The sequence below is a fragment of the Actinophytocola sediminis genome, assembly GCF_054779715.1.
In genome coordinates this window covers 54,117-151,855 of sequence record NZ_BAAGXS010000049.1, presented here as the reverse complement: position 1 = coordinate 151,855, position 97,739 = coordinate 54,117, and the positions used below count along the sequence as shown (strand labels likewise).

The following is a 97,739-nucleotide window of genomic DNA, read 5'->3' as shown; positions in this document are numbered from 1 at the left end:
CTGCACTCGACAGGGTGTGGGAGAGTAGGACACCGCCGAACATTTCTTGCGACAGGCCCCCGGGTTTACCCGGGGGCCTGTTGGCTTTTCTGGGGTTCTGCGGAAAGGTGTCCGGTGTGGCCACTTATGTACTACTTCACGGCGCTACGGACGCGTTCTACTGGCACCGGGTGATCCCGCAGCTGCGGGACCGCGGACACGAGGTGGTCGCGCCCGATCTGCCCATCACCGACGAGCAGGCGAACTTCGCCGACTACCTGGACGCCGCGGTCCGGGCCATCGGGAATCTGTCGGACGTGATCGTCGTCGGACATTCCATGGGCGCCTACACCGCGCCGTTGGTCTGCCAGCGGGTACAGGTCAAGCTCATGATCCTGCTGTCGCCGATGATCCCCACGCCGGGAGAGACGGCGGGCGACTGGTGGGAGAACACCGGCCAGCCGGCGGCCCAGCGCGAGTCCGACGAGCGCGCCGGCCGCGATCCGCAGGCCACCTACGACGTGCTGACCACCTTCTTCCATGACGTGCCGAAGGACGTCATCGCCGAGGTGGTCGCGCATGGCGTGCCGGATCAGGCGGAGGGCATCTTCACCCATCCCTGGCCGATGGAGGCCTGGCCGGACGTGCCGACCAGGGTGCTCGTCGGTCGCGACGACCGGTTGTTCCCGATCGACCTGGCCCGCCGGGTCGCCAAGGAGCGCCTCGGCATCGTCGTGGACGAGACCCCCGGCGGCCACCTGCTGGCGCTCGGCCACCCGGACGTCGTCGTCGACTGGTTGGAGTCCTATCGCGTCGACCACGAGCGTTCGGGCTAGGACACCCCGGCTCCCGTGACGAAGCACTAGCTTCTAGCCCATGGACGTCCAGGTCTACGACGAGCCAGCCAAGTTCCGGGCCGCGATCGGCGACCTCTACACCGCCGATCCCGTGCGGCACACGCTGGCGGTCACGGTGTCGCAACGTTTCCTGGACGACCCGGCCATCACCCCGGTCATGCTCACCGTGCACCGCGACGGCGTCCTGCACGGCGCCGCGTTCCGCACGGCGCCCTGGCCGCTGGTGATCAGCGGCCTGCCGCCAGACGCCGCCGACCCGGCGGCCGAGCTGCTGGCCGAGCACGACCCGACCCTGGCCGGCGTCAACGGCCCGCGTGCGTCGGCCACGGCCTTCGCCGACGCCTGGGTGCGCTACACCGGCGACGCCCAGCGGGAGGTCATCGGCGGCCTGCTATACCGGCTCGAGGAGTTACTACCGCCCGAGGTGCCCGGCGGCGCCCGCGTCGCGACCGAGGCCGACGTGCCGCTGCTCGTGCGCTGGCGGCGGGACTTCCAGGTCGAGTCCCGGGGCCACGACCGGCACCTCGAGCGGTCCGAGGAGCTGATTCGGCGCGGCCTGGCCATCGGCGACGGCGTCGTCATCTGGGAGCACGACGGCCAGCCGGTGTCCTGGGCCAACGTCAGCCGGCCGGTGGCCGACATGTGCCGCGTCGGCCCGGTCTACACCCCGCCCGCCCACCGCGGCCACGGCTTCGGCTCGGCGGCCACCTCGGCGGCCTCGCAGTGGGCGTTCGACGCCGGCGCGCGGCACGTGGTGCTGTTCACCGACCTGGCCAACCCGACGGTCAACTCCATCTACCCCAAGATCGGCTACCGCCCGGTGTCCGAGACCGCGGAGATCGAGTTCACCGCCACGGCGTGACCGGTTGGGCGCTGACTACCCTGGACTCGTGACCAGCCTGCTCGTGATCCAGCCCGATGTCACCGACCCGCTCGGTCCGCTCGGCGACTGGCTGACCGGCGCCGGTGCGGTGCCCACCGTGGTGGCGCCACACCGGTTGTCCACCGACCTGCCGGCCGACCTCGACGGCTATGCCGGCCTGGTCGTGCTCGGCGGCGGCATGGGCGCCACCGACGACCTGGACCACCCGTGGCTGGCCGACGTCCGACGCCTGCTGTCCAGCGCGGTCACCCGGCGCGTGCCGACGCTCGCGATCTGCCTCGGCGCCCAGCTGCTCGCGGTCGCCGCGGGCGGCGGCGTGCGCCTCGGCGAGGAGGGCCCGGAAGCCGGCCCGCACCTGGTCGCCAAGCGCGACCTCGGCTGGACCGACCCGCTGTTCGCCGACCTGCCGCTGATGCCGGACGTGCTGCACTTCCACAACGAGGTCGTCGACCCGCTGCCGCCCAACAGCGTGCTGTTGGCCTCCGCCACCCGGTACCCGAACCAGGCGTTCCGGGTCGGCCGGGTCGCCTACGGCCTCCAGTTCCACATCGAGACCACCACCGAGACCGTGCTGGCCTGGGCCGAGGAAAGCCAGGAGACCGCCGAGTTCGCCCGCCCGGGCACCATGACCGTCGAGTCGCTCGACCAGCTGCACGTCGACCTCGAGGAGACCTGGCGACCGGTGGTGGCCAAGTTCGTCCAGCTCGCGGCCGGTGCGCTGGATCCGGCGCCGCGACCGCAACTGCCACTGCTCGGCCACTGACGGGGTAGCGACGATGGCCGATCCCGTCCGCTCGACGCCCTCGATCGCCAGATACGGGCTCACCGACGACCGCGCCGCCGACTACCTGCGCGCGGCCGGCTGGTGGACCGACTCCGGCCCGGCGCCCGACCGCGAGGACAGCATGGTCGGGCTGTCCCGGGTGCCGGATCCGGACCTGGCGCTGCTCGCGATCGACCGGCTGCGCACGGCCGACCCGGACGGCTGGCGCGGTTTCGACCTCGCGCTGGCCACCGACCGGGGACTGCGTGGGCGGCTGCTGGCGGTGTTCGGCACCTCCAGCGCGCTGGCCGACTTCGTGATCGCCCGGCCGGGGGAGTGGCGGCGGCTGCTCACCGACCGCCGGCACTCGTTCGCCGAGTACGCCAGAGTGCTGCTCGAGGCCGTCGACGCGGATGAGTTCGGGGTCGCCGGGCTGACCGGCGCCGAGGCGGTGCGCGCGCTGCGCGCCGGCTACCGCGGCCTGCTCCTGGAGATCGCCGCCGACGACCTCGGCCACCTGGTCCAACCCGACCTGCCGGTGCCGACATTCGCGCAGACCACCGCGCGGTTGACCACGCTGGCCGAGGCCGCGATCCGGGCCGCGCTCGCGGTCGGCGAAGCCGAGGCCGGGCCCGCGCGGGAGCGGTGCCGGCTCGCGGTGATCGCCATGGGCAAGTGCGGCGGGCACGAGCTGAACTACGTCAGCGACGTGGACGTGCTGTTCGTCGGCGACGGGGACATCGACGTCGCCACCCGGCTGGCCAGCGCGGTGATCCGGGTGGCGAACCAGGCCTGCTTCGAGGTCGACGCGGCGCTGCGACCGGAGGGCAAGGCCGGGCCGCTGGTGCGCACGGTCGACGGGCACGTCGCCTACTACCAGCGCTGGGCGCGCACCTGGGAGTTCCAGGCGCTGCTCAAGGCCCGGCCGATCGCCGGGGACGACGAACTCGGCGCCGACTACCTGGACGTGGTGCGCTCGCTGGTCTGGGCGGCGGCCGACCGGGACAACTTCGTCGACGACGTGCGCGCGATGCGCCGCCGGGTCGAGGAGCACGTGCCGGCCGAGCTCGCCGGCCGTGAGCTGAAGCTCGGCCGCGGCGGGCTGCGGGATGTCGAGTTCGCCGTGCAGCTGCTGCAGCTGGTGCACGGCCGCAACGACGACGCGCTGCGCCGGCGGTCCACCGTGGACGCGCTGGCGGCGCTCGGCGAGGGCGGCTACGTCGGGCGGACCGACGCCGCGGAGCTCGGCGAGTCCTACCGGTTCCTGCGGCTGCTCGAACACCGGCTGCAGCTGTTCAAGCTGCGGCGGACGCACCTGTTCCCGGCCACCGACGACACCTCGGGGCTGCGCTGGCTCGCCCGCGCGTCCGGCATCCGGCCCGAGCGCGGCCGGGGTGAGGACAAGCGGCTGCTCGACGAGTACCGCCGGCACGCCCGCCGGGTCCGCCGGCTGCACGAGAAGCTGTTCTACCGTCCGCTGCTGGAGGCCGTGGCCAGGGTGCCGGGCGAGGCGCTGCGGCTGTCGGCGAAGTCCGCGCAGGCCAGGCTGGCCGCGCTCGGCTTCGCCGCGCCGGACGGCGCGCTGCGCCATATCGAGGCGCTGACCACCGGGGTGTCCCGGCGCGCGGCGATCCAGGGCGCGCTGCTGCCGGCGTTGCTGGAGATGCTGGCCGAGACCCCCGACCCCGACGGCGGCCTGCTGGCCTACCGCCGGGTGTCCGAGGCGCTGGCGAGCACCGAGTGGTACCTGCGGGTGCTGCGCGACGAGGCGGCGGTGGTGGAGCGGCTGGCGGCCCTGCTCGGCACGTCCAAGCTCGTGCCGGACCTGATCGTGCGGGCCCCGGAGGTGCTGCGCCTGCTCGGCGACCCGGACAAGCTCGCCGGCCGGGACACCGACGAGGTGGCGACCTCGCTGCGCCAGGCGGTGAACCGACAGGCCTACCTTGGCAACGCGGTCGCCGCGGCCCGGTCGCTGCGCCGGCACGAGCTGCTGCGGGTGGCCGCCGCGGACCTGCTCGGGTTCCTGGACGTGCTGAGCGTGTGCCACGCGCTGTCCAACGTCTGGCTGGCGGTGCTGCAGGCGACGCTGGCGGCGGTGGACCGCGCGGAGAGCGCGGCGTCGGGCCGCCGGGCGAACATCGCGGTGATCGGCATGGGCCGGCTCGGCGGGGCCGAGCTTGGCTATGGCTCCGACGCGGACGTGCTGTTCGTCTGCGAGCCGATCGCCGGCTCCTCGGACGCGGACGCGGTGAAGTACGCCAGCCGGGTGGCCCAGACCGTGCGCAAGCTGCTCGGCGCGCCCAGCCAGGACCCGCCGCTGCTGGTGGACGTCGACCTGCGCCCGGAGGGCCGGCAGGGCTCGATCGTGCGCACGCTGGAGTCCTACCGCTCCTACTACGGCCAGTGGGCCGAGATCTGGGAGGCGCAGGCGTTGCTGCGGGCCCGCCCGATCGCCGGCGACGAGGACCTCGGGGCGCGGTTCGTGGCGCTGATCGACCCGCTGCGGTACCCGGAGGGTGGCCTGGACGCCGACCGGATCAGGGAGATCCGCCGGATCAAGGCGCGGGTGGACACCGAGCGGCTGCCGCGCGGCGCCGACCCGGTGCTGCACACCAAGCTGGGTCGCGGCGGCCTGGCCGACGTCGAGTGGACCCTGCAGCTGCTGCAGCTGCGGCACGCCTTCGCGGTGCCGGAGCTGCGCACCACCTCGACCATCGACGGCCTCGGCGCGGCCGCGGCCGCCGAGCTGATCGACCAGGAGGACGCGACCGCGCTGCGGGCGGCGTGGCTGCTGGCGACCAGGACACGCAACGCGCTGACCCTCGTGCGCGGCAAGGTCACCGACCAGGTGCCGGCCTCCGGGCGTGACCTGGCCGCGGTGGCCGCGATCCTGCGCCAGACCACCGACCCCGACCCCGGCGAGTTCCTCGACTCCTACCTGCGGACGATGCGGCGCGCGCGGGCTGTGGTGGAGCAGCTGTTCTACGAGGACTGAGCCGTCCGTACGGTGGAGGCGTGACGTTTCGAATCCCCATCACCGTGCGGAGCTACGAGTGTGACTCGCTCGGCCACGTGAACCAGGCGGTGTACCACCAGTACGCCGAGGTGGCCAGGATGTCGGGCTTCGGCGCGGCCGGCTGCGAGTGGGAGGATCTGCGCGGGCGTGATCTCGGCCCGATCCTGCTGTCCTCGACGATCAACTACCGGCGGGAGCTGCGGGCCACGGAGTCCATCGAGGTCTCGTGTGCGGTGAAGTTCGGTACGGGCAAGACGTTCAGTGTGGACTCGATGATCACCAAGGCGGACGGCACCGTGTCCGCCGAGCTGTACTGCGTGGTCGGGCTGATGGACCTGCGGGCGCGCAAGCTGGTTGCCGACCCGAGGGCGGTGCTGATCGAGGCCGGCTACCGGCCCGAGATGCTCGAGACCCGGGACTAGCTCGCGGCCCTGGCCAGGGCGGCGTGGTCGTGGTAGTCGCGGGAGGCGACGATCCGGCCGGCGCGCACGCGCAGTACCTGGATGTTGTGCACGGTGCTCGTGTGCCCGGTCGTGGTGTTCTCGGCGAGGTAGTCGTACTCGACGATGACCACCTCCTGGTCAGCGGTCTCGTGCAGCACGACGTTGGTGGCGGTGACCCGCAGCGGCAGGTTGGCCGCGCCGGCGAAGTGGGCGGCGACCGCGGCGCGCCCAGCCAGCACGACGGGCTCCTGGCTGAAGGGCTGCTCGACCACCGCGTCCTCGGCGTAGAGGTCGGGCAGGTCCGACCAGCTCCCCCGGCTGATCGCGTCGAGCAGGCTGGTGGCGACCTTGCGCGGGTTCATCGGGACTCCGTCCACTAGGATTCGGAGTCGCTACTCCGTTTCGTCGCCGACGATACGGACTGTTCACTCCGCTTGTCAATTTCCGGGGAGGTGAACGCCATGCGCGCGGACGCGCGCCGCAACCGGGAACGGGTGCTCGAGGCGGCCGAGTCGGTGTTCGCCGAGCAGGGCGCGACCGGGTCGACCGAGGAGGTCGCCCGCCGGGCCGGCGTCGGCATCGGCACGGTCTTCCGGCACTTCCCGACCAAGGAGGCGCTCTACGAGGCGATCGTGGTGCGCCGGCTGTCGCGGGTGGTCGAGGAGGCCGGGCCGCTGACCTCGGCCGCCGACCCGGACCGGGCGCTGCGCGCGCTGTTCGACCGGCTGGTCGACGAGGCGGCGACGAAGAAGGCCTTTGCCGACACCATGGCCGTGGTCAGCCTGGACGTGAAGGCCGCGGCGCCGACCGTGGGCGACCAGATCCGCGACACGATCGGCACGCTGTTGGCGGCGGCCCAGGACGCGGGCACGATCCGCGCCGACATCGGCCTGGCGGAGGTCATGGTCCTGCTGGCGGGCGTCTGCCTGGTCGCCGAGCACACGCCCGACCCGGCGCTGCGCGCGGCCGCGCTGTCGGTGGTGTTCGCCGGGCTGGCCAGTACAAACGGGCCGGCGACCGGGTAAGTCCCAGGGTCGCCGGCCCGTGGCCGGTGCGGTTACCGATCAGACGGTCGCCGATCAGACGTCGTAGTACAGGGCGAACTCGTAGGGGTGCGGACGCAGGCGCAGCGGGTCGATCTCGTGCTCGCGCTTGAAGTCGATCCAGGTCTCGATCACGTCCGGGGTGAACACGCCACCCTCGAGCAGGAACTCGTGGTCGGCCTCGAGGCTGTCCAGCACCGCGTTCAGCGATCCCGGCACGGTGGCCACGTCCTTGGCCTCCTCGGGCGGCAGCTCGTAGAGGTCCTTGTCGATCGGCGTCGGCGGCTCGATCTTGTTCTTGATGCCGTCCAGGCCGGCCATCACCATCGCGGAGAACGCCAGGTACGGGTTGCCGGACGAGTCGGGGCAGCGGAACTCGATCCGCTTGGCCTTCGCGTTGTCGCCGGTGATCGGGATGCGCACACATGCCGACCGGTTGCGCTGGGAGTACACCAGGTTGATCGGCGCCTCGTAGCCCGGCACCAGCCGGTGGTAGGAGTTGACCGTCGGGTTGGTGAACGCCAGCAGGCTCGGCGCGTGGTGCAGCAGGCCGCCGATGTAGTGGCGCGCCGAGTCGGACAGGCCCGCGTAGCCGGACTCGTCGTAGAACAGCGGCTCGCCGTCCTTCCACAACGACTGGTGGCAGTGCATGCCGGAGCCGTTGTCCCCGAAGAGCGGCTTGGGCATGAACGTCGCGGTCTTGCCGGCGGCCCACGCGGTGTTCTTCACGATGTACTTGAACAGCTGCAGGTCGTCCGCCGCGTGCAGCAGCGTGTTGAACCGGTAGTTGATCTCGGCCTGGCCCGCGGTGCCGACCTCGTGGTGGGCGCGCTCCACGGTGAAGCCGGAGTCGATCAGCTGGTTGGAGATCTCGGCACGCAGGTCGGCGAAGTGGTCGACCGGCGGCACCGGGAAGTAGCCGCTCTTGTACTTGGTCTTGTAGCCGCGGTTGCCGCCCGGCTCGTCGGTGCCGGTGTTCCACCAGCCCTCGACCGAGTCGATCTCGTGGAACGAGCCGTTCTCCGCGGAGTCGAAGCGCACCGAGTCGAAGATGTAGAACTCCGCCTCCGGCCCGAAGTACGCGGTGTCGGCGACGCCGGACTCGGTCAGGTACTCCTCGGCCTTGCGCGCGATGTTGCGCGGATCCCGGCTGTAGGCCTCACGGGTCAGCGGGTCGTGCACGAAGAAGTTCATGTTGAGGGTCTTGTCCCGGCGGAACGGGTCCACTCGGGCGGTGGCCAGGTCCGGGAGCAGGAGCATGTCCGACTCGTGGATCTCCTGGAAGCCGCGTACCGAGGAGCCGTCGAAGGCGAGGCCCTCACTGATCGTGTCCTCGTCGAACGACTGCACCGGCACCGTGAAGTGCTGCATGATGCCCGGGAGGTCACAGAACCGGACGTCGACGAACTTCACCTCTTCGTCGGAGATGAAACTCAGGACCTCGTCGGAAGTGTTGAACACGCTCGTTGGCTCCTTACTCGCTGGACCGGCTACGCCGTCGCGGCCAAGCTATGAGGGCGGTGTTGCCCGACCATCACCTCAATGTTTCGCTGAGGTTAACGACGAGTCCGCGAACCTTTGAGCATGCCAGTCGGCACCCGTCAGCGCACCTGGTCCTACGCTGGTGGGGTGAGTGACAGGTGGACCGGGACGTGGTTGTCCGGGCTTGGTTCGGCCGGGGAGTCCGACGGCGAGCCGCCGCGGTGGCCGGGTGAGCGGCTCGGGCTGCCGAAGGAGGGACCGGGCGCGGTCGGCGGCCGGGGCGCGCGGTTCGCCGCGCTGTTCGTCGACCTGGTGCTCGCCGCGCTGGTGACGACCCTGTTCGTCGAGACCGACCTGGACCGGCCGGAGGTCATGCAGACCTTCAACTACTGGGCGATCCTGGTCTGGTTCGTGATCTCGGTGATGGCGGTGTCCCTGTTCGGGTTCACTCCCGGCAAGTTCGCGCTCGGGCTGCGGGTGGTGCGCCTCGACGGCGCGCCGATGGTCGGGCCGCTGCGCGCGATCCCCCGAGCGATGTTGACCGCGATCCTCGTGCCGGCCGCGCTCCAGGACCAGAACGGGCGCGGACTGCACGACCGGGTGATCGGCACGGTCGTCGTCCGCACCCGCTAGTACGCGCTTGGTTACCGGCGGCGCATGGCGCGCTGCACGCTGCGCATCTTGGCGCCCTGGGGCATCGGGCCCTTCGGCATCTGCGGGCCGGCGGCGCGCTGGGCCAGGGCGGCCATGCGCTTCTCCAGCACGTCGATCTGCACCGGCTTGAGGTTGTTCGGCAGCTTCATGATCCGCGACTGCAGCCGGCGCAGCGGGACCTGGTCGTCCTCGTTGCCGACGGTGAAGTCGTAGATCGGGGTGTCGCCGACGACGCGGGCCACCCGCTTCTTCTCCTGGGCCAGCAGGGACTTCACCCGGTGCGGCGAACCCTCGGCGACCAGCACGACGCCGGGCCGGCCGAGCACGCGGTGCACGAAGTCGCCCTGGGTGGTGCCGGCGACGGCCGAGGTGACCCGCCAGCGGCCGCGCATGTTGTCCAGCGCCCAGCCCGCCGCGCCCGGCTGGCCGTCGGCCTTGGCGTAGACGTTGCGCTGGACCCGGCGGCCGAACAGGATCACGGCCGCGAGCAGGCCGAAGGCGATGCCCACCGGCAGCAGGAACCATTCGATGCCCAGCAGCAGGCCGATGACGAACACCACGCCCGTCACCAGGACGAACGCCAGGGCCATCAGCGGGATGAGCGCCTTGTCTTCCTTGCGTTGCATGTTGAACGCCTGGAAGATCTGCTTCCGCTTGGCCTTGGACGCCGCTTTCCGAGTCTTCTTCGCCTCGGCGAGCGCCGCCTTGTCCTGCTTCTTCGCCATAAGTACAGGATACGGGCCGCGCCTACGCCCGAGTCGGGCCGCCACCGTGTCCGTCCCCGATCTGAGCGCGCCGGTCTGTCAGGATGCCGTGCATGGTTGGGCAGGTGGCGGCGGATGACACGGACAGTGATGGACCGCTTACCGGACTGGATCCCGAGCAGCATGCCGCGGTCGAGGCCCCCCGGGGACCGGTCTGTGTGCTGGCCGGAGCCGGGACCGGCAAGACCCGCACGATCGTGCACCGCATCGCGCGGCTGATCCAGTCCGGACACGTCGCCGCCGGGCAGGTGCTGGCGGTGACGTTCACCGCGCGGGCGGCCGGCCAGATGCGGACCCGGCTGCGGGCGCTGGGTGTGCACGGGGCGCAGGCCAGGACGTTTCACGCCGCCGCGCTGCGGCAGTTGCGGTACTTCTGGCCGAGGGTGGTCGGCGGGCCGCAGTGGGACCTGCTCGAAGGCAAGCTGCGGGTGGTCAGCCAGGCCGCGCACCGGGCGGGTGCCGGGACCGAGGCCGAGATGCTGCGCGACCTGGCCAGCGAGATCGAGTGGGCGAAGGCGTCGCTGATCACCCCGGACGACTACCCGGCGGAGGTGACCAGGGTCGGCCGCCAGGCGCCGGGGCCGGTCGAGCAGGTCGCGGGCGTGTACCGGTGGTACGAGGCGTTGAAGTCCAAGGCGAACCTGCTGGACTTCGACGACCTGTTGCTGCACACCGCCGCCGCGCTGGACGAGCACGCGGTGGTGGCCGAGGAGTTCCGGGATCGTTACCGGTGTTTCGTGGTCGACGAGTACCAGGACGTCACGCCGCTGCAACAGCGCGTGCTCGACGCGTGGCTCGGGGAGCGCGACGACCTGACCGTGGTCGGCGACGCGAACCAGACCATCTATTCGTTCGCCGGCGCCTCGCCACGGCCGCTGCTCGGGTTCACCCGGCGGTTCCCGCACGCGACCGTGGTGCGGCTGGAGCGGGACTACCGGTCGACGCCGCAGGTGGTGTCGCTGGCCAACCGGGTGATCGGGGCGGCGCGGGACCGGCCGGCGGGGTCGCGGTTGCGGCTGGTCGGCCAGCAGGCGCCTGGCCCGGAGCCGGCGTTCGCCGAGTACGAGGACGAGCAGGCCGAGGCGGCGGCGGTGGCCAGGCGGATCGTCGAGCTGATCGACGACGGCACCGCGGCGAGCGAGATCGCCGTGCTCTATCGGGTGAACGCGCAGTCGGAGGCCTACGAGCGGGCGCTGGCCGACGTGGACGTGCCGTACCTGGTGCGTGGCGGGGAGCGGTTCTTCGCGCGGGTCGAGGTGCGCCAGGCGACCGTGGCGCTGCGCACGGCGGCGGCGGGCGCGCCGACCGGGGAGCTGCCGAAGATCGTCCGGGAGCTGTTGGAGCCGCTCGGGCTGGCCGCCGAGCCGCCGGCGGGCGGTGCCGCACGGGAGCGGTGGGAGTCGTTGTTGGCGCTGGTCGAGCTGGCCGAGGAGTTGGCGAGCCAGGTCGAGGGGGCCGACCTGGCGCAGTACGTGACCGAGTTGGACATGCGGGCGCGGGCCCAGCATCCGCCGACGGTCGAGGGCGTCACGCTGGCGTCGTTGCACGCGGCGAAGGGCCTGGAGTGGGACGCGGTGTTCCTGGTCGGGCTGGTCGACGGCACGGTGCCGATCCAGCACGCGGACGGGAACGACGTGGCGGTCGAGGAGGAGCGGCGGCTGCTGTATGTGGGCGTGACCAGGGCGCGGCGGTATCTGTCGCTGTCGTGGGCGCTCGCGCGCGGTGACGGGGGCCGGCGCAACCGCAGGCGGAGCCGGTTTCTCTACGGGTTGATCCCCGAGGACCACGCGGCCGCGCGGGTGTCCAGGGCACGCCGTGAGGCGGTTGGCCCGGCGACGGCCGCCAGATGCCGGGTGTGCGGTGCCGCTCTGATCGACGCGGTGGCCACGAAGCTCCGCCGGTGCGCCGGTTGCCCGGCGGATCTGGATGAGGAGTTACTGGCCAGGCTCAAGGAGTGGCGCGCGAAGCGGGCGCGCGGGCTCAAGGTGCCGGCGTACGTGGTGTTCACCGACGCGACGCTGATGGCGATCGCCGAGCAGCGGCCGCTGGACGTGGCCGGGCTGGTGTCGATCGCCGGCATCGGAGCGAACAAACTGGACAAGTTCGGCACCGAGGTGCTTGCGTTGCTGCGTCCTTGAGAGTGACCCGTAACGCTTTGCGCGGAAGTCCCGAAAAACCTGTTGCATGCCTGTGGTGTGGGCTAATAGCCTGCAGAGGCAGGACAGAAGTGCCCCAAGATCCTCGGAGGGAGGTGGCCAGCGTGGAGAGCAAGCCGATGTACGTGTGCACCCCTGGCTACCCGATGGCCGAGGGCGGCGCTGTGCGCGCGATCAATGAGGCGTTCCTCGTGAAGGCGTCTCTCGTCGTCGATACGCACGCGATGAAGCCGCTGCAGCGCGAGCGGATCACCGCTGTTGCCGCTATCGCCCCTGCCCCGGTGCAGACCACTGCTCTGCCGTCCATTTCGTCCGCTTTGACTCGTGAGCGCAGAACTTGACCCGACGTCAAGTCGACAGGCTCACGAAGGCCGCGGACCCGTAATCGGATCCGCGGCCTTCGTGTTTTTCCAGGTAAGTGAGCAAAACCGCGATGAGAGAACTGGAGTTCCAGCTAATGAGTACCGCGACTGTCCCACTGCAGGGTGGGGTGCCTCCGGAACTGTTCGGCCCGGGGGCCGGCGTGAGCGAGTTGCTCGACGTCGCGCCGTCGGCCGGGCTTGACCTGCCGTGTCGGTCGGGTGACAACCCCGACCTGTGGTTCGCCGACACGCCAACTGACCTCGAGCAGGCGAAGCGGCTGTGCGTGGACTGCCCGGTCCGCAGCGAGTGCCTCGCCGGTGCGCTGGCCAGGCAGGAGCCGTGGGGTGTTTGGGGTGGCGAGATCTTCGAGCGGGGCGCGGTGATCGCCCGCAAGCGGCCTCGGGGGCGTCCGCGCAAGGTGGACGTCGCTCGTGAGGCGGCCGAGCGTGCCGCGCGTGCCGAGGAGGCAGCCGCATGAACACAGTGCTGGTCGACCAACTGAACGATCTTGTGAACGACAGCCACCAGAAGGGCTCGAAGACGATGTTGATCTATGAAAGCCTTGCCAGAGAACGAATGCGCGAGGCGGAACAGGTTGCGCGAAACCAGCGCCTGGTCCGCCGGTTGAACTCCGCCAAGCGCTGGCAGCGGTTCTCCCGCTGGGCAGCCAGGCGAGCCGAGCGGGCCACCGACCTGCTCTGAGCTTCGACCGACGCACTTCGCCGAGCCGCCCGTCACCACCGTTCGTGGTGACGGGCGGCTCGCTCTGTGGGGCCCGACATGGGTATGGAACGTGTCGGTAACACGTGCGTCACCGAACGTCCTGATCTCGCTCGTATGGTGTTGTGCTGGCCATACACCCTGCCAACAGGACGACGAAGTGAGCTCCCACGAAGATGCTCCTCGCAAGCAACCGACCACCGGCCGACGCCGCCTGGCCAAACGCACGAGAACGCGCGGCGTAGGCAGAACCGGCGCCCGCTTCCCCTCCGCGGCGATCCTCAACGAGACGGATCCGGCGGACTCAACGGATCCGGCGGATCCGGCGGAGTCTTCGGACAGTTCCGGGCCGCCGACCGGATGGTCGGCTGACGGGTCACCGGAAGTGCGGCCGGGGCCGTCACCCGCCTGGCCGGTCTCCGACCCCGGCCGCGTGGGTGCCGAGTGGTCGGCCGGCGGTGTCGAGAGTGGCCGCGAGGTCGGGTCAGCGGGCTGGCCCGACGACGGTGGCCGCGAGCTGGGGCCGGTGGACTGGTCGGCTGGTGGTGCTGGCGGCGGTTCGCACGCCGGTCCGGTGGGCTCGTCGGCTGGTGGTGTCGACGGTGGCCGGGAGGCCGGGCCGGCCGGTTGGTCGGCGGATGGTCGTCATGCCGGGCGGGTGGGGTGGCCGGCCGGCGACGGTTCGGGTGAACCCGGTGATCGATTAGCCGGCCGGCCGGGTGCCGGTTCGGGCTGGGGTGGCGAGGGTGGTGGGGATCCGGCGTGGACGGGTGGCGCCGGCGCTTATGGGGGTTCGGGTTGGGTGGCGGATGGGCAGGGTGGTGGATCCGCGGCAGAGCCTGGTCGGGGTGTGGTCGGTGGGCCTGGCGGTGAGCTGGAGGATTCGTCCTGGGCTGATCAGAGTGGGGTGTGGCCCTCCGTTGCGGAGCGTCCGGACGGGACGTGGGACAGCGTCGAGGACACGGTGGAGATCGCCGAGTTGGCTCCGGACGACGCGGGCGACGCGGAGTCCGTGGATGACGGGATCGGGCGGACCGGGGCGAGGTTCGGGCCGTACTCGGCTCGGCGGGGCAAGCGGGGCAAACGTTCGTCGGTGTCGTTGGCGTCGGGGGAGGAGCCGAGTACTGACGAGGTGGGCTTCGTCTACCAGTCCGGGGCGCGCGGATTCGGGGTGTCGGCGCCGGTCTCGGGTGCGGAGGAGGCACAGCCGCTGCCGTGGGCGTCGGCCATCGTTCGGCCCTATGCGCACACCGGCGGGCGGACGCGGTCCAGTCGTGACCTCGCACTGGAGGCGTTGGTCTCCGCCGACGCGTGGGGTGCGGCCGCGTCCTCGACACCGCAGCGGCGGGCGATCATGGAGCTGTGTGCGCAGCCTCGGTCGGTCGCCGAGATCGCCGCGTTGCTGTCCGTGCCACTCGGGGTCGCCCGGGTGCTGATCGGGGACCTCGCCACGGACGGGGCGGTGCTCGTGCACCCGACGGCGAGCGTTGACGGCGAGGCGCCCGAGCTCGACCTCATGCGACGCGTCCTGACTGGTCTGCGCAGACTCTGACCTACGCGACTAACGTCGCGCCCATGGCGCACACCCACGACGGCATCGACTGGAACGATCGGCTCACCGCCCTCCGACGTGCGGATGAGACGACAGCCGACACCGATCGGCAGGTCGCGCAGCGGTTGATCGGGATGCTCGCTCCTGGTGGGAAACCTCCAGTCGTGGTCGATATCGGATCCGGTGCCGGTGGCATGAGTGCCGCGTTCGCCGCCGTGCTCGCCGGGCGTGGTGGTGGCCGGGTGGTGCTCGCGGACGCGGTGGACGCGTTGCTGACCTCCGCGACCGAGCACGTCACCCGGGCGGCCGGCGATTCCGTGCTGGTGTCGGCCGTGTCGGTCGACGCCGCCGATGACGCGCTGGCCTCGGTGCTGCCGCAAGCCGATCTGGTGTGGGCGTCACGCGTGGTGCATCACCTGCCCGACCAGCAGCAGGCCATCAACCGGCTGGCCACGGTGGTGGCGCCGGGCGGATGGTTGGCACTGAGCGAGGGCGGGTTGCACACCCAGTGCCTGCCGTGGGACCTCGGCGTCGGCCGGCCAGGGCTCAGCGATCGGCTCATCGCGGCCCGTGCCAGGTGGTTCGTGCGCATGCGGGCCGAGATGGCGGGCTCGGTGCGGCTACCGGCTGGTTGGACCAGCGCGCTGGCCACCGCCGGTCTGACCGGGACGTTCTCGTTCAGCTGTCTGACCGACCACCCGGCACCGGCCAACGAGTTGGTTCGACTGTCTGTTGTGGACTGGTTGGGGTGGAACTCCTCGGTTGGCGACGAGTACCTCGATGAGTCGGATCGTGCGGCGGTGCAACGGTTGTTGGACCCGGACGACGACGCCTACGTCGGCAACCGCGATGACGTGTATCTTCTCGGCGCGACGACAGTCCATTTGGGACAGAAGAGCGGCTGACGTACGATTGCGCGTCATGGCAGACCGTTCCCAGGAACCCCCGATATGCGTGCGCTGTGACCGCTCGCGTGCCGACGCGACTCCGGCCGAGGCGCTGGCCTGGAGTATCGAGAACGACCGGAAGGGTCAGTCGTGGCTCTGTCCGGTGTGCGTGCGGGTGCACGTACGGGACATCGAGGGGAAGCTACCGGTGGAGTACTGGTGATCATCGGTCGCGCTGCTTCTTGTCGTTGAGCAGGCTCATAGTGATTCCCGTTCGACGTACGTGGGATGTCTGTGGTGGGGGTTGGTGGTGGCGTAGCTGAAGGCCGTGACCAGTTCGCGGATCACCACGGACGGGGCCTGGCGCAGGCGGGCCGGGTCGGTGTGCAGCAGGGTTATGCCGGCCGAGGTGAGCATGGGGCGGGCCTGTTCGGTGGTCGGGAGGGGATGTTGTTGGCTGTCGCCAAGGCGCCAGGCGAGGCCCGCTTCCGGCCACCAGGCGTCGGCGACGCCCAACGTGGTGCCCTGCGCGGTGTAGAGGGGGACCTGCCAGCTTGGCGGGGGCAGGGGAGCGTTGCGTAGTAAGCGTTTGGCCATGGCCAGGCTTACCGGGACCACCTGCCGCTCGGCGTCGGTGAGCAGGGCGCGGACCGCGGCGCTGCCGCGCTGGTTGCCGGTGTTGAGCTCGCGGCGGATCTCGGTGAGCGTGCACCTGCCGTGGTGAACCGGGCTGAACAGCAGCGTGCGGAGCCGGTCGCGGTTGCTCTCGTGGCGGGCGGCGTCGATCGTGGCGCGGGCCAACGGTGCTACGGGCAGGCCATGGCGGCGTTGGGGAGCGGGTAGGCGCGTGGTGCGTTCGATCGTCACGTAGGCGCGGCTGGGGACTCGACGGGTCGCGGGGATCAGGACCTGGACCTCGTCGGTGGGCGGCACGGGGATGCCGTGGGCGTGGATGGCGTCGGTGCCGGTCAGGATCGCCTGTCGGCCGGCGTAGATGAGGGCGGCGCGTTGGCGTTGACGGCGGCTCGGTTCGGCGTTCGACAGCAGGATGACGCCGGGGAGGACCCGCTGCCACGGGCCGGACGGGCGGCAGCGGGCGGCGATGGCGTGGGTGGTGAGGCCGGCGGTGCGGAGTTGGGCGCTGCCGATCACGTTGTCCTGGGGGCGGGGAGGCGCGGGGGTGGTCATGTCTTGATGGTCGGTGGGAACCGGGGTGGGGGCCAGGCGGGGCGGTCGCGCTGTGGACAAGTCGAGGAGCGAATGTCCGGAAACGGGCGTGCGGGGGCGGTCTACGTGGTGAAACCGGGTTGCCAGCGGGTGATGAGATCGCGCACCGGGAGTTCCGCGTCCAGCTGGCACAGGATGCCCGTCGAGCCGCCGAGCACCCGGTGCAGCATCAGGTACTGCGGCGGCAGGTTCAGCGACCGGCCGGTTCGGAAGTCCTGGCCGCGCATGTCACCGACCCGCATCGCCTGCTTCTGCATCCACCGCCGGGTGAAGTGGAACGTCTCCGTGCGCACCGGCTCCACGAACGGCGCCAGGTAGGTGAACACGTGCTCGGCCGCCAGCTCCTGCTGGTCGGCGCGGATGAACTGCTCGTCCTGCAGCAGTTTCAGCAGCGCGCAGCTGTCGCCGTCGAGCGCGAGGCGGACCATCCGGCCGTGTGCCTCGGGCAGCCCGGTCGGCAGGTGGGCCACCGCGCCGAAGTCGATCACGCACAGCCGGCCGTCGTCGGTCAGCATGAAGTTGCCGGGATGGGGATCGGAGTGCAGCATGCCGACCCGCGCCGGCGACGAGTAGTGGAACTCGGCCAGCAGGTAGCCGGCCAGGTCGCGCTCGGCCCGACTGCCGTCGCGAATGACCGACGCCAGCGGACGCCCCGTCACCCACTCGCTGACCAGCACCTTCGGTGCGCTGGCGACCACTCTCGGCACGATCACGTGCTCGTCGCCGGCGAACTCCTTGGCGAACGCGCGCTGGTTGGCCGCCTCCGAGCGGTAGTCCAGCTCCTCGCTCATCCGGTCGGTCAGCTCCTGGAGCAGCGGCTTGACCTCGGTGCCCGGCACCAGCATCTGGAACAGCCTGCTGAACCGCTGCAACTGCCGCAGATCGGACAGCAACGCCTGGTCGGCGCCCGGGTACTGCACCTTCACCGCGACCTCGCGGCCGTCGTGCCAGACCGCCCGATGCACCTGCCCGATGCTGGCCGCGGCCGCCGGCGTGTCCTCGAACGAGGAGAACCGGTCTCGCCAGGAGCGGCCAAGCTGCTCGGCCAGCACCCGGTGGGTGGCCTGGCGGCTCATCGGCGGCGCCGCGGACTGCAGCTTGGTCAACGCCTCGCGATAGGGCTCGGCGAACTCGCTCGGCACAGCCGCCTCGAACACCGACAGCGCCTGGCCGAACTTCATCGCGCCGCCCTTGAGCTGCCCGAGCACGGCGAACAACTGCTCCGCGGTCTTGGCCGACAGCTCGGCGCTCACCTGCTCGGCGTTCTGCCCGACCAGGCGTTTTCCCCAGCCGCCGACCGCTCGGCCGGCGACTCCGAGCGGGATGCTGGCGAGCCGGGCCGTCCTGGCCGCGGTCTTTCGAGGCATCTCCGTCACGTTCTCGATTCTCTCAATTCCGCGTTGGTGTTCGCAGCAACATTGGAGCAGCGCGACAGCACGCCACACGTGCACGCTACGTGGGCCGGCCACGCGCGGTGCCGGATTGTCGCTGAGCCGAGGTCGAGTTCCAGTGTGGCCTCGCAGGTCTTCGGCGGCCCGCCGAGATCGTTGACCCAGCGCAGCCCGTCCAGCGCCTCCCGCACGGCGAGCGCCGCGGTGGCCCGCGTGCTGGCCAGGTCGGCGAGCTGGACCTGCCCGGCCAGCTGCAGGGCCACCGCCGGCCAGTGTTCGTCGAGTTCACAGCGGTGCAGGTCGGCGCACCGCAGGCAGCTCGTCCGGCCGGGCAGCACCAGCGGCCCGACGACCCCGACCCCGTCGCGCATCCGCGCCGCCAGGTGCGGCACCCCGGCCGAGTTCAGCGCGGCCACCCTGGCCGGCTCGTGCACCAGCGAGTCGGCCAGGATCACCAGGTCAGGGCCGCGGTCGACGCGGAAGGCCCTGGTGGCCACGGCGGCGTCCACCCGCGCCAGCGCCTGCCTGGCCGCCGCGCGGCGCCTGCGGCCGACATCGGCCGGCAGGTAGCCGGTGCCGGTGTCCTCCGGTCGCACCGAGCCGGTGGCCTCGACGTGCACCCAGCCGACGCCGGCATCGGCCAGCAGACAGGCCACGGCCACCGCGAGCCGGCCGTCGCCCCGCACCGCGACCGCGAGGCCGCGTCTGGCGGCCACGTCATCTCGGTCACAGTCCAGCACGCCAGCCTCGGTCTCGGCCGCGGCGTGCATGGCCGAGGCGGCCACGTCCCCGGCGAGCCGCGCGGGCAGCGGCGGCGCCGGTCTGGACGCGTCCTCCAGCAGGCCGCGAGTGGCCAGGGCGACCAGCGCGGTGCGCATCGTCTGACCGTGCTCGCCAAGCCCGGCGATCAGCGCGTCGGCTTCCTGACGGCCGTTGAGCCGCTGCACCGCGGCGGCGACGGGCTCGGGCAGTCCGGTGACCACCGCGGCCAGCCGAGGATCGAGGCCGACCTGGATCTGGTCCGGTTGTCGGCGGAGTACCCGCAGGTCAGGGATTATTCGGGGGCGTTTTGGCAGGCTCTGGTCCATGGTGTGAGCCTGCCCGTGGCCGGGGGTGGCGACGAAATCGTTATCCACAGGTCGCCCAGGTGGCTTCCTTTTGTGTGGAACTCGTCCTCCCGCGATGTCGGTGCTTGGTCGTAACGTGGCTACCGTGTCCGAACCCCGCGTCGAGGTGCGCCGAAGCAAACGTCGCACCCGCACCGTCACCGCGTATCGCGAAGGCGACTCGCTGGTTGTGCTGATCCCCGCCCGGTTGTCGAAGGCGGAGGAAGCGCACTGGGTAGCTGAGATGCAGCGCAAGCTGTTACGTGGCGATACCAAGCGTCGTCCCCCGGCCAAGACCTCGGACGCGACCCTGTTGCGCCGATGTCAGGAGCTGTCCGCACGACATCTCAACGGCCGGGCGGAGCCCGCCAGCGTGCGCTGGGTCGCCCCGATGCGCACCCGGTGGGCCTCCTGCACACCCTCCGACCGGTCCATCCGCGTCAGCGAGCACCTGCGCGAGGTGCCGCCATGGGTGTTGGACTACGTACTGGTGCACGAACTCGCCCACCTGCTGGTACCCGCGCACAACGCGCGGTTCTGGGGCCTGGTGCGCGACTATCCGAAGACCGACCGGGCGATCGGCTACCTCGAAGGCCTGTCCGCCGCGGCCGGCTGGGGGATCACCGGCGAGGACTGAGTGGGTCGGGAGCTGAGGTTGGCCAACCTCAGCTACCGGCCGCTACCGCTCGTCGCCGTCGGTGTCCTTGTTCTCGTCCGTCGGCTCGTCGGCGCTCTCGTTCCTGCTGTCCCGCTCGGCCTGCTCGGTGCGCCTGATGGCGGCGATGGGGTCGTCGTCGATGGTCAGGTTGCCCAGCCGGTCGGCGAAGTCCATCGGCTCGTCCAGGTCCTCGGCCGTCGGCACCAGGTCGGGGTGGGCCCAGATGCCGTCCCGCACCTCGAGGCCGTGCCGGTCGCCGACCAGCCGCCACAGCGCGGCCGCCGCCCGCAGCCTGCGGGGGCGCAGCTCGAGGCCGACCAGCGTGGCGAAGGTCTGCTCCGCCGGCCCACCGCTTGCCCGGCGGCGGCGCAGCGTCTCCCGCATGGCGTCGGCACCGGGCAGCCGATCGGTCACCGCGTCGCCGACGACCACGTCGACCCAGCCCTCCACCAGGGCCAACAGCGTCTCCAACCGGGTCAGCGCCGCCTGCTGCTCGGGGGTGGTCTGCGGCTCGAGCATGCCCGAGCGCATGGCGTCCTCGATGGACTGCGGGTTGCTCGGGTCGACCTGGGTGGCCAGCTGCTCCAGCGCGGAGGTGTCCACCCGGATGCCGCTGGCGAACTCCTCGACGGTGGCCAACAGCCGCTGCCGCAGCCACGGGACGTGCGCGAACAGTCGCTGGTGGGCGGCCTCGCGGGTGGCGAGGAACACCATCACCTCGCTGCTCGGCCGCTCCAGGCCCTTGGTGAACTCCTCGATGTTGCCCGGGACCAGCGCCGCGGTGGCCGGCGGGCCGAGCGGCAGGCCGATGTCGGTGGAGGTCAGCACCTCCGAGGCGAGTTGGGCCAGCGCGTTGCCCAGCTGCGAGCCGAACGCCATGCCGCCCATCTGCCCGACCATCGACAGCAGCGGGCCCGCGGCCTGCTTGGCCTCGGCCGGCAGCGCCTCCACCCAGGCGCCCGACACGCGCCTGGCGACCGGGTCGCACAGCCGCTGCCAGGTCGGCAACGTGTGCTCGACCCAGTCGCGGGAGGTCCAGGAGCGGGAGCTGGTGGCCCCGGCCGGCAGGATCGTCACCGGGTCCAGCCACATCTCGGCCAGGTGCACCGCGTCCCGCACCGCGCTCACCGAGTCGGCCGGTGGGCCGAAGCCGGGCTGGCCGGCGAGCTTCTGCAGGGCGATCTGCTTGGCCAGGTCGTAGTTGACCGGCCCGCTGGACGTGCCGGTCTGGCTCAACATCTGGCCGAGCTGGCTGAGCATCTGGCCGAGCTGGTTGAACGCCTCGGCCGGGTTCTCCTGCCCGCCCTGGCCGGACGAGTCCTTCTTGTCGCGGTCCTCAGGGTTCGGCGGTCCGAAGCCGAAGGGAAACTCGGTCATAATGTCCACGGTACGCGGCACCGCCGCGCCGGTGACGCGCGGTGATTCGCTCATCGAGAACAAGCCGTACTCTTGCTGCTCGTGAGTGACGCACCGACTCAGCAGGTTCCGGCAGAACCCGAGCATAACCCCGGCACCCGGCTGACCAGACGCGGCTGGACGATCGTGCTGAGCTTCGTGATCGCGGCGGTGCTCGGGCTGGTCGGCGGGCTGGTGCGGGTGCCGTACGTGTCGATCGGACCCGGCCCGACCTACGACACGCTCGGTCGGGTGAACGAGCAGGTCGTGGTGCAGGTCGAGGGGGAGAAGACCTACGGGACCAGCGGCCAGCTGCGGATGACCACGGTCTCGGTCAGCGACGACATCACCCTGTTCGGCGCGCTCGGGATGTGGGTGAGCGGCCGGTACGCGCTGATGCCGCGCGACGAGTACTTCGGCCCCGGCCAGACCGAGCAGGACCTGGAGCGGGAGAACACGAAGATGTTCCAGGACTCGCAGAGCGACGCCGAGGTGGCGGCCCTGCGGTACCTGGACTACCCGGTGAAGGTCGTCGCGCAGGAGGTCACCCGGGACGCGCCCGCGGACAGTGTGCTCGAGCCGGGCGATCGGCTGCTCGCGGTCAACGGCCGGCGGATCACCGTGCAGGAGGACGTGCGCGAGGCGCTGAACAACACCAAGCCGGGTGACCGGGTCGCCATCACCTTCCAGCACGAGGACCAGCCGGAACAGACCGAGACGGTCGCGCTGGGCAAGGCGGCGGACTTCGGCTCGGACAACCGCGAGCAGGGCTTCCTCGGCCTGCTGCCGATCGACCGCGCCGACGTGGAGTTCGAGACCACGATCCACCTCGAGGATGTCGGCGGGCCGTCGGCCGGGCTGATCTTCGCGCTGGCCATCGTCGACAAGCTCACGCCGGGGGAGTTGGAGAACGGCCAGACCGTGGCGGGCACCGGCGAGATCGACGTCAAGGGCAACGTCGGGCTGATCGGCGGGATCTCGTTCAAGCTGGTGGCCGCGCGGGAGGCGGGGGCGGAGACGTTCCTGGTGCCGGCGGGCAACTGCGCGGAGGCGAAGGCCAACGCGCCGGACGGGTTACGCCTGGTGAAGATCGACACCCTGGCCTCGGCGGTCGAGGCGCTGGAGGACCTGGAAGCCGACCGCAACCCGCCGAGCTGCTAGCGCAGGGCCGACTGCCATGAATGCCCCATTCGGGACGTTGAGCGTCGCCAATGCCCCATTCAGGGCATGGCAGCCGGGGGTGCGCCGCCGGAGCTAGCGCAGGGTCGTGAGTAGGGCGTCGGTGAGGTTCGGGGCCAGTTCGGGGTGCTCGACGAGCTCGTCGCCGTCGGTGTCCCGGCTCTCGGGGGCCCGGCCCTCGGCGCGCAGCCGGATCACGCACGCGGTCGTGCCGTCCCGCAGCACCGCGGCGACCAGCCGGGCCTCGCGGCGGCGGGGGTGCTCGGCGGCGATGCGGCGCATGGCGGCGGACTCGGCGGTCGAGTCGCCGGTCGGCAGGGCCGCCTCGGCCTCCGGGGGCAGCACCACGATCTCCTGGGCCAGGGCGCACCCGTGCACCGTGTCCGGCCACATGATGCCGGCCAGCGCCTCGGCGAGGTCCTCGTTGGGCAGCGCGTCCTGGGCCACCGGGGTCAGCGGCGCCTCCTGGTCCACCTGGTCGACCAGCTCCGGCGTGCGCTCGACCAGCTCGGCTGTCGGCACCAGCGCGAACAGCTGAGGTGGCTGGTCCCACCCGCCAGTGGCGACGAACTGCTCGACCTCACGGGCGAGCGCGGACAGGTGTTTGGCATGGCTGGCGGACATGGCCACCATCCTCACCTATCCTCGCCTCACGAAAACGACATACCCAGGTGGGAACCTGACGGGGCCCGAATAGAGTTGGACATCTAGGACAGCTCCTTGCCCTCGGTTCGGAGCCCGCAGACGCGATCCAGGAGAGTGCATCGTGGCCACACGGCCCCCGATCGGGATGCCCAAGTTGTCCCGGCGCGCCAAAATACTACTCAGTATCGCGGGTGGGATCATCCTCCTGCTGCTGGTCGGCGCCCGGCTGCTCGACACCTATGTCGACTGGTTGTGGTTCGGCGAGGTGGGGTTCCGGTCGGTGTTCTCCACGATCCTGCTGACCAGGATCGTGCTGTTCTTCGCGATCGCGCTGCTGGTCGGCGGCCTGCTCGCGGTGACACTGACCATCGCCTACCGCAGCCGGCCGGTGTTCGTCCCGGTGTCCGGCGCGGACGACCCGCTGGCCAGGTACCGCTCGACGATCGTGCAGCGGGTGCGCCTGTTCGGCATCGGCATCCCGGTGGTCGTCGGGCTGATCGCCGGCGCGACCGGCCAGGCGGACTGGCAGCCGGTGCAGCTGATGCTCAACGGCACCGCCTTCGGCGAGGTCGACCCCGAGTTCGGCAAGGACATCGGCTTCTACGCGTTCACGCTGCCGTTCGTCACCTGGCTGATCACCTGGCTGTACGTGGCCGTGATCATCTCGCTGATCGGCGCGATCGTCACCCACTACATCTTCGGCGGCATCCGGCTTGGCACCAAGGGCGACAATTTCTCGGTGCCGGCGCGGGTCCAGCTGTCGGTGACCGCGGGTGTGTTCGTGGTGGTCCTCGCGGTCGACTACTTCTTCGATCGCTACGAACTACTGTTCTCCACCCGGAACGACCTGTTCGCCGGCGCGACCTACACCGACCTGAACGCGGTGCTACCGGCCAAGCTCATCCTGATGTTCATCGCCGGGTTCTGCGCGGTGGCGTTCTTCGTCGGTGCGTTCGTGCGCAACCTGCAGCTACCCGCGATCGCGATCGTGTTGTTGATCCTGTCCAGCATTCTGGTCGGCTGGGCGTGGCCCGCGGTGCTCGAGCAGTTCTCGGTGCGGCCGAACGCGGCGGAGAAGGAAGCCGAATCGATCGAACGCAACCTGACCGCGACCAAGGAAGCGTTCGGGTTGACCGACGACAAAGTCGAGTACATCGACTATCCGGGCAAGACCAACGCGGATCCGGCCGACATCCGCAACGACAAGGGCACCATCCCCAACATCCGGCTGCTCGACCCGAGCATCCTGTCCCGCACGTTCACCCAGCGCGAGGGCAACGAGAACTTCTACGGCTTCCCGGAGAAGCTGGACGTCGACCGGTACGAGGTCGACGGCAAGGTGCAGGACTACGTGGTCGCCGCGCGCGAGCTCGACCCGAACCGGCTGATCAACAACCAGACCTCGTGGATCAACCGGCACCTGGTCTACACCCACGGCAACGGTTTCGTCGCCGCCCCGGCCAACAAGATCAACCGGGCGTTGTCGGAGGACGACACCAGCGGTGAGGGCGGCTATCCGATCTTCACGGTGAGCGACCTGGACGCCATCCAGCAAGAGCGCGAGATGGACATTCCGGTCGAGGAGCCGCGGATCTACTACGGCGAGCTGGCCACCGACTACGCCATCGTGAACGCCAGAGGCGAGTTCGACACCTCCAACGACCAGAACTACAAGTACGACGGCAAGGGCGGCGTCTCGGTAGGCGGCTGGTTCAACAGGTTCGTCTTCTTCGCGCAGTACGGCGAGCGGAACATCCTGTTCAACGGCGACATCAACGAGAACTCGAAGATCATGTACAACCGTGATCCCCGAGACCGGGTGAGTGACGTCGCGCCGTGGCTGACCGTGGACGGCGATCCGTACCCGGCCGTGGTGGACGGTCGCATCCAGTGGATCATCGACGGCTATACCACCCTGGAGAACTACCCCTACGCGCAGCGCACCCCGCTCGGCGAGGCCACGCAGGACGCGCTGACCGGGGCCGGGGTGGCCCAGCAGGAGAACCGCACGATCAGCTACATCCGCAACTCGGTCAAGGCGACCGTCGACGCGTTCGACGGCACGGTGACCCTGCACGCGATCGACGAGACGGATCCGGTGCTCAAGGCGTGGGAGAGCGTGTTCCCCGGCACCGTCAAGCACGGACCGATCGCCGACAGCCTGCGCGAACACTTCCGGTACCCGGAGGATCTGTTCAAGGTGCAGCGTGAGCTGCTCGCCCAGTACCACGTGGACGAGGCAGGACAGTTCTACTCGACCCAGACCTTCTGGGACACGCCCCCGGACCCGACCGGCGAGAACAGCACGAACGCCAACTCGCCGAAACAGCCGCCGTACTACGTGTTGGCACAGGCGCCAGGGCAGACGCAACCGACGTTCCAGATCACCAGCGCGATGACGTTGCTCAACCGACAATTCCTGTCCGCCTGGGTGTCGGTGTCGTCTGATCCAGCGGACTACGGGCAGTTCAGGGTGCTTCGACTACCGACAGAGGAACAACCCCAGGGCCCGGTCCAGGTACAGAACGCGTTCCGAACCACCGACAAGGTGACTGAGAACAGAACCCTGTTCCAGAACCCCAGCGTCACCGTCAGATATGGAAACCTGCTGACGCTACCGGTCGCCGACGGGTTGTTGTACGTCGAGCCGATCTATATCGAGCAGCGAGACGAGAACGCCTTCCCGCAACTGGCAAGAGTGCTGGTGTACTTCGGTGGGCAGGTCGGGTTCCAACCGACGCTCGACCAGGCGTTGGACGACGTCTTCGGTGAGGGCAGCGGCGACGCGACCACACCACCGGACGCGGAGGATCCGGGGACAGATCCACCGACAACCACACCGCCACCGGACGCGGATCCCGGCCAGACACCGGAGCTGGCGCAGGCGGTGGCTGATCTGGCGGCCGCGTTGGGCCAGCTGAAGGACGCCAAGGCGAGCGGCGACTTCGCCGCTGAGGGCCAGGCGCTGGCCGACCTGGACAAGGCGGTACGGGCCTACGAGGCGGCGGAGGCCGCTGCCGGTGGCGGCGGCGAGACGACGCCACCGTCGACCCCGCCGGGTGAAGGCGGCGGCTGACCCGCGACACACAGCAGAACGGCCCCTCGATTCGTCGAGGGGCCGTTCTGCTGTGTGGCCTGCCGGCCTTGGTTGGCGAAAGGTCCGGTAAACGAAGAACGCCCCCTCGACTGTCGAGGGGGCGTTCTCACTTAAAGGTCCTCGCGCCCTGCGGCGACAGCGGGCAGGGAGCCTGTTCATCTACTGTGGACACTCAGCTGGGCGGCTGAGGTGCCACGGTGGGCCGCCGAGGGTGCGGACGATCGTGTCAGCCGCCGGTCTGGCCGCGTCAGGCCTTCTTCGCCCTCGGACGACGCTTGCTGGTGGACTTGGCCGCCGCTGCGGTCTTCACCTTCGGCTTGTCCTCGGCCTGGGCCGCCTTGTACGCCTCGACGACGTGCGAGGGGATTCGTCCCCGGCCGGCCAGCTCGAAACCGTTCTCCTGCGCCCATTCGCGGATCTGGCCCGCTTCGTTGGCGCTGGCGGCCTTGCTGCCGGTGGCGGGCTTGGTGCCCCGCTTGATCCGACCGCCAATTCGGCGCGCGGAATCGACGTACGACGCCAGGCTCTCCCGCAGCTGCTCGGCGTTGTCATCCGTCAAATCGATCTCGTAGCTGACGCCATCAAGACCGAACAGGACCGTGGTGACGTCCTGCGAACTCGTCCCATCAAGATCATCGACGAGCTGAACCAGTACCTTCTGAGCCATTCGGCTGCTCCCTACGACCGCCGCACACGAACATTCGTGCACACCCGTTGGTTTGTGACGGAACAGTAGCAAAGATGCCGTCTCAAGGTTGAAACGAACCTCTGAGGTGCGATGTTCGCAGCGCCGCAGAAGGGGGTGGTCTCAGCCGGCTGTTCCTAAGTGATAGGCCCCTGGGCGTCGCGCGGTCCGGCAAACGATAAGGCGGCACAGATGCCCAGGTAACGCTTTTGTTCGAGCCCTTTACACCCGTCCGGCGTAAGGGCTCGCCGATATCCTGCCCGGCCGCGCTGAGACCGTCCACACCGGATCTGCCCAAGGCCGGATTCAAGTAGTGTGACGCTGGTTACGCAGCGCCGTCGACCAGGTGAGCATCGGAGTCGCCGCAAGGAAAACGCCCCCTCGAGGATCTCGAGGGGGCGTTCGCCTATCTAGTAGCGGGGACAGGATTCGAACCTGCGACCTCTGGGTTATGAGCCCAGCGAGCTACCGAGCTGCTCCACCCCGCGGTGTTGTAAGGAGAACTATACAGCCGTTCGAAAGTGCCTGAACGGCACCCCCCGTTACGGATGAATGGCCTGGTGGCGGGCCGTGTGGCGCCATCGCGGGCGCTCGTGCCGCCGGCCGCCCGATGTGCGCAGGACCGGTGATCCCACCCGCGCCGAGGTCGTCGATCCGCTTCGGCGGGGAGCGCGGCCGGTCCGCTCGCGCGGCGGCGGCCCGGTCGCCGCCGCGCCACAGCTGTGGCGCGCGGGCACATCGTCGATTCGTTCAGGCGCTGAACGTGATAGTCCCAGTGGGACCATGCGGACCAGTGTCCTGTCCGCATCCGGCGCAGATCCTTCGCCCGGCCGGTTGTCCGGCGGTGCCGAAGGCGCGTTCGAGGTGAATTATTCAGGCCTGACGCCGATCCCGGTATTCGAGTCGGCGGACCACCCGGTGACCCCGAACTTGGCCGGGATGATGGAGATCGTCGCAGATCACCGGGGTTGTCCATGGCCCACGTCCACACAGGACAGCGGGCGCACACCGGTCGGATTGCGGCGAATGCCGTACATACGCGACTGTCTTGCCCGGGCATGGTGCGCGTGCATCCGCACGGGCGTTTCGGCGTCGGGAACGGAGATCCGCGGCGCGCAAGGGCGCGTGCGGACCACCCTGACACATGTTTACCCGGATGGAGTAGTGCCCTTTTTTCGCCGTGATCGCGCGGCTTGATCGCGGTCGAGAGGTGGCCATGATGGACGGGATCAGGGTTGAGGCAAGCGCGATCCCGGCCCGTTTTGCGGCCTTGACCTCCGGTCATCACACGATCGAGTGGGACCATCGTCGCTGGTACGACGGTCAGCGACCGGATTCTTCCTCCGATGTCCTTCGCCCGGCTAAGAATTCGCCGGCCCCTCGCTGGATCGCGAATCCCGGCGTACTGTTCGACTAGACACCCGCTCAACAGCCCCGAAAAGTCGCGATCAGCCACAGTGGACAGATCCCGGGCCACTGTGGACACCGACGCGTGTTCGTGGCACGGTGGAGAGGTGTCTGAACTGAATGCAACCGCCGCTGCCCTACTGGGTCTGCTGCACGAAGGCCCGGCCACCGGTGGACAGCTGGTTTCGGCCGCTCGCGACCGATTCGGCTCGTTCTTCAGTGTTACGCGCAGCCAGGTCTACCGCGAACTCCCGGCGCTGGCCGATGCCGGTCTGGTCCGGCTCGGAAAGCAGGGTCCCCGTTCCAGCCAGCAGTACGTGGTGACAGCCGCCGGTAAGAAGGCTTTCAAGAACTGGCTCGGCAGCGAACCCGGTCCGGATCATCTCCGTAGCCCATTGATCCTGCGGCTGGTCCACGCGAACGCGTTGACCGCGCGGCAGCGCTCCGGATTGATCGAGTCGGCCAAGAAGGTCTACGCCGAGGAGCAGGACGCGGCCAGGGCGGCGGTGAAGTCGGCGGACGATCCCTATGCCAAAGCGGTCGCCGAGTTCGGCGTCGCGCGGGCCCGTGCCGTGCTCAAACTGCTGGACTCGATCCCCACGTCCTGAATGGTCGGCGGCCGGGTTCACGCTTCGCCGAGTAGCCTCTTGAATCGTGAACCCGGACGTCGCAGCTGACCTCAATGATCTGTCCGACACCCTCGCCAGTATCGAGGCGGTGCTGGACCTGGCCGCACTGCGCTCGCAGATCGACGATCTTGAGCAGCAGGCGTCCCGGCCGGACCTGTGGGACGACCCGGAGTCGGCGCAGAAGGTGACCAGCCTGCTCTCGCACAAGCAGAGTGAGCTGCGTCGCGTTCAGGACCTGCGTTCGCGCCTCGACGACCTCAGCGTGCTCTACGAGCTCGCCGAGGAGGAGGGCTCGGCCGACGACACCGCCGACGCCGACGACGAGCGCGCCAAGCTCCGCCAGGAGATCTCCTCGCTGGAGGTCCGCACGCTGCTGTCCGGCGAGTACGACGAGCGGGACGCGCTGGTCACCATCCGCTCGGAGGCCGGCGGAGTCGACGCCGCCGACTGGGCGGAGATGCTCATGCGCATGTACCTGCGCTGGGCGGAGCGGCACGACTACCCGGTCGAGGTGTACGACACCTCCTACGCCGAGGAGGCCGGCATCAAGTCGGCCACCTTCCGGGTCTCGGCGTCCTACGCCTACGGCACGCTCTCGGTCGAGCAGGGCACCCACCGGCTCGTGCGCATCTCCCCGTTCGACAACCAGGGCCGCCGGCAGACCTCGTTCGCCGGCGTCGAGGTGCTGCCCTTCGTGGAGGCGGTCGACCACGTCGACATCCCGGAGAAGGACATCCGGATCGACGTGTTCCGCTCCTCGGGACCGGGTGGCCAGAGCGTGAACACCACCGACTCCGCGGTCCGCATCACCCACCTGCCGACCGGCATCGTGGTGTCCTGCCAGAACGAGAAGTCACAGATCCAGAACCGGGCCGCGGCCATGCGCGTCCTGCAGGCCAAGCTGCTCGAGCGCAAGCGCGTCGAGGAGCGGGCCGAGATGGACGCGCTCAAGGGCGACGGCGGCTCCAGCTGGGGCAACCAGATGCGCTCCTACGTGCTGCACCCGTACCAGATGGTCAAGGACCTGCGGACCGAGTTCGAGGTCGGCAACCCGAGCAGCGTGCTCGACGGCGAGATCGACGGGTTCGTCGAGGCGGGCATCCGCTGGCGGCGTACCCAGGCATAACCCGACATTCGGGACCAAGCGTGCCGGCTGACCGCTGGCCGCTGGATACCTGCCGTTGACCGCCAGAGCACGCCTTCACAACAGGTATATAACGGGCGGAGGTATAGTCGCGCCTCGTGATCCGGCTCGAGCACGTTTCCAAGGTGTACAAGACCTCCACGCGCCCCGCGTTGGAGGAAGTGTCCGTCGTCGTTGACAAGGGTGAATTCGTCTTCCTTATCGGCGCGTCCGGGTCCGGTAAGTCCACCTTCCTGCGCCTGTTGCTGCGCGAGGAGGTGCCCACCCGAGGCCGGGTGTACGTGGCGAACTTCGACGTCGCCAGGATGGCCCGACGCAGGGTCCCCCGCCTGCGTCAGTCCATCGGTTGCGTCTTCCAGGACTTCCGGTTGCTGAACAACAAGACGGTCGCGGAGAACGTGGCGTTCGCCCTCGAGGTCATCGGCAAGCCCCGCAACACCATCCGCAAGGTGGTGCCCGAGGTGCTGGAGCTGGTCGGCCTGGACGGCAAGGCGGCGCGCATGCCCCACGAGCTCTCCGGCGGTGAGCAGCAGCGGGTGGCGATCGCCAGGGCGTTCGTGAACCGGCCGCTGATGCTGCTGGCCGACGAGCCGACCGGAAACCTGGACCCGGACACCAGCCAGGACATCATGCTGCTGCTGGAGCGGATCAACCGCACCGGCACGACGGTGCTGATGGCCACCCATGACCACTCGATCGTCGACTCGATGCGTCGGCGTGTTGTCGAGCTCGACCTGGGTCAGGTCGTCCGCGACGACGCGCGTGGCGTCTACGGCGTCGGTCGCTAGGGCCCCGCCCCCAGGGCCCCGAACCCCCGACCGCTCAACCCAAGGACTGCTTCCCCCGATGCGTGCAAGTTTCGTGTTCAGTGAGGTCCTGACCGGCCTCCGGCGCAACGTGACGATGACCGTCGCGATGATCCTCACGACCATGATCTCGCTCGCCCTGCTCGGCGGCGGTCTCCTGCTCGTGCGAATGATCGACAACACCCAGGCGGTGTACCAGAGCGAGGTCGACGTCAACGTCAACCTCACCGCGGACATCAGCGCCAACGACAAGGAGTGCTCCTCGGAGCCGTGTGCCGGCCTGCGGGAGCGGCTGGAGGCCGACCCGGCGATCGAGTCGGTCACCTTCCGCAACCGTGACGAGGCTCTCGTGCGGTTCAAGGAGCTCTTCGAGGCCCAGCCCGAGATGCTCAAGCTGGTGCGGCCGGAGGCCCTCCCCGCGTCGTTCAACCTGCGGCTGGTCGACCCCGACCGGCCCCAGGTGATCACCCAGACCTACGCGGGCACCGTCGGCGTCGACACGATCGTCGACGAGAGCGAGTTCCTGGAGCGGCTGTTCGACGCGTTCAACGGCGTGCGGAACCTGACCTTCGCGGTCGCGCTGTTCCAGGCGATCGCGGCGTTGCTGCTGATCTCCAACACCGTGCAGGTCTCGGCGTTCACCAGACGTACCGAGGTCAACATCATGCGCCTGGTGGGCGCGACGCGGTGGTATACCCAGCTGCCCTTCCTCCTGGAGGCGGTGGTGGCCGGGTTGGTCGGCGCGGTGTTGGCCATCGGGTTGTTGGTGGCCCTCAAGCTGTGGTTCCTCGACACGGTTCTGGGCGGCGTGTTCGCCTCCGGTGTGCTGAGTCCCATCGACGGGTTGGACATCCTGTTGGTGACCCCGTGGCTGCTGCTCACCTCGATAGGTATCTCCGCGATCACCGGCTATGTGACGTTGCGCCTGTACGTGCGGCAATAACCGGGTGCGTGGGCACGTAGAGTTGTCGGCATGTCCAGGGAACGTGGCCAGAAGGTGATCGCGTCGAACCGCAAGGCTCGGCACGACTACATGATCCTGGACACCTACGAGGCCGGTGTCGCGCTTGTGGGCACCGAGGTGAAGTCGCTGCGGCTGGGTCGGGCGTCCCTTGTGGACGCCTTCGCCACCGTCGACGACGGCGAGGTGTGGCTGCGCAACCTGCACATCCCGGAGTACGTGCTCGGCACCTGGACCAACCACACGCCCCGGCGCACCCGCAAGCTGCTGCTGCACAAGAGCGAGATCCTGCGGCTGATCGGCAAGACCAAGGAGAGCGGGCTGTCGCTGGTCCCGCTGTCCATGTACTTCAAGGACGGCAAGGTCAAGATCGAGCTGGCGCTCGCGCGCGGCAAGAAGGCCTACGACAAGCGGCAGTCGCTGGCCAAGCGGGACGCCGAGCGGGAGATCTCCAAGGCGGTCGGCCGGGCACTGAAGGGCCGCCGCTGAGCCATGCGGGACGCCGAGGTGTCAGGGTTCGTCGCCGGGCTCGGCCTGCCCGGCCTGGTCGACCTGCACGTGCACTTCCTGCCGGAGTCCGTTGAGCGCAAGGTCTGGGCGTTCTTCGACCGGGCCGCCACGGAGTACGGCGGCGAGTGGCCGATCCGCTACAAGCTGCCGGTGCCCGAGCGGCTGGCGATCCTGCGTGCGCTGTCGGTGCGCACGTTCGCGCCGCTGGTCTACCCGCACAAGCCGGGTATGGCGGCCTGGCTGAACGAGTGGGTGCTCGACTTCGCCGCCAGCACGCCGGGCGCGGTGCCGACCGCCACGGTGTATCCGGAGCCCGGGGTCGCCGACTACCTGGCCAAGTCGCTCGCCGCCGGGGCCCGGTGTGTGAAGGCGCACGTGCAGGTCGGCGCGTACGACCCGCGCTCGGAGCTGCTCGATGAGGCCTGGGGGCTGCTGGCCGAGGCCGGGGTGCCGGTGGTGATCCACTGCGGGCACGGGCCGCTGCCGGGGGAGTTCACCGGGCTCGACGTGTTCGAACAGGTCCTGATCAGGCACCCGCGGTTGGTGGCGGTGCTCGCGCACGCCGGCGCGCCGGACTTCGTGGCCGCGCTCGACCTGGTCGAGCGGTACCCGAGGGTGCACCTGGACACCACCATGGTCGGGGTGCCGTTCAACGCCGACGCCGCCCCGCTGCCGCCCGACTGGGCCGCGCGCCTGGTCGGGGTCGCCGACCGGATCGCGCTGGGCACCGACTTCCCCAACATCCCCTACGAGGTCGGCGTGCAGGTGGGCGCGATCGCGTCCTGGGCCGAGGCCGACGACCGGCTGGGTGCCGACTTCCTGCGCGCGGTGCTCTACGACACCCCTCGACGGCTGCTCGCTGTGGGCGAACACGGTTCGGAAACATCCTGAGCTTCCCCCGGGTTGAGTAGGACAGACTCAACTTTGGAGGGTGTTCTCATGGCACAGTCGCTGACGCTCCCGGTGCTGCCACTGGACGACACGGTGCTGCTGCCGGGCATGGTCGTGCCGATCAGGCTGGCCGGCACCGAGGACGCGGAGGCCCGGTCCGCGGTGGAGGCCGCGCAGGCCGTGGCCGAGGCGGGAGACAAGCCGAGGGTCGTGATGGTCCCCCGGCTGGACGGCAAGTACGCCAGGGCCGGCGCGCTCGGCGTGATCGAGCAGGTCGGCCGGCTGCCGGGCGGCGAGCTCGCGGCCGTGATCCGCGGCACCGAACGGGTGCGCATCGGCGCCGGCACCACCGGGCCGGGCGCGGCGCTGTGGGTGCAGGTCGAGGTCTCGCCGGTGCCGCAGGCCGACGACCGGGCCAGGGAGCTGGCCAAGGAGTACAAGTCGCTGGTCATCACCATGCTCCAGCAGCGTGGCGCCTGGCAGGTGGTGGACTCGGTACAGCAGGAGGCCGACCCGTCGGCGCTGGCCGACCTCGCCGGCTACGCGCCCTATCTCACCGACGAGCAGAAGATCTGGCTGCTCGAGACGGCTGACGTGACCGAGCGGCTGGCCAAGCTGCTCGAATGGGGCCGCGAGCACCTGGCCGAGCTCGACGTCGCCGAGACGATCCGCAAGGACGTCCAGGACGGCATGGAGCGCCAGCAGCGCGAGTTCCTGCTGCGCCAGCAGCTCGCCGCGATCCGCAAGGAGCTGGCCGAGCTGGACGGCAAGCCGGAGTCGCAGGAGGAGGACTACCGGGCCAGGGTGGAGGCCGCCGAGCTGCCGGCGAAGGTGCACGAGGCCGCGATGTCCGAGGTGGACAAGCTGGAGCGGACCTCGGAGCAGTCCCCCGAGGTCGGCTGGATCCGCACCTGGCTGGACACGGTGTTGGAGATGCCGTGGCACACCAGGACCGAGGACGCCTACGACATCACCGGCGCGCGGGAGATCCTGGACGCCGACCACTCCGGCCTCGACGACGTGAAGGAACGGATCGTCGAGTACCTGGCGGTGCGCAAGCGGCGCGACGAGCGGGGTCTCGGCGTGGTCGGCGGGCGCCGCAGCGGCGCCGTGCTGGCGCTCGCCGGTCCGCCCGGGGTCGGCAAGACCTCGCTCGGCGAGTCGGTCGCGCGGGCGATGGGCCGCAAGTTCGTCCGGGTCGCGCTCGGCGGCGTGCGGGACGAGGCCGAGATCCGCGGCCACCGCCGCACCTACGTCGGCGCGCTGCCCGGCCGGATCGTGCGGGCCATCTCCGAGGCCGGCTCGATGAACCCGGTCGTGCTGCTCGACGAGATCGACAAGGTCGGCGCGGACTACCGGGGCGACCCGACCGCGGCGCTGCTCGAGGTGCTCGACCCCGCGCAGAACCACACCTTCCGCGACCACTACCTGGAGGTCGAACTGGACCTGTCGGACGTGGTGTTCCTGGCCACGGCCAACGTGGTGGAGTCGATCCCGGCGCCGCTGCTCGACCGGATGGAGCTGGTCACGCTCGACGGCTACACCGAGGAGGAGAAGGTCACCATCGCCGGCGACCACCTGCTCCCGCGCCAGCTCGAACGCGCCGGGCTGACCGCCGAGGAGGTCACGGTCACCGACGACGCGTTGGCGCTGATGGCCGGCGAGTACACCAGGGAGGCGGGCGTCCGGCAGTTGGAGCGGTCGATCGCACGGGTGTTGCGCAAGATCACCGCGCAGCTGGCGGTCGGCTCGGTGTCGCTGCCGCTGACCGTCGACCTGGGTGACCTGCGCGGATACCTCGGCCAGCCCCGGCACACGCCGGAGTCGGCGGAGCGCACGGCGGTGCCCGGGGTGGCCACCGGGCTCGCGGTCACCGGCGCCGGCGGGGACGTGCTGTTCGTCGAGGCCTCGGTGGCCTCGAAGGACTCCGGCGCGACCGGCGTCACGCTGACCGGCCAGCTCGGCGACGTGATGAAGGAGTCGGCGCAGATCGCGCTGTCGTACCTGCGCTCGCACGGTGCGGCGCTCGGGGTGCCGGTCGACCAGCTCGCCGAGCGCGGGGTGCACGTGCACGTGCCGGCCGGTGCGGTGCCCAAGGACGGCCCGTCGGCCGGGGTCACGATGACCACGGCGCTGGCCTCGCTGCTGTCGAACCGTCCGGTGCGCGCGGACGTGGCGATGACCGGTGAGGTGTCGCTGACCGGCCGGGTACTGCCGATCGGTGGGGTGAAGCAGAAGCTGCTCGCTGCCCACCGGGCCGGCATCACGACGATCGTGCTGCCCAAGCGCAACGAGGCCGACCTGGACGACGTGCCGGACGTGGTGCTCGACGAGCTGACCGTGCACCTGGCGACCGACGTCCGCGAGGTGCTGGACGTCGCGCTGGCGCCGGCGGCCGAGACGGCGGAGGCCGCGGCGACCATCGCCGCCTGAGCGCGAGGAGGGCCGGGACCTTGTCCCGGCCCTTCTTTGTTGCCGTGAACAGGTTCCGCGTCCGGGCGTGATCCTCGACGATGGTCCGGTGAGCAGACCGACCGCCGACACCACCGCCGCCGCGGAGTCCTGGCTGCGTTCCGAGCGGGACCTGCAGTCGCTGCTCGACGAGGCGCTGGAGTTCGACGAGATCGACGAGGTGCTGTCGGCGGAGGACATTCCGCGCGCCGAGGCCCGCGCGGTCATCCTGGAGGACCCGAACGTCCTGGCGGCGTTGCGCACCACCCGCGAGTGGTGGAAGGCGTTGCTGGAGCGGTCGGATCAGGAACCCGGTCTCGGCCTGCGGTCGCGACGGATGAGGCAGGCGCTGCCGGTCGCGCGCATGGCGGTGGCCGCTGTGGCGATCGTGGTCTATGTGCTGTTGTCGATCGCCGTCGCCGACGTCACGCCGCTGTGGGTGAAGGTGTTCACGGCGTTCGGTTTCCTCGGTACGGCGGGCTTCGCGGTCGGGCTGGTCGCCGAGGACCTGTGGCGGGCCGCGGGCACCGACACCAGGAACCGGTCGGCCTGGCGGTCCTACGCGCTCGACGAGGTCATCGTGCCTCGGCTGCTCCAGTTTCTCGACGAGCGTCGCGGCCCCGACTACGGCACGACACTGACGCTGGAGCGGGTGCACGATCTGTACCGGGACACCGACGACGCCCCGGTCATCATCACCGCCGCCGGCCGGCGACTATGGCGCGTCCTTGAGCGGTCCACTTCGGACGCGGTGGCCATCGCCGGGTACCGGGGCATGGGCAAGACGACGGCGATCCGCGCGGCGGGTGCCGGCATGTTCAGCGACCCGAGTGCGCCGCCGCCGATGCGGATCATCGCCTCGGCGCCGTCCCGGTATGACGCCCGGGACTTCCTGCTGCACCTGCACGCGATGCTCGCCAAACAGGTGATCGCGACCACCGACAGTCTGCTGTGGCTGCCGCGACTGGCGTGGCGGTGGACCGGGCGCGCGACGCTCGCCCTGGCTGTCGCGGCGGCGGGGTACCTGACGGGTTTGTTCTGGCTCGCGTTCCTGCTTGATGGCCGGCCGTTCGAGGAGTTCCTCACCCGCCTGTGGACGTTCCTCCATCCCGGTTTCGTCGGGGAGCTGATGAACGTCTTCGACGGCGGCGCACCGACGAACCTGCCACTGACCACGCCCGCCATAGCGGTCGTGATACTTGCGCTGAGTTCGGTGCTGGTGCTGGTCGCCGGACTGCTGAGGTGGCCGGTTGGCGTGGTCGTTCGGCGCCTGTTGGCAGCCGCGAATCCAGAGGTGGCCGGGTTACGTGCCGAGGCGCTGCGCCAGTTCGACCGGATCCGGTTCCTGCAGACCTACACCAGCGGCTGGTCGGGCAAGGTCGGCCTGCCCTTCGCCGGCTCCGATGTCGGCTGGACCCGAGGCAGCCAACGCGCGGAACAACAGCTCACCCACCCGGAGGTGGTCGAGGCGTTCCGGAAGTTCGCCGGGCAGGCGGCCAGTGTGCTCGTCAGTGCGGGCGCCATCGAGCGGATCGTGATCGCCGTCGACGAGTTGGACAAGATCGCCGAGCCGGACAGGGCGAACGAGTTCGTCAACGACATCAAGGGGATCTTCGGGGTCGATGGGTGCCTGTTCCTGGTCGCGGTGTCCGAGGACGCGATGTCGGCGTTCGAGCGGCGCGGGATCCCGGTCCGCGACGAGTTCGACAGCGCGTTCTCCGAGATGGTGCGGCTGGAGCCGTTCACGGTGGCGGAGAGCCGACGGTGGATGAGCAGGCGGCTGCTCGGGCTGCAGGTGCCGTTCAGCTGCCTGTGTCACTGCCTGTCCGGTGGCCTGCCGCGAGACCTCCGCCGCAGCACCATTCACCTGATCGACACCCTGCGGGAGACCGACGCGCGTGACCTGGAGTCGGTGGCCGCGCTGATGGTCCGCCGGGAGCTGGCCGGCAAGGCGCACGCGTTCGCCGCGGCCGTCCGCCGGCTCGACGACAGCCCCGAGGTCACCGCCCACCTCACCGACCTGGTGGGGATCGCGCACGCGCACACCCCGGCGGACCTGGTCGACCTGGCCGCCCGGCTCGCGCCCGACGAGAGTTCCGCGCTGCCGAGGACGCGGTGGCAGAGCGCGTGTTTCGTGCTGTTCTGCGCCACCGTGCTGGAGGTGTTCACCAACGACCTCACCGAGTCCGGCCTGGCGAGGGGGATCGAGCTGCTCGGCTCGGCCAGGGCCCAGCTGGCCGTGGACCCGCACGTCGCCTGGCGGATGGTCGGTGACGTGCGGGACCGGTATGCGGCTATCCCCGTTCCAGGAAGGTCAGCACCGCCCTGACGCGGCGGTGTTCCTCGGAGCTCGGTTCGAGGCCGAGCTTGGAGAAGATGTTGCCGACGTGCTTTTCCACGGCGCCGTCGGAGACGGTCAGCGACTTGGCGATCGCCACGTTCGTCAGGCCCTGGGCCATCAGGCCCAACACCTCGCGTTCGCGCGGGGTCAGCACGTCGATCGGGTTTCGTCGACCTCGTGCCATCAGCTGCGCGATCACCTCCTGGTCGATGCACGTGCCGCCGCCGGCGACCCGGTGCACCGCGTCCACGAACTCCGCGACGTCGGCCACCCGCTCCTTGAGCAGATAGCCGACCCCGCCCGCGCCGCCGGACAGCAGCTCGACGGCGTAGCGCTCCTCGACGTACTGGGACAGCACCAGCACCGGCAGGCCGGGCAGCTGCTCGCGGGCCCGCAGCGCGGCGCGCAGACCCTCGTCGGTGAACGTCGGCGGCATCCGCACGTCGACGATGGCCAGGTCGGGGCGGTGTTCACTGAGCGCGACCAGCAGCGCCTCACCGTCCTCGACCGCGGCGACGGTCTCGATGTTCTCGTCGGCCAGCAGACGCTGGATCCCGGCACGCAGCAGTACGGAGTCCTCCGCGATCACCACGTGCACGGCAGGTCCGCCCGGATAATTGTCGGCCCACCGACGGGGCTCACCACGGTCATCACGCCGTCAATCGTGGCAGCCCGGTCGGCGAGGCCGGCAAGGCCTCCACCCGACTGCAGCGACGCGCCGCCGATCCCGTTGTCGGTGATCTCCACGATCACCTGGTCGCCGCTCGGCCGCTCCTCCCGCCAGGCGTTGACCTTGGCCACGGTGGCGCCGGAGTACTTGGCGAGGTTGGTCAGCGACTCGCCGACGATGAAGTAGGCCGTGCTCTCCACCGCGGCCGGCGGCCGGGGGTCGATCTCCACATGCACGTCGACCGGGATCGGGCACTTCGCGGCCAGCGACGAGAGCGCCGCGTCCAGCCCGCGGTCGCCGAGCACTGCCGGGTAGATGCCGCGAGCCAGGTCGCGCAGTTCGGAGACCGCGAGCTTCGCGTCCACGTGCGCCTCGTCGATCAGGGTCTGCGCGCCCTGCGGGTCGGCGGCCATCTTGGCCTTGGCCCGGCCAAGGCCCATGGCGACGGCCACCAGCCGCTGCTGGGCGCCGTCGTGCAGGTCGCGTTCGATGCGCCTGCGCTCGGCCTCGGCCGCGTCCACGCCACGGGCCCGGGAGGCCTGCAGGTGCTCGGCCTTCTCGGTGAGCTGCTGGTTCTCGTCCGGCCCGAGCAGTGCCCTGGCCAGCATGATGTGCAGCGAGGCGACGACGGGCAGGACGAACAGCCCGATCGGCAGCAGGATGATCCCCGCGATGCCCAGCGCGAACTCGACGACGTGCAGCGGGAAGGTGATCAGCAGGTAGGCCAGCTCGCGCCACATCTGCGGGTGCAGCAGCCGGTTGGTGTAGCGGCGCAGGAACGAGCCGGAGGTGTCGTGTTCGACCTTCGGGGCGGGGATGTGCACGCCGAGGGTCGAGCGGATCAGCGCACGGGAGGCCTTGGCGTAGCTGCCGATCAGGAAGGTCGTGGCCAGCAGGATGGGCAGCCCGACCCAGATGACCAGCGTGCCGACGCCGACCGCGAACAGCGTGACGATCATGATGAAGCTGGACAGGCTCAGCGGGAACCCGGCCAGCATGAAGCCGGCGGACTTGAGACCACGCTGCACCAGCGACGGTTCGGTGTCATCGTCGGTGCTGGTCGTGTCGGGAGGAGATGGAGCCACGTACTCAGCATCCCGCTCGGCCGGCTCCGGCACCAGGTACAGGGGCTCCGGGCTGGTCATCGGGTCACTGGCGCGGTGGTGGACCAGTCGATGACGCCGGCGGTGTCGAGGGTGTGCAGGCGGTCGATGCGCTGGACGCTCGGGCCGAGCATGGCGCGGGCGAAGCGGGCGTGCAGCGTGCCCAGCCGCCTGGTCAGGGCGATCGCGATGGCCAGGGCCAGGACGCCGAGCGCGGCCCAGGGGAGGGTCTCGGCCCAGGTGTCGACCCGCAGGAAGTCGTTGTTCCAGAGGGTCGGGTACCAGTCGCCCGGCAGCCACCAGTAGTTGGCGGGCAGCAACAGCAGCCACACGCTGGTCGCCCACGAGGTGATCATGATCGTGAACTCGGCGATGCCGATCGGCAGCATGAGCAGGTGGTAGACCATGTCCTTGTAGGTGGCCGGGTCCTTGAACCGGGCGCCGATCGCCCGGCCGAGGCCGGCGTCGGCCGGCGGGCGGTAGGGGCTGGCGATGTAGGTGCCGAGCATGGCGTGCACCCGCATCCGCTCCAGCGTGGCCGCGCCCCGCCAGGCCAGGGTGGCCACCGCGAGGATGGGCAGACCGACCCAGATGATGACGGTGCTCACCCCGACCGCGGTGCACGTGACGACGAACACGAACGACGCGATGCCGATCGGCAGGTTCATCAGCAGGTAGGCGAGCGAGCCAAGCAGGGGCGGGTCGGGCCGGGTGCCGTCACGTTCGGTGGTCATCGTCGGTCTCCTTCGTCGCGGTGCGGTACTAGCCTCTCCTCGAAGGGGTGGTGGGGACCATGGGGTAGTCCGCACAGTTCGGGGTGGGGTTTTCCCTACCCCCGGGGCGGACGTAACCGGGATGACCAGCTGGCCGCGGGGCGTTAGACTGACGGTGGTTGATCCACGACGAGGGGGTGAACGGTTTCGACTCTGGACGTTGATTCAGGGGAAGCGTGCAGGTGCAGGCGGAGGGCCACCTAAAGCGTCGCCGCAAACCAATATGCGCCAAGGTTAATTCCAAGGCCGACGTCGCACTCGCCGCCTGAGCGAGTCGTGACGTCTGTCGGCCCGGGGTCGCCTCCGACCCGGTCTGCCGGCATCAGCTAGGAGGCTTACTGCCACGAGTCGGCCGCGGACTTGTGGCAGGACACTCACAGCGGCTGGGCCCGTCACATCGGCTAGTTCACGTGACCGGTGGGGCCGAGTAGAGGCACAGTGAGCTGCGCACGGAGAAGCCCTGATGAGGCGACAGAGGACCCGGGTTCGATTCCCGGCACCTCCACAGCCTTCGGCCGCCCCTGCTCGGTTGCTTCGCAACCTCGCCGGGGCGGCCGTCATTATGTTGGGGGGCCGAGCCCCCCAAACCCCCCACGGTGCGAGTGGTTGCTGACCCGGCGTTCTTGCGTTCTTGCGGGCTGGGTTGGGGGCAGGTGGACGTGTCTGCGGGGGTGACGTTGGTGGTTGCGCTGATGGTGAGGCGGCCGGGTGGGTGTGACGGGTCGGGGTAGGTCGTCGCGGCTTCGTGCAGGATGTGGGTGAAGGCGGCGTGGGCGGTGGGTTCCTCGGTGAGGGCTTTGCTGACGAAGGCGCCGGTGGGGACTGGGCGTAGGCGTGTACTACCTCTTTGAACAGGGACTCCTTGTTTGCCGAAGGTGGTGTACAGGCTGCCTGGCTTTATGCCCATCGCGTCGGTCAGCTCGCTGATGGAGGTGGCCTCGTAGCCGCGTTCCCAGAACAGGTGTGTGGCGGCCAGGGCGGTGGCGCGTTCGGGTCGACGATCGTGGGGTGGACAGCCGTTGGATGGCAAGGTCGCGCTGGTTGCTGGGGGGAGCAGGGGGATAGGGCGGGCGTTCGCAGTTCGGGCGCCGCTTGGCGACGTGGCCGGGTTGTGGGAGCTGTTCGATGCGGGGGTTGGTGAGCATGTGTCTGGTGGGGGCGTGGACATCATCGTCAACAACGCCGGGATCACCAGCGGTTCCGATCTCGCCGCGCTGACCGAGGAGGAGTTCGACGTGCTGTTCGCGGTGAACGTGCGGGCGCCGTTCTTCGTTGTTGGGGAGGGGCTCAGGCGGTTGCGGGATGGCGGGCGGATCGTGGCGTTCCTCGCGTCGGACGATGGTCGATGGGTGGCGGGGAGGGTGATCGACGCCACCGGCGGCGTCGGGTTGTGAGACTCGGGTCGGTTGCCGCGCGGTTTTGGGCGTTTCGGTAGCGTTTGGGGTGTGGGGCGGCCGGGTGTGCGTGTGCTTGATGGGGTGGGCACGCTGGTGCGGCTTGGGTTGGGCGGGGTGTGGCTGGTCTCCGGGGCGGTCAAGGTCAGTGATCTCAACCAGGCCTATGTGGCGGTGCAGGCCTATGAGGTGTTGCCGTCCTCGGTGGTGAGTGTGGTCGCCGCGGCGGTGCCCTTTCTTGAGCTGGCGCTCGGGGTTCTGCTGGTCGTCGGGCTTGGGGTGCGGGTGAGCGCGGTGGTGTCGGCGGTCGTGCTGGTGGCGTTCATCGTGGCGGTCGCGCAGGCGTGGGCGCGTGGGCTGAGCATCGACTGCGGGTGTTTCGGTGGCGGTGGGCAGGTGGCGCCCGGGGAGACCGCGTATCCGGAGGAGATCGCGCGGGATGTGGGGTTTCTGGTGCTGGCGGGGTGGTTGGTGGTGCGGCCGCGCAGCGCGTTGTCGCTGGATGGTTGGCTGACCGGGAACAAACGGGCGGAACCGGTCGACGCGCAGGGAAGGACTTGAGCTGTGGGTGGAGCTGAACGCAGCGCGCGCCGGAAGCGGCAGGCGCAGACGGCGGGGACGGGGCGTGCGCCTACGGCGGCGGCGCCGAAGCGGCCGCCGGTCGACCGCAAGAAGATCATCATCGGGGCGGTCGTCGTGCTCGTGTTGGTCGGCGCGGTGGTGGGCGGGGTTATCTACACGAACAACCAGAAGAACGCGACCGAGGGGCAGACGATCGCGGTCGTCGAGGTGGACGCCTCGTACCAGGTGCGGCGCGACGATGCCGTGGTGGTGGTCGGCGAGGACACCGCGAAGGTGACGTTGGACGTGTACGAGGATTTTCTGTGTCCGGCGTGCCGGGGGTTCGAGGACAGCTACGGGCGCGACATCGAGCAGCACGTCGAGGACGGCACGGTGCGGGTGCGGTACCACATGTTGCCGATGCTCAACGGCATGTCCGACCCGGAGGGATATTCCGCGGAGTCCGCGAACGCCGGGCTGTGCGCGGCGGACGCGGGGGAGTTCCCCGGGTTCCACCTGAGCCTGTTCGGCGCGCAGCCGGCGGAGGGCGCGCGCGGCTGGGACAACCAACAGCTCATCCAGCTCGGCCAGGGACTGGGCATCACGTCCCCATCCTTCAAGTCCTGTGTGGACAGTGGCGAACATGACAGTCTCATCGCGACACACTTCGAAGAGGTCAAGAAAACCGGTTACCTGCAACAGGATGTCGACGGCGAGAAGCGGTTCGGCACCCCGACGCTCGCCGCCGACGAGAAGGTCGTCGATCTCGGCGACGAGAAGTGGCTGGAGAAGTTGGTCGACGCCTAGCGTCACCCGATCCCGGCCAGCGGCGGTTCTCCCTCGGTCCAACTGGCGAACCGCCGCGCCTTGCCGACCTCGGTCCTCGGCACGCTGCCCGGCGCCAGGACGTGCACCGCACAGGAGATCCCCAACCGCTCGCGCAACGCGACGACCAGCTCCTCGCCAAGCGACCCAGGGTCGGCGATCGCCGGCTCCACCGCCACCCGCAACTCCGGCCTAGCCACGACCCGCCGATCCTCGACGACGAGGTAGTGCGGACTGACCCGCTCGTCGGCGAGCAACACGGCCTCGATCTCGGTTGGAAAGACGTTCACCCCACGGACGACGAGCATGTCGTCGGTGCGGCCGAGGATTTTCGACATCCGGCGCAGGGTGCGCGGTGCGCCCGGCACCGGCCCGGCGAGGGTGGCGACGTCTCCCGTGCGGTACCGGAGCAGCGGCATGCCGGTCTTGGTAAGCGTGGTGAACACGAGTTCGCCAGGAGTGCCGTCCGCCACCGATTGCCCGTTCGAGTCAACCGCCTCCACCAGGAAGTGATCCTCCGCGACGTTCAGCAGCCCCTCGGAGTCAAGCGACTCGCAGGCGACTCCCGGCCCGATGATCTCGGACAGGCCGTAGATGTCGAGCGCACGCAGCCCGAGGAGGTTTTCGATCTTGGCACGCATCTCGTTGGTCCAGGATTCCGCGCCGAACAGGCCAGCCCGCAGGCTGTCAACCCGAAGATCGCCGGCGGCCATGGCCTCCGCCAGAAAGATCGCGTACGAGGGCGTACAGGTGAGAATGTCCGGCCGAAGATCCACCAGCAGGCGAAGCTGCCGATCCGTCATCCCACCCGAAAGAGGGACGACCGTGGCGCCGAGCCGCATACCGCCGTGGTGGACGCCGAGACCGCCGGTAAACAGGCCGTAGCCGTACGCGTTGTGAATGGTGCTCTGCCGGGTGGCGCCGGCACCACCGAGCGCCCGAGCCATGACAGACGCCCAAATACCGACGTCCTGAGCCGTGTAGGGAATGAGCGTGGGCCGGCCACCAGTGCCCGACGAGCCGTGGATGCAGACGATGTCCTCGGCGCGGGCGGCCCGCAGGCCGTGCGGATAGTGCTCCCAGAGGTCACCCTTGGTGACCATAGGTAGCCGATGGAGGTCATCCAAGGTGAGCTCGTCGCTGTGAGTGATGCCCTGATCGGTGAGCCGGGCGGCCTGCAGCCCGCCGGCGGCGAGCAACCGACCAACGAGCCCGCGGAGACGGCGCTGCTGCACCTCCCACCGCTGGTCAGGGCTGATTCCCTCAGCGTCAGGTTCGACTAGCGGCACACCCACAACACCGTCGGCGATCACGGACCCGGTGTAGCACGGAGGGGTCGGCGAGGGAACCACCAACCCGATTGCGTCCATGGTCGGTGGATCAGGTAGTTTGTACTGGCGCGGCCGAGAGGCTGTGTGGGTATGGGGCTGTAGCGCAGCTGGTAGCGCACCACACTGGCAGTGTGGGGGTCAGGGGTTCGAACCCCCTCAGCTCCACAGATGTAAAGGACCCGTTGACTCTGCGATTGATGCAGGTCAGCGGGTCTTTTTGTGATCTTGAACCTCTGTCCCAAGTGGACTCACGGGCATGTCGGGCAGGCGGTCCTGGAGCAAATGTGGAGCAGGGTCATGATCGTCGCGAAATGGGGTCAACGGTCTGCTCCAGATAGCAGTGCTATCCACTTCGCCGCGAAGGTCGCGTTTTCGAGGTCGTTGGCGGTCGCTTTCTGCGACCTGCGTCTGCCGGCGATGCTGCCGTCTCTGACGATTACTAATACCGTGTCAGGTCGGAACGCCAACGCCTCTACCTGGGGCAGGCTTGTAGAGCTTCAGACCCCAACGGAACCGGGAATGTGACGCGCAGTAGCCGTAGCCCGCGTGTCCGGCCAGGTCGGAGCGCTTTACCGTCTCCCTCGACCTGCCACAGGGCACCGGGGGTCACGTCGGTCATCCACAGATCATCGAACCAGGACGAACAGCACGCGGCGAGAGTGATGGTCGCCTTGCACAGCAACACCCACCGCCCGCACATCCAGAGGCTCGGACGAAATTCTCGCGAACGCCCAGATGATCAGCAACGCCCCAACGGACACCGCAACTACCTGCGTACGAACCGACGTGAAAAGCCATCGAAACGCCTTGTTCACTGCACCGGCCCTGCCCAGCAGGGATGTGTCAATGGTCAGTTTGTTCAGGCTCTGGCACAAAGTCCGTGATGGTGCCCGGAGGTGGGGAATCCTGCGGCGGTTGATCATGTCCGTGGTTCGATGATCTTGATCTGAAGGTTCTGCTTCCTCATCTGGCTCCGCTGTGGATCGAGCGGATCCTCCAACGAGGGGGCACGCTTCGGCCGTGCGCACGTTCTCGCCAGACGCTGCCTGTCCGGGCCGCGGCAGCAGTTCCGGACGAGTTCACAGCCGACCATTGACAATCGCGCTGCCCTGGCCAGCCTGCACCCGGTCTTACCCGGCGCGGTCCAGTCGGGCCACGCGACGGCGTCCACCTTGCCGAGCGCGTCGCGAGGTCTATCCAGGTTGACTCGATAGCCTGTGATGAGCGTTGAGGATGTCCACGAGTTCGAAAGAGGGGCGGGAGTGTTCGAACGCGGGATGCGAGTGCTGGTGCGTGATCGACGGTGGGAGGTCGAGGCCGTTCGTGGTGCGGGTGCGCAGACGTTTCTGCAGCTGCGCTTGGCTGATGACCGGCCGGGGCCACGCCGCTTGACGGTGCTGCCGAGTCTGGAACCGAGCCTGCAGCTTGAGCCTTCCCGTGCGCTGCGTTTTGAGCTGGGCAACCCGGTGCGGCTCAACCAGCTGCACGACGCGTTGGCGCTGACGATGGCACACGGCCGTGGTGATCTGGTGGCGGTGGAGCACGGCCGGATCGAGGTCGAGCCCTATCAGCTGGTGCCGGTGCTGGCCGCGATGCGCCAGCCCAAGACCCGGCTGCTGATCGCGGACGACGTGGGTTTGGGTAAGACCATTGAGGCAGGCTTGGTGTTGCTGGAGCTGGCCCGCCGGGGTCGGGCGGACCGGGTGCTGATCGCCTGCCCTGCGGGTCTGCAGGAGCAGTGGGTCGAGGAGATGCGGTTCCGGTTCAATCTCGATTTCACCAAGGTCGACAGTAAGCAGTGGCTGGAGCTGCGCCGTTCCTATCCCACGACGGTGAGCCCGTGGACAGCCGCGCCCCTGGCTGTGTCCTCCATCGACTACCTGAAGAACAACCTGGCTGCTATCCAGGCTGCCCCTCCGTTCGACGTCGTCATCGTGGATGAGGCACATCACGTGGCCCGTGCCTATGCCGGCGAGGGTCGATCTAGCGGAACGGACCGTAGCCGCTTGGCCCGTGTCCTGGCCGATCACACCCAGGAACTGCTGTTGTTGTCGGCGACTCCACACAGCGGCTACAAGGAATCCTTCGCCAGCCTGCTGCAGCTCCTCTCGCCGCACCTGGCCAGTGACGACGGCCACCTCCAGCCGGAGCTGGTCAAGCCCTATGTGGTGCGCCGGCTCAAGGACGACGTGGCCCGGGGCAACCCGCCGCAACCGATCAGTCGTCGACACCCACCTCAGCCGATCGAGGTAAACCCGACAGCAAGAGAGAAGGAGATCCACCAGCGGCTGAGGGGCCACAGTAAGCGCGTACTGCGCGCACTGCGGGAAACCAACTCCTACTACGTCCAGGCGTTCGCATTGGAAGTGTTGCGCAAACGGGCGTTGTCCAGCCCGCACGCGCTGCTGCAGAGCCTGCGTCGTCGGGCCGAGAGTCTCGGAGTGACACCCGCGGAGCACGCCGGGCACGGCCGGCTGGACGCGCTGCACGTCTATCGAGGCGACCTGGCTCTTCCCGAGGAAGAGCTGATCGAGACCGAAGAACTCGCGCTCCAGGGGGTCGCCGCGCACCTGCCAGCCGACGACCTGCAGGAAGAACGTCGGCTAGTGGGAACCCTGATTACGCAGGTCGAGGCACTGACCGCGGGCGATGACAGCAAACTGACCCGGCTTCGCGGCTGGATGGACGGCTTCCGCGCGGCCCGGCGAGGCGAGCGGATCATCGTATTCACGGAGTACCGCGATACCCTGGACTACCTGCAGGAACGCCTCGGTTTGGGGCCAATCCTGCGGATCGACGGCACCGTGCCGCTGGCCAAACGCAAAGATCTGCTCGCGGAGTTCGCGGCCACGCCCGGCGCGATCCTGCTAGCGACTGATGCCGCGGGGGAGGGTCTGAACCTGCAGGAGGCCTGCCATGTCGTGGTCCACTATGAGCTGCCGTGGAATCCCAACCGTCTCGAACAACGCAACGGCCGCGTGGACCGGTTCGGCCAGAAACAGGTCGTCGAGATCAGCTACTTGTACCTGGCCGACACTCGAGACGAGGAGATCCTGCAGCGGCTGCGCGAGAAGCTCGCCGAGATTGCCAGGCAGCTGGGCTCAACCAGTGACATTCTCGGGGTCGCCGGTCGCAGCGAGGTGATCGACGGATTGTTGGAAGACATCCCGGCCGAAGAACTGGAAGCCCGGCTGGAGAAAGTCGCCAACGAGGTCCGCGACTATCTCTCCCGTAGTGGGGCACTCGCCCTGCTGCGAGGGCTGTCCGACGAGGCCGCCGCTGAGCGCGGCGCCACCGAGGCCACAGACCACAGCCGGTGGCTACTGCCCGATTTCAATGAGTTCCGCACTCTGGTCACCTCGGTGGTACGGGAGAATGGTGGCAGTGTCGTCGGCAATGGCGACAGCGTCACGATCACGCCCGGCCCGCTGTTGTCCCAGTATCCACAGGTACCCGCCGGTGCGTTCGAGGCCACGTTCAGTCGCGCCGTCGCGCTGGTCCCGGAGAACAAGGGGTTGGCCTTCCTCACCCCGGTGCATCCGCTGGTCCGTGCCGTTCTGCAACGCGTCCGTGCCCGCCTGTACGAGGACAACACCCAGGACCGGGTGGCGGTCCGGGCGATCGCCGACGGCCAACCGGGATGGCTGTTCACCCATATCGGCCGCATCACGGCCACCGACGGACGTTTGCTGGAGGAACCCCTGATCCCGGTCCTCGTGCCCGTGCGCGCAGACGGCACGCCCGGCACCGCCAGCCTGGACTCCACCACGGACCTGCGACAGCTCCGGATGCGGCCCGCTGCGGCTAACGGCCACGACCCGGTTGCCGCAGCCCAGCAACTGCTCCAGTCCGGATTCACCGATGCCGCCGCGACCGCCGCCCAGGAAGCCAACCGCCGCCTCGCCGAGCGCACCGAGCAACTGCGAACCCAACTCACCCAGGATGCCCAACGCCTGGCCGATGAACTGGATCGCTGGCACGCCGCTGAACTGGCCGAAGCCGAACATCGGCTCAGCGATCATGTTGGGGACGGGTTCTTCCAGCTCGGGTTGTTCACCGACCTAGGGCACAGCACCTTCCGCACGCTCGACGAGGCTCACGCAGCGATCAACATCGAGTTCGACCGGCGACGACAGTCTCTGTCCGAGGGATATCGAGTAGCCGATGTCGGCGCCGTCGAGCCAGTGGGCTGCATCCTGTTGGTGGAGGCCCGCTGATGCTCAACATCACCGTCGCGGGCACCACCTTGTCGACCTACTACTTGGCCGACCCCGGTCTGTTCCTGCGCGAGCAGCGTGGGCACGCGGACACCGACGGAGCCGCCGAGGGCATCCGAGCAGCCCGGCGCGAGCTGCGGCGACTGATCGCCGATATCGACGAGACTACCAATCTGGGCGTGGCTCGTCGGCAGATGGTGAGCTGGCTGGCCTACTTCGGCTGGCGCTTCCCGACGTTGCCGCAGACCCTCGACGAACCCCTCACCGCCTACGACGACCCCGACGACGACGTCGCGCAGCATCGTGCCTGGGTCTTGATCACCCCGACCGGTCAACACCTCGACACCTCCCCGAGCGGCCGGCGGGCAGGCAAGCTGCGGCCCCAACGCCAAGCCGAAACCGTGGTCCGCTCCGGCCAGGTGCCCGCCGTGCTGCTGTCCAACGGCGCAGAGCTGCGTGTCATCCGCCGCGACCCAGGGCTCGGCGGCGAAGCCAGCTATCTCGCCGTCGACCTCGCGGGGCTCGCGGAACTGGGGGACGACCACGAATGGCGCGTGCTGTGGGCGCTGCTGCGGCCGGAAGCCTTCACCCCGGACACCGACGGCAAAAGCCTGTGGGACCGCGCCGAGAAGGCCAGCACCGAGGCCGCGGACACGGTCAGCGAAAACCTCTCCGACGGCGTCCGCACCGCCATCCGCGCCGTCGCAGACGGGGCACTGGCCGACCTCCGCCATCGCAGCGCCGCGACGCCCACCCCACGGGCACTGTTCGCCGACGCCCTCAAGATCGCCTACCGGCTGCTGTTCGTGGCCTACTCCGAAGACCGGGGCCTGCTGCCCGTCGGCACCCCCGCCTACGACAGCGGCTACTCACTACGCATGCTGCGGGATCACGTCACCGATCCCAACACCGTTTGGGCACCTGACGGCGGCTACCTGTGGTCGGCGCTGCGTGCGCAATGGGGACTGCTGCGCGACGGCATCAACGCCGGAGAACTTCAAATCGCCGGCTTCAACGGCGGCCTGTTCGACTCCGACAAATGTCCTCTGCTCGACCACCCCGAGCTGACCGTCGGCGACCTGCACGTCCGCGAGCTGATCAGCGCCCTGTCCTGGACCCAACCCACCACCGGCAGGAACAACCAACAGGTCGGCCGCCGACGCATCAACTACCGCGAACTCGGCGTGGAACAACTCGGCAGCATCTACGAGGGCCTGCTCGCCTTCGAACCACAGATCGCCGACACTCCCAAGACCCTCGTCCAAGTCGGCACCGGCCAGCAGACCCGCCAGCAGATCGTCCCCACCGACGACACCCCGCCGACGGCGGTGGTCATCGAGGAGTATCCCACCGGATCGTTCTACCTGTTCGAAGCCACCGGACAACGCAAAGGTTCCGGCTCCTACTACACCCCACGCCAGCTCGCCCACTTCGTCGTCGGCGAAGCACTGCGCCCCCTCGTTCAGGACGCGACTCCGGAACAGATCCTCAACCTGCGGGTCTGCGATCCCGCCATGGGATCCGGGGCGTTCCTTGTGCCGGCCGTGCACTTCCTCACCGAGGCATACGGCGAAGCCCTAGCCCGCACCGGGGAGAACATCGACCACAAACTGGATGACACCGAGCGCGCCCGCTACCGGCGACTCATCGTGGAACGCTGCATCTACGGCGTGGATTTCAACCCCATGGCCGTCGAACTCGCCAAGGTCTCACTGTGGCTAACCACCGCATCGGCCGGCAAACCACTGTCCTTCCTCGACGCCCACCTGCGCTGCGGCAACTCCATCATCGGCGTCGACCTCGCCACCTGGGAAGGCGTCCCCGAACCAGCGATCGACAAGGGCCGCAGGGTCGAGAAGATCGACGAGGAACAGCCAATGCTGTTCGAGACCGACGCGCCCGACCTAACTTACGTTCTGCGTGAGCGTCGCAAGCTCGCCGAGGCACCGTCCGATGACCGGGTTCAGGTACGGAGGAAGGAAGAAAGCTTCGCCCGCTTGCTCAAAGGTGACGACTGGACGCGGCTGCGAACCCTCGGCGACTGGTGGGTCGCGCCCTTCTTTCACGACGGGCTGCGACAGAACAGCGCCAACTGGCGCGTAGGGCGCGAGGATATCCTCGCGCCACGACTCATGTACGGAGACGGCCAACGCCTACTCGATCGAACCCGCGACGAAGTCCTGCCCTTCCACTGGGAGATCGAATTCCCAGAGGTCTTCTTCGAAGCTTCAGGCGCCCACCGTCCCGACGCTGGGTTCGATGCCATGATCGGCAACCCGCCCTGGGAGGGCATCACATTCAAGGCCGCCGAGTTCTATGGACGTTTCGACCCCGGATACACCCTGCTCCGGGGGAAGGCGGAGAAGCAAGCGCGCCAGGATCACCTACTCACTCGACCTGACGTGCTCGGGGCCAAAGACCGTGACACCGCCCAGCTCGACGGTGTGAAGTGGTTCATCAAAGGTTCCGGGGTCTACCGAATGCTGTACTCGCACGGCACCACGTTCAACTATTACCGCACCTTCCTTGAACGAGAGCTGACACTCCTGGCGCCCACCGGACGGCTGGGGCTGGTCATCGACTCCGGGGTGATAGCCGATGCCGCCACGGCGGAACACCGCCGGGAGTTGCTCGACCGCTGCGTAATCGACCGATTCGTGCTATGTGACAACATCGAGAAGATCTTCCCCATCGATAGCCGCGAACAATTCCTGCTACTCGTTGCTGGGCGAGGAGGTGGCACGGATCCACTGATGTTCACCAGTGGAGTCACAAATCTCGAAGATCTGCTCCAACTGGACGAACGTACGGTGACCATTCCCCGCAGGACCATCGAGGCGCTCGCACCTGACACGCTGGCCATACCCGACGCCCGCGATCCGAAGCTGCTGGATTTGCTGACCACCATTTATGGTAAGCGGCCGTTGCTGCTCAACGAGAAGCTGGCCGGCGGATGGTTCGTTGACTGGGGGCGGGAACTCCACCTGCACGATGACCGAGCGTTCTTCGCTCCCGAGGCAACGGGGTTACCTCTCTTCGAGGGAAAAAATATTCATCAATTCGTCCACAACTTCGCTGAATCGGCCTACCGACTCAGGGAAACAGTTGGCGAGGATGCTCTCGCTATCCGCGCGAAGAAGCGCGCCAAGAAAAAGGATATTCGGTCACTCAAGCGCCACCAAGGTGAACGCCCCCTGCTCGTACATGAGCCTCGCTCTGGTGTTCTGGAGTTGCCCTCAAACCACTATCGGCCCTGTTTTCGTGAAGTGGCAAGAGCGACTGATGAACGCACTCTGATCGCCGCGATACTTCCACCGGGGACCGTGGTTACTCACTCCTTGCACTTCTTCTACCGATCCTACTTCGACCATGCCGGCAATGGCTATCGCACGGCGTTGAGCGCCGAATCAATGGTGTATGTGGTCGCGCTGTTGAACAGTCTCACCCTGGATTTCGTGGTCCGTAGGAAGGTCGGTGCCCATGTGACGAAGTCGGTCATGGCGACCCTGCCGGTGGCGGATGTTCCGCTGGGTCACGGTCCGGGCAAGGCCGTGGTCGACCTGTCGGGTCGGTTGACGTGTCGCACGTCAGAGTTCGACGAGCTGGCCGAGGTGCTCGGAATCGACTGCGGTCCACTGGCCAAGGACACCGAACGGGCTCTGCGAGCGGAGTTGGACGCGCGCATCGCTCACCTGTACGGACTCTCCTCGACCCAGTTGGAGCTGATCCTCGCGGACTTCGATCAGAGTGCCAGCGGCGAGGGCAGTCCGGTTCGGCCTGGTCAGGCGTACAAGCGACTGGTCAGGGAGGAATTCGCCCGATTGGCCCAGTAGCTCTGGCGGCCGAAACGCCGGCCGAGTGTCGGTGGTGGTCGTTAGAGTGCCTGTCAGGTCTCCCGTGGTGAGCCTGGGGTCGCGCAGGTCGGCCGTCGCCTCGGGTTGCTGGCACCTGACATAGATGGAGGACGCTGGCTCGTGGATCCGTTGGAGCTCGCTGACCGGCTTCGTGAGGACTACCGGCGGTTTACCTGGACGACCTATCCGATCGCGGACCCGCTGCTGCGGCAGCGGTTGGAGCGGATGGTGGACGAGGACTCGCTGCTTTGGCACGGCCCATTCCTCTCCGTCCAGCCCCGGTTCCAGCTCGACGCCACGCTGGCTGAGTTGGGGAGCCGTATCGGGTTGCCGACGCAGGTTTGCGAGGCGTTCCCTCGGGTCGAACGGCTGTTCGCCCATCAGGTCGCCGCGATCACCCGGATCCACGCCGGATCGAATACGCTGGTGGCGACGGGGACGGGCTCCGGTAAGACAGAAGCGTTCTTGATCCCGGTCGCCGCGCACGCCTTCGCCAACCGGCATCGCCGCGGCGTGAAAGCGATCGCGCTGTACCCGATGAATGCGCTGGTCAACGACCAGGAGGACCGTGTCAAGGCGGCTTGCGAGCAGCTTGGCTTGCGCTATGGGGTTTATACAGGGGCGACCCCGCAGAACGTGCGTGACGCGATGCAGGACGCTCCGCCGGACATCCTGCTGACCAACTACTCCATGCTCGAATACCTGCTCACCCGCCGCGACGACCGCAAGTTGTTCGGGGACGGTGTGCTGCGGCACTTGATCTTGGATGAGGTGCACACATACCAGGGCGCGCTGGGCACCGAGATCGCCTGCCTGGTGAGGCGGCTGCGCGGCCACATCGATGTCGAGGGCCTGGTCTGCGTGGGACTGTCCGCCACTGTCAGCGCCGGAGGTGACCACGCGAGCGACCTCGCTCGCACCGCCGAGTTCGCCTCCAACCTCTTTGGCGCCCCGTTTGACACGGGGGCCATTGTTGAGGAAACGCCGATCCCTCCCGCCGCACCCGAGATGGACCGGATCGGGCCACCGCCAGACGCCGCCGCCTTGACCGCCGCCTTGGCGGAGGGTGCCGACCCGTCCGCGTTGCGCCGGGTTCTGGGCGACCCCAACAACAGCTTGATGTTGGACCTGCTGCGGGCCAAGCTGACCGAGCCCCGCACCATCGCCGGGCTGGTGACCGAACTGGCGGAGGTACCGGCTCGAGCCGACACCGACCCTGTCCATCTGCACGACGAGGTGGCGGGCTGGTTACTGCTGGGGGCTGGCACGTCCACCCCGGAGGGCCCACCGGTGCTGGAGGCCAAGGTCCACCTATTCCTGCGAGGACTTCCGCACCTGATGCGGTGCGCGGGCGAGGGTGAACATCTTCTGCTGGACGGGGCCGAGACCTGCCCGGTGGAAGGCTGTGGTGCACAAGCGACCACGCCGCTAGGTGTGTGTTTGGGATGCGGCCAGGACTTCGACCTGGAAACCGGTAACCGGGGCGGCCGGCCGAGCTACTACGTGGCCAGGCGCACCGCGTGTGACCCGGTGGAGCAGCCGCAGCCGCGCACCCGGTGGTATCCCTCGCGGCGATGCGTGCGCTGCGGCACGAGCGCGACGGGCGCGGCTTGTCTGGGGTGTGGCGCGCCGACCAGGAGTGTGCTGGTCTGTGAACCGGAGCGAGGCAAGCCGCTGACCCGGTGCCCGGTGTGCGGGTACGGCCGCAACGTCGGCGCGGTGCAGGAGTTCACCGCGCGCACCGCCTCGGCGATCACCGCGACCGCGTTCAGCCTGCACCGGGGATTGGCTGAACAGAGCGACGACGTGATGCTGCGGCGGCTGCTGGTGTTCGCCGACTCGCGGCAAGACACCGCCTTCCAGGCTGGCTACATCCGCGGCCGCTCCCGCGCGGTCCAGGTCCGGCGATTGATCACCCAGGCGGTCCGGACACGAGACACCGCTGGGGCGCCGCCGGCCAGTTTCGACGGGCTGGTTGAGGACGTCTTCCGTGTGGGCCGCGATATCGGCCTGTATGACGATCCGGCTGGTCGCGACGCCAGCAACCGGGTCCGGCGGGTATGCGAGTGGGACATTCTCGGGGAGGTGGCCAGCGACGAGCGCCGCCCACCGACCCTGGAACGCCTCGGCATGATCACCGTCGGCTACCCCGGCCTGGACCGCCTTTCGGCGGCCGAGCTGTCCTCCCTGGCCGACATCGTCGGCAGCGACACGAATTCCTTGCGCTGGCTGCTGGGACGCATCCTGGACCTGGTGCGCACCCGCGGCGGCGTCGGGCACGAACTCCTACGCGCCAAGATGGAACCCTCCGCCCAGTACGACCTCATCGAGGCCGGCGCCACCCTGCGACCAAGCCAGAACGTGGTGGGGCTCGGCGAAACCATCACAAAGGTCAAGGGTGCCGGGCCGATCAGCCTTGGCGCGAGAGGCACCGTCGCCCGCCTGGTGAGAATCGCCTTCCCCCACTTGGTCAAGACCGACGACCAGGAACGCGCGGTGCGGGCACTCGTCGCCTTCCTGGAGCACCAGCGGCTGCTCACCCGCACGCGGGTCGGCACCGGCCGCTCGCAGGTCACCCTCTGGCAACTCGCACAACAGGAAATGGAAATCCGACCGCCCGCCACCACGATCTACCAATGCCGGGCCTGCCGCGCTGTGCAGCCACAACCGTCGCCGCGCAACACCTGCGCCACCTTCAACTGCCAAGGCGTGATGGAACCCTGGCAGGACAATACCGACGACTACGAACGGAAACTTGCCGAAGGACGCGACCCGCTTGCGGTCACCGCCGAAGAACACTCCGGCCAAGTACCCCTGGAACAGCGCGAGAACATCGAGGAGCGGTTCAAGAACGGCGAGCTGAACCTGCTGGTGTGCACCATGACCCTGGAACTGGGGGTCGACCTCGGTCAACTGCTCGCGGTGGTGCTCCGCAACGTGCCCCCGCGGCCCAGCAACTACGCACAACGCGCCGGCCGCGCCGGCCGCCGCGAGGAACGGGTCGCGCTCATCGTGACCTACGCGGGCGGAATGCCCCACGACAGTTACTACTACCGGCGGCCTGTCGAGATGATCCGCGGCGCCATCCGGCCGCCCGCGTTCCTGATGGACAACGCACGGGTCATCACCCGCCACGCCCGCGCGTTGGCGTTGGAGCTGTGCGGCGAGAACCTGCCTGCCTGGATGGGCGAGTTCGTCTCCGAAGACGACGCCGGCGAACTACACGACCTGCAACCCGTACGGGACGCCCTAGCGGCCGACACCGACCGTATCGCCGAGCGGATTCACACCACCTTCCGCCACGGTCTCGCCACGAACGATCTGCCGTGGCTGGACGCCGACTGGTCGCGCGGGATCGTCACAGGGTGGACCGAGGATCTCGACAAGGCCGTGGAGCCCTACCGCCTCAAGCAGAAGACCCTGCTGGAGGAATGGCGACAAGCAGCCGCCACGCCGGGGAAGACGGACTCCACCAGGGCATTGCACACCATCGGCGCCAGCCTGGCTGCGATGCGGCGCACCGACCGCACTCGCGCCTACGTGCTGTCCTACCTGAGCACCGTCGGTTTCCTGCCCTCCTACGCCTTCCCCACCGACACGGCCACCCTGTCCATGGAAGGCGAGAGCGCGGAGCTGTCCCAGGACAGCATCCAGGCCGTCAAGGACTACGCCCCCGGCCAACTCGTCTACGCCCGTGGCGCGAAGTGGTTCGTCGACCAGGTCGACTTCCGGCGCTCCAACCTCGTCAACGCCGACGGCCACGGCGCCGTTCCGCAGGCCAACCTCTGCTCGCGCTGCGACACTGTCAACGACTCCACCTCGGCCAGCTGCCTGTCTTGCGACAACGAGGATCTCCTCACGCTGGTCACTATCCCGATGCGGGCGATGCGGGCATCGCGACGCCAGCGCATCGGCGCCGACGAGGAGAACCGGTCCCGGCAACCGTTCGAGGTGACTCACCACCTCGGCGCACCCAACACCGCCGAAACCTGGCTGTTCGAACGTCCAGGCTTGGTGCTCCAGTGGGAACGCAACGCCGCCCTCACCGTGCTCAACCGGGGACGCGTGCAACCAGACGACACACCCGAAAGATTCATCATCTGCACCAGCTGCGGACTGTGCTTCGATGCGATCCCCGGCCCCAAACCCACCGAATCGCAACGCAGCCGCGCGAAGTTGCACGACAAGATCTGCACCAACCACCACTACGAGTTCACAGTGCTGTCCACCGCACGTGGGGTCGACTGCCTGCAGATCCTGCCCGACCTGGAATCCTTCGACATCCAGGCCAGCCAGCTTGAGGAGTTCCTTGCCAGCATCCGGGCCGCGCTCGACTTGGGCTGCCGCGTGGTGCTGCAAGCCGGTGAGGACGAGGTCGCCGGTTTCGACTGGCCACGCCCGGACCCGAACAGCGCCGAAGCCTTGATGCGGCTGGCAGTGCTGTACGAGGAGGTCCCCGGCGGCGCCGGCTACCTACGGCAACTCGCCGTGCGGTTCAGCGAGGTTGCGGCCGCTCTCGTTCCCGTTCTGGACGGCTGCACCTGCGAACGTGCCTGCTACGCCTGCCTGCGCTCCTACAACAACCAACTCGAAGGCCACCTGCTCGATCGACGCGTCGCCGCTGACTTCCTTCGGCAGTTCATCAACGCCCCCGATGCCACCCTGCACCGCGTCGGCTCCTTCACCGATGGCTTCCACGGCCTGCCACGCTCCCCGATCGAACGACGTCTCGCACTGGCCCTCATCGAAGCGACCGCCCCACGCGGCCACGCCCAGTTCGCCTGGGGGGACCGGGGATCCACCGACGGCGCACCACGCCCGGTCACCATCGCCGACTTCGCCTGGCCCGAACACAAGGTCGCGGTCTTCTGCGACGGCTGGAAGCACCACCACACCCCGGAGCAAAAAGCGGAGGACAAGATCAAACGAGACGCGATGCGGGCCGACGGCTGGGCGGTCTTGTCTTTCTGGGGCGGCCAAATCGTTCGAGACGTCGACGTCTGCGTCGCCACGGTAACCGAGCGCCTCGCGTCCCGAAGTTGAGCCAAGACAACAGACTCATTCACCGGGACGGAAGGGTAGACGGCAGTGGTCAGCGTGGAGTCCCTACGGGGCTACGTCCTGGAGGAGGTACTGGCTCGACTTCTATATGACAATGGCTACCGCCTGTTGGTGTCCGAACAGCAGGATCCCGAGGCGTTGAAACGTGGCGCCCATGGGCTGCTCGTGCGCGGTCGTGGCGCGGACCATCAGGCCGACGTGCTCGGTGAACTCACGCTACCCGTACCGTTCTCGCTTCCGTTGCGGATCTTCGTCGAGGCGAAATATCGCGGGGTCAAGGCGAACCTTCGGGACGTCCGCAACGCGCACGGAGTCGTGCACGACGTCAACGAGCAGTACGCGACAGCGTCGGCGGGCGCTCGTTCGGTGCCGGTGCGGCGCTACTACTACCGGTACACGCTGTTTTCTGCCACCGGATTTAGCCGACCAGCCCAGCAGTACGCCCTCGCCCAGCAGATTTCCCTGGTCGACTTGTCAAGTCCCGCGTTCACGGCGCTACTGGATGCGGCGAACCGTACTGCCTACGAACTGCATGGCCTGGCCGACGAAGTCCGCGTGTCGCCGTTTCCCCGCGGCCAGGTCCGCACCGCACTCAGGGTTGCGCTGGGAACCTGGACCGCCGACGGGCGTCAAGGCAACGCGGTCGAGCCCGAGGTCCAGACATCTGATCATCGAGCGTGGCACACGGCGGAGCCGAACTCGTCACGACGAGAACCTCAACAACTGCCTGTCGAACCGCTTGCCCGCATCGCGGCCACGCTCGTCGACCGAGCGAGTGGCGACTTGCTCCTGGGGTTCCCATCCGCACCGTTCGTGCTGCCCCTGCGCCCCAATGACCCTGCAGCACTTCCCGCCTACGTTGCCCGTTATGGACCCGACGTCAGGGTGAACATCGAATTCGCCACCCGACGTGAAGTCACCGGCGACTGGGTGATCGTGCCCGCTGACGGCTCACGCAGCTTCCAGTTCCAGTTCGCCCTGCCGGCCCTGTTGGAAGACTGGCTGCTCCGCGACGACGGCGCGGCAGCATTGCGCGCACGTGATGTCAAGGCCGACTTGCTGTCTTCGATCGCGGTGTTCCAGGACGGTCGCCTCGTCCGGCTACTGTTCCAACCGCGGCGTCGTGCCTGATCCATCGTGTGTCGATAACACCTCGAGGGAAATTGACCGTCCATTCGGGACGGAGACGATGCCGGTTTCCTCGGCAAGCTCCCGCGCGGTCTCATACGCCAAATCGCCGGTATCAAGCTCGGTGTCCGGGCCGATGGGGCGGTTCGACCACACTGCCAGGGAGATGCACCCGGCCAGGCACGGCCGTGGCCGTCGACGTCCGCCCGACCAACAAACCCCCGTCATCGACGGGTTGGATCACCGGCGCTACCCGCCAGCGGCCGAGGTCGACGTCATTCACGCCGCCATCCCACGCCTTCGCCGTGCCCTGGACCGACTGGATCTACCCGACGACGGACCCACCAGAACCCCGGCCAACCTGCAGGGCGACATCATCCGCGCCAGCGACGACCGGTTGCAGTCCCGTTACGGCCGCGGCTGATCGATCTGATGCGTTCGGCCGCTCAGTTCGCTGAGGATCCGTTCTTGTTGGCGGTGGTGGCCTATGTGCGCACCGAGACGTTCTTCGCCACCGGCGACCTCGACACCGCTGCCCGGGCCCTCGAACTCGCCGCCGACCACCTGCCCGCGCAGGGCACCGCCTCGTCCTGTGCGGCGTTCGGCGCCCTGCACATGCGGGCCGCGGTCGTCGCCGGGCGGTCGGGCAGGCCTGACCGTGCTGCCGACCACTTGCGGGAAGCCCGCCGTGCCGCATCCGTTGTCCCTGAAGGCATCTATCAGGGCACCGCGTTCGGTCCGGCTTCCCTGCGCATCCATGAACACGCTGTCGCTGTTGAACTACGGGATCCCGTGGGTGTCGAACGGGCGGCGGCGTGGCAGCCGCCCGCGGAGCTGCCGGCCGAACGCCGCTCTCACTATTTCATCGATCTCGCCCGCGCTCAGCTCACGCTGGGCCGGCACGAGGACGCCTACCTGTGCTTGCAGGCCGCGCGTCGGACCGCGCCGGAGCACACCCGTACGCATCCGCAGGTCCGCCAGTCGCTCTCGACGCTGCTACGCACCCACACCGCCCCCGACTCCGGCTGCTTGACCTCGCCGCCTGGGCCCGCGCCTGCTGAACCTGTCATCGTGTGGTCAGCAGTTCCGACAGGTCGTGCAGGGAGTTGATCACCCAGTCCGCGTCGCGCCGGACCAGCGGGTCCTGGGCCCAGAGATAGCCCCACGGGCCGCGTCGGATCAACGCCGCGCGGAACCCCGCGGCCTTCGCCGCCACGATGTCGTTGTCACGGTGATCGCCCACGTACACCGTCGTGTCCGGTCGTCCACTGGGCACCATCGTGGTGACGTGGGCGAAGAATTCGGGTGAGGGTTTGGCGACGCCCCATTCGCGGCGGGCATCTGCTGCCGTTCCGGCTGGCCGGTGAGCGGTGGTGGTGATTGCACGGGCCGCGGACACCGGTCGCCGGCGGGCCGACAGCGCGCGCTTCGCCCTGGACCTGCTTGGTGTGGCGTTGAGCGCGTATTGCGCCCGAGTCGTGGACATGTCGGATGGCGTGTACGAGCTGCCGGTTGGCGCTGCCGTCGTGGTGGTGTACGGCTACGACACCGCCGCTGTCGCGACGGTGGATCAGGGTGCGGCCAGCCGGGCGACGGTACTGGCTGGCCGGTTCGTGGGTCGCGGCGTGCCGGTCATCCAGGTCGCGCTCGGCGTGATCGACGACCTTGCCGACTCGCCGGCCGACGTGCTGGTCGCGTGTTATTCACCGCACCGGGCCAGCGTCGCGGCGCTGGCCCGGACCTTGTTCGAGCACGGCCGTGCCCCCGGCGTTCTGCCGGTGTGGGGGCCGCGATGGCGACTCGTGTTCCGGCCGTCGCGCTGGCGCATTACCATGGTCGTCAAGAATTGGGGTCGGCGCTGGCTACTCGGCCTGCGGCTCTTCAGCGCCGCTGCCCAGGTCCTGGCGCACATAGACGGTCGCCAGGGAGGGTCTGCGCGCACCGGGCAGCCGATACGGGAGTTCCTGGGCGGCCCGCACCTGGGCATGCATAAGCGACCACGTCCTGCGGGAGGTCGGGAAGCTCACGCCAGGTCCCGGGGCGGTCGAGGACGGCGACCATCTTGCTGACGAAGCGCTTGACCTGGCCGTAGACGAGTGAGTCGCGGTCTTCTGGTTTGCAGATGTCGATGTGGTTGGCGTCAACGGCGATGGGGACGACCCCGGCCAGGCCTGGGTTGGCCGAGGTCTCGTCGACGACACGCAGGCCCTTGGTCGGGTGGGTTTCGTAGAAGCCAAGGTTGCGGATCTTGGTTTCGTCGACCCAGTTCCGGTAGCGGTCGGACAGGTGTCGAAGACACGGCTTGTTCTGTTCCAGGTCGTCGATCGCGGGAGTTCCCCGAAGGAGCGCGCCGAGTGCGTGATGGCCTTGGCCAGCCCGGAGCCGGTGTGTGGCGTGGCGAGGAAGACGACATCCCTGGTGGCGCTCGCGAACGAGGCGAAGTCGGTGTGACCGTCGGCCGCGTGCAGGAGGATTTCCTTGGCGAGCAACCCGCCCATGCTGTGGGTAACGAAACACAGCGGCTGCTCGCCGATGTCGTGGTTCTGCAACTGCGCCATGAGGTTGACCGCGCGGTCCTGCATCGGCATCGACCGTCCACGCCAGCCGCTCGACCATGCGTCGTACCCCACCGACCAGACCGCGATCCCCCTCGACGTCCTCAGCCAGCCATTCCGGCCAGAAGGACGCCGTTCCCTTCCCCGATCACGTCTTACGCGCGTCCCCATCCAGTCCGTGAATAAACACCACGTCCAGAACGGCCCGCTTCGGAAAGTGAACGACGAGGAGCTTCGTCACCCCCACACTCTCGCCCTGCAGCGCTATTCTCAGGCACACGGTCTCGCGGGTCTATCCCGTGATCGGCTCTGGCGCGCTCTAGGTGGTGTGTGGGTCTTCGCCGCAACCGGGTGTGGGTTGCCATGATCGTTTGTGGCTGAGATGGCGAAGCTGGTTGGTGTGGTGTTCTCGGGGCTATCGGCCCTGTCGGTCGAGGGTGTCGAGGACGCTGGTGATGTGATCGTGGTGCGGGCATCGACCAGGAGTGCTCGGGTGGCGTGTCCTGTCTGTGGGACGCCGACAGACCGGGTTCATGCCTTCCGCGAGCGGGTGCCTGCGGATGTGCCGGTTGATGGACGCCGGGTGCTGGTGAGGTTGCGAATCCGTCGGATGCGTTGCGCTGTCAACGAGTGCGCGCGCCAGACCTTCCGGGAGCAGGTACCTGGCTTGATTGAGCGGTACCAGCGGCGGACCGTCCGGCTGGGCGAGCAGGTTCGCAGTGTCGTGCGCGAGCTGGCGGGCAGGGCATCGGCCATGGGGATCGCGGTCGGGCGGGACACCGCTGTGCGGGTCCTGCTGGGAAGCCCGTTGCCGGGTCGTGAGGTGCCGCGGGCGCTGGGGATCGACGATTTCGCCCTGCGCAGAGGTCATGACTACGCGACCGTGTTGATTGATGCCGACACCGGCGCCCGGATCGACGTGTTGTCTGGGCGCGGCGCTGAGGTGGTGGCCGGCCGGCTGCGGTCCCATCGAGGGGTCGAGGATGTGTGCCGGGACGGCTCGGCCGCGTATGCGCAGGCGGTGCGGGACGCATTGCCGAACGCGGTCCAGGTCGCCGACCGATGGCATCTCTGGCACGGTCTGTGTGACGCCGTTGGCAAGGAAGTCGCCGCCCACAGTGCATGCTGGGCCACAGCGACGGGACTGCGCGAGGGANCTGGACTGCTCACGCCGCCTCGGCCTGGCAATGAACACCGTCAAGCGATACGCCCGCGCGGCCACACCGCAGCGCATTCAGCGGATTCCCAAGTATCGGGCCTGCATGGTCGACCCTACCGGGACCACCTCCGCTCCCGCCGTGAACAGGAGCCGGGCGTGGGGGCTACCGCGCTGCTGGCCGAGATCCGTGCCCTGGGCTACAACCGGCAGCCACAACCTCCTCGTGCGCTACCTGAACTAGGGACGGCATCTCGACGACCACCCGCACCTCTCACCACGACGAGCCGCTCGCCTGCTACTGACCCGGCCGGAGAACCTCACCGAACGGCAACGCGAACGACTCCAAGCTCTGACCGCAGCCTGCCCCGAGATGACAGCGCCGGCAGGCGCCGTGCGTTCTTTCGCCGCCTTGCTCGCTCCTCACAAGGACAACCCGGCCCTGTTGGCGGAATGGACCACCGGCACACGCAAGGTGGACCTACCCCATGTGCACTCCTTCGAACATGGAGACGGGGAACGAGAGACCTGCCGGCCGGGGCAGGCGAGCGGTCGGGCAAATCGGGCGCGTGGTGCTCCTGGGTCTCGCGAAGGGGATGAGCAGCGCGATCGGCGGTGCGATTGTGACGGGGGTCCTCTGGTGGATCGGAAACCGATGACAGAGCACTACAGCGGAGCGCGACGAACAACGGCCTACTGCGACCGACCCAGAACCACGTCGCGACAGGCTCAGGCGCCAGTCAGCTCGCATGGGGACGGGTTCGAACCAGACCAGCGTGCAAGGAGGGATCAGTCTCACAGGCGCGGGACAATTTGGGGTCGCGCTTCGTGATGGGCCGATCGAGTGTACGTTGCGGGAAAGACCTACGGCGCGGGACCGCTTGTGTTCTGATATCTGCCGTTGGCTACGGGGAAGTATGGTCCGTCATCACAGGGGGAGTCATCGGCTCATGGATCCGTTGTCATTGTCATCGTTGGGAGCCGTCGGCCTGGGGTATGCCGTGAAGTTCCTATTCGACCGTGCCAGTGCCGCCCTCGACCGTCGGGCGCAACGTCGTACTGCCGATGCACAGACACCTGCCGACAATTCGTCTGCGGAATCTGGGGCTGGCGTCGTAACCGGCTCCTCGATTGCCTCGTCACATGATGCGTCAAGCGCGCACGAGACGGTGGACAAGGACGTGGCAGACAGGGACGCCGCAGAGAACGAGGTGATCGGTGCGTTGCGGGTGTTGGAGGTCTACCGCACCAAGAATCTCGCCCTGGAACCGGGCGACGCGGTGCTGCTGGACACCGTGCAGCGACTGCACGCGGCGTTAGAGCGTCTGGAGGGCGTGCCGGTGGACCTGAACGCTGCGGCGAAGGCCGTGATCGAAGTTGACCAGTCCGCCGATCACGTCCGCGGCGCGTTGACCGGTGCGGATCTGGGCAGTTCGTCCCTTGACACCTCTGCTCACATCCGGCAGCAGGTCGGCACCCTGCACGAGGGCGGTTCTGTCACTGGTTTTCGCGCAGGCGGTGGCCGGTGAATGATGCGGGCGGCACTTGGTTCAGCCGCCGCAGCGCACGTGCCAACATCGGCCCCACTCATGGGCTCGACTCCGAATCGGAGATCGGACCCGAAGCAGGGCACGATTCCCCGTACGAGGTAGCCCACGCACATGTTGCTCGGGATGTGGATGACGTTGCCGTCGAGCCCAACTCCAAGCCCGGCCCAGGGACGGACCCGTCTCCCATATCTGACATGGCGGATCTCGGTGTTCCTGACGGAGGGCACACTGGCCGGGCGCCGGCTCCAGATGTTCGGGACATCGTGCCGGACTCTTCGCCGGGGGTGGTTCCGAGTGATGCCCCGGACCTCGCCGCGCATGGAGTCTCTCGTGACGACGCCTCGGGGCCGGCCCAGCCAGGGGCCATGCCGCACCGCCTCGACATGCAGGTGACGCCTCCCGTAGCGCCGGGAGTCACCTCGTCGATCGTTGTCAACAGCATGACCGGTGGCACCGCCGTCGGCGCTATGTGGGTAAACAGCTTGCTGCCGCTGGAACAGGCCCCGGTGCGTCCGACTCACCTGCGCCGGGTGCTGGACACTTACGCCCGTCCAGAGGGCTTCGAGGACCTTGTGAGCCTGGTGAGAGACCGGACGCGCATCGTGGTGTTCGACATCGAGGAGAACGCGGGCCGCACCACCCACGCGGAGGCGCTGGCCGCGTGTCTGGCCAGCCTACAAGCCTCCCTCGACCGCTCAACGCCCACGCATTCATCCGGCGCGCAACCTGCCGGTTCCCTCGGTCCGCTCCCGACTGCCTCCGACGTCATTGGCCCCGATCCGACCAGCCACGGTTCGGCCCAGTCGGCGTGGGGGCGTGGCGATCTCCCGTCGGGCACATACGCCCAGTACCCCCCGGCCCAGCCCGCTGGCGTGGGGTATGCCGGCGCACAGCATGCGGAGGCGGCCGGGGTCTATAGGGATGAGACGGTGTTCGATGTGGCGCGGTTGATGTTCGGCGGGTCGCCGCACTTCCCCGACACCAGGCTGCCGACCGACCGGGGTCGGGTGTGGCTGTTGGAGATACCGACCGACGAGGAAGGCTTTCGGGTCGCCGAAACCTTCGGCGACTGCCTCCCCGCCCTGGACCGGTCGCTGGCCGACCAGGAGGGAAGGTTGGTCGTACTGACCCGGCCCGACCAGTGGCGCCGAATCGGTGGTAGCCCATCGGAGCGGTGGCCCAGTGTGCGTGAAAGGCTTACCGGGGTATCGCCGGCAGCGGTGGCGCACGCGCAGCTAACTGGCAGGATGCCCGGCATCAACGCGAAGGATTGGTTACAGCAGCCCGATATCAAGGCGATGGTTGAGCAGGGCGGCACCACCGGGGCCGTCGAGTTGGCCGAGGCGATCCTCGCCGCCGAGCGGACCCCCGTGCACCTGCTGCCCGCCGATCCGGCCTCAGCCGGCACTGAGGGTGCGGCGCAAGACACTCGGGTGCTGCACTCTCGCAGGATCGCGATGGTGGTGGACTCGCGAGGGCAGTGGCGCCGACAACTGCTCACCTGGCATCGCCATCCAGGTCGCACCGCCTTCGAACGTGATTTCCAAGTCGCCGCGGCCGCCCTGACCGGGCTGCCCGTGACGCACGTCTACTACGGCGCAACCCAGCTCAATACCCAGTTCGGGGGTCGCGGCGTGGTGGACCCGGACGGGCAGGACGCACCTGGCGTCATAGCGATGCTCGACGCCATTGGTGGCGAACTCATTAGCGAGGACTGCATCCACTTTCCCCGACCGGGCTGGGCCGACTCCATTCTGGAGTACTTCTGGGTCGACCGGCCTCTGGCGCGCGGCACATTCCTCGACTGGCTTGCCAAGGCCCCAAACTATCGTGCGGGCGAAGCGCTGGAAGCCGTCGGCGACGATCAGCGACGGGCTACGGCACGACGCATCACGCGGTTCGCGCTGAGCTGGGCCGCGCGGCACAATCGCGACGCCCCGCTGGCCAAACTCGCCAGGGCCTGGTGCGAGTCGCACCGCGGCCTCTGGGACGAACTGGTCGAGGTCCTCTCCGCTGTGGCCTGCGCCGATAGCGCTGACCCCGCCGAGGTCGGCAATGACATCGCATCCCTCGTGGTACACCAGCGTTATGTGCACCGGCTCCTGCTGGATTGGGCTAAATCTCCCACCGTCGACCTGGCGCACGTGGTCTTACAGGTCTGCGCGGGCCCCTTCGCCGCCCGCTATACCGGTAAGGCCCTGGTCCGGCTCAAACACGCGGGCCGCCACGCCGACGGCAAGATTCGGCCCGTGCTGGAGGAAGTCATTGTCCGGCTGTGGGAAGAACCCTCCGCGCGCGCCACCCTCGTCGCGGAGATCGCCAGCTGGTGCGGAACCGCCCAGCATCGCGCTGCTGGTAGCGTCGCATTCGCCCGACTCGCCGCCATCACCCAACCTGATCCCCGCCACCTGAGCCGCGACGACAATGGCGCCGCGGACGCGGATCCGATGGTCGACAGCATCAGCGCCCGCAGAGTGGCGCTACTACAGGAGGCTGGCGGCTACACCCCCGACCTGTCAGTGTTGGGCCAATGTTGGCGCGCCCACCTAGCCACCTCACTCCCCAGTGACAGTGCCGACCTGGTGACACTTTGGCTCGGGGCCGCGACCAGTGATTCAACCCAACGACCCGCCGTGCTCGACGTGCTGCGCCTGGCTGTGCGCGGCACCAACACCGAGGACCGCACGGCGCGCGACATCGTCCGCGGCATCGCCCGGACTTGGTCGGCCGACCACCAGGACCGCGTACTGCTCTACCATGACCTGACCGCCGTGCTGGACACCGACATCACCCACACCATGTACACCTTGCTTTCCGATGGAGTCGGCTCGTGAGCTGGTGGCGCCGTCGCCCGACACCACCTCCGCTGGAGCACAGCTGGACTGACTATGTCGGCAGCGCCGATGCCCACCTCGGGTTCGCCGCACACATCCATCTCACCGTCCACCCCGAGCCCGCGTACCTCGGCGTGGCTCTGACCAATGGTGGTGTCCATGCTGGGGTGCCGCCTGTGTTGTCGCGGGCGGGTGTCTGGGCACGGTTGCAGGTTGAGACGGTGACCGAGAAATGGGACGTATTGCACCGCCAAGCCGCCCAACACGACCTCAACGACCAACTGGCCCGACACTTGCCGCACACCCTGGACGGCGGCGCCGTGGTGGCCGCAGCGACCGCAGTGCTCTCGGTGACGGCGGACGATATCCGTGCCGGACACGAATTGCTCCATGCCCGCCGAGAGGCACACATGGACGAACTTGCCCGCCGTCAGATCGCTGCCACCCTGCGTTTCCTACGCGAAGAGTGCTTCGACAACCCGGCCTCGGCGCGACTGTTTCTCATGCTCAATACCAATACGCGGCTGGGCGTGTTCCCTACCGCGCAACAGGCCGACGACGTCGTTGACGAGGTCACCCGCTGGCACCCGGACACCCTATGGGTCCAGGTCGCGAAAACCCTTCAAACTGCGCTGGGAGCGCTGACCCCCGACCGGACCGACGAACTTCTACGCGTGCTGTCGGCGGCGCTGCACAGCACCGGACACCCCGACCAGGCCCGCACCATCCATGACCTGCGATCCGGTACTGTTCGAAGCTCCAGCAACGGCTCCGCGAGCCCTCCGCACGATGAATCCGGCTATCCCGGCACGACCAGGACGACGGGAGGTCCACATCATTGAGCGTTGCCACGAAGTGGCGGAAGCTGTTCCAGGACGTTCGCTCTGGCGAGCAGCACTCAGTCACTGGGGTAGATGTGCTGTCGGGTGCTCGGCTCACGCGTGCCGCGTGAAGTAAGTGTCCGTTTCACGCTGGGGCCGGTGGAGCAGATCTGGAGCACTGGTTCGTTTCGAACCGCGCTGAACGGCATTGGCTGGAGCGGAACGGCGTCGGATTTCCTGCGGGTTCTCTGTTTGTGCTGATCAGAGGCATGATCGGGCCATTCTGGCAGTGTGGGGGTCAGTTCGAACCCCCTCAGCTCCACTGGAAGTTCGATTTTTCGAATTTGACCTGCGGTTTTATACGCAACGCCACCCTCTTGATCTGAGCGAGAGGGTTTTGCTGGTCGAGCCCTGTTTTGTGTTATATCCCCGGTAAGCTGTCGTGTCTGTTGTGGCTGGTGTTGTTCAGGTCAGGGTGCCGCTGACCGCGGTTCGTAATTGGTGATGCGACCGTCGGCGAGGTAGAGCCGACGGAAGAGTGCGTGGTTGAGTTGCTGGCGCTGGTCGTCGTCGCGGGCGCGGTACACCTGGACCGGAGTGAGGAGTCGATCGGGTTCGTGGTCGGCGGTATCGCCCGTGGCGAGCCGGGCAAGGGCGTCGGCGACCTGCTGTTTGGCTGACGGTGGTGTAGTAGCGCTTGACGGCGTGTTCGGCGACCGCGACGTTCACATAGGGGGCTGGGCAGGTCCCTTGTTGTCGGTTGCGGCAGAAGAAGTGGGTGTACTCGTCGCGGCGGCGGGTGACTGCGTGCTGGATGATCATCCGTCCACTGGTGCCTACCTGCTGGCAGTATCCGCAGTACAGGGTGCCCTTGAGGTAGTGGTGGTGCACCCGCCGCCGCTCTCCCGAGGTGGTCCGGGCGTCGAGAACGGCTCGGACGCGGTCGAACAGGCACTGGTCGATGAGTGGCTCATGGCGGCCGTGGAGTTCTTCGCGTGGTAGGCGATATAGCCGAGGTAGTAGCGGTCGCAGCATTCGGGCCAGTTTGCTGATCGAGACCTGTTGGGCTGGGTGTCGGCTGGTGGACGGGTGCGTAGCCCGCGCTGGTAGAGCCGCTCGGACAGTGCGGTCGATGTGGTTGAGGTAGCCGAGCCGTCCGCATTCGACAGTCGAACACCCTCGCGAACCTGCATGGGCGATCTCGACATCTCGGCAGGCAGCCCGCTGTCCGGTCATCAGGCAACCTCAGCCCGAACCCGAGGACGTAAGCCGCTGTAACGACTCTTCGCCGTGGGCCGACTCACGGCTTGTGATCCACCCGTTGTAGCCCGTCCACGCCTCGCGTTGCGCACGTCTGGTAAATTCTGGAAAATGCAGGAGAATTCTGGCTCTCTGGACGTGGACGAGCTGCTGCGCCAGCTGCGAGCATTGACGGAAGCGCGCGGCCTTGATCGGCTGACGGTGGATAAGGTGAGTCTGGCCCTCAGCGCGGCTGACCGAGGCCTGCGCGCAGCGAGGACCAGTGTCGCCGCGCCCGCCCGCCAGCAGGCGGTGGATGCGTTGAGCGAACTGGGCGTGCCCGGGACTCCCGCGCTGATCGCGGAGTTTCATCGGGCGAGATTCGGTTCGGAGCTGGCGCCGCGTGCGTTGGCCAGCATCCGGCGGGACGAGCTGCGCGCCTACCGGGCGACGAGTAGCACCAGGTCGACGTGGGTAGTGCCGGCGTTGACGACGCAGCTCCAGCCCGCCCGCGGCTATCTCACGTTGTCGTCGTGGCCAGCCTGGCTGCGGATTCACGGGATTCAGTCGCCGCGGGTCGACACCCTGCAGGCGCTGCTTGTCGTGCTGGACGCGCTGACCGGATTGCCCACCGCGGGCCGCGATCGACTGCAGGCGGCGCGGGAGCTCCGGCGCGTCAGGCTGACCGACCTGCTGATCCGGCTCGGCGCCGGCGTGCCTGGCATCGACGAGGTTGTCGAGGTGGAGACCGCCCGCGAGGCGATCGAGGACGAGCTGGACCACCTTGTCGCCAAGGACCGGGCGGAACGCGACGCTGCCGCATCAGGGCTGTCCGCGATGAGCGAGGAACAGCGGCTTTTCGGCCGCTCCGCGGCAGACACTGGGAAGGTTGATTGATGGCCACGATCGACTCGATGGTCACCGAGGCGGCGGCAGCGTTGGCCGGACGCGAGGGCACGGTGCTGGTGCTCGCCGACGGACCGGACCGGCCCGACTTGGTACTCGTCGATCGGCGGGCGGGCGTGTACGCGATCGATCTCGATCCCGACGGGACGACGCCGGACGAGCGGCGACCGTGGATCGCGCTGAATCGAAAGCGGGCAGAACTGCGGGAAACTCTGGTCGGCTTCGCCGAACTGCCGGTCGGCGCGGCAGTCGTGCTCGGCAGGGCGTCCGGCCGGTTGCTGGAGACCGTCCCGTCGTCGGCGGGCCGGATTGTCTTGTCCCGGCAGGACATCACCGTTTCGGACTGGCCCGATCACCTGCCACGTCGTGCTGTCGACGACGCCGATTTCACCGCCATCGTGGATCGGCTCGCGCCGTCCGCGGTGTTCACCGGGGCCGCCAGAACCGGCGCAGCCGACCCCGGCGCGACGGAGCGGACCGCGACCAGGCTGCTGTTGGACGCGGCGCAGGCCGTGACCGCCCTGGCGCCGATCGCCGACATCGCGCTGGTGACCGGCCCGCCGGGCAGCGGGAAGACACTGCTGCTGGCCGCCCGCGCGCGAGAACTGTGCCGGTTGCATCCGGACTGGGACGTGACCGTCCTGGTCTACAACCGAGCACTGGTGCCTTACGTGACGCGGCTGATCGATGCCCCCGCGGTCACGGTGACCACGATGGGCAAGTTCGCACACAGTATCGGCTTCAGCATCGATTTACGTGGTGGCGACGAGGCCGAACGGGATTTCCGGAAGGCGTGCGAGCGCGGAATTCCGCAGGCGATCGACGCGCTGCTGGTCGACGAGGTGCAGGATTTCGACCCGGCTTGGCTGCGCTTCGCGGTGGCGACCGTCAGGCCAGGTCAGGGCGGTGTGTTACTGGTTGGCGACCCGGAGCAAGGGCTGTATCGTGACAGCGATACAGCAGCCGCGCTGGACGGCCGGGACATCGTCCGCCACTCGCTCACCCGGCCGTATCGCAGTACGAAGCAGGTGCTGCGGGCAGCGGCCGTGCTGAACGGACAACCGGTGACCGGCGCCGAAGAAGCGCCGGCAGGAGAACCAGTCGACTTGATCTGGGCCGACTCGAAAGACGCCCAGTTCGACTGCGTCGCCTGGGAAATCGGGAGGCTGCTGCAGGACGGTGCCCGGCAGCCGCACGAGATCGCGGTCCTGCTCACTCAATGGCACGGCCTCGGCAAACTTCGTGCCGCGTTGGCCGCTCAGGACATCCCCTTTGAGGTATTCGACAAGAAGAACCCGCTTGAGTTCGACCCGGCGACGTCGTCGGTCAAGGTCGTCACCGTGCATTCCGGCAAGGGTTACGAATTCCCGGTGGTGTTTCTGCTCGGTTTGGAGACGTTGCCGGCAGGTGCGGAGGAAGAAGCCGGGAGACGGCGGCGGGTCGGGTTCGTCGGCGCCACCCGCGCCAAGGACCAGCTGCTGATCACTTATACGAAGTCCACGGCGCTGGTCGATCGGCTGGTCGCACTCGACGCCGACGTGCGCTGCTGGACCTGGCCAGACGACTATCAGCGCGACGCTCGCGCGGAGGTGAGCTGACATGGCACGACTGCATGTTCTGGGCGACTGGCACGGGCCCGGTGAGGAGAACACGGCGAACCGGCTCAGAGACGAGCTCCCCGACTATTGGGACGTTATCGCCGGCCGGCAGATCCCCATCGGCACAGGCACGGTGGATCTCGACCTGATCGTGGTCGGGCGCAACGGTATCTACGTCGGCGAGGAGAAGGCCTGGGGCTGGCACGTCGTCGCCGGCGAGGTGTTCTGGTACGTCAACGGCGAACAGCGTTCCAACCCTGTCAATCAGGTCGCCCACGCGTCTCGAGTGCTGGCGGGAAAGCTGCGAGCGAAGATCACCGGCTGGGCGCAAACGCAGAAACGACTGCCGCGAGGCGTGCACCCGGTCACCGGCCACGTGATCATGTCGCACCCGTCGCTCGAGTTGTCCGGCACCGCCGACCTCGGCACGGATGTCGTGCTGCCGCTGGCCGAGGCGGCTAGGGCCTTGACCGCGCGCGACGCGGCGCTGCCGGACGAGATGGCTCCGCTCCGGCAGAAGGTGATGAGCTATCTCCTCGGCCTCCCTCAGCGCGATCCGGCGGAAGCACCCAAGCAGATCATGCAGTACACCGTCATCGGCCAGCTCGGAGAAGAAGGCAACGCTCAGGTGTTTGCCGCGGAAAACCCGGCGCACCGGATGCTTTTCCTCTACTGCGTTCCCGTCGCCACGGCCGCTGACCGGGCCGCGGCCGAACGGCTTGCCGTCCGCGAGCACGATGCGCTCGCTTTGCTGGCTAAGGAAGACCGCACCTGGCAGGTGCGGGATTGGTTCGACTGGGAGGGTTACCGGGTCACCCCGATCGAGCCCGACCCGGACGGAACCAGCCTCTGGAAGCTCAGCGGCGATCGCGGACCGGCCGCGGACGCGCAGGGCGTGATTCCGCCGGACGTCGCGACGCCGGTCGTGCACGACGCGTTCGCCGCGCTGGCCTCCGTGCACGGAAAAGAAATCATGCATCGCGCACTCCGGCCGAGGTATATCGCGCTCACCGCCGAAAACCGGGTGCGCTTCCGGGATTTCAGCCGGTCTCGCATCCCGAGTACGGAGACCATCGCGCCGGACCTGGTCGACGACCATCCGTCGACGCCGTTCCGCGCTCCGGGAACCAGCATGGAATTCTTCGGCTCGAAGGACGACGTGTACAGCCTTGCGCTCTGCCTGGTGCAGTGGATCCACGGCGTCCAGGAAGCGGAGCCCGACCACGACCTCGTACGGCGGCGCGCGGCGGCCTATCCGGAGATCGGCGCCCTGCTGGCCCGCTGTCTTTCGCCGGAGTACGACCACCGGCCGGAGGCCGCCGAGGTCGCCGCCGCCACCGCGCCGGACGTCGCGGTTCAGTCGGCGATCATCGCGGCCGCCGCGGACCCGATGCCGGACCAGCTCGTCAACGGCCGGTATCGGCTTCGGCGCCGGCTCGGCGAAGGTGCGTGGGCGGTGACGTGGCTGGCCGCCGACGAGCAGGTGCCCGGCGAACGCACGCTCAAATACCTCCGTCCGGACCGGGTGTCCGGGGAGCAGGCCCTGGCCGAGTTCACCAACGCCGACCAGCTGTACAGCAGGTACTGCGCTCGGGTCTACGACCTGTTGCCACACCCGGCACCTGGTGTGCTGGTACAGGAATACGTGCCGGGCAGCATGCTGAAGGAGCTGGCGGCGGAGCCCCCGCTCGACGGCGAGGCAGCCCGGCGCATCGCCGTCGACGTGTTCTCCGGACTCGCCGATGCGCACAAGCAGGGGCTGTATCACCGGGACGTCAGCCCGGCCAACATCATCGTGTCCGCCGACCGCAACGCGCGGCTGATCGATTTCGGGCTGGCCGCACCGGTCGACGAGGCTCATTCCGCGGTCGGTTCCCCGCCCTACACCGCGCCGGAAGTCTGGGCGAGCGGTACCTGGTCCCGGGCCGCCGACCTGTACAGCGCCGCCGCGTCGATATTGCACGCCATTCTCGGCCGCTACCCCTACGCGGGTACTGATCTCGGAGGCCGGAAGACACTGATCCCGCCGACCGACGACCACCGGCGGCGCTACGGAGCGGTGCTGCTCGACGCGCTGTACCGCTGCGTCGCTTATGAACAGGCGGAACGACCACCGAACGCCGAGGAGTTCCTCCGGTCGCTGATCGAACCGACGAACCAGGTCGTCAACCCGACGGTCGCGGCCTTGCGCGGTCTGTATCGGGAAAGCGGGATCGGCAACGCGGGAAACCGCGGCCTCGACGACGAATTCGCCCACAACACGTACGCGAAGACCTGGCTGGACGACCGCTTGCTGCCCGCGATTCTCGACCGCAAGCTCGACATCGTCGTATTGAGCGGCAACCCGGGCGACGGCAAGACCTCGTTCCTGGTCAAGGTCGGCAATGCGCTCGACGACCGTGCCGCGGAGACCCGGCACGCCGACGAGGCCGGCTGGCGCAAACAGCTTGCAGGACATACGTTCGTCGCGGTCTATGACGCGTCCGAGTCCCACGGTCCGCTTTCGTCCGACGACCTGCTTCACCAAGCACTCGCTTCTGCCGACGGGGAGGATCCGGTCCGGCGCACGGTGCTGATCGCCGCAAACGACGGCCGGGTCACCCAGTTCTTCGACGACAATGAGGACTTGTATCCGGAGGTCGCCGAAGAACTGCGCCGGCAACGCCGTGGCACTGCCGATGCGAACGCGCGCATCGTGTTGGTCGACCTGAAACGCCGAGCGCTGGTCGTTCCGAATGGCACGTCGCCCAGTTTGGCTGAGGCCATCCTCGATCTGTTCACCACGGACTTCCGCTGGTCGGCCTGCGACGGCTGTGTCGCGCGAACTGGCTGCCCGATCCGGCGCAATGTCGAAGACCTGCGGGCGGCTCCAGCCAAAGCTGCGGTCAGAGAACTGGTTCTGACCAGCCACCTGCGGCGCCGCCGGCGCGCGACCGTGCGGGATGTCCGGTCCGCGTTCGGCTGGCTGATCACCGGGAACCTCTCCTGTGAACAGGTTCACGCAGAGCGCGCCAACGACGCCGACCCGGCGACGGACGCCCGTCGGCTGCCCGGACTGGCTTTCGGTGGGGGCAGCAGCGATAACCTGCTCGGGGAATGGGCCGAGCTGGACCCGTCGGAGCTGCCGGCTCCCGGCGCTGTTCGGACTGCACGCGCGGATCGAACGCTGATCCCCGATCTGCACGAAGTCACCGACGCGGACATCAGGCGCCTCAAACGCGAGCTGTTCCTCGGCCACTGGGGTGGGGAAACCGCGCGGGCCGAGGTGCGCGGCTACCGCTACCTCACCGAGTACCTCGACGCGTTGGCCGCGCCCGAGCAGGCGTTGTCGCGGTTCGTCAGCGGGCTGTCGAGGGTGCTGGGGTTCGTCGGGTACGCGGACAAGGACCTGGCGCTGCGGGATCAGGCATACGACGCGCCCGCGGTCCGCGCTATCGTGGTGATCAAGGAACTGGCCGCGTCCCAGTTCGCGCTGACCGCGGACGGCACCCGTTCGCCGTACCTCGAATCGTTTCCCGACCTGCTGGTGTTGCGGCATTCGTCCGGAGCGGAACTGCGGATCACCCTGGACACCGCGGAGCTGCTGTTGCGCACGGCCGACGGCGAGATCCTCGGCGACCTCGCCTCCGCGGCGATCCGGCAGGAGGTCGCCGGCTTCGGCAATCGTCTGCGCCGGGAGCCCGCGCACGCGGTGCGGGTGATCGACGGCTCCGGGCGGTCGTTGAAGGCGAAGGTCGTCGACGGCCGGATCGTGCGAGAGGACGCGTCATGACCATCGAACTGCCCAAGACCGTGAAGACGTACCAGTACCAGCCGCTGACCATTTTCAGCGTGCTGGACACCGACGTGGACCGAGTTTTGCCGCACGTGTTCGAGGCGTGCGTCAAAGGCGGCCGGCCCGGCAAGTTCCTGACCGACGAACGAGACTACGACGGCTATCTCGATCGTTTGCTCGCGAACGATCAGCTAGCTGGCTTCGATTCGTCGGACGCGCGTGCGTTGCTGGACGGCTGGCTGCGGTCCTGCATCGTCGACATGGGCAAGATCGGGAAGTCGCACAGCGGCGAACAGATGCTGTCGGTCGCCCCGTTGACGCTGGCGGCGTACCGCGCCGGGCTGCCGAAAACACGAACCCGGCATCGTCGTATCGACGAGTTCACCTATCAGCTGTTGCGCGCCGAAGTCGCGCGCACTGCCTCCGTGGAGGCGGACGGCGAACTGCGCCGGGTCATCTCGGACAACATCGGCCAGGGTCTCCGAATCGGGCCGGGCCCCCAGTGGAAGCCCGAGCTGGTCGACCCGAACCGGCTCGACATCAGCGCTTTGCTCGAGGTGAGGTTCCTCGAAGGGTTCGAGATGGGTGACGTCCGCGCCTTCAAAGAGGACGCCCGCGAGCTGGATAGCCCGCTGCCCGGAGTTACCGGGAAAATGGGCACGATGCTGCTCGCACACCTGGTCGTGTACTCGGAGAGGCTGCCGACCGCGGCGCTGATGTCCACCTTCGCCGGCCTGCTCGCGCTGAGCACGTTCACCCTCAGCCTGCGCATCAACGCCGCAGGTCGGGAGTTGTTGCGCACCGGCACTACGCCTGCCGACATGGTCGAGGCCGACCCCGCGTCAGGGCTCGAGCTGTACTGCGACTTCACCGGCGGCATGGACGACGAGTCCGACAAGCTCTCCAGGCTGTGCGTCGAGCGTGATCTCAACCAGCTTCGGCTCGCGTTCCGCGACCGCATGACGTTCATGATTGTCGAAAAGGGGCTCGAGCGAGCGCGAGCCGAATGGGAGGAGCTCGCCCGGCTCTCCCAAGCTGAGCGGTTGGTCCGGCTGGCCGAGCTTCGCGAGCGCCAGAAGGTGGAGCTGTTCGCGATGAGCCAGCTCGACGACATCGACGCGAACAACCCGAGAGACGGTGCCCAGCTGACCGAGGACGAGGCCGAGTTCCTCGACGAAATCAAGCGCGCCGAGAAGAGCGAGATGGACAAGCTGCTGGACTTGCTCGAGTTCGTCAACCAGGCCAAGGCGACCGCCAACACGGTCGGATGGTTTTCCTCGGTGGGCGGTCTGCGCAAGCCATACGGGATCCTCTCGGGCTCGTTCCAGCACCGCCGGTCCTGGCGGTACGCGCCCAGTGACGAACTGCTGAACATTCTGCTGCTGGCAGTATTCGTCAAGAACCGACAGGGCTTCCGGCCGACGATGCCACTGCGGACCGTCCTGGCCGAGCTGAGGGACCGGTTCGGCATTCTGATCGACCAGCCGCCCGGGTTCCTGGACGGCGCGGAGGCGCGTGCCGCCGCGGCGAACAACTTGGCCGCGTTCAAACGCCGACTTCAGCTGCTGGGCTGTTTCGACGGCCTTTCCGACGACTTCTCCGAACAAATCGTTCGCCACCCGCTGGGAGATCGTGATGCCTGAGCCTGTAAAGGCGTTGCCGAAGCTGGTCGTCGATCGGATCGCGGCCGCGCTGACCGAGCACGTCGCGAAGCACGAGACAGGCCACTGCGTCCGGGTGGACAACCTGCGCCAAACCGATGCGGAGTGCTTGGCACGGGTCTTGCAGGCAGGTTCGGCATCGGCCAAAGCCGATGTGCACGTGCTGACTGACCGGCCGGACCACGCGGACGGTGATCTGTCGATCCCGGCCGAGCGCGCGGTCGAGCTGCGCAACCGCAAACAGCGTCAGCTGGTCCTGCTGATCCCCGTCGGTATCGGTGCCGCGGCGAGTTCGCTGGACAACAGCTTCGAGCGCCGCGACGCGGTCGACCTGCTCCGCGTCGCGAGCGAGGCTTTGATGGACGAGCTGCCGCCCGACGACGGCGTGCAGACCGGCGTCAGGAAGGTAGCTCGCGAACTCGGCAGCAAGCGGCCGGTCGAGGCATGGGCCCGGTATGTCGCCACAGTCAGCGCCGAGCCTTCGTGGCAGACCATCGGTTCCTCGCTCCCGCTGGTCGGTCTCATCCCTGACCACGGCAAGGATCTCGTCGGGAGGCTGGCCGACAACAGCAAGTGCGTCAAAGCAATTTCCCGGCCGGCGCGGGCGGTTTCCACGGTGGCGGACCGGCTCAGCAAGGCCGGTTTGCAAGCCGGCCCGGTGCGAGACTGGCTCGCCGGCTTCCTGTCCGACGCACATCGTGATCTGTCCAACCCGGCGTCCTGGACCGCGGCGCTGGCGGATGCGGACGATCTCGGCTTCGGGCGGTGGCCGCTGGCGGAGCCGAAGACGGTCGACGTCGACCAGGTCCGGGTCGCCCCGTTCGTCCGACAAGACGGGAAAGTGGTTGCTACCTCGCGGCTCAAGCAGAAGGACCCGAACGACCTCCCGTTCACCGAAGTCGGCGAGGGTGTCGCCGGCTCGGTGCGCGTGACCTGGACGACCGATCCGGCGAAGACCGATGCGATCCATCGCTGGCTCGTCGAGGTGCTGCCCCCGGCGGACCTCCGTGACGACGGCGACGCCACCGAGCCGATCGCGAAGATGATCGTCGCGAGTTCCCGGCGGACCGCGACTGTCACCATCGATATCGACGAGGCAGACCTCGAGCAGGGTTCGTTGTTCATCGTGCGCGTGACCGGGCTGGACACCGCGGGTCAGCCGGTGCTGTTGCGAGGGGGCGGCGACATCGCCCGCGACGAAAGCCAGCAGTTCACCGTGCGCTGGGAAGACGCTTTGATCTCCGGCGACACCCGGCGCGCCTCGGCGTGGGCGCTCGCGCTCGGGAGACTGGATGCGGTCCTCGGCGGCCAGGACGACCTCAGCGAGGACGCCTACAGCGTGGACGACACGCACACCGCGGTGTCGCTGCGGCTCGGCGGGCGACGGACCGTGCTGCTCGGCGTCAGCCCGGTCATCGCCGATCTGCAACACCGGCTGTTCGAGCAAGGAAGCCGAGCCACCGCCTTCAAAGCGACCGGACGCATGGGCGAGGTGCTCGAACTGGCCGGGGTCGAGCCGATCGATCACGTCCTGCCGCAGGCCTTGGCGAAGGCTCGGAAAGAAGTCCACGCCCTGTTCGGCGCGCAACCGCGCAGCCTGGTCGAGTCGGTGGCCTGGAACGACGAGCTGCGGACCCAGGTGCGTTCCTATTGCCAGTCTTACAAGCGTGCACTCGACCAAGCGATCACCGACCCGGCTCACCGGGATGCGTTGCTGTCCCTGGACACACTGACGCTGAGCGTCACGACGGCGGGCGGGCAGCCGATCCGGGCGGTCGTGACACTGCCCTTCCATCCGATGCGACTGGCCTGGCTGGCCGAGTACGACACCGCGTTGACCGGCTGGGCACGCGAACTGGCCAAGCTGGAGAAGGCCCAGCGCAAGAAGCGGGTCGATGCCGACCTGATCCGCCGGGTGACTCCGGCCAACCTTCCGTTCGCCGTGCCCGCCGGCGGCGATGTCTTCGTGCATGCCCGGGAGGCGACGGTCGGCACCGGGATCTATCTCGCCCCCAGCGAGCGCGAGCCGGGCATCGCCGTGCAGGCGGTGTTCGACGTGATCGGCATCGACCGCCGGGACGTGGCCACCGACGTGCCGCCGAACATGCTCGCCGAGCGCATCTCCACCTACCGGTACACGCACTCCCATCCGGACGCGGTCCGGTTGCTCGCGATCAACCCCGGTTCCGGCGAACTGCTGGCCAAGGCGCTCGGCGCATCGGTGCTGACCAGCAAGGACACCGACTCCGACGTCACAAGGCTGACTGGCCGGGCTGAGGTCGTGGCCTACACCAACCGGCAGGCCGGCACCGATCCGCTGCCTGCCCTGACCGACCTGCAGAAGCGGGTCGGCGGGTATCGGGTCGGGAACACGCGGTCCCACCTGCGGCCTCCGCTCGGGCTGAGCGTGCGGCCGCTCGAGCGGCTCGCGGCCGATGTCGAGCCCGCACACCTGAGCGTGGTCAACGACCTCGCGGTGGTCGCGGCGGACGGTGCGCCGACGGCGGACGCGACGACGGCGTTCCGCAACCTGCTCACCCCGACCACCAGCAGGCCGGTGCCCACCGAGCACGGCCGGCGCTGGGAAACCGTGCCAGCGGTGAAGCTCCGGGACGGAAGGAACAAGAATGCCGCTGCGGACGCCGTCGACGCGCACCGGGCGCACCAGGCCGTGCTCGCCGTGCAGTTGGGATTCCCGGCCGAGCACGGCATCGCATTGCGGGCCTCGCTCGGCGACGACGAGACGAAGGCGCTGGCGGCGGCACACGACCGCGCGGACTGGGTGCTATCGATCGGCCGCAATCTCGGATTCGAGCTCTTCACCGAGAACGCCGACCAGAGCCAGCCCTACATCGTGGACTATGCGCCCGACTTCCTCGAAGGAATCGGGCCCCGTCTGACCGTCACCACGAAACACCGGGGCGAGATCGAGCGGTTGCTGTCCGCGGCAATGCGGGACATGGGATTCGTCGACGATCCTCGATCGGTCCGGGACACCCTCCGCTGCCTGCATCGGGCGTCCGGGCGGCTGGCGTTGCGCCTGATCGGCAAGACCGACTTGGCCGCAGAGGCGGTCGGGCTCGCCGCGACACTAGCCTGGCTGGACAGCCGGGGCGAGCTGAAGGACACGATCATCGTGCCGGTCGATGTGCATCGGGAGATATTCGGCGTCGCCGCCGACGGGCCGAGGCTGTGCGACCTGATCCTGGTCACCGCCACCAGGCAAAGCCTGCGGATGAGCTGTGTCGAGGTCACGTTGCGACATGGCGGCACGCCGCCGGAACAGCTGACCGACGACATCGCCGAGCGCATCGACGCGACCGTGTCGATGCTGGATGCCGACTTTCTCGGCACCGATTCGCCTCGCACCGACGCAGATCTGCAACGAACGAGGCTGTCCGGGATCCTGCGCCATCACGCGCACCGCGCGTTCGCCATGGGCATGCTGGGCGCGGAACGGCTGGCGGTCGCGGAACGTCAGTTCGCCAGGCTCGAGGAGAGCGTCAACGTGGAGATCTCCCGCCACGGCTATTTGGTGAATCTCGACAGCGAACTCGACATCGCCAGTGAGCATCGCGGCGTGCCGATAGAGGTGCTGACGGCGGCGAAGCTCCGCAAGGCAGGCATCGGGACTCTGCTACCGAACCAGCCTGCTCAACCCGGGAAGGACAACGCGGTCTCGGACCGTGCCGAGACAACGTCCGACAACGAACCGGACCCGGATCCGGACTCACGGCAGGAATCCGCCGAAGAACCGACCATCGACTCGGCGCCGCCGACAGACCCCGAGACCGAAGACTCTGAGACCGAGGAGCAGAAGACCAGGGGCCGACCCGGCGAGGTGCGGGTGGTATTGGGGCGGGATACGCATTCGGCCGAGGTGAGCTGGCGGATCAGCACCTCGGGCAGCCCGCACATGTTCGTCCTCGGCATTCCCGGCCAGGGAAAGTCGGTCACTACCCGGCGGATTCTCACCTCGTTCGCCGGCCAGGGACTGCCCGCGCTGGTGATCGACTTCCACGGCGACATGGCGGCGAACCCAGCGGCGAACGCGGCCGTAGTCGACGCCGCTGACGGACTGGACTTCTCCCCCTTTGAGCTGCGGGCCGGCGCCGACCACCGGAAGTATGCGCAGGCAGCCTTGGAACTGGCCGAAGTCATCGGCTTCGTGGGCGGGCTCGGCGAAATCCAGCGAGACGTCGTCTACAAAACGTTGCGCGAGCTTTACCAGCACCACGGATTCGGTTCGGCGGCAGGCCCGTCCGGGCTTCCCACCATGGCGGAGTTCGCCTCCTTGCTCGAACACAAGGAAAGCACAGGGCCGGGCAAGAACGTGACCGCGCGCGTCCGCCCGCTCAGCGACTTCGACCTGTTCCGGGACAACTCCGGCGACGGCCGGTTCAGCGAGTTGCTGTCCGGCGGCATGGTGCTCGACATGCATTCGCTGATGGAACAGGTGCAACTGGCCGCGGCCGCGTTCGTCCTCAGGAAGGTCTACCGGGAAATGTTCCACTGGGGACAGACCGACCGGCTGCGCCTCGCGGTAGTGCTGGACGAGGCGCACCGGCTCGCCAAGGATGTTACGCTGCCGAAAATCATGAAGGAAGGACGCAAGTACGGCATCGCTGTCGTCGTCGCGAGCCAGGGCGTTGACGACTTCCACCGCGATGTCCTCGGTAACGCCGGCACCAAGATCGCGTTCCGCTGCAATTTCCCGCAAAGCAAAACCGTCGCCAGTTTTCTGCGCGGCCGCGCGGGCCAGGACATGGCGCAAGCGCTGGAGAAGCTCGGTGTCGGCCAAGCCTACGTTTCCACTCCCGACTCCCTCGAAGCGAAGAAGGTCTTCATGGAGCCGTGACCGTGATCGACCCGGGCACCGACCCGGCCTTCGCGATCATCGCCCGCTGCCTGCCCGTTTATTCAGCGAGGGACCGTCCCGTCTCCCCGGCTAGTGGCGGGTCGTCCCCACTCCGGAGGGCGGAGGTGTCCGCACTATCGCCGTGCTCAGGCGGGCGAGCCAGGACGCGATCTGGCGAAGTACAAGGCCATCCAGAAAAGTCCGCTCGCTGCTGCGGGAATCATATCCCGGATTTCTGCAGGCCTTCGTCAACAGCTCGGTTACTGACCGCGCCAGCACCGAAACCCGCGCCGTCCTCGCCTTGGCACCCACCCCGGCGACCGGCGCAGCCTGGACGACTCTAAGTAACTCGACCTGCTAGCGGAGATGCCCCGCTCCGCACGCACCAGCCTCACGAGCGTTCGCGGTCGCTCCGCGCCTATACCCAGGCCTTCCCGGAGGTTTTCGGCAGAGATCGGACGCTGATACAGCTTACGATGCGACCGATCCTCATGCCGTGCCCGCTCCAGCAACTCAGCGCCCACGTGCATGCCTTCTCGCGGCTCCACCGCAGCATTGCCTGAGTCGACAGTCTGGGCAACGACACCCGGGTGCCCGGTGGCCGATACGGTGGCCAGCGCTTGCAACAGGACCGGGCCGACTTCCGCCCATCCGATCAGCAGCAACGGTCCGACGGCGTCGAAGGCGGCCTTGCCGTAGTGGCCTGCGACGAGCGGGTCGGCCACGTTAGGGTCAGGGTGACTGCGCTGGCGAAGATCAGCAGGCGGCGGGCTGGTCGCAGTTGTGCCGGTGTCGCCCCGGCCAGGGCCAGTCGTCGAATGCCGAGGAGGAGCCCGAGGCTCGAGAGGTCGACTGCCGGCGCGACGAGGGGAGCGACCCAGACCGGCGCGCTGAGCCGGAGCGCGAGGTTGAGGACGTTGCCGAACCCGAACATGAAGGTGAGGCCGACGACCGACGATCCCCATGACCACGGTGACCGCCTGAGCGACCGTGGTTCCCCCTGAACCTGATGAACGGGGCGATGCGGTCGTGGAGCTGGTCATCGAGGACCACTTGCTTCGCTGCGCGGGCGTCCATGAGTGTCTCGGGTGGGATGCCGTGTTCGTGGAGTTTGGTCAGCACGGTGGTGTGGTTGTCCGGGTCTGCTGCACGAGTAGGTGACATCTGAGTTGGCTTGCCGTGATGGTGAGCTGGGAGGATGTCGCTGTGCCCAAGCCCTACCCCCAGGAGTTTCGCGACGATGTCGTGCGGGTCGCCCGTGACCGCGGGCCTGGTGTAACCGTCGAGCAGATCGCCAAGGATTTCGGGGTCCACCCGATGACCTTGTTCAAGTGGCTGCGGCAGGCCGACACTGATGAGGGCGTCAAACCTGGTGTGAGCAGGAACGACTCGGCCGAGTTGCGTGAGGCCCGCAAGCGGATCATGCTGCTGGAGCAGGAGAATGAGGTCCTGCGCCGCGCGGCCGCGTATCTGGCTCAGGCGAATCTGCCGGGAAAAGGCTCTACCCGCTCGTGAACGAGCTCGCCGCGGACGGTATCCCCGTCGCGGTAACGTGCCGGGTCTTGAACATCGCTCGACAGCCCTGCTACCGCTGGCGTGCCCGGCCGGTCACCGACACCGAACTGGCCGAGGCGTATCGGGCGGACGCGTTGTTCGACGCCCACCGCGACGATCCGGAGTTCGGCTACCGATTCATGGCCGACGAAGCCCGCGACGCCGGCCTGTCGATGGCGGATCGGACCGCGTGGCGGATCTGCTCGTCCATGGGCTGGTGGAGCGCGTTCGGCAAGAAACGCGGCAGAAACGGGAAGACGACCGGTCCGCCGGTCCACGACGACCTGGTGCAGCGCGACTTCACCGCCACCGCACCGAACCGGCTGTGGCTGGCCGACATCGAGCGCCACGAGGCGCTGTTGAACCGTGAGGAGGTGCGAGACCTTCTCCGCTTTGCTGTCGCAGCAGCAGAGTGAAGCAGGGGGCAGCCTGAGCCGGGAGGTGCCGGTGAGGGCGGAAAGCAGCCCTGTCAACGACGAGGCGGATCAGGACTGCCAGATGGTCCGTGCTCGGCAAGCGAGACGGAAAGGCGCACGTGAGGAACCAGCGGCTGAACGCCTCTCAAGGGAGCCACCAGCTCGAACCTGGCGGATCAGGGCTGGGTTGCAGCGCGCACCCGTATGACGTTGTTGTGCGGGGAACTTCTGGTCCGGGTGATGTCGCCGGTCGGGAGGCCGCGGTGAAGGCCTGCGGCGTAGCCGCGGCGATGCTGCAGGGGCATAGCTGGGCGCCGACCCCGTCGAACGGTTCGCCAGTGAACGTGGGAACCACCTTGGTGGCCCCCAACCCGGGTCGCGGCCAGCGACCCGGCGGGAAGGCCCACCGTCGGTTGATGCCACCGGGGTGGGGCGGAGGACCCGTAGTAGTCCGAGATCAGGAAAGCCGGTCACATGGCGAAGGGGTCCAGCGTGTTCGCGGCGTCGATGCTGATCCGGGAGGTCGCTGGTGAATATCGGCGCTCCGTGGCCTGACCTTGATGAGGCGGAGACACGGGTACGGGTGATGCAGAGGAAGCTGCACCGATGGGCGAAGGCTGATCCTGGCCGTCGCTTCGATGATCTCCGCAACCTCGTCTATGACCCGGCATTCCTGGTCGTGGCTTGGAATCGGGTGCGGGGCAATAAGGGCGCGCGAACGGCGGGGGTTGATGGTGTCGCACCACGCGATGTCGGCCTCGCCGCCGAGGAATTGCTCGATGGGCTGCGGGATGATCTCAAGGCCGGTCGGTTTGTTCCTCGGCCGGTGCGGGAGAAGGCGATTCCGAAAGCATCGGGCAAACTCCGGCGCTTGGGGATCCCGACGACCGGAGACCGGGTCGTGCAGGCCGTGTTGAAGCTGGTGCTCGAGCCGATTTTCGAGGCGGATTTCCAGCCGTGTTCCTACGGTTTCCGTCCGAGACGTCGCGCGCAGGACGCGATCGCTGAGATTCACTACCTTGCTTCACCCACTCGGAACTACGAATGGGTGTTCGAGGCGGATATCTCGGCCTGTTTCGACGAGATCTCACACTCGGCCCTGATGGATCGGGTGCGGGCACGGATCGGAGACAAACGAGTCCTGTGCTGGATCAAGGCGTTCTTGCGAGCGGGCATCCTTACTGAGGACGGCCGTGACCGCGAGACGATCGCCGGCACACCCCAGGGCGGGATCCTGTCACCGCTGCTGGCCAATATCGCCCTGTCCGTCCTGGACGAGCACTTCGCCCGCAAGTGGAAAGCGCTCGGCCCGGAATGGACGCGGAGCAAGCACCGGCGCGCTGGTGGCGCGGTCATGAAGATCGTCCGCTATGCGGACGACTTTGTGGTCATGCTGGCCGGGAAACGCGCCGATGCCGAAGCTCTCTGGGATGAGGTCAGCGCGGTACTCGCGCCGATGGGCTTGCGCCTGGCGGCCGAGAAGACCAGGGTCAGTCACATTGACGAGGGGTTCGATTTCCTTGGCTGGCGCATCCAGCGCCGTGCCTGGCGAAACCGAACCGGTAAACGAGCCGTCTACACCTATCCATCGAAGAAGGCTCTTGCCTCGATCATGGACAAGATACGGACGCTCACTCGCCGCCGGAATCATCGAACACTTGCCGATCTGCTGCGCCGACTCAACCCGGTGCTGCGGGGATGGTGCACCTATTTCCGCCACGGGGTGTCATCTCGGACGTTCGGCTATATCGACCATTTCGCCTTCTGGCGGATCGTCGGCTGGCTCCGAAAGCGGCACCTCGGGCTGAACATGCACACCCTCGTTCGCCGGTTCCTGCCAGGATGGCAGATTGGTGCCGAGGGAATCGAGATGTTCCGGCCGGAAACGATAACTATCGAACGTTACCGGTATCGGGGCACTCGCATCCCCACGCCATGGTCGCAAGCAGACACACCAGGAACGCCCGCATCAACGGCATGAGCACGTGGAGAGCCGGATGCGGCGACGAGTCGCACGTCCGGTTCGGAGGGCGGGCACGGGAAACGGGCCAGCAGAAACGCTGGAACCGCGCCCGTGTCCGACCCTACACCGAACACCGCACCACAGAAGGAAAGCTGTATCTGTGCGCGGTCAAGGACGTCTGCTCCAACCGGATCGTCGGCTACTCCATCGACTCCCGGATGAAGTCCCGCCTCGCGGTCACCGCGCTCATCAACGCCGTCGCCCGCCGTGACGAGATCACCGGCTGTGTGGTGCACACCGACCGTGGATCGCAGTTCCGATCAAGGAAATTCGTCCGTGCGCTCGCTCGTCAGGGGCTGGCCGGCTCGATGGGCCGGGTCGGCGCCGCCGACGATAACGCCGCCATGGAAAGCTTCTTCGCGTTGCCGCAGAACAACGTTCTCGACCGACGCACCTGGTCCACCAGTGACGAGCTGCGGATCGCGATCGTCACCTGGATCGAACGCACCTACCACCGCCGCCGACGTCAACCCGCCCTCGGCCGGTTGACCCCCATCGAACACGAAGCAATCATGACCACACCAGCCAGCAGGCTGCGTGACTACCACTGTCACCTACTCGTGCAGCAGATCCCATCTCGATTCCGGTGACTACCTCCATGCTATCGGCGGTCGCCCCGTCAAGGTTTCAAGACTGAGTGCTCTTGGTGCCCGAGTCACAATGGCACACAATATTACCGTTGATGACCTACACACATACTATGTCACCATAAGTCATAACATATCAGTGTTGGTACACAACGATGAAACGTGTTCCATCAAATCCCGTATGTGTACAGCCGGCCCAGGGGACCTTGGCTTGCCCAATCAGGGTAAGGTTCGTTATGTTCCCCCTAAGGGATATAATGCATCTAACCCGCTGCCGCGTGGTCCGGGCGGTGGCTATCTAGATCGTTTTGGCAATGAGTGGGTCGTTGGGCCTTCGCGTACTAAAGGGGAGTCATTTGAATGGGAAGTTCAGCTTTCTCGTACCGGGCAGTCTCAGCTTGGGTGGTTGTCCCGTGATGGACGCCATGTCAATGTTTCCCTCATGGGTCGGGTGACGCACTGATGAGTGATATTGACTATTATGATGTTGTTGAGGTGCTGAATACGACATCCACTTCAACGTCCGGTATAAGCGGTAAATTCGGAGTTGTTCTTGGGAAATCTGATGGGTCTCTTGGTAAAATGTACGCCGTTTCGATTGACGATGATGTAACTTACATGGTGGCGGAATCGGATCTGCGTGCAACTGGTGAGCATCGCACTCGAAAGGATATTTACGGCGACGAATAGATTTGAGGTAACTGACGGATCCGGTTGCGCGCGCACGCACGCATGGCCGACCTACGCCTCCCTGAGGGCAGGTCGAGGATTGTCGATTCGTGCGACCTCCGCCATTGGCGAGGTCACCGTCTACCGGGACGGCACCGAACTGGGCACGAGTCCGGTGGCGGGGTTCGTCGAGTACCGGGTGCCAGACGCGGACTCGGCGTACCGGGTGGTGGCCGAGGCGCGGCGGTCCAATGCCGCGTGGCGGGAGCCGGCACCAGCTCCGCCAGCGGTGTGTGTCATCAGTTCGCGAAGTAGCCGGCCAGGTCCATGACGAAGTGAACGTTGCCGGAATGGTTGTACACGTTGTATCCCCAGTACTGCAGTCCGTTGTCACGAATTTCCCAGGCAAGACCGACCGTCGTCGTGTTCGCCACCGTTCTCCCGGCGGTCACGTTGACGGTCGAGGACAGGGGCGGTGTGGTGCCGGCCGGGTACACCGTCAGGTAGGTGTCTTTCGTGGCGTTGGTCGCGGTTATGTTCATCGCCAGGGCATGGAAGGTCATGTCCTGTACATCGAACCCGATGTACCAGCCACCTTTCAGGGGCACGCCTGGGGAAATCCGTGTATCGACTGCCCGCACCGGCGAGACCGGGTAGAAGAGATCCTCCCCCGTGAGACCGTAGTAGCCGACCAGATCGACCACCACGTGCGCACTACCGGAGTGGTTGTAGAGCTGAATGTCCCGGCCGGGGCCGAGCGCGACGGTCACCTGGTTGGCCGTGACCGCACCCTTGGCGGCGTTGATACTGGAGGCATTCGGACGATCGCTGTCGCCTGACGGATACGCCGTCAGGTACGTGTTGGCCGTCGGCGAGACTACGGTGAGGTTGATCGTGACGGCATTCGCCAGGCTGTCCACGAAAGAGCTCGTGTTGAGGTAGATGATGCCGCCCGGGCCGACCGGGCGCCCCTCTGTTCTGGTGTCCAGCACACGCCGTGGAGCGGGACTGTTGTACCGCCCCGACGCATCGCTCCCGTAGTGGCCGGCAAGGTCGGCGACCAGATCGACGCTGCCGGCGAAGTTGTACAGCTTGAGCCGACGGTCGGCACCGAGTGCGACGGTCACCGCGTTCGCCCGCACCTCGCCGGTTGCCAGGTTGAGATTGGAGACGGTGGGCATTGGCTCCGCGGCCGGCCAGACCCGCAGGTGCGTGGGCGCGGTCGGCTTCACCCCGGTCAGGTTCAGCACCACGGCCGTCGTGTGCTCCGGAACGTGCCCCGACAGATCGAGGCTGATGGTGCCGCGCGCCCCGACCGGCCCTGACGCGCCGAGACTGACGCGGGTGTCCAACACCCGCTCCGGCGACCTCCCCGTGAAGAACGAACCGGTCTCCGCCTCCGCCCGCGCAACGCCGCCGGCACGAGGCAGATCAAGCTCCAGCACCGGTGGCTGCCCCTGATCAGGCGTCGCCACCGCCTCACCACTCACCAGGACAGCGGCCACCGACGCGACCAGCAGTGCGAGCGCTCTTCGTAACATCATCGAACGTGGTCCTCCAGAACCCCTCAGATTGATCCCCCGCGTCACCGTAGCCGCGCCGTCAAAGTGCGATACCAACCCGTCGAGGCTCCAACCGGGCGATGGCGGCAGCGGCGCGTCGTGCAGCATCCGTGCAGCGGCACTCGCCGCCGACGACGTGATCGACGGCTCGCCGAGGGCCCGAAGAGGCGTGGTTGGTGGTTCACCCGCCGGGACGATGTCCGGTTCACACGGCGGTAGGTGGAGCAGATGTGGAGCACGGCTACGAGCTGAACCGCGCTGAACGGCACTGGCTGGGAGCGGAACGGCGTAGGATTTCCTGCGGGTTCTCTGTTTGTGCTGGTCAGAGGCATGATTGTGCCAGTCTGGCAGTGTGGGGGTCAGGGGTTCGAACCCCCTCAGCTCCACAACACAAAGCATCAGGTCAGGACATGCTTCCTGACCTGATGCTTGTGTCTTGTCCGCACTTGGACGTTGTCATGCCAGATCAGGCGGCAGGCGCCCCCGTGCGTCCTGGATCATGAGGTCCAGCGCTGCCGCGGTCGCGTGATCGCGCTCCCAGGTCGGGTGCTGGTAGATCATGGCAGCCCGAGTGTTGGAATGCCCGATCCGGGCCAGGAGTTCCTTCAGGCTGGCCTAACAGACGCCCGTCCGGACCGGGCTGAGCGAACGCCTTCAGGTGCTCGGAGATCTCCGCCGTGGTCACGACCGACAGCGAGATCGTCCGTTTGCCCGAGTCCGACTTAGGGGCGTCGTCGTACTGGACACCGCCGTCCAACTCCCCGGTGGCGACCGCCACCTTCAGTTCGGGGTATGTCGGGGACACGTGCCGGCGACAGCCGAGGAGTGGGTGCGCCGGGCGTGCATGCTGGTGGCGGCGTCCGCCTTCTGCCGGCAGCAGCGCGGCTTCGCCCGGGAAGGCGATTTGATCCGGTCGAGTCCGATCAGGAGCGGGGCCGGATTCGAACCTGTCACCTGCCGCTTGGGAGTCCTCGGGACTAGCGACCGATTGGGATCGGATCCGTACGCCAGGACTGCGACGGTGACGAGGAATCTCATGCGAGCGTGGACGCCGCACTGTCGTGACAGTTCTACCGACGCAACGTTATCGCCCAATACCGGCGGCTGCCGCCGGTCCTGATGGTCACGACACGCCGGTGGCTCGTATCGCTACGTCTGTTGCTTTGTTGCGGCCGGATCACAATTCGCGTCGGATGTGTTGAATCGGCGGCTTCTGGTCGATGTGTTCCCCGAAGACATCTTTCTATCGATGGGGACTGCGATGGTGGCCACAACCGATCCGACCAACCCGGAGGTTTTCCGGAGCCGCCTCCGCCGGGCCGTGCGATCCTGGCGGTTTTGGGTCGGGGCGGCTGTGGTGGCCGGGCTCGTTGCCGGGTGGGGGTTGAACTTCTACAACTACGCCGTGAGCGAAGCGAACGACGCGTTGGTGGCGAGGCTCGTCAAGGACAAGGACTCGCTCACCGAACAGTTGGAGGAGGCGTCGAGTGCACGTGAGTCGCTTCGTGGCCAGCTCGTCAGTAGGACCACCGAGCGGGACCGACTTGCCGCCGCCGAGGCGACGCTCGACCAGCGGACGAGCGCGGTCAAACAACGCGAGGACGCGGTCAAGCAGCGAGAGGGCGCCGTCACCATGCAGGAGCGGACGATAGCGCAGAACACCATCGGCGAGGGCGACTGGGCGGTCGGCGTCGACGTACAGCCCGGTACCTATCGCACCATCCAAGCGGTGTCCGGTGACTGTTACTGGGAAATCAACTCCGACGCCAACGGTGACGACATTGTGGCCAACAACATCGTCACTGGCGGCCGGCCGACGGTGACGCTCGAGAATGGTCAGTACTTCTCCACCAGCCGATGCGGTGACTGGCGGAAGGTCTGACGCCGACCTGAGCACCACGGCATTGTGCTCAGTTAGTGATGGCAGACGAAGCCGCTCAGCCGAGCCGCGACCTTGCGCGCTGGTTTGCCTGCTCGTCGTTGTCCGCCTTCGTATCTTCGGCGGCAACTGAGACCTGAAACAAGATCGGCCGCCTCTCCGCAAGTCGACCGCAGGAGGTAGCAGGTCAGCGGTGGCGTCCCCAGTAATCGGCGGTGTTGTTTGTGTCAGACTTCGGGGGTGCAGGTGGACGAGTTTTGGTCGTTGATCGAGAAGGCCAGGGATGATGCGTCTGGCGATGGCCACGCTTGGCCGGCGGGCGCAGCGGTTGGTCGGGCGTTGGCGGAGCGGCTGGCGCAGCTGCCGGCGGAGCGCATCGTGGAGTTTTATCGTTGTTACGAGCGGGAAGGTGCTCGCGCGTATCAGTGGGACTTGTGTGCTGCGGCGTATGTGATCCGCGGGTACGTCTCTGACGATGTGTTCGGTGACTTTCGGGCGGGTTTGGTCGGTCTGGGGCGTGAGGCGTTCGAGCGGGCGGTTGCTGATGCGGATGCGTTGACGGATCATCCGACGGTGCAGGCGATCAGGACCTCGCTCAGGTCCGGGCCAGCGAGCGTGGCGGCCCAGCCCTCCACGACGTAGACGAGGATCTCGTTGTGGCGGTGCGTGTGGGCTTTGGAGTGGTGCCTGCCGACCATGCCGGAACTGAGCTTGCGGCTCCCGACCTTGTCAGTGGTGATGGCAGGCAGCTGGGACCGCATTCGCGGTCCCAGCTCGGGCGCGAGGTTCCGCGCGGACACCATCGCGAACGGCGGGCGTCTCATGCCGACGACAGGACGTCCGGGTGTTGTGGACAAGCTGTGGATGCGGCCGTCCGCGTGCTCCACGACGGCCCAGTCGGTGAAGTCCGGTGACATTGTGCGCAGCACTGACGGAACATCGGTGGACAGGTCCGGCCACACATACAGGAGGGCGCGCGGACCGAGGTCGGGCACCGTGGCGTCGGCTGTCAGTCGATGCCAACGGGAGTGGTTGCCGACGAACCGCTTCTCCAACAGCACCCTGCCGTGCCGTGCCGCGAGTGTCGCCGCCTCGGCCCAGAACGCCGCGTCCGCCGGACGCGGCTCGTAAGGCCCATTGTCATCCGGGTCGTGGGGCGAGCCGTCCAGGCGCTCGACGAACAGACCGTTCGCCGTGGTCAGCGCGACCGCGTCTCCGCACGGTTACGCGCTTCCGATGTACATGTACTGGTCGTAGCCGACATGGACGAAGAACCGGTCCTCGGATTCGAGTCGGCACCACGCGCCATCGTGGTAGCCGGTGAGGTCGGGCGGGAACAGCCCGTGCAGCCCATGGCCGTCGAGGGGTGGCTCTGCTCCGAAGTGGACGAATCCGCTGACCCACGGGTGGCGGATGGTCAGCCGGGTCACGCCGGTGTCCTCGGTGAACGCCGTCACGGCGGCGAGGTAGGCGGCCGCCACCGGACCGTGGTCGCTCGTGGCACTCGAAGCGGCCGGGGCTATGTTCCACGATCAGATGCGCCCGTGCCAGGTCGACACGTCCTCGGACCCGCGGTACGTGCCCCGGTCGTCGCGATCGGCGGGATCGTGTTTGGTGATCCGGTGGACGTGCGGTGTGCTCATGATCGACTGGGGTGGCCCCTTCGAGCACGCTGACCGAGCCACCAGGTCGACAACGACCCGATAAGCCACGAACGTCCTGTCAGGCCGCAGAGCGGGCTTCCACATGTTCGTTCATACCCGGCGGGCAGGAGCAGATCTGGAGCACGGATGCGATCCGAACCGCGCTCAACGGCACTGGCTGAAGCAGAACGGCGTGGGATTTCCTGCGGGTTCGCTGTCTCCTCTGGTCAGAGGCATGATCGTGCCAGACTGGCAGTGCGGGGTCAGGGGTTCGAACCCCTCAGCTCCGCAGTTGTTCGTGCGTGTGTGCTCGCCTAGGGCTGGAAACCCTGCCATGAAAGGGAGACAACGATGATGCCCCGACGTGTGTTGGCGTTAGCGGCGTTGCTCGGCCTGCTCTTCGCGGGCGCACCACCCGCGTCCGCCCAGACTGGGGAGAGAACGGTCAAGCTGGTCAACAAGGACAGCGCGGGCAACGCCGCGATCCGGTTCGACGTCAACGGGAACGCGATCGACGCTCACGACGGCCAGATCCAACGCTTCGGCGACACCTACTACCTCTACGGCACCTCGTACGGTTGCGGTTTCGAGTGGAACACACCGGGAGCGCGGTTCTGCGGGTTCGTCTCCTACACCTCGCCGGACCTCGTGAACTGGACCCCGCGCGGCCCGTTGTTCGACGCTCGCGGACAGGCCTGGCAGAACCGCTGCGACGGCGGTACCTACGGCTGCTTCCGCCCGCACGTCGTGCACAACAGCGCGACCGGCAAGTACGTGCTGTGGATCAACACCTACGACAACGGCGTCGGCTACCGCGTCTTCACCTCGTCGAATCCCGTGTCCGGCTTCGCGGAGGTCGCGGTACCGGACCTCGGCCCGGACGAGGGTCCCGCGGGTGGCGTGAACTACGGCGACCACCAGATGTTCGTCGACGACGACGGCACGGCGTACCTGGCGTTCACCGACTGGCGGCGGTCCGGTGATCTGATCGTCGAGAAGCTCGACCCCACCTACACCACGGGCTCGGGACAGTGGCGCCGCGTGGGCCTGCGCAACACCGAGGCGCCGACGATCTTCAAGCGCGGTGGCCGCTACTACCTCACCTACTCCGACCCCAACCGCGGTTACACCACCACCGGCACCGCCTTCGTCACCGCGTCCAGCCCGCTTGGTCCGTGGACCGGGACCAGCGTGCGGTCCGACGCCTGGTCGGTATCCGGTGGCGCGCTGCGGATCGACGGCGGCGACGTCGGGCTGAGCAGGGACGGTGAACAGTGGCGCGACTACACGTTCACCGCCGTCGTCACGCCCGAGTTGTCGTCCTCGGGCGACTTCGCCCAGGTCGGTCTGGTCGTGCGCAGCTCCACCGCCGGTGACTACCGCTGGCTGATCGGCAACTACCCGCACCCCGGCGCGGCGGGCGGCAACCTGACCAAGCTGGTGCCGGGCAAGCCCACTACGACCGTCCCGCTGCCGATGGCGATCACCACCGGTCAGCGGTACGAGATCAAGGTCGAGGTCTCGGCCGCGACGATCCGCACGTTCGTCGACGGGCAGCTCGTCGACACGACCGAGGACGGCACCAGCCTGACCGGACGGGTCGGGTTCCGGCAGCACGAAGGTGAACGCGCGTCGGTGGACAGCGTTTCGGTGACCGCTCCCGACGGTACGGTGCTCCTCGCCGACGACTTCTCCGGCGACCTGTCCCGCTGGGACTCTCCCGGTGCGATCATCACCGGCACCAACATCACCACGACCTCGTGCGGCGGGCAGCCGGCCGACGTGCTGAAGATCGACACCAGGTCCGGTCCGCTGTACCTCTACCAGTCGGACGTGTGGATGAACGCCAAGCCGAACGAGGCGCTGGCCAAGCACTACTGGCAGCCGCTGTCGTTCGACTCCGCCGGTGCCATCCGGCCGATCGAGTGTGGTGTCTCCTACGACGTCACGATTCCAGCCAAGCCCGCTGAGAAACCGCGCACTCCTGCCGTGTCGACGGGGAACGCCGGCTACCAGACGCACTGGGACGTCCTCGGCGAGCTGGCTCGGGCGCAGACGTTCACCGTGCCCCGCAAGGGCGAGCTGACCGAGGTTCGGTTCACGAGCTTCCAGACCGGCTACCCGGACGCTGGGCTGACGCTGGAGCTCACGCGGCTGCGCGGCGGCGTCCCGGCCGAGACCGTGGCGTCCACTGTGGTCGGACGAGAGCAGGTTTCCTGGGCGGCGCAATGGGTCTCGCTGCGGTTGCCGACGCCGGTGAAGGTCCGGCGTGGTGAGCGGTTCGCGCTGGTCGTGCGCACCACGTCCAACACCGGTTTCTACGGCATCGCCTACACCGACACCAACCCGTACTCGGGCGGCACCGCGCTGGTCAGCCGGAACTCGGGGACGACCTGGCAGGTCGAGGCAGGACGCAGTCTGCACCTGGCGGCCGAGGTCCGATGACTCCTTGCCTGCCAAGGGCCGCGACCTGCACCGCGGTGCTTGAATGACCCATGCGGATGATCGGGATGCTCGGCGGGATGAGCTGGGAGAGTAGTGCGGAGTACTACCGGCTGGCGAACGTGCTGGTGCGCGAACGGGTAGGTGGCCTGCACTCGGCCAAGGTCGTGCTGCACTCCGTGGACTTCGCCGAGATCGAGCGCATGCAGGTCGAGGGCCGGTGGGCGGACGCAGGCAAGGTGCTCGCCGACGCGGCGGCGGGCGTGCGGGCCGCCGGTGCGGACTTCCTGCTGATCTGCACCAACACCATGCACAAGGTCTACGACCAGGTGCAGGCCGCCGTCGACATCCCGGTCATCCACCTCGGCGACACCACTGCCGCGGCCATCAGGAACGCCGGCCTCACCACGGTGGGCCTGCTCGGCACCGGCTTCACCATGGACCAGCCGTTCTACCGCGAACGCCTGGCGTCGCACGGGCTGACGGTGCTGGTCCCGTCGCCGGCGGACCGCGCGACCGTGCACCGGATCATCTACGACGAACTGTGCCTCGGCATCGTCCGCGACGAGTCCCGACGCGCCTACCAGGACGTGATCGCCCGGTTCGAAGGAGCCCAGGGCGTGATCCTCGGCTGCACCGAGATCGAGTTGCTGATCAGCCAGGACGACGTGCCGCTGCCCGTGTTCCCCACGACCCGGCTGCACGTCGAAGCCGCCGTGGAGAGGGCGATTGGGGCAAATCCGTGAACACGACCTGGCCGTCGGCCACGTCGAGGGGTCAGGAGGTCGGCGGCGCAGCAGGCTTGTTCGGCTGACTGTGAGACCGCAGTTCGGCCAGCGCCTGGAGATGCCGGTCCTCGAGTCGGTGGACACCAGAGGCGTCGAGCGAGTTCAGGTAGTCGCCGAAGCTGAGGTTGTCGATCGCCAGATTGCCGATAACGGACCGGAACGCGTCGGGTTCGACCCGGAACGTCCGACCGGGTTCCTCGATGACGTCGATCAGCAGCAGCGAGCGCTCGGCGGAGGAGAAGGTAACGCGGTCCGCTATGACGAGCACCGGGTAGCGGCTGCCCGCTGGGACCAGTGCCAGCAGCTCCCGCGCGGACAGGTCTCGATGGCTGGGGTCGGTGATGACTGTCACCCAGTCGTCACCGGTCTCGTCCAGTAACGCCTGCCATGCTCCTTCATCAGTGAAGTCGGTGCGCAGGAACGGCGAATAGTCGGTCTCGGGCAAGCGCGCGGCGGTCACGCGTCCTCCTTGGATGTCGGTACAGAGCTTTCATCGTGCGAAATGACAGTGTTGACCTCGACCCGTCAGCGGAGTCCGGCGATGATGCCGGTCTGGAGGTCCTGCCAGACCATGCCCGCTTCCGCGAACCCGGCCTCGCGCAACGCGCTGTCCTGGAACCGGTGCGTGGCGCCGGACCAGTCTCGCGCGCCGTCTGGCCACAGCGTGGCTCGTTCGGCGAGCGCCGCTGCCAGGGCGGGCTCGGCGCTTACGGCCGCCCACCACGCTTCCCACGACTCTCCGCCGGCGGCCAGTGCGTGGTTGCGCCGTTCGCGGGCGATCTCGTCGCACGCGGCACGCAGCCTGCCGCCTTCGGGGTGCGGGAGGTAGTCGGCGTTGAGCAGGACGCCGCCGGGGCGCAGGAGCTCGTACGAGCGGCGGTAGGTGGCGACCAGGGCGGCCGGGTCCAGCCAGTGCAGCGCCGTGCTGGACAGCACCGCGTCGAAGGTGCCCGCCGCGCCGTCGTCGCCGAGTGCGGCCGGCCAGTTCGGGTCGCGCAGGTCGGCCCGGACCCAGCTGAGCCTGCCCTCCTGGTCACCGAGCGCGCCCTGCCCGATCGCCAGCAGCACGGGGTCGACGTCGACGGCGACCGACCTCGCCCTCGGCAGTCGGCTGAGCAGCCGGCCGCTGATCGCCCCTGGCCCGCAGGCGAGGTCGAGCACCACCAGGTCCTCGGCGGGGCGCAGGTGCGCGAGGATCTCGAACATCGCGTCGTACAGCCGGTCGCGCGCCCTGATGTAGACGGTCTGCTGGGCATCCCACCGGGCGAGCAGGTCTGACCACAGGTTGGCGGCGGTCACGGGCTTTCCTTCCTGGCTGCGGTCAGCGGGACACCAGCGGGGACGGCGGCGGCCGTCGTGTCGGGGAGGCGGGAGAAGCCGAGGTGGACCTGCCCGGTGTCGGGGTCGACCCACCGGCACGAGCGGACGCCGAAGACGTCGCCGACCAGTTCCGGGGTGAGCACGTCGGCAGGCGGCCCGTCCGCGACGACCCGGCCCCGGTGCAGCACGTACACCCGGTCGCAGTAGGCGACCGCGTGCGTGAGGTCGTGCATGACCGTCAGCGTGCTGACGCCGAGCGCGCGGACCAGGTCGAGCAGCTCCAGCTGGAAGCGGATGTCCAGGTGGTTGGTCGGCTCGTCGAGTACCAGCAGCCGGGGCCGCTGGGTCAGGGCTCTGGCCAGCAGGACCCGCTGCTTCTCCCCGCCGGAGAGGGTGTCGAAGGCGCGTCCGGCCAGTGCGGCGGTCCCGGTCCTGGTGAGGGCCCGCACACAGATCTCGTGGTCGGTGGCGGTGTCGCGGTCCAGCGGGTCCTTGTGCGGGTTGCGGCCCATCGCGACCACGTCGGCGACCGTGAGGGAGAAGTCGCTCCCGCTTTCCTGCACGACCGCGGCGGTTCGCTGGGCGGACTGGCGGGCGGTCAGCTGCCACACGTCGTCGCCGTCGATGCGCACCGCACCCGCCGAGGGCCGCAGCGCGCGGTAGATCACCCGCAGCAGCGTGGACTTTCCGCTGCCGTTCGGGCCGACGATGCCCACCATCTCCCCGGCGTCGACGGTCAGCTCCGCCTCGGACACGATCGGGTTGTCGTCGAGCGTGACCGACACCCCGTCGACCACGACCTGTGGCGGAATGATGTCGTCGTTCGCTGTCGTGGTCACCCGAACCGTGCCTCCCGTCCTGCCTCGCGCTGGCGCAGCAGCCAGATGAAGAACGGCACCCC

78 protein-coding genes, 2 tRNA genes, 1 other RNA gene and 4 pseudogenes (1 of these 85 only partly in view) are annotated in these 97,739 nt (G+C 68.1%); 60 read left to right on the top strand and 25 right to left on the bottom strand.

Features of this window, described 5'->3' with window-relative positions:
• Positions 1-116: 116 nt before the first annotated feature.
• The 5 genes from ACYVIP_RS27995 to ACYVIP_RS27975 are packed head-to-tail and all read left to right on the top strand — an operon-like array spanning position 117 to position 5,920.
• A complete protein-coding gene (locus tag ACYVIP_RS27995; RefSeq protein WP_460401589.1) occupies positions 117-815 on the top strand; it encodes an alpha/beta fold hydrolase in 699 nt (232 codons plus the stop codon).
• A gap of 40 nt (positions 816-855) precedes the next feature.
• Positions 856-1,698, top strand: a complete 843-nt coding sequence (locus tag ACYVIP_RS27990; RefSeq protein WP_460401587.1) for a GNAT family N-acetyltransferase — start codon at positions 856-858, stop codon at positions 1,696-1,698.
• Positions 1,699-1,726: 28 nt separating this feature from the next.
• A complete protein-coding gene (locus ACYVIP_RS27985) occupies positions 1,727-2,482 on the top strand; it encodes a glutamine amidotransferase-related protein (RefSeq protein ID WP_460401585.1) in 756 nt (251 codons plus the stop codon).
• 13 nt (positions 2,483-2,495) lie between these two features.
• Positions 2,496-5,477 carry a bifunctional [glutamine synthetase] adenylyltransferase/[glutamine synthetase]-adenylyl-L-tyrosine phosphorylase gene (locus ACYVIP_RS27980; protein ID WP_460401583.1) on the top strand — a complete coding sequence of 994 codons (2,982 nt, stop codon included), beginning with the start codon at positions 2,496-2,498 and terminating at the stop codon, positions 5,475-5,477.
• Positions 5,478-5,497: 20 nt separating this feature from the next.
• Positions 5,498-5,920 carry an acyl-CoA thioesterase gene (locus tag ACYVIP_RS27975; RefSeq protein ID WP_460401581.1) on the top strand — a complete coding sequence of 141 codons (423 nt, stop codon included), beginning with the start codon at positions 5,498-5,500 and terminating at the stop codon, positions 5,918-5,920.
• On the opposite strand, the gene ACYVIP_RS27970 is transcribed toward ACYVIP_RS27975, so the two are convergent.
• Positions 5,917-6,303, bottom strand: a complete 387-nt coding sequence (locus tag ACYVIP_RS27970; protein ID WP_460401579.1) for a nuclear transport factor 2 family protein — start codon at positions 6,301-6,303, stop codon at positions 5,917-5,919. The two genes, ACYVIP_RS27975 and ACYVIP_RS27970, sit on opposite strands and share 4 nt — an antisense overlap.
• A gap of 99 nt (positions 6,304-6,402) precedes the next feature.
• On the opposite strand from ACYVIP_RS27970, the gene ACYVIP_RS27965 reads away from it, so the two are divergent.
• Entirely contained in the window at positions 6,403-6,966 is a 564-nt protein-coding gene (locus tag ACYVIP_RS27965; RefSeq protein WP_460401577.1) for a TetR/AcrR family transcriptional regulator, read from the top strand.
• Positions 6,967-7,020: 54 nt separating this feature from the next.
• Here ACYVIP_RS27965 and glnA read toward each other — a convergent pair whose 3' ends face one another.
• Complete coding sequence (gene glnA / locus ACYVIP_RS27960) at positions 7,021-8,445, bottom strand: type I glutamate--ammonia ligase (protein WP_460401575.1); 1,425 nt, start codon at positions 8,443-8,445, stop codon at positions 7,021-7,023.
• 168 nt (positions 8,446-8,613) lie between these two features.
• On the opposite strand from glnA, the gene ACYVIP_RS27955 reads away from it, so the two are divergent.
• Entirely contained in the window at positions 8,614-9,099 is a 486-nt protein-coding gene (locus ACYVIP_RS27955; protein WP_460401573.1) for an RDD family protein, read from the top strand.
• Between the two features lie 11 nt (positions 9,100-9,110).
• Here the strand turns inward: ACYVIP_RS27955 and ACYVIP_RS27950 are convergent, their stop codons facing one another.
• The gene (locus ACYVIP_RS27950) at positions 9,111-9,845 is read right to left on the bottom strand and encodes a DUF4191 domain-containing protein (RefSeq protein ID WP_460401571.1); all 735 of its coding nucleotides are present in this window, start codon (positions 9,843-9,845) and stop codon (positions 9,111-9,113) included.
• Positions 9,846-9,937: 92 nt separating this feature from the next.
• Here ACYVIP_RS27950 and ACYVIP_RS27945 point away from each other — a divergent pair, with 92 nt between their 5' ends.
• From ACYVIP_RS27945 to ACYVIP_RS27910, 8 genes are all read left to right on the top strand, one after another.
• Positions 9,938-12,022 (top strand): ATP-dependent DNA helicase UvrD2, encoded by a 2,085-nt coding sequence (locus ACYVIP_RS27945; RefSeq protein ID WP_460401569.1) that lies wholly within the window; start codon positions 9,938-9,940, stop codon positions 12,020-12,022.
• A 122-nt stretch (positions 12,023-12,144) separates the two neighbouring features.
• The gene (locus tag ACYVIP_RS27940) at positions 12,145-12,381 is read left to right on the top strand and encodes a hypothetical protein (RefSeq protein WP_460401567.1); all 237 of its coding nucleotides are present in this window, start codon (positions 12,145-12,147) and stop codon (positions 12,379-12,381) included.
• Positions 12,382-12,497: 116 nt separating this feature from the next.
• Positions 12,498-12,881 carry a WhiB family transcriptional regulator gene (locus ACYVIP_RS27935; RefSeq protein WP_460401565.1) on the top strand — a complete coding sequence of 128 codons (384 nt, stop codon included), beginning with the start codon at positions 12,498-12,500 and terminating at the stop codon, positions 12,879-12,881.
• Positions 12,878-13,105 carry a hypothetical protein gene (locus tag ACYVIP_RS27930; RefSeq protein WP_460401563.1) on the top strand — a complete coding sequence of 76 codons (228 nt, stop codon included), beginning with the start codon at positions 12,878-12,880 and terminating at the stop codon, positions 13,103-13,105. The genes ACYVIP_RS27935 and ACYVIP_RS27930 overlap by 4 nt, the downstream gene beginning before the upstream one ends.
• 485 nt (positions 13,106-13,590) lie before the next feature.
• Positions 13,591-13,830 carry a hypothetical protein gene (locus tag ACYVIP_RS27925; RefSeq protein WP_460401561.1) on the top strand — a complete coding sequence of 80 codons (240 nt, stop codon included), beginning with the start codon at positions 13,591-13,593 and terminating at the stop codon, positions 13,828-13,830.
• A 200-nt stretch (positions 13,831-14,030) separates the two neighbouring features.
• Positions 14,031-14,675, top strand: a complete 645-nt coding sequence (locus ACYVIP_RS27920; protein WP_460401559.1) for a DUF742 domain-containing protein — start codon at positions 14,031-14,033, stop codon at positions 14,673-14,675.
• 23 nt (positions 14,676-14,698) lie between these two features.
• The gene (locus ACYVIP_RS27915) at positions 14,699-15,580 is read left to right on the top strand and encodes a class I SAM-dependent methyltransferase (protein WP_460401557.1); all 882 of its coding nucleotides are present in this window, start codon (positions 14,699-14,701) and stop codon (positions 15,578-15,580) included.
• Positions 15,581-15,596: 16 nt separating this feature from the next.
• Positions 15,597-15,785, top strand: coding sequence for a hypothetical protein (locus ACYVIP_RS27910; protein WP_460401555.1), 189 nt, complete (start codon positions 15,597-15,599; stop codon positions 15,783-15,785).
• 35 nt (positions 15,786-15,820) lie between these two features.
• Here the strand turns inward: ACYVIP_RS27910 and ACYVIP_RS27905 are convergent, their stop codons facing one another.
• The 3 genes from ACYVIP_RS27905 to ACYVIP_RS27895 form a co-directional block, all read right to left on the bottom strand.
• Positions 15,821-16,750: a hypothetical protein gene (locus ACYVIP_RS27905; RefSeq protein WP_460401553.1), complete on the bottom strand. Its 930-nt coding sequence runs from the start codon at positions 16,748-16,750 to the stop codon at positions 15,821-15,823.
• 101 nt (positions 16,751-16,851) lie between these two features.
• Positions 16,852-18,156 carry an ABC1 kinase family protein gene (locus tag ACYVIP_RS27900; protein WP_460401551.1) on the bottom strand — a complete coding sequence of 435 codons (1,305 nt, stop codon included), beginning with the start codon at positions 18,154-18,156 and terminating at the stop codon, positions 16,852-16,854.
• Between the two features lie 5 nt (positions 18,157-18,161).
• Complete coding sequence (locus ACYVIP_RS27895; RefSeq protein WP_460401549.1) at positions 18,162-19,268, bottom strand: hypothetical protein; 1,107 nt, start codon at positions 19,266-19,268, stop codon at positions 18,162-18,164.
• Between the two features lie 94 nt (positions 19,269-19,362).
• On the opposite strand from ACYVIP_RS27895, the gene ACYVIP_RS27890 reads away from it, so the two are divergent.
• The gene (locus ACYVIP_RS27890; RefSeq protein ID WP_460401547.1) at positions 19,363-19,923 is read left to right on the top strand and encodes a M48 metallopeptidase family protein; all 561 of its coding nucleotides are present in this window, start codon (positions 19,363-19,365) and stop codon (positions 19,921-19,923) included.
• A gap of 42 nt (positions 19,924-19,965) precedes the next feature.
• Here the strand turns inward: ACYVIP_RS27890 and ACYVIP_RS27885 are convergent, their stop codons facing one another.
• Positions 19,966-21,321 carry a zinc-dependent metalloprotease gene (locus ACYVIP_RS27885; RefSeq protein ID WP_460401545.1) on the bottom strand — a complete coding sequence of 452 codons (1,356 nt, stop codon included), beginning with the start codon at positions 21,319-21,321 and terminating at the stop codon, positions 19,966-19,968.
• A gap of 81 nt (positions 21,322-21,402) precedes the next feature.
• Here ACYVIP_RS27885 and ACYVIP_RS27880 point away from each other — a divergent pair, with 81 nt between their 5' ends.
• Positions 21,403-22,500: a YlbL family protein gene (locus ACYVIP_RS27880; protein WP_460401543.1), complete on the top strand. Its 1,098-nt coding sequence runs from the start codon at positions 21,403-21,405 to the stop codon at positions 22,498-22,500.
• Between the two features lie 93 nt (positions 22,501-22,593).
• Here ACYVIP_RS27880 and ACYVIP_RS27875 read toward each other — a convergent pair whose 3' ends face one another.
• Entirely contained in the window at positions 22,594-23,142 is a 549-nt protein-coding gene (locus ACYVIP_RS27875) for a PPA1309 family protein (RefSeq protein WP_460401541.1), read from the bottom strand.
• Positions 23,143-23,284: 142 nt separating this feature from the next.
• Here ACYVIP_RS27875 and ACYVIP_RS27870 point away from each other — a divergent pair, with 142 nt between their 5' ends.
• Entirely contained in the window at positions 23,285-26,239 is a 2,955-nt protein-coding gene (locus tag ACYVIP_RS27870) for a UPF0182 family protein (protein ID WP_460401539.1), read from the top strand.
• A gap of 268 nt (positions 26,240-26,507) precedes the next feature.
• On the opposite strand, the gene ACYVIP_RS27865 is transcribed toward ACYVIP_RS27870, so the two are convergent.
• Both ACYVIP_RS27865 and ACYVIP_RS27860 read right to left on the bottom strand, forming a co-directional pair.
• Positions 26,508-26,927, bottom strand: a complete 420-nt coding sequence (locus ACYVIP_RS27865; RefSeq protein WP_460401537.1) for a histone-like nucleoid-structuring protein Lsr2 — start codon at positions 26,925-26,927, stop codon at positions 26,508-26,510.
• Between the two features lie 432 nt (positions 26,928-27,359).
• Positions 27,360-27,433: transfer RNA gene (locus ACYVIP_RS27860), tRNA-Met, on the bottom strand.
• Positions 27,434-28,459: 1,026 nt separating this feature from the next.
• Between ACYVIP_RS27860 and ACYVIP_RS27855 the strand changes: the two genes are divergently transcribed.
• The 8 genes from ACYVIP_RS27855 (at position 28,460) to ACYVIP_RS27820 (ending at position 38,073) form a co-directional block, all read left to right on the top strand.
• The gene (locus ACYVIP_RS27855; RefSeq protein ID WP_460401535.1) at positions 28,460-28,960 is read left to right on the top strand and encodes a PadR family transcriptional regulator; all 501 of its coding nucleotides are present in this window, start codon (positions 28,460-28,462) and stop codon (positions 28,958-28,960) included.
• 46 nt (positions 28,961-29,006) lie between these two features.
• The gene (gene prfB / locus ACYVIP_RS27850) at positions 29,007-30,107 is read left to right on the top strand and encodes a peptide chain release factor 2 (RefSeq protein ID WP_460401533.1); all 1,101 of its coding nucleotides are present in this window, start codon (positions 29,007-29,009) and stop codon (positions 30,105-30,107) included.
• A gap of 116 nt (positions 30,108-30,223) precedes the next feature.
• Positions 30,224-30,913 (top strand): cell division ATP-binding protein FtsE, encoded by a 690-nt coding sequence (ftsE, locus tag ACYVIP_RS27845; protein ID WP_460401531.1) that lies wholly within the window; start codon positions 30,224-30,226, stop codon positions 30,911-30,913.
• A gap of 58 nt (positions 30,914-30,971) precedes the next feature.
• On the top strand, positions 30,972-31,874 hold the full coding sequence (gene ftsX, locus ACYVIP_RS27840) for a permease-like cell division protein FtsX (RefSeq protein ID WP_460401529.1): 903 nt from the start codon (positions 30,972-30,974) through the stop codon (positions 31,872-31,874).
• Positions 31,875-31,904: 30 nt separating this feature from the next.
• Positions 31,905-32,381 (top strand): SsrA-binding protein SmpB, encoded by a 477-nt coding sequence (smpB, locus tag ACYVIP_RS27835; RefSeq protein ID WP_460401527.1) that lies wholly within the window; start codon positions 31,905-31,907, stop codon positions 32,379-32,381.
• Between the two features lie 3 nt (positions 32,382-32,384).
• Complete coding sequence (locus tag ACYVIP_RS27830) at positions 32,385-33,293, top strand: amidohydrolase family protein (RefSeq protein ID WP_460401525.1); 909 nt, start codon at positions 32,385-32,387, stop codon at positions 33,291-33,293.
• A 48-nt stretch (positions 33,294-33,341) separates the two neighbouring features.
• Positions 33,342-35,726: an endopeptidase La gene (lon, locus tag ACYVIP_RS27825; RefSeq protein WP_460401523.1), complete on the top strand. Its 2,385-nt coding sequence runs from the start codon at positions 33,342-33,344 to the stop codon at positions 35,724-35,726.
• Between the two features lie 88 nt (positions 35,727-35,814).
• Entirely contained in the window at positions 35,815-38,073 is a 2,259-nt protein-coding gene (locus tag ACYVIP_RS27820) for a P-loop NTPase fold protein (RefSeq protein ID WP_460401521.1), read from the top strand.
• Here the strand turns inward: ACYVIP_RS27820 and ACYVIP_RS27815 are convergent.
• The 3 genes from ACYVIP_RS27815 to ACYVIP_RS27805 all read right to left on the bottom strand — a co-directional run bounded on the left by ACYVIP_RS27815 (position 38,039) and on the right by ACYVIP_RS27805 (position 40,592).
• A complete protein-coding gene (locus ACYVIP_RS27815; protein WP_460401519.1) occupies positions 38,039-38,683 on the bottom strand; it encodes a response regulator transcription factor in 645 nt (214 codons plus the stop codon). The genes ACYVIP_RS27820 and ACYVIP_RS27815 overlap by 35 nt on opposite strands.
• Complete coding sequence (locus tag ACYVIP_RS27810; protein WP_460401595.1) at positions 38,671-39,753, bottom strand: sensor histidine kinase; 1,083 nt, start codon at positions 39,751-39,753, stop codon at positions 38,671-38,673. Before ACYVIP_RS27810 ends, ACYVIP_RS27815 begins: the two co-directional genes overlap by 13 nt.
• A gap of 143 nt (positions 39,754-39,896) precedes the next feature.
• A complete protein-coding gene (locus ACYVIP_RS27805; RefSeq protein ID WP_460401517.1) occupies positions 39,897-40,592 on the bottom strand; it encodes a sensor domain-containing protein in 696 nt (231 codons plus the stop codon).
• Positions 40,593-40,764: 172 nt separating this feature from the next.
• Here ACYVIP_RS27805 and ssrA point away from each other — a divergent pair.
• Positions 40,765-41,139: a transfer-messenger RNA gene (gene ssrA, locus ACYVIP_RS27800) on the top strand.
• A 372-nt stretch (positions 41,140-41,511) separates the two neighbouring features.
• Here ssrA and ACYVIP_RS27795 read toward each other — a convergent pair.
• A pseudogene (locus ACYVIP_RS27795) lies at positions 41,512-41,661 on the bottom strand (TetR/AcrR family transcriptional regulator); the annotation flags it as partial.
• Here ACYVIP_RS27795 and ACYVIP_RS27790 point away from each other — a divergent pair.
• The 3 genes from ACYVIP_RS27790 to ACYVIP_RS27780 all read left to right on the top strand — a co-directional run bounded on the left by ACYVIP_RS27790 (position 41,651) and on the right by ACYVIP_RS27780 (position 43,393).
• Entirely contained in the window at positions 41,651-42,025 is a 375-nt protein-coding gene (locus ACYVIP_RS27790; RefSeq protein WP_460401515.1) for an SDR family NAD(P)-dependent oxidoreductase, read from the top strand. The pseudogene ACYVIP_RS27795 and the gene ACYVIP_RS27790 overlap by 11 nt on opposite strands.
• Before the next feature lie 72 nt (positions 42,026-42,097).
• Positions 42,098-42,586 carry a MauE/DoxX family redox-associated membrane protein gene (locus ACYVIP_RS27785; RefSeq protein WP_460401593.1) on the top strand — a complete coding sequence of 163 codons (489 nt, stop codon included), beginning with the start codon at positions 42,098-42,100 and terminating at the stop codon, positions 42,584-42,586.
• Between the two features lie 3 nt (positions 42,587-42,589).
• Complete coding sequence (locus ACYVIP_RS27780) at positions 42,590-43,393, top strand: DsbA family protein (RefSeq protein ID WP_460401513.1); 804 nt, start codon at positions 42,590-42,592, stop codon at positions 43,391-43,393.
• A gap of 2 nt (positions 43,394-43,395) precedes the next feature.
• Here ACYVIP_RS27780 and ACYVIP_RS27775 read toward each other — a convergent pair whose 3' ends face one another.
• Positions 43,396-44,724, bottom strand: a complete 1,329-nt coding sequence (locus ACYVIP_RS27775; protein WP_460401511.1) for a phenylacetate--CoA ligase family protein — start codon at positions 44,722-44,724, stop codon at positions 43,396-43,398.
• 110 nt (positions 44,725-44,834) lie between these two features.
• Here ACYVIP_RS27775 and ACYVIP_RS27770 point away from each other — a divergent pair.
• Positions 44,835-44,907: transfer RNA gene (locus ACYVIP_RS27770), tRNA-Ala, on the top strand.
• 324 nt (positions 44,908-45,231) lie between these two features.
• On the opposite strand, the pseudogene ACYVIP_RS27765 reads toward ACYVIP_RS27770, so the two are convergent.
• Positions 45,232-45,355 (bottom strand): annotated as a pseudogene (locus ACYVIP_RS27765) (IS982 family transposase); the annotation flags it as partial.
• A gap of 607 nt (positions 45,356-45,962) precedes the next feature.
• On the opposite strand from ACYVIP_RS27765, the gene ACYVIP_RS27760 reads away from it, so the two are divergent.
• The 6 genes from ACYVIP_RS27760 to ACYVIP_RS27735 all read left to right on the top strand — a co-directional run bounded on the left by ACYVIP_RS27760 (position 45,963) and on the right by ACYVIP_RS27735 (position 60,112).
• Positions 45,963-48,959, top strand: coding sequence for a helicase-related protein (locus ACYVIP_RS27760; protein ID WP_460401509.1), 2,997 nt, complete (start codon positions 45,963-45,965; stop codon positions 48,957-48,959).
• The gene (locus ACYVIP_RS27755) at positions 48,959-52,792 is read left to right on the top strand and encodes an Eco57I restriction-modification methylase domain-containing protein (RefSeq protein ID WP_460401507.1); all 3,834 of its coding nucleotides are present in this window, start codon (positions 48,959-48,961) and stop codon (positions 52,790-52,792) included. Before ACYVIP_RS27760 ends, ACYVIP_RS27755 begins: the two co-directional genes overlap by 1 nt.
• Positions 52,793-52,933: 141 nt before the next feature.
• A complete protein-coding gene (locus tag ACYVIP_RS27750; RefSeq protein WP_460401504.1) occupies positions 52,934-57,856 on the top strand; it encodes a DEAD/DEAH box helicase in 4,923 nt (1,640 codons plus the stop codon).
• 45 nt (positions 57,857-57,901) lie between these two features.
• The gene (locus ACYVIP_RS27745; RefSeq protein ID WP_460401502.1) at positions 57,902-59,005 is read left to right on the top strand and encodes a hypothetical protein; all 1,104 of its coding nucleotides are present in this window, start codon (positions 57,902-57,904) and stop codon (positions 59,003-59,005) included.
• A 133-nt stretch (positions 59,006-59,138) separates the two neighbouring features.
• The gene (locus ACYVIP_RS27740) at positions 59,139-59,426 is read left to right on the top strand and encodes a hypothetical protein (RefSeq protein WP_460401500.1); all 288 of its coding nucleotides are present in this window, start codon (positions 59,139-59,141) and stop codon (positions 59,424-59,426) included.
• 44 nt (positions 59,427-59,470) lie between these two features.
• Positions 59,471-60,112, top strand: coding sequence for a hypothetical protein (locus ACYVIP_RS27735; RefSeq protein WP_460401498.1), 642 nt, complete (start codon positions 59,471-59,473; stop codon positions 60,110-60,112).
• On the opposite strand, the gene ACYVIP_RS27730 is transcribed toward ACYVIP_RS27735, so the two are convergent.
• A complete protein-coding gene (locus ACYVIP_RS27730) occupies positions 60,069-60,281 on the bottom strand; it encodes an HAD hydrolase-like protein (protein WP_460401496.1) in 213 nt (70 codons plus the stop codon). The genes ACYVIP_RS27735 and ACYVIP_RS27730 overlap by 44 nt on opposite strands.
• Positions 60,282-60,375: 94 nt before the next feature.
• Here ACYVIP_RS27730 and ACYVIP_RS27725 point away from each other — a divergent pair, with 94 nt between their 5' ends.
• The 13 genes from ACYVIP_RS27725 (at position 60,376) to ACYVIP_RS27665 (ending at position 81,955) form a co-directional block, all read left to right on the top strand.
• Entirely contained in the window at positions 60,376-61,071 is a 696-nt protein-coding gene (locus ACYVIP_RS27725) for a hypothetical protein (RefSeq protein ID WP_460401494.1), read from the top strand.
• A gap of 61 nt (positions 61,072-61,132) precedes the next feature.
• Positions 61,133-61,453, top strand: coding sequence for a hypothetical protein (locus ACYVIP_RS27720; RefSeq protein ID WP_460401492.1), 321 nt, complete (start codon positions 61,133-61,135; stop codon positions 61,451-61,453).
• Positions 61,454-61,939: 486 nt separating this feature from the next.
• Complete coding sequence (locus tag ACYVIP_RS27715; RefSeq protein WP_460401490.1) at positions 61,940-63,313, top strand: ISL3 family transposase; 1,374 nt, start codon at positions 61,940-61,942, stop codon at positions 63,311-63,313.
• Positions 63,314-63,663: 350 nt separating this feature from the next.
• Entirely contained in the window at positions 63,664-64,242 is a 579-nt protein-coding gene (locus ACYVIP_RS27710) for a hypothetical protein (RefSeq protein WP_460401488.1), read from the top strand.
• 386 nt (positions 64,243-64,628) lie between these two features.
• Positions 64,629-67,097 (top strand): hypothetical protein, encoded by a 2,469-nt coding sequence (locus tag ACYVIP_RS27705; protein WP_460401486.1) that lies wholly within the window; start codon positions 64,629-64,631, stop codon positions 67,095-67,097.
• Positions 67,094-67,939, top strand: coding sequence for a hypothetical protein (locus tag ACYVIP_RS27700; protein WP_460401484.1), 846 nt, complete (start codon positions 67,094-67,096; stop codon positions 67,937-67,939). The genes ACYVIP_RS27705 and ACYVIP_RS27700 overlap by 4 nt, the downstream gene beginning before the upstream one ends.
• Before the next feature lie 521 nt (positions 67,940-68,460).
• The gene (locus ACYVIP_RS27695) at positions 68,461-68,598 is read left to right on the top strand and encodes a hypothetical protein (protein WP_460401482.1); all 138 of its coding nucleotides are present in this window, start codon (positions 68,461-68,463) and stop codon (positions 68,596-68,598) included.
• A 94-nt stretch (positions 68,599-68,692) separates the two neighbouring features.
• Positions 68,693-68,920: a hypothetical protein gene (locus ACYVIP_RS27690; protein ID WP_460401480.1), complete on the top strand. Its 228-nt coding sequence runs from the start codon at positions 68,693-68,695 to the stop codon at positions 68,918-68,920.
• 396 nt (positions 68,921-69,316) lie between these two features.
• Complete coding sequence (locus ACYVIP_RS27685) at positions 69,317-70,054, top strand: serine/threonine-protein kinase (RefSeq protein ID WP_460401478.1); 738 nt, start codon at positions 69,317-69,319, stop codon at positions 70,052-70,054.
• Positions 70,054-71,661: a 3'-5' exonuclease gene (locus ACYVIP_RS27680; protein ID WP_460401476.1), complete on the top strand. Its 1,608-nt coding sequence runs from the start codon at positions 70,054-70,056 to the stop codon at positions 71,659-71,661. The genes ACYVIP_RS27685 and ACYVIP_RS27680 overlap by 1 nt, the downstream gene beginning before the upstream one ends.
• A 1-nt stretch (position 71,662) precedes the next feature.
• On the top strand, positions 71,663-75,433 hold the full coding sequence (locus tag ACYVIP_RS27675) for a protein kinase domain-containing protein (RefSeq protein WP_460401474.1): 3,771 nt from the start codon (positions 71,663-71,665) through the stop codon (positions 75,431-75,433).
• On the top strand, positions 75,430-77,079 hold the full coding sequence (mads7, locus tag ACYVIP_RS27670; RefSeq protein ID WP_460401472.1) for a methylation-associated defense system protein MAD7: 1,650 nt from the start codon (positions 75,430-75,432) through the stop codon (positions 77,077-77,079). Before ACYVIP_RS27675 ends, mads7 begins: the two co-directional genes overlap by 4 nt.
• Positions 77,072-81,955 carry a helicase HerA-like domain-containing protein gene (locus ACYVIP_RS27665; RefSeq protein ID WP_460401470.1) on the top strand — a complete coding sequence of 1,628 codons (4,884 nt, stop codon included), beginning with the start codon at positions 77,072-77,074 and terminating at the stop codon, positions 81,953-81,955. The genes mads7 and ACYVIP_RS27665 overlap by 8 nt, the downstream gene beginning before the upstream one ends.
• Before the next feature lie 260 nt (positions 81,956-82,215).
• Here the strand turns inward: ACYVIP_RS27665 and ACYVIP_RS27660 are convergent.
• Positions 82,216-82,920: pseudogene (locus ACYVIP_RS27660) on the bottom strand (hypothetical protein).
• 241 nt (positions 82,921-83,161) lie between these two features.
• Here ACYVIP_RS27660 and ACYVIP_RS27655 point away from each other — a divergent pair.
• From ACYVIP_RS27655 to ACYVIP_RS27630, 6 genes and pseudogenes are all read left to right on the top strand, one after another.
• On the top strand, positions 83,162-83,470 hold the full coding sequence (locus tag ACYVIP_RS27655) for a transposase (protein ID WP_460401468.1): 309 nt from the start codon (positions 83,162-83,164) through the stop codon (positions 83,468-83,470).
• The gene (locus tag ACYVIP_RS27650) at positions 83,467-83,925 is read left to right on the top strand and encodes a hypothetical protein (RefSeq protein ID WP_460401466.1); all 459 of its coding nucleotides are present in this window, start codon (positions 83,467-83,469) and stop codon (positions 83,923-83,925) included. Before ACYVIP_RS27655 ends, ACYVIP_RS27650 begins: the two co-directional genes overlap by 4 nt.
• A 529-nt stretch (positions 83,926-84,454) precedes the next feature.
• Positions 84,455-85,906, top strand: coding sequence for a group II intron reverse transcriptase/maturase (gene ltrA, locus ACYVIP_RS27645; RefSeq protein ID WP_460401464.1), 1,452 nt, complete (start codon positions 84,455-84,457; stop codon positions 85,904-85,906).
• A 104-nt stretch (positions 85,907-86,010) separates the two neighbouring features.
• Positions 86,011-86,538: pseudogene (locus tag ACYVIP_RS27640) on the top strand (transposase); the annotation flags it as partial.
• Positions 86,539-86,608: 70 nt separating this feature from the next.
• Positions 86,609-86,998 carry a polymorphic toxin type 17 domain-containing protein gene (locus tag ACYVIP_RS27635; protein ID WP_460401462.1) on the top strand — a complete coding sequence of 130 codons (390 nt, stop codon included), beginning with the start codon at positions 86,609-86,611 and terminating at the stop codon, positions 86,996-86,998.
• Entirely contained in the window at positions 86,998-87,225 is a 228-nt protein-coding gene (locus tag ACYVIP_RS27630) for a hypothetical protein (RefSeq protein ID WP_460401460.1), read from the top strand. Before ACYVIP_RS27635 ends, ACYVIP_RS27630 begins: the two co-directional genes overlap by 1 nt.
• Before the next feature lie 278 nt (positions 87,226-87,503).
• On the opposite strand, the gene ACYVIP_RS27625 is transcribed toward ACYVIP_RS27630, so the two are convergent.
• On the bottom strand, positions 87,504-88,874 hold the full coding sequence (locus ACYVIP_RS27625; RefSeq protein WP_460401458.1) for a hypothetical protein: 1,371 nt from the start codon (positions 88,872-88,874) through the stop codon (positions 87,504-87,506).
• Positions 88,875-89,964: 1,090 nt separating this feature from the next.
• Between ACYVIP_RS27625 and ACYVIP_RS27620 the strand changes: the two genes are divergently transcribed.
• Positions 89,965-90,648: a hypothetical protein gene (locus ACYVIP_RS27620; RefSeq protein ID WP_460401456.1), complete on the top strand. Its 684-nt coding sequence runs from the start codon at positions 89,965-89,967 to the stop codon at positions 90,646-90,648.
• A gap of 237 nt (positions 90,649-90,885) precedes the next feature.
• Positions 90,886-91,287, top strand: coding sequence for a DUF4240 domain-containing protein (locus tag ACYVIP_RS27615; protein ID WP_460401454.1), 402 nt, complete (start codon positions 90,886-90,888; stop codon positions 91,285-91,287).
• Here the strand turns inward: ACYVIP_RS27615 and ACYVIP_RS27610 are convergent.
• Both ACYVIP_RS27610 and ACYVIP_RS27605 read right to left on the bottom strand, forming a co-directional pair.
• Positions 91,209-91,706, bottom strand: coding sequence for a hypothetical protein (locus ACYVIP_RS27610; RefSeq protein ID WP_460401599.1), 498 nt, complete (start codon positions 91,704-91,706; stop codon positions 91,209-91,211). The genes ACYVIP_RS27615 and ACYVIP_RS27610 overlap by 79 nt on opposite strands.
• A 162-nt stretch (positions 91,707-91,868) precedes the next feature.
• Positions 91,869-92,126 (bottom strand): hypothetical protein, encoded by a 258-nt coding sequence (locus tag ACYVIP_RS27605; protein ID WP_460401452.1) that lies wholly within the window; start codon positions 92,124-92,126, stop codon positions 91,869-91,871.
• Positions 92,127-92,639: 513 nt separating this feature from the next.
• Between ACYVIP_RS27605 and ACYVIP_RS27600 the strand changes: the two genes are divergently transcribed.
• Together ACYVIP_RS27600 and ACYVIP_RS27595 are read left to right on the top strand one after the other, a co-directional pair.
• On the top strand, positions 92,640-94,733 hold the full coding sequence (locus ACYVIP_RS27600) for a family 43 glycosylhydrolase (protein ID WP_460401450.1): 2,094 nt from the start codon (positions 92,640-92,642) through the stop codon (positions 94,731-94,733).
• A 50-nt stretch (positions 94,734-94,783) separates the two neighbouring features.
• Positions 94,784-95,476, top strand: a complete 693-nt coding sequence (locus ACYVIP_RS27595; RefSeq protein ID WP_460401448.1) for an aspartate/glutamate racemase family protein — start codon at positions 94,784-94,786, stop codon at positions 95,474-95,476.
• Between the two features lie 31 nt (positions 95,477-95,507).
• On the opposite strand, the gene ACYVIP_RS27590 is transcribed toward ACYVIP_RS27595, so the two are convergent.
• The 4 genes from ACYVIP_RS27590 to ACYVIP_RS27575 form a co-directional block, all read right to left on the bottom strand.
• Positions 95,508-95,978 (bottom strand): DUF6924 domain-containing protein, encoded by a 471-nt coding sequence (locus tag ACYVIP_RS27590; RefSeq protein WP_460401446.1) that lies wholly within the window; start codon positions 95,976-95,978, stop codon positions 95,508-95,510.
• Positions 95,979-96,043: 65 nt separating this feature from the next.
• Complete coding sequence (locus ACYVIP_RS27585) at positions 96,044-96,817, bottom strand: class I SAM-dependent methyltransferase (protein WP_460401444.1); 774 nt, start codon at positions 96,815-96,817, stop codon at positions 96,044-96,046.
• Positions 96,814-97,677, bottom strand: a complete 864-nt coding sequence (locus ACYVIP_RS27580; protein ID WP_460401442.1) for an ABC transporter ATP-binding protein — start codon at positions 97,675-97,677, stop codon at positions 96,814-96,816. Before ACYVIP_RS27580 ends, ACYVIP_RS27585 begins: the two co-directional genes overlap by 4 nt.
• Positions 97,674-97,739, bottom strand: the 3' portion of a protein-coding gene (locus ACYVIP_RS27575) for a FecCD family ABC transporter permease (protein WP_460401440.1). The gene runs 1,014 nt beyond the window's last position; only the last 66 of its 1,080 coding nucleotides appear in the window; its start codon lies beyond the right edge, outside the window — the gene reads right to left on this strand; it ends in the stop codon at positions 97,674-97,676. Before ACYVIP_RS27575 ends, ACYVIP_RS27580 begins: the two co-directional genes overlap by 4 nt.

What these genes read in the sequence shown, in the direction of transcription:
- ACYVIP_RS27990 (WP_460401587.1), top strand. Translation starts at nt 856, where the DNA reads ATGGACGTCCAGGTCTACGACGAGCCAGCCAAGTTCCGGGCCGCGATC.
- ACYVIP_RS27980 (WP_460401583.1), top strand. Translation starts at nt 2,496, where the DNA reads ATGGCCGATCCCGTCCGCTCGACGCCCTCGATCGCCAGATACGGGCTC.
- ACYVIP_RS27970 (WP_460401579.1), bottom strand. Translation starts at nt 6,303, where the DNA reads ATGAACCCGCGCAAGGTCGCCACCAGCCTGCTCGACGCGATCAGCCGG.
- ACYVIP_RS27965 (WP_460401577.1), top strand. Translation starts at nt 6,403, where the DNA reads ATGCGCGCGGACGCGCGCCGCAACCGGGAACGGGTGCTCGAGGCGGCC.
- ACYVIP_RS27950 (WP_460401571.1), bottom strand. Translation starts at nt 9,845, where the DNA reads ATGGCGAAGAAGCAGGACAAGGCGGCGCTCGCCGAGGCGAAGAAGACT.
- ACYVIP_RS27945 (WP_460401569.1), top strand. Translation starts at nt 9,938, where the DNA reads ATGGTTGGGCAGGTGGCGGCGGATGACACGGACAGTGATGGACCGCTT.
- ACYVIP_RS27935 (WP_460401565.1), top strand. Translation starts at nt 12,498, where the DNA reads ATGAGTACCGCGACTGTCCCACTGCAGGGTGGGGTGCCTCCGGAACTG.
- ACYVIP_RS27930 (WP_460401563.1), top strand. Translation starts at nt 12,878, where the DNA reads ATGAACACAGTGCTGGTCGACCAACTGAACGATCTTGTGAACGACAGC.
- ACYVIP_RS27915 (WP_460401557.1), top strand. Translation starts at nt 14,699, where the DNA reads ATGGCGCACACCCACGACGGCATCGACTGGAACGATCGGCTCACCGCC.
- ACYVIP_RS27910 (WP_460401555.1), top strand. Translation starts at nt 15,597, where the DNA reads ATGGCAGACCGTTCCCAGGAACCCCCGATATGCGTGCGCTGTGACCGC.
- ACYVIP_RS27905 (WP_460401553.1), bottom strand. Translation starts at nt 16,750, where the DNA reads ATGACCACCCCCGCGCCTCCCCGCCCCCAGGACAACGTGATCGGCAGC.
- ACYVIP_RS27900 (WP_460401551.1), bottom strand. Translation starts at nt 18,156, where the DNA reads ATGCCTCGAAAGACCGCGGCCAGGACGGCCCGGCTCGCCAGCATCCCG.
- ACYVIP_RS27895 (WP_460401549.1), bottom strand. Translation starts at nt 19,268, where the DNA reads ATGGACCAGAGCCTGCCAAAACGCCCCCGAATAATCCCTGACCTGCGG.
- ACYVIP_RS27890 (WP_460401547.1), top strand. Translation starts at nt 19,363, where the DNA reads ATGTCGGTGCTTGGTCGTAACGTGGCTACCGTGTCCGAACCCCGCGTC.
- ACYVIP_RS27885 (WP_460401545.1), bottom strand. Translation starts at nt 21,321, where the DNA reads ATGACCGAGTTTCCCTTCGGCTTCGGACCGCCGAACCCTGAGGACCGC.
- ACYVIP_RS27875 (WP_460401541.1), bottom strand. Translation starts at nt 23,142, where the DNA reads ATGTCCGCCAGCCATGCCAAACACCTGTCCGCGCTCGCCCGTGAGGTC.
- ACYVIP_RS27865 (WP_460401537.1), bottom strand. Translation starts at nt 26,927, where the DNA reads ATGGCTCAGAAGGTACTGGTTCAGCTCGTCGATGATCTTGATGGGACG.
- ftsX (WP_460401529.1), top strand. Translation starts at nt 30,972, where the DNA reads ATGCGTGCAAGTTTCGTGTTCAGTGAGGTCCTGACCGGCCTCCGGCGC.
- smpB (WP_460401527.1), top strand. Translation starts at nt 31,905, where the DNA reads ATGTCCAGGGAACGTGGCCAGAAGGTGATCGCGTCGAACCGCAAGGCT.
- ACYVIP_RS27830 (WP_460401525.1), top strand. Translation starts at nt 32,385, where the DNA reads ATGCGGGACGCCGAGGTGTCAGGGTTCGTCGCCGGGCTCGGCCTGCCC.
- lon (WP_460401523.1), top strand. Translation starts at nt 33,342, where the DNA reads ATGGCACAGTCGCTGACGCTCCCGGTGCTGCCACTGGACGACACGGTG.
- ACYVIP_RS27810 (WP_460401595.1), bottom strand. Translation starts at nt 39,753, where the DNA reads ATGCTGGCCGGGTTCCCGCTGAGCCTGTCCAGCTTCATCATGATCGTC.
- ACYVIP_RS27805 (WP_460401517.1), bottom strand. Translation starts at nt 40,592, where the DNA reads ATGACCACCGAACGTGACGGCACCCGGCCCGACCCGCCCCTGCTTGGC.
- ACYVIP_RS27760 (WP_460401509.1), top strand. Translation starts at nt 45,963, where the DNA reads ATGAGCGTTGAGGATGTCCACGAGTTCGAAAGAGGGGCGGGAGTGTTC.
- ACYVIP_RS27755 (WP_460401507.1), top strand. Translation starts at nt 48,959, where the DNA reads ATGCTCAACATCACCGTCGCGGGCACCACCTTGTCGACCTACTACTTG.
- ACYVIP_RS27740 (WP_460401500.1), top strand. Translation starts at nt 59,139, where the DNA reads ATGGGGCGGTTCGACCACACTGCCAGGGAGATGCACCCGGCCAGGCAC.
- ACYVIP_RS27730 (WP_460401496.1), bottom strand. Translation starts at nt 60,281, where the DNA reads ATGGTGCCCAGTGGACGACCGGACACGACGGTGTACGTGGGCGATCAC.
- ACYVIP_RS27710 (WP_460401488.1), top strand. Translation starts at nt 63,664, where the DNA reads ATGGATCCGTTGTCATTGTCATCGTTGGGAGCCGTCGGCCTGGGGTAT.
- ACYVIP_RS27705 (WP_460401486.1), top strand. Translation starts at nt 64,629, where the DNA reads ATGCCGCACCGCCTCGACATGCAGGTGACGCCTCCCGTAGCGCCGGGA.
- ACYVIP_RS27680 (WP_460401476.1), top strand. Translation starts at nt 70,054, where the DNA reads ATGGCCACGATCGACTCGATGGTCACCGAGGCGGCGGCAGCGTTGGCC.
- ACYVIP_RS27675 (WP_460401474.1), top strand. Translation starts at nt 71,663, where the DNA reads ATGGCACGACTGCATGTTCTGGGCGACTGGCACGGGCCCGGTGAGGAG.
- mads7 (WP_460401472.1), top strand. Translation starts at nt 75,430, where the DNA reads ATGACCATCGAACTGCCCAAGACCGTGAAGACGTACCAGTACCAGCCG.
- ACYVIP_RS27665 (WP_460401470.1), top strand. Translation starts at nt 77,072, where the DNA reads ATGCCTGAGCCTGTAAAGGCGTTGCCGAAGCTGGTCGTCGATCGGATC.
- ACYVIP_RS27635 (WP_460401462.1), top strand. Translation starts at nt 86,609, where the DNA reads ATGGCACACAATATTACCGTTGATGACCTACACACATACTATGTCACC.
- ACYVIP_RS27630 (WP_460401460.1), top strand. Translation starts at nt 86,998, where the DNA reads ATGAGTGATATTGACTATTATGATGTTGTTGAGGTGCTGAATACGACA.
- ACYVIP_RS27625 (WP_460401458.1), bottom strand. Translation starts at nt 88,874, where the DNA reads ATGCTGCACGACGCGCCGCTGCCGCCATCGCCCGGTTGGAGCCTCGAC.
- ACYVIP_RS27600 (WP_460401450.1), top strand. Translation starts at nt 92,640, where the DNA reads ATGATGCCCCGACGTGTGTTGGCGTTAGCGGCGTTGCTCGGCCTGCTC.
- ACYVIP_RS27595 (WP_460401448.1), top strand. Translation starts at nt 94,784, where the DNA reads ATGCGGATGATCGGGATGCTCGGCGGGATGAGCTGGGAGAGTAGTGCG.